Source organism: Neoaquamicrobium sediminum, from assembly GCF_040970315.1.
Taxonomy (GTDB): domain Bacteria; phylum Pseudomonadota; class Alphaproteobacteria; order Rhizobiales; family Rhizobiaceae; genus Aerobium; species Aerobium sediminum.
Window position 1 is genome coordinate 114,790 of record NZ_JAZHFV010000007.1, and the last position, 114,110, is coordinate 228,899.

At 63.3% G+C, this 114,110-nt stretch carries 108 protein-coding genes and 1 pseudogene (1 of these 109 running past the window's edge); 54 read left to right on the plus strand and 55 right to left on the minus strand.

The annotated features are described in order from the left end of the window. The first annotated feature begins 161 nt into the window (after window positions 1–161). The 4 genes from V1479_RS20990 (at window position 162) to V1479_RS21005 (ending at window position 2,945) form a co-directional block, all read left to right on the plus strand. The gene (locus tag V1479_RS20990) at window positions 162–1,094 is read left to right on the plus strand and encodes an ArdC family protein (RefSeq protein ID WP_173194916.1); all 933 of its coding nucleotides are present in this window, start codon (window positions 162–164) and stop codon (window positions 1,092–1,094) included. Then, on the plus strand, window positions 1,094–2,035 hold the full coding sequence (locus tag V1479_RS20995; protein WP_173194915.1) for an adenine nucleotide alpha hydrolase family protein: 942 nt from the start codon (window positions 1,094–1,096) through the stop codon (window positions 2,033–2,035). The genes V1479_RS20990 and V1479_RS20995 overlap by 1 nt, the downstream gene beginning before the upstream one ends. A gap of 222 nt (window positions 2,036–2,257) precedes the next feature. Then, window positions 2,258–2,404: a hypothetical protein gene (locus tag V1479_RS21000; protein WP_368804614.1), complete on the plus strand. Its 147-nt coding sequence runs from the start codon at window positions 2,258–2,260 to the stop codon at window positions 2,402–2,404. 223 nt (window positions 2,405–2,627) lie between these two features. Further along, on the plus strand, window positions 2,628–2,945 hold the full coding sequence (locus V1479_RS21005; protein ID WP_173194914.1) for a DUF736 domain-containing protein: 318 nt from the start codon (window positions 2,628–2,630) through the stop codon (window positions 2,943–2,945). Between the two features lie 88 nt (window positions 2,946–3,033). Here V1479_RS21005 and V1479_RS21010 read toward each other — a convergent pair whose 3' ends face one another. The 4 genes from V1479_RS21010 to traC all read right to left on the minus strand — a co-directional run bounded on the left by V1479_RS21010 (window position 3,034) and on the right by traC (window position 5,795). Next, the gene (locus V1479_RS21010) at window positions 3,034–3,300 is read right to left on the minus strand and encodes a WGR domain-containing protein (RefSeq protein WP_173194913.1); all 267 of its coding nucleotides are present in this window, start codon (window positions 3,298–3,300) and stop codon (window positions 3,034–3,036) included. A 111-nt stretch (window positions 3,301–3,411) separates the two neighbouring features. Continuing rightward, window positions 3,412–5,325: a Ti-type conjugative transfer system protein TraG gene (gene traG / locus V1479_RS21015; RefSeq protein WP_368804615.1), complete on the minus strand. Its 1,914-nt coding sequence runs from the start codon at window positions 5,323–5,325 to the stop codon at window positions 3,412–3,414. Next, window positions 5,312–5,527 carry a type IV conjugative transfer system coupling protein TraD gene (gene traD, locus V1479_RS21020; RefSeq protein WP_173194912.1) on the minus strand — a complete coding sequence of 72 codons (216 nt, stop codon included), beginning with the start codon at window positions 5,525–5,527 and terminating at the stop codon, window positions 5,312–5,314. Before traD ends, traG begins: the two co-directional genes overlap by 14 nt. Window positions 5,528–5,531: 4 nt before the next feature. Then, window positions 5,532–5,795, minus strand: a complete 264-nt coding sequence (gene traC / locus V1479_RS21025; RefSeq protein ID WP_173194911.1) for a conjugal transfer protein TraC — start codon at window positions 5,793–5,795, stop codon at window positions 5,532–5,534. 252 nt (window positions 5,796–6,047) lie between these two features. Here traC and traA point away from each other — a divergent pair, with 252 nt between their 5' ends. The 6 genes from traA to V1479_RS21055 all read left to right on the plus strand — a co-directional run bounded on the left by traA (window position 6,048) and on the right by V1479_RS21055 (window position 13,690). Then, window positions 6,048–9,353 (plus strand): Ti-type conjugative transfer relaxase TraA, encoded by a 3,306-nt coding sequence (gene traA, locus V1479_RS21030; RefSeq protein WP_368804616.1) that lies wholly within the window; start codon window positions 6,048–6,050, stop codon window positions 9,351–9,353. Next, window positions 9,350–9,883 (plus strand): conjugative transfer signal peptidase TraF, encoded by a 534-nt coding sequence (gene traF / locus V1479_RS21035; protein ID WP_173194909.1) that lies wholly within the window; start codon window positions 9,350–9,352, stop codon window positions 9,881–9,883. The genes traA and traF overlap by 4 nt, the downstream gene beginning before the upstream one ends. Continuing rightward, a complete protein-coding gene (locus tag V1479_RS21040) occupies window positions 9,804–11,039 on the plus strand; it encodes a conjugal transfer protein TraB (protein ID WP_368804617.1) in 1,236 nt (411 codons plus the stop codon). The genes traF and V1479_RS21040 overlap by 80 nt, the downstream gene beginning before the upstream one ends. A gap of 530 nt (window positions 11,040–11,569) precedes the next feature. Beyond that, window positions 11,570–12,319 carry a LuxR family transcriptional regulator gene (locus V1479_RS21045; protein ID WP_173194907.1) on the plus strand — a complete coding sequence of 250 codons (750 nt, stop codon included), beginning with the start codon at window positions 11,570–11,572 and terminating at the stop codon, window positions 12,317–12,319. 83 nt (window positions 12,320–12,402) lie between these two features. After that, entirely contained in the window at window positions 12,403–13,065 is a 663-nt protein-coding gene (locus tag V1479_RS21050; protein WP_173194906.1) for an acyl-homoserine-lactone synthase, read from the plus strand. Between the two features lie 286 nt (window positions 13,066–13,351). Further along, on the plus strand, window positions 13,352–13,690 hold the full coding sequence (locus V1479_RS21055; protein WP_173194905.1) for a transcriptional repressor TraM: 339 nt from the start codon (window positions 13,352–13,354) through the stop codon (window positions 13,688–13,690). A gap of 15 nt (window positions 13,691–13,705) precedes the next feature. Here the strand turns inward: V1479_RS21055 and V1479_RS21060 are convergent, their stop codons facing one another. The 12 genes from V1479_RS21060 to trbB all read right to left on the minus strand — a co-directional run bounded on the left by V1479_RS21060 (window position 13,706) and on the right by trbB (window position 23,984). Continuing rightward, window positions 13,706–14,410, minus strand: a complete 705-nt coding sequence (locus V1479_RS21060) for an autoinducer binding domain-containing protein (RefSeq protein ID WP_173194904.1) — start codon at window positions 14,408–14,410, stop codon at window positions 13,706–13,708. An 80-nt stretch (window positions 14,411–14,490) separates the two neighbouring features. After that, window positions 14,491–15,792, minus strand: a complete 1,302-nt coding sequence (gene trbI, locus V1479_RS21065; RefSeq protein ID WP_173194903.1) for an IncP-type conjugal transfer protein TrbI — start codon at window positions 15,790–15,792, stop codon at window positions 14,491–14,493. Continuing rightward, window positions 15,789–16,256 (minus strand): conjugal transfer protein TrbH, encoded by a 468-nt coding sequence (gene trbH / locus V1479_RS21070; protein ID WP_173194902.1) that lies wholly within the window; start codon window positions 16,254–16,256, stop codon window positions 15,789–15,791. The genes trbI and trbH overlap by 4 nt, the downstream gene beginning before the upstream one ends. A gap of 3 nt (window positions 16,257–16,259) precedes the next feature. Further along, on the minus strand, window positions 16,260–17,084 hold the full coding sequence (gene trbG / locus V1479_RS21075; RefSeq protein ID WP_368804618.1) for a P-type conjugative transfer protein TrbG: 825 nt from the start codon (window positions 17,082–17,084) through the stop codon (window positions 16,260–16,262). A 20-nt stretch (window positions 17,085–17,104) separates the two neighbouring features. Continuing rightward, the gene (locus V1479_RS21080) at window positions 17,105–17,767 is read right to left on the minus strand and encodes a conjugal transfer protein TrbF (protein WP_173194901.1); all 663 of its coding nucleotides are present in this window, start codon (window positions 17,765–17,767) and stop codon (window positions 17,105–17,107) included. An 8-nt stretch (window positions 17,768–17,775) separates the two neighbouring features. Further along, the gene (gene trbL / locus V1479_RS21085; RefSeq protein WP_368804619.1) at window positions 17,776–18,942 is read right to left on the minus strand and encodes a P-type conjugative transfer protein TrbL; all 1,167 of its coding nucleotides are present in this window, start codon (window positions 18,940–18,942) and stop codon (window positions 17,776–17,778) included. Then, complete coding sequence (locus V1479_RS21090; RefSeq protein WP_173194900.1) at window positions 18,923–19,132, minus strand: DUF2749 domain-containing protein; 210 nt, start codon at window positions 19,130–19,132, stop codon at window positions 18,923–18,925. The genes trbL and V1479_RS21090 overlap by 20 nt, the downstream gene beginning before the upstream one ends. Beyond that, window positions 19,129–19,929 (minus strand): P-type conjugative transfer protein TrbJ, encoded by an 801-nt coding sequence (trbJ, locus tag V1479_RS21095; protein WP_173194899.1) that lies wholly within the window; start codon window positions 19,927–19,929, stop codon window positions 19,129–19,131. The genes V1479_RS21090 and trbJ overlap by 4 nt, the downstream gene beginning before the upstream one ends. After that, window positions 19,901–22,348 carry a conjugal transfer protein TrbE gene (locus V1479_RS21100; protein WP_173194898.1) on the minus strand — a complete coding sequence of 816 codons (2,448 nt, stop codon included), beginning with the start codon at window positions 22,346–22,348 and terminating at the stop codon, window positions 19,901–19,903. Before V1479_RS21100 ends, trbJ begins: the two co-directional genes overlap by 29 nt. Before the next feature lie 5 nt (window positions 22,349–22,353). Next, complete coding sequence (locus V1479_RS21105) at window positions 22,354–22,653, minus strand: conjugal transfer protein TrbD (protein ID WP_173194897.1); 300 nt, start codon at window positions 22,651–22,653, stop codon at window positions 22,354–22,356. Next, entirely contained in the window at window positions 22,646–23,023 is a 378-nt protein-coding gene (locus V1479_RS21110) for a TrbC/VirB2 family protein (protein WP_173194896.1), read from the minus strand. The genes V1479_RS21105 and V1479_RS21110 overlap by 8 nt, the downstream gene beginning before the upstream one ends. Next, window positions 23,013–23,984: a P-type conjugative transfer ATPase TrbB gene (trbB, locus tag V1479_RS21115; RefSeq protein WP_173194895.1), complete on the minus strand. Its 972-nt coding sequence runs from the start codon at window positions 23,982–23,984 to the stop codon at window positions 23,013–23,015. Before trbB ends, V1479_RS21110 begins: the two co-directional genes overlap by 11 nt. A gap of 435 nt (window positions 23,985–24,419) precedes the next feature. On the opposite strand from trbB, the gene repA reads away from it, so the two are divergent. From repA to V1479_RS21135, 4 genes are all read left to right on the plus strand, one after another. Further along, on the plus strand, window positions 24,420–25,652 hold the full coding sequence (gene repA / locus V1479_RS21120) for a plasmid partitioning protein RepA (RefSeq protein ID WP_009452546.1): 1,233 nt from the start codon (window positions 24,420–24,422) through the stop codon (window positions 25,650–25,652). Between the two features lie 75 nt (window positions 25,653–25,727). Then, the gene (gene repB, locus V1479_RS21125) at window positions 25,728–26,738 is read left to right on the plus strand and encodes a plasmid partitioning protein RepB (RefSeq protein WP_009452547.1); all 1,011 of its coding nucleotides are present in this window, start codon (window positions 25,728–25,730) and stop codon (window positions 26,736–26,738) included. A gap of 165 nt (window positions 26,739–26,903) precedes the next feature. Beyond that, complete coding sequence (repC, locus tag V1479_RS21130; protein ID WP_173194894.1) at window positions 26,904–28,241, plus strand: plasmid replication protein RepC; 1,338 nt, start codon at window positions 26,904–26,906, stop codon at window positions 28,239–28,241. A gap of 4 nt (window positions 28,242–28,245) precedes the next feature. Next, window positions 28,246–28,908 carry a hypothetical protein gene (locus V1479_RS21135; RefSeq protein ID WP_119396910.1) on the plus strand — a complete coding sequence of 221 codons (663 nt, stop codon included), beginning with the start codon at window positions 28,246–28,248 and terminating at the stop codon, window positions 28,906–28,908. Between the two features lie 185 nt (window positions 28,909–29,093). Here the strand turns inward: V1479_RS21135 and V1479_RS21140 are convergent, their stop codons facing one another. Together V1479_RS21140 and V1479_RS21145 are read right to left on the minus strand one after the other, a co-directional pair. Further along, on the minus strand, window positions 29,094–30,017 hold the full coding sequence (locus tag V1479_RS21140) for a recombinase family protein (RefSeq protein WP_173194893.1): 924 nt from the start codon (window positions 30,015–30,017) through the stop codon (window positions 29,094–29,096). 450 nt (window positions 30,018–30,467) lie between these two features. Beyond that, window positions 30,468–31,700, minus strand: coding sequence for a site-specific integrase (locus V1479_RS21145; protein ID WP_415724735.1), 1,233 nt, complete (start codon window positions 31,698–31,700; stop codon window positions 30,468–30,470). A 125-nt stretch (window positions 31,701–31,825) separates the two neighbouring features. Between V1479_RS21145 and V1479_RS21150 the strand changes: the two genes are divergently transcribed. The 5 genes from V1479_RS21150 to V1479_RS21170 all read left to right on the plus strand — a co-directional run bounded on the left by V1479_RS21150 (window position 31,826) and on the right by V1479_RS21170 (window position 41,499). After that, the gene (locus V1479_RS21150; RefSeq protein ID WP_368804621.1) at window positions 31,826–32,776 is read left to right on the plus strand and encodes a DUF1403 family protein; all 951 of its coding nucleotides are present in this window, start codon (window positions 31,826–31,828) and stop codon (window positions 32,774–32,776) included. A 3-nt stretch (window positions 32,777–32,779) separates the two neighbouring features. Then, window positions 32,780–33,469: an SMC-Scp complex subunit ScpB gene (gene scpB / locus V1479_RS21155; RefSeq protein ID WP_368804622.1), complete on the plus strand. Its 690-nt coding sequence runs from the start codon at window positions 32,780–32,782 to the stop codon at window positions 33,467–33,469. Window positions 33,470–33,600: 131 nt separating this feature from the next. Then, window positions 33,601–36,663, plus strand: coding sequence for a TrlF family AAA-like ATPase (locus tag V1479_RS21160; RefSeq protein ID WP_368804623.1), 3,063 nt, complete (start codon window positions 33,601–33,603; stop codon window positions 36,661–36,663). Between the two features lie 65 nt (window positions 36,664–36,728). Continuing rightward, window positions 36,729–37,994 (plus strand): metallophosphoesterase family protein, encoded by a 1,266-nt coding sequence (locus tag V1479_RS21165; RefSeq protein WP_368804624.1) that lies wholly within the window; start codon window positions 36,729–36,731, stop codon window positions 37,992–37,994. Window position 37,995: 1 nt separating this feature from the next. Next, window positions 37,996–41,499, plus strand: a complete 3,504-nt coding sequence (locus tag V1479_RS21170) for an AAA family ATPase (protein WP_368804625.1) — start codon at window positions 37,996–37,998, stop codon at window positions 41,497–41,499. A gap of 264 nt (window positions 41,500–41,763) precedes the next feature. On the opposite strand, the gene V1479_RS21175 is transcribed toward V1479_RS21170, so the two are convergent. Genes V1479_RS21175 through V1479_RS21185 form a run of 3 tightly spaced genes read right to left on the minus strand, consistent with a single transcriptional unit; the run spans window position 41,764 to window position 45,384 of the window. Then, window positions 41,764–42,855, minus strand: coding sequence for a TniQ family protein (locus V1479_RS21175; protein ID WP_368804626.1), 1,092 nt, complete (start codon window positions 42,853–42,855; stop codon window positions 41,764–41,766). Continuing rightward, on the minus strand, window positions 42,852–43,730 hold the full coding sequence (locus V1479_RS21180; RefSeq protein WP_368804627.1) for a TniB family NTP-binding protein: 879 nt from the start codon (window positions 43,728–43,730) through the stop codon (window positions 42,852–42,854). The genes V1479_RS21175 and V1479_RS21180 overlap by 4 nt, the downstream gene beginning before the upstream one ends. A 1-nt stretch (window position 43,731) precedes the next feature. Beyond that, window positions 43,732–45,384, minus strand: coding sequence for a TnsB C-terminal domain-containing protein (locus V1479_RS21185; RefSeq protein ID WP_415724733.1), 1,653 nt, complete (start codon window positions 45,382–45,384; stop codon window positions 43,732–43,734). A gap of 95 nt (window positions 45,385–45,479) precedes the next feature. On the opposite strand from V1479_RS21185, the gene V1479_RS21190 reads away from it, so the two are divergent. Further along, window positions 45,480–46,553: an RHE_PE00001 family protein gene (locus V1479_RS21190; RefSeq protein WP_368804628.1), complete on the plus strand. Its 1,074-nt coding sequence runs from the start codon at window positions 45,480–45,482 to the stop codon at window positions 46,551–46,553. 120 nt (window positions 46,554–46,673) lie between these two features. Then, on the plus strand, window positions 46,674–47,411 hold the full coding sequence (locus tag V1479_RS21195) for a trypco2 family protein (protein WP_368804629.1): 738 nt from the start codon (window positions 46,674–46,676) through the stop codon (window positions 47,409–47,411). Window positions 47,412–47,446: 35 nt separating this feature from the next. Here V1479_RS21195 and V1479_RS21200 read toward each other — a convergent pair whose 3' ends face one another. Genes V1479_RS21200 through V1479_RS21210 form a run of 3 tightly spaced genes read right to left on the minus strand, consistent with a single transcriptional unit; the run spans window position 47,447 to window position 49,825 of the window. Further along, complete coding sequence (locus V1479_RS21200) at window positions 47,447–48,298, minus strand: hypothetical protein (RefSeq protein WP_368804630.1); 852 nt, start codon at window positions 48,296–48,298, stop codon at window positions 47,447–47,449. Beyond that, complete coding sequence (locus V1479_RS21205) at window positions 48,289–49,275, minus strand: SH3 domain-containing protein (protein WP_368804631.1); 987 nt, start codon at window positions 49,273–49,275, stop codon at window positions 48,289–48,291. The genes V1479_RS21200 and V1479_RS21205 overlap by 10 nt, the downstream gene beginning before the upstream one ends. Before the next feature lie 46 nt (window positions 49,276–49,321). Continuing rightward, window positions 49,322–49,825 (minus strand): GAF domain-containing protein, encoded by a 504-nt coding sequence (locus V1479_RS21210; RefSeq protein WP_368804632.1) that lies wholly within the window; start codon window positions 49,823–49,825, stop codon window positions 49,322–49,324. A 250-nt stretch (window positions 49,826–50,075) separates the two neighbouring features. Here V1479_RS21210 and V1479_RS21215 point away from each other — a divergent pair, with 250 nt between their 5' ends. The 3 genes from V1479_RS21215 (at window position 50,076) to V1479_RS21225 (ending at window position 52,183) form a co-directional block, all read left to right on the plus strand. Beyond that, entirely contained in the window at window positions 50,076–50,798 is a 723-nt protein-coding gene (locus tag V1479_RS21215) for an antitoxin Xre/MbcA/ParS-like domain-containing protein (protein WP_368804633.1), read from the plus strand. Then, window positions 50,795–51,382, plus strand: a complete 588-nt coding sequence (locus V1479_RS21220; RefSeq protein ID WP_368804634.1) for an RES family NAD+ phosphorylase — start codon at window positions 50,795–50,797, stop codon at window positions 51,380–51,382. The genes V1479_RS21215 and V1479_RS21220 overlap by 4 nt, the downstream gene beginning before the upstream one ends. A 387-nt stretch (window positions 51,383–51,769) precedes the next feature. After that, window positions 51,770–52,183 (plus strand): hypothetical protein, encoded by a 414-nt coding sequence (locus V1479_RS21225; protein WP_368804635.1) that lies wholly within the window; start codon window positions 51,770–51,772, stop codon window positions 52,181–52,183. 39 nt (window positions 52,184–52,222) lie between these two features. Here V1479_RS21225 and V1479_RS21230 read toward each other — a convergent pair. Continuing rightward, window positions 52,223–52,408, minus strand: a pseudogene (locus V1479_RS21230) (GAF domain-containing protein); the annotation flags it as partial. A 325-nt stretch (window positions 52,409–52,733) separates the two neighbouring features. Between V1479_RS21230 and V1479_RS21235 the strand changes: the two are divergent. Further along, entirely contained in the window at window positions 52,734–53,783 is a 1,050-nt protein-coding gene (locus tag V1479_RS21235; RefSeq protein WP_368804636.1) for an AAA family ATPase, read from the plus strand. Further along, the gene (locus tag V1479_RS21240; protein WP_368804637.1) at window positions 53,784–54,287 is read left to right on the plus strand and encodes a cysteine--tRNA ligase; all 504 of its coding nucleotides are present in this window, start codon (window positions 53,784–53,786) and stop codon (window positions 54,285–54,287) included. An 18-nt stretch (window positions 54,288–54,305) separates the two neighbouring features. Here the strand turns inward: V1479_RS21240 and V1479_RS21245 are convergent, their stop codons facing one another. After that, window positions 54,306–55,574, minus strand: coding sequence for a GTP pyrophosphokinase (locus V1479_RS21245; protein ID WP_368804638.1), 1,269 nt, complete (start codon window positions 55,572–55,574; stop codon window positions 54,306–54,308). A gap of 152 nt (window positions 55,575–55,726) precedes the next feature. On the opposite strand from V1479_RS21245, the gene V1479_RS21250 reads away from it, so the two are divergent. From V1479_RS21250 to V1479_RS21265, 4 genes are all read left to right on the plus strand, one after another. Further along, complete coding sequence (locus tag V1479_RS21250) at window positions 55,727–56,425, plus strand: hypothetical protein (RefSeq protein WP_368804639.1); 699 nt, start codon at window positions 55,727–55,729, stop codon at window positions 56,423–56,425. Then, entirely contained in the window at window positions 56,422–57,009 is a 588-nt protein-coding gene (locus tag V1479_RS21255; protein WP_368804640.1) for an RES family NAD+ phosphorylase, read from the plus strand. The genes V1479_RS21250 and V1479_RS21255 overlap by 4 nt, the downstream gene beginning before the upstream one ends. Before the next feature lie 60 nt (window positions 57,010–57,069). Next, a complete protein-coding gene (locus tag V1479_RS21260) occupies window positions 57,070–57,315 on the plus strand; it encodes a hypothetical protein (RefSeq protein WP_368804641.1) in 246 nt (81 codons plus the stop codon). Window positions 57,316–57,392: 77 nt separating this feature from the next. Further along, a complete protein-coding gene (locus V1479_RS21265; RefSeq protein ID WP_368804642.1) occupies window positions 57,393–57,743 on the plus strand; it encodes a DUF5131 family protein in 351 nt (116 codons plus the stop codon). Between the two features lie 171 nt (window positions 57,744–57,914). Here the strand turns inward: V1479_RS21265 and V1479_RS21270 are convergent, their stop codons facing one another. Beyond that, window positions 57,915–58,241, minus strand: coding sequence for a hypothetical protein (locus V1479_RS21270; protein WP_368804643.1), 327 nt, complete (start codon window positions 58,239–58,241; stop codon window positions 57,915–57,917). 148 nt (window positions 58,242–58,389) lie between these two features. Between V1479_RS21270 and V1479_RS21275 the strand changes: the two genes are divergently transcribed. The 4 genes from V1479_RS21275 to V1479_RS21290 all read left to right on the plus strand — a co-directional run bounded on the left by V1479_RS21275 (window position 58,390) and on the right by V1479_RS21290 (window position 64,534). Beyond that, window positions 58,390–59,151: an ImuA family protein gene (locus tag V1479_RS21275; RefSeq protein ID WP_368804644.1), complete on the plus strand. Its 762-nt coding sequence runs from the start codon at window positions 58,390–58,392 to the stop codon at window positions 59,149–59,151. Continuing rightward, window positions 59,066–60,586, plus strand: a complete 1,521-nt coding sequence (locus V1479_RS21280; protein WP_368804645.1) for a DUF6504 family protein — start codon at window positions 59,066–59,068, stop codon at window positions 60,584–60,586. Before V1479_RS21275 ends, V1479_RS21280 begins: the two co-directional genes overlap by 86 nt. Continuing rightward, window positions 60,583–63,849 (plus strand): error-prone DNA polymerase, encoded by a 3,267-nt coding sequence (locus tag V1479_RS21285; protein WP_368804646.1) that lies wholly within the window; start codon window positions 60,583–60,585, stop codon window positions 63,847–63,849. The genes V1479_RS21280 and V1479_RS21285 overlap by 4 nt, the downstream gene beginning before the upstream one ends. Window positions 63,850–64,078: 229 nt before the next feature. Beyond that, window positions 64,079–64,534 carry a pseudoazurin gene (locus V1479_RS21290; RefSeq protein WP_438620774.1) on the plus strand — a complete coding sequence of 152 codons (456 nt, stop codon included), beginning with the start codon at window positions 64,079–64,081 and terminating at the stop codon, window positions 64,532–64,534. 35 nt (window positions 64,535–64,569) lie between these two features. On the opposite strand, the gene V1479_RS21295 is transcribed toward V1479_RS21290, so the two are convergent. The 5 genes from V1479_RS21295 to V1479_RS21315 form a co-directional block, all read right to left on the minus strand. Next, the gene (locus tag V1479_RS21295) at window positions 64,570–65,598 is read right to left on the minus strand and encodes an ABC transporter ATP-binding protein (protein ID WP_368804647.1); all 1,029 of its coding nucleotides are present in this window, start codon (window positions 65,596–65,598) and stop codon (window positions 64,570–64,572) included. Beyond that, window positions 65,595–67,211 (minus strand): ABC transporter permease, encoded by a 1,617-nt coding sequence (locus V1479_RS21300; protein ID WP_368804648.1) that lies wholly within the window; start codon window positions 67,209–67,211, stop codon window positions 65,595–65,597. Before V1479_RS21300 ends, V1479_RS21295 begins: the two co-directional genes overlap by 4 nt. A gap of 7 nt (window positions 67,212–67,218) precedes the next feature. Then, on the minus strand, window positions 67,219–68,205 hold the full coding sequence (locus V1479_RS21305; RefSeq protein ID WP_368804649.1) for an iron ABC transporter substrate-binding protein: 987 nt from the start codon (window positions 68,203–68,205) through the stop codon (window positions 67,219–67,221). Between the two features lie 327 nt (window positions 68,206–68,532). After that, on the minus strand, window positions 68,533–69,204 hold the full coding sequence (locus V1479_RS21310; protein ID WP_368804650.1) for a response regulator: 672 nt from the start codon (window positions 69,202–69,204) through the stop codon (window positions 68,533–68,535). Further along, complete coding sequence (locus tag V1479_RS21315) at window positions 69,201–70,526, minus strand: sensor histidine kinase (protein ID WP_368804651.1); 1,326 nt, start codon at window positions 70,524–70,526, stop codon at window positions 69,201–69,203. The genes V1479_RS21310 and V1479_RS21315 overlap by 4 nt, the downstream gene beginning before the upstream one ends. Before the next feature lie 437 nt (window positions 70,527–70,963). Between V1479_RS21315 and tlpA the strand changes: the two genes are divergently transcribed. Next, window positions 70,964–71,629, plus strand: a complete 666-nt coding sequence (gene tlpA, locus V1479_RS21320) for a thiol:disulfide interchange protein TlpA (RefSeq protein WP_368804708.1) — start codon at window positions 70,964–70,966, stop codon at window positions 71,627–71,629. Window positions 71,630–71,702: 73 nt separating this feature from the next. Here tlpA and V1479_RS21325 read toward each other — a convergent pair whose 3' ends face one another. Continuing rightward, window positions 71,703–73,691 (minus strand): heme lyase CcmF/NrfE family subunit, encoded by a 1,989-nt coding sequence (locus tag V1479_RS21325; protein ID WP_368804709.1) that lies wholly within the window; start codon window positions 73,689–73,691, stop codon window positions 71,703–71,705. Window positions 73,692–74,058: 367 nt separating this feature from the next. Between V1479_RS21325 and V1479_RS21330 the strand changes: the two genes are divergently transcribed. Then, window positions 74,059–74,961, plus strand: a complete 903-nt coding sequence (locus V1479_RS21330; RefSeq protein ID WP_368804652.1) for a transglutaminase-like cysteine peptidase — start codon at window positions 74,059–74,061, stop codon at window positions 74,959–74,961. Between the two features lie 15 nt (window positions 74,962–74,976). Here the strand turns inward: V1479_RS21330 and V1479_RS21335 are convergent, their stop codons facing one another. Beyond that, on the minus strand, window positions 74,977–75,165 hold the full coding sequence (locus V1479_RS21335) for a hypothetical protein (protein ID WP_368804653.1): 189 nt from the start codon (window positions 75,163–75,165) through the stop codon (window positions 74,977–74,979). A gap of 54 nt (window positions 75,166–75,219) precedes the next feature. Beyond that, on the minus strand, window positions 75,220–77,172 hold the full coding sequence (locus V1479_RS21340) for a M23 family metallopeptidase (protein WP_368804654.1): 1,953 nt from the start codon (window positions 77,170–77,172) through the stop codon (window positions 75,220–75,222). A 580-nt stretch (window positions 77,173–77,752) separates the two neighbouring features. On the opposite strand from V1479_RS21340, the gene V1479_RS21345 reads away from it, so the two are divergent. Both V1479_RS21345 and V1479_RS21350 read left to right on the plus strand, forming a co-directional pair. Beyond that, complete coding sequence (locus V1479_RS21345) at window positions 77,753–78,328, plus strand: class I SAM-dependent methyltransferase (RefSeq protein ID WP_368804655.1); 576 nt, start codon at window positions 77,753–77,755, stop codon at window positions 78,326–78,328. Window positions 78,329–78,418: 90 nt separating this feature from the next. Then, entirely contained in the window at window positions 78,419–79,147 is a 729-nt protein-coding gene (locus V1479_RS21350) for a heparan-alpha-glucosaminide N-acetyltransferase (RefSeq protein ID WP_368804656.1), read from the plus strand. A gap of 163 nt (window positions 79,148–79,310) precedes the next feature. Here the strand turns inward: V1479_RS21350 and V1479_RS21355 are convergent, their stop codons facing one another. Continuing rightward, window positions 79,311–79,745, minus strand: coding sequence for a MerR family transcriptional regulator (locus tag V1479_RS21355; RefSeq protein WP_368804657.1), 435 nt, complete (start codon window positions 79,743–79,745; stop codon window positions 79,311–79,313). 208 nt (window positions 79,746–79,953) lie between these two features. On the opposite strand from V1479_RS21355, the gene V1479_RS21360 reads away from it, so the two are divergent. Continuing rightward, window positions 79,954–81,264, plus strand: a complete 1,311-nt coding sequence (locus V1479_RS21360; RefSeq protein ID WP_368804658.1) for a cytochrome b — start codon at window positions 79,954–79,956, stop codon at window positions 81,262–81,264. Between the two features lie 406 nt (window positions 81,265–81,670). On the opposite strand, the gene V1479_RS21365 is transcribed toward V1479_RS21360, so the two are convergent. Next, window positions 81,671–82,300, minus strand: a complete 630-nt coding sequence (locus tag V1479_RS21365; protein WP_368804659.1) for a TetR/AcrR family transcriptional regulator — start codon at window positions 82,298–82,300, stop codon at window positions 81,671–81,673. A gap of 79 nt (window positions 82,301–82,379) precedes the next feature. On the opposite strand from V1479_RS21365, the gene V1479_RS21370 reads away from it, so the two are divergent. Beyond that, complete coding sequence (locus V1479_RS21370; RefSeq protein ID WP_368804660.1) at window positions 82,380–83,111, plus strand: SDR family oxidoreductase; 732 nt, start codon at window positions 82,380–82,382, stop codon at window positions 83,109–83,111. Window positions 83,112–83,315: 204 nt separating this feature from the next. On the opposite strand, the gene V1479_RS21375 is transcribed toward V1479_RS21370, so the two are convergent. Next, window positions 83,316–83,894 carry a TetR/AcrR family transcriptional regulator gene (locus V1479_RS21375; protein WP_368804661.1) on the minus strand — a complete coding sequence of 193 codons (579 nt, stop codon included), beginning with the start codon at window positions 83,892–83,894 and terminating at the stop codon, window positions 83,316–83,318. Window positions 83,895–84,027: 133 nt separating this feature from the next. Here V1479_RS21375 and V1479_RS21380 point away from each other — a divergent pair, with 133 nt between their 5' ends. Beyond that, window positions 84,028–84,633: a class I SAM-dependent methyltransferase gene (locus V1479_RS21380; protein WP_368804662.1), complete on the plus strand. Its 606-nt coding sequence runs from the start codon at window positions 84,028–84,030 to the stop codon at window positions 84,631–84,633. Continuing rightward, window positions 84,623–85,372, plus strand: a complete 750-nt coding sequence (locus V1479_RS21385; protein ID WP_368804663.1) for an SDR family oxidoreductase — start codon at window positions 84,623–84,625, stop codon at window positions 85,370–85,372. The genes V1479_RS21380 and V1479_RS21385 overlap by 11 nt, the downstream gene beginning before the upstream one ends. Window positions 85,373–85,620: 248 nt before the next feature. Here the strand turns inward: V1479_RS21385 and V1479_RS21390 are convergent, their stop codons facing one another. Then, window positions 85,621–86,625: a DMT family transporter gene (locus V1479_RS21390; RefSeq protein WP_368804664.1), complete on the minus strand. Its 1,005-nt coding sequence runs from the start codon at window positions 86,623–86,625 to the stop codon at window positions 85,621–85,623. A 102-nt stretch (window positions 86,626–86,727) separates the two neighbouring features. Between V1479_RS21390 and V1479_RS21395 the strand changes: the two genes are divergently transcribed. The 3 genes from V1479_RS21395 (at window position 86,728) to V1479_RS21405 (ending at window position 89,187) form a co-directional block, all read left to right on the plus strand. Then, window positions 86,728–87,201 (plus strand): Lrp/AsnC family transcriptional regulator, encoded by a 474-nt coding sequence (locus tag V1479_RS21395; protein ID WP_368804665.1) that lies wholly within the window; start codon window positions 86,728–86,730, stop codon window positions 87,199–87,201. Between the two features lie 494 nt (window positions 87,202–87,695). After that, on the plus strand, window positions 87,696–88,238 hold the full coding sequence (locus V1479_RS21400; protein WP_368804666.1) for a hypothetical protein: 543 nt from the start codon (window positions 87,696–87,698) through the stop codon (window positions 88,236–88,238). 7 nt (window positions 88,239–88,245) lie between these two features. Next, the gene (locus V1479_RS21405) at window positions 88,246–89,187 is read left to right on the plus strand and encodes a cation diffusion facilitator family transporter (RefSeq protein WP_368804667.1); all 942 of its coding nucleotides are present in this window, start codon (window positions 88,246–88,248) and stop codon (window positions 89,185–89,187) included. A 37-nt stretch (window positions 89,188–89,224) separates the two neighbouring features. On the opposite strand, the gene V1479_RS21410 is transcribed toward V1479_RS21405, so the two are convergent. From V1479_RS21410 to V1479_RS21440, 7 genes are all read right to left on the minus strand, one after another. Next, window positions 89,225–89,872: a DsbA family protein gene (locus V1479_RS21410; RefSeq protein WP_368804668.1), complete on the minus strand. Its 648-nt coding sequence runs from the start codon at window positions 89,870–89,872 to the stop codon at window positions 89,225–89,227. Beyond that, window positions 89,869–90,318: a disulfide bond formation protein B gene (locus tag V1479_RS21415; protein WP_368804669.1), complete on the minus strand. Its 450-nt coding sequence runs from the start codon at window positions 90,316–90,318 to the stop codon at window positions 89,869–89,871. The genes V1479_RS21410 and V1479_RS21415 overlap by 4 nt, the downstream gene beginning before the upstream one ends. Before the next feature lie 13 nt (window positions 90,319–90,331). Then, a complete protein-coding gene (locus V1479_RS21420) occupies window positions 90,332–90,937 on the minus strand; it encodes an SCO family protein (RefSeq protein ID WP_368804670.1) in 606 nt (201 codons plus the stop codon). After that, the gene (locus V1479_RS21425) at window positions 90,934–91,440 is read right to left on the minus strand and encodes a copper chaperone PCu(A)C (RefSeq protein ID WP_368804671.1); all 507 of its coding nucleotides are present in this window, start codon (window positions 91,438–91,440) and stop codon (window positions 90,934–90,936) included. The genes V1479_RS21420 and V1479_RS21425 overlap by 4 nt, the downstream gene beginning before the upstream one ends. Window positions 91,441–91,537: 97 nt before the next feature. Beyond that, complete coding sequence (locus V1479_RS21430) at window positions 91,538–93,844, minus strand: heavy metal translocating P-type ATPase (RefSeq protein ID WP_368804672.1); 2,307 nt, start codon at window positions 93,842–93,844, stop codon at window positions 91,538–91,540. 184 nt (window positions 93,845–94,028) lie between these two features. Beyond that, the gene (locus V1479_RS21435) at window positions 94,029–95,486 is read right to left on the minus strand and encodes a tripartite tricarboxylate transporter permease (protein ID WP_368804673.1); all 1,458 of its coding nucleotides are present in this window, start codon (window positions 95,484–95,486) and stop codon (window positions 94,029–94,031) included. Next, a complete protein-coding gene (locus V1479_RS21440; RefSeq protein WP_368804674.1) occupies window positions 95,483–95,959 on the minus strand; it encodes a tripartite tricarboxylate transporter TctB family protein in 477 nt (158 codons plus the stop codon). Before V1479_RS21440 ends, V1479_RS21435 begins: the two co-directional genes overlap by 4 nt. A gap of 72 nt (window positions 95,960–96,031) precedes the next feature. Between V1479_RS21440 and V1479_RS21445 the strand changes: the two genes are divergently transcribed. The 3 genes from V1479_RS21445 to V1479_RS21455 are packed head-to-tail and all read left to right on the plus strand — an operon-like array spanning window position 96,032 to window position 98,803. After that, entirely contained in the window at window positions 96,032–97,588 is a 1,557-nt protein-coding gene (locus V1479_RS21445) for a Bug family tripartite tricarboxylate transporter substrate binding protein (protein WP_368804675.1), read from the plus strand. Then, a complete protein-coding gene (locus tag V1479_RS21450) occupies window positions 97,554–98,252 on the plus strand; it encodes an endonuclease/exonuclease/phosphatase family protein (RefSeq protein ID WP_368804676.1) in 699 nt (232 codons plus the stop codon). Before V1479_RS21445 ends, V1479_RS21450 begins: the two co-directional genes overlap by 35 nt. A gap of 53 nt (window positions 98,253–98,305) precedes the next feature. Continuing rightward, entirely contained in the window at window positions 98,306–98,803 is a 498-nt protein-coding gene (locus V1479_RS21455; protein WP_368804677.1) for a hypothetical protein, read from the plus strand. An 8-nt stretch (window positions 98,804–98,811) separates the two neighbouring features. Here V1479_RS21455 and V1479_RS21460 read toward each other — a convergent pair whose 3' ends face one another. Continuing rightward, the gene (locus tag V1479_RS21460; RefSeq protein ID WP_368804678.1) at window positions 98,812–99,225 is read right to left on the minus strand and encodes a MerR family transcriptional regulator; all 414 of its coding nucleotides are present in this window, start codon (window positions 99,223–99,225) and stop codon (window positions 98,812–98,814) included. A gap of 149 nt (window positions 99,226–99,374) precedes the next feature. On the opposite strand from V1479_RS21460, the gene V1479_RS21465 reads away from it, so the two are divergent. From V1479_RS21465 to V1479_RS21485, 5 genes are all read left to right on the plus strand, one after another. Continuing rightward, complete coding sequence (locus tag V1479_RS21465; RefSeq protein ID WP_368804679.1) at window positions 99,375–99,899, plus strand: copper chaperone PCu(A)C; 525 nt, start codon at window positions 99,375–99,377, stop codon at window positions 99,897–99,899. Between the two features lie 150 nt (window positions 99,900–100,049). Continuing rightward, entirely contained in the window at window positions 100,050–100,739 is a 690-nt protein-coding gene (locus V1479_RS21470) for a transglutaminase-like cysteine peptidase (RefSeq protein ID WP_368804680.1), read from the plus strand. A gap of 557 nt (window positions 100,740–101,296) precedes the next feature. Further along, on the plus strand, window positions 101,297–101,653 hold the full coding sequence (locus V1479_RS21475; RefSeq protein WP_368804681.1) for a hypothetical protein: 357 nt from the start codon (window positions 101,297–101,299) through the stop codon (window positions 101,651–101,653). Window positions 101,654–101,712: 59 nt separating this feature from the next. Further along, window positions 101,713–102,216 (plus strand): copper chaperone PCu(A)C, encoded by a 504-nt coding sequence (locus V1479_RS21480; RefSeq protein WP_368804682.1) that lies wholly within the window; start codon window positions 101,713–101,715, stop codon window positions 102,214–102,216. Next, a complete protein-coding gene (locus tag V1479_RS21485) occupies window positions 102,216–102,821 on the plus strand; it encodes an SCO family protein (RefSeq protein WP_368804683.1) in 606 nt (201 codons plus the stop codon). The genes V1479_RS21480 and V1479_RS21485 overlap by 1 nt, the downstream gene beginning before the upstream one ends. A gap of 93 nt (window positions 102,822–102,914) precedes the next feature. On the opposite strand, the gene V1479_RS21490 is transcribed toward V1479_RS21485, so the two are convergent. The 6 genes from V1479_RS21490 to V1479_RS21515 all read right to left on the minus strand — a co-directional run bounded on the left by V1479_RS21490 (window position 102,915) and on the right by V1479_RS21515 (window position 110,479). Beyond that, the gene (locus V1479_RS21490; RefSeq protein WP_368804684.1) at window positions 102,915–105,431 is read right to left on the minus strand and encodes a heavy metal translocating P-type ATPase; all 2,517 of its coding nucleotides are present in this window, start codon (window positions 105,429–105,431) and stop codon (window positions 102,915–102,917) included. A 98-nt stretch (window positions 105,432–105,529) separates the two neighbouring features. Next, entirely contained in the window at window positions 105,530–105,973 is a 444-nt protein-coding gene (locus tag V1479_RS21495) for a Fur family transcriptional regulator (RefSeq protein WP_368804710.1), read from the minus strand. 176 nt (window positions 105,974–106,149) lie between these two features. Then, window positions 106,150–106,968, minus strand: coding sequence for a phosphonate ABC transporter, permease protein PhnE (phnE, locus tag V1479_RS21500; protein ID WP_368804685.1), 819 nt, complete (start codon window positions 106,966–106,968; stop codon window positions 106,150–106,152). Then, the gene (locus V1479_RS21505; protein WP_368804686.1) at window positions 106,965–107,717 is read right to left on the minus strand and encodes a phosphonate ABC transporter ATP-binding protein; all 753 of its coding nucleotides are present in this window, start codon (window positions 107,715–107,717) and stop codon (window positions 106,965–106,967) included. Before V1479_RS21505 ends, phnE begins: the two co-directional genes overlap by 4 nt. A gap of 10 nt (window positions 107,718–107,727) precedes the next feature. Further along, window positions 107,728–108,627: a phosphate/phosphite/phosphonate ABC transporter substrate-binding protein gene (locus V1479_RS21510; RefSeq protein ID WP_368804687.1), complete on the minus strand. Its 900-nt coding sequence runs from the start codon at window positions 108,625–108,627 to the stop codon at window positions 107,728–107,730. Next, window positions 108,608–110,479, minus strand: coding sequence for a cytochrome c peroxidase (locus tag V1479_RS21515; protein ID WP_368804688.1), 1,872 nt, complete (start codon window positions 110,477–110,479; stop codon window positions 108,608–108,610). The genes V1479_RS21510 and V1479_RS21515 overlap by 20 nt, the downstream gene beginning before the upstream one ends. A gap of 408 nt (window positions 110,480–110,887) precedes the next feature. Here V1479_RS21515 and V1479_RS21520 point away from each other — a divergent pair, with 408 nt between their 5' ends. Beyond that, a complete protein-coding gene (locus V1479_RS21520; RefSeq protein WP_368804711.1) occupies window positions 110,888–111,403 on the plus strand; it encodes a transglutaminase-like cysteine peptidase in 516 nt (171 codons plus the stop codon). Between the two features lie 132 nt (window positions 111,404–111,535). On the opposite strand, the gene V1479_RS21525 is transcribed toward V1479_RS21520, so the two are convergent. Beyond that, complete coding sequence (locus V1479_RS21525) at window positions 111,536–112,015, minus strand: hypothetical protein (RefSeq protein ID WP_368804689.1); 480 nt, start codon at window positions 112,013–112,015, stop codon at window positions 111,536–111,538. A 143-nt stretch (window positions 112,016–112,158) separates the two neighbouring features. Further along, window positions 112,159–114,110: the 3' portion of a caspase family protein gene (locus V1479_RS21530; protein WP_368804690.1), read on the minus strand. The gene runs 301 nt beyond the window's last position; only the last 1,952 of its 2,253 coding nucleotides appear in the window; its start codon lies beyond the right edge, outside the window; the stop codon is at window positions 112,159–112,161.

Genomic DNA, 114,110 nt, shown 5'->3' on the forward strand with positions numbered 1-114,110 from the left:
TCCCTGCCGGTGGCCTGGGCGGAGCCGGCCGCGCCGGCAACGGCTTGCGCCGTCCTCCCCTTCGGTCCGGCCCTGCGGGTGCAGGCGCGCCCTGAAGCTCCGCCTGAACCGGCCCCGTGACGGGGCCGCGATCGGCGCGGCCTCCAGATACGGAGGCTGAAATGAGCAGGAAAGAAAAGGGCGCGAAGTCCGATATCTACACGCGCATCACGGAAAAGATCGTTGCCGATCTGGAGAAGGGCGTGCGGCCATGGGTGAAACCCTGGAGCGCCGGCCATGCCGACGGACGGATCACCCGGCCGCTGCGCCACACCGGTGAACCATACACCGGCATCAACGTGCTGTTGCTGTGGTCGGAGAGCCTGGCGCGCGGGTTCACGGCACCGCTCTGGATGACCTATCGGCAGGCGGCACAGATCGGCGCACAAGTCCGCAAGGGCGAAACCGGCGCGACGGTCGTCTATGCGAGCCGGTTCACGAAAACCGAGACGGACGCGCAGGGCGAGGAATTGGAGCGCGATATTCCGTTCCTCAAGACGTATACCGTCTTCAATTGCGATCAGATCGACGGACTTCCCGATCACTATTACCACCGACCCGAGAAGGTCATCGATCCTGTCGAGCGGATCGAACATGCCGACCGGTTCTTCGCCAATACTGGGGCCGTGATCCGGCATGGCGGCGCCCGGGCATTCTACGCGCCGGCAAGCGATCATATTCAGATGCCGCCCTTCGAGGCCTTCCGGGATGCTGAGTCCTATGTCGCCGTGCTCAGTCACGAGACGGTCCATTGGACCTCTAGGCCCGAGCGGGTTGGCCGCGATCTGAGCCGCTACGCCAGGGACAAGACCGAGCGCGCGCGCGAAGAGCTCGTCGCCGAGATTGGCTCGGCACTGGTTTGTGCCGACCTCGGCATCGTTCCCGAACTCGAACCACGGCCGGACCATGCGTCCTATGTGGCGAGCTGGTTGCGCGTCCTTTCCGACGACCGACGGGCGATCTTTCAGGCCGCCGCCCATGCGCAACGGGCCGTGACTTATCTGCACGGTCTGCAGCCCTCCGCCACCGGCACGGGACAGTTGGAGGCGGCCTGATGCTTTCCTTTTCGAATGCTGCTGCGGAGGGTATCAAGCCCTCCGCCATCCGGCTGCGCGTGCTATCGCTCGGCGCCGGCGTCCAATCGACCACCCTGGCGCTGATGGCCGCCCATGGCGAGATCGGCCCGATGCCAGATTGCGCCATATTCGCCGATACTGGCTGGGAACCGAAGGCGGTCTATGACCATCTAGACTGGCTGCGCTCGCCCAACGTGCTGCCGTTCCCCGTCCACGTGGTTTCGGCGGGCAACATACGTGATCAGCTCATAGGAGCGGCAAAGGGTAAACGCTGGGCATCGATTCCGGCGTTCGCCAAAAACGTCACCCCGGTGGGATCCGCCGTGCCGGTATTCGACATGGATGCGGCCGGTGCGCTCGTCGAGGTCTCCACACGGCGCACAACGCGCGACACTGTTTCCATCGGCATGATCCGGCGTCAATGCACCACGGATTTCAAGGTCGTGCCGATCCGCCGCAAGGTCAGGGCGCTTGCGGGGCTGACCCGCAAGCGCTCGCCTGGCCATCCCGTTGTCGAGCAATGGATCGGGATCTCGCGAGACGAGATCATGCGCGTGAAGCCGAGCCGCGAAACCTGGCAGGTCAACCGCTGGCCGTTGATCGAAATGCGGATGAGCCGGCGGGACTGCCTCGCCTGGCTGCGCCGCAACGATTACCCTGAACCGCCGAAATCGGCCTGCATCGGCTGTCCGTTTCACGACAACGCGCGCTGGCGCGCCATGCGCGATCATGATCCCGATGCCTGGTCGGATGCGATCGAGGTCGATCGGGCAATAAGGACGGGATTGCGTGGAATTCGGGGAGAGGTCTTTCTCCATCGGTCCGCCGTTCCGCTCGACGAAGCCGATCTGTCGACGCTGTCCGACCACGGGCAACTCGACCTGTGGCCGAACGAGTGCGAGGGCATGTGTGGTGTCTAGGCAGCCTTCGATCTTTTCGAATGCCGTCAGGTCGCGGGGTATCGTGGGCCTCCGGCTGCGGGCTTCCAGCGGATGCCAGAAGCGTAACTCTGCCGAGGCTGATTCACCAGCGGAGGACGGTCAGGGCGATGGTTATGTGCTTCGGCCGACTGCTCACGGCACCGCTCGTCGTGCGCGCGAGAACGAGCGAATGGAGCCCGTTTGCAGGGGTGGCGGCCTGCCGTGCACGTCGCCGACGCAGAGCGCGCGATTGATCCCACCGACGATGTCGCGGAAGCGCAATGGCTTGGGGCCGGGCGCCATGGTCGTGTTCCCTTCACGTCGATGTCCTGGAGCTCGCCCGGCGCGGTCTCGATGGGGCATGTCTGACCGGGAAATCGGCTCCGCCTCGCCCGGCATTTCGCAACGCCCGTCCGGAACTTTCTTCCCCTGCGAACCTGCGTTCGCATTCCTCGCGCAAAACAAGAAAGTTCCTACCGGCCGTCCTCCATTTCATTGCGGCCTTCCAGGTGCGCGCCGGTCGTTCCCGATCTTTTCGACAGCCATCGAGACCGCGATGGGCGCGGCTCGGAATTTCGAAAGGAACACGACAATGGCCAACATCGGCACCTTCACCACGACCCGGAACGGCTTCACGGGTGCGATCAAAACTCTAACGCTCAACGTCAAGGCCCGCTTCGAGCGCGTCGAAAACCCTTCCGAGAACGGACCGCATTTCCGCATCTTCTCGGGTGCAGTTGAGCTAGGTGCGGCGTGGCAGAAACAGGCCAAGCAGACCGAACGCGACTACCTTTCGGTCAAGCTGGACGACCCGAGCTTCCCGGCTCCGATCTACGCCACCCTGATCGAGGTGGAAGGCCAGCAAGGCGTGCAGCTCATCTGGTCCCGCCCCAACGGCAACCGGGACTGACCAGGTCCCCAACGGCCCCGCCGAGACGGCGGGGCCATTTCTGCGTCGACGAACCGACGGCCGCCAGATTCGAGGCCAGTCGTCCACTTCACTCCCGCCTTCCTCTCCGCGAGGCATACGGGTCGAGATAGCCCCGGCGCCGCTTCCGGCGTTCGAGCCTCGTCATCGCATCGCCGGCCTCGGCGGGCGTGTCGAATGTTTCGATCATCGACTGGCCGCGCGTTCCGATCCGGCCCCAATCGCGCACGAGGGACGCTCCTCCAAACAATGTGGGCTGAACGGAAAGGCTGTAGAACCGGCGCATGTTCTGCGACGGGTCGATGCGGCGAAGATGAACCGGATGGAGTTCGTTCATGTCCGGAAGTCTCGCTCGACGCGAAGGCGTCGTCCAACGCATTTTCTGAATCGATCAAGGCTGATCGATTCATGCCGTTGATGCCGACAGCTCTTCGCGAACCGTTCTTGGCTAGGTCCGCTGAAATCGGTTCTGTCCGACGACCGAGATCATATCTTCTCGCCGGAACCAGATGGCGCGGCCGCATCTGAGTGGCGGATTGCCGGCCGTGAAGACGATCTGTTCATCGGCACGCATCTGCAGGACCTCCTCGGGCAGGATCAGCGGCCGCGCGGAGAGCTGCCGCGAGCGCGTTCGAGACGATCCCGACATGCGCGACGTCCGGCTGAGCTGCTCCACCTCGACCGTCGTGTTGCCGCAGCGCCGCGAGATGTAATCGGCGGTCTCCGGGTCATTGATTGCCGCAAACGAGATCCACGAGGCGGACTCGAACCATTTGCTCGATGCGTCCCGCCCACCATAGGTCTCACGCATCTGGCCAATGGACTGGAACAGGAGCAACAGGCTAATGCCGTATTTGCGGCCGGCGTCCCGAGCGGTTTCCAGGATGCGGAGATATCCCAGCCGTGCGACCTCATCGAGCAGGAACAGCGTACGGCCCTTCATCTCGCCACTCCGGTTATAGATTGCGTTGGCCAGGGCGCCGATGATGGTGCGCGCCAGGCCGGGATGCGCTTCGAGCGTCTTGAGATCGAGATTGAGGAACACGTCGGTGTCGCCGTCCGCCAGACCGTCGGTCGAGAAGCTGTTGCCCGATACCAGCGCGGCATAGTTCGGATAGGAAAGCCAATGCGTCTCCTTGACCGCATTGGCATAGACGCCGGAGAACGTCTCGGGCGTCATGGCGATGAAGGGGGCAACGTTCTCCTTGACGAACGCGGATTCGGAATTGTCGTAGATCAGCTGTAATCGCTCACGCAGCTTGGGCTCCGGCTCTGATAGGTTCGCTCGCATCTGCCGCAGATGCTGGTATTCCTTTTCCGTATGTCCCGACAGGCACACATCGGCGATCAGAACGGTAATGAGCTGGAGCGCGGACGCCCGAAAGAAGTCGTCGCGGATCGAAGCCTGGCGGGCCGTGTCGGTCACGACCCAGGTGGCGACGGCCACCACGTCCTCCTCCTTTGTTCCGCCGAACCGCCCAATCCAGTCAAGCACGTTGAACCCGGTGCCCGGCTCCTTCGGGTCGAGGACGAAGACCGATCGGCCGGCCTTGCGCCGGTGCCCGATCACCATCGGCGCGACCTCGTTTGATGGATCGAGCGCGACGAGCCCTCCACCCCATTTGAGCGCCGTCGGAACGGTGACCGAGGTGGTCTTGAAGCCGCCCGACCCGGCGAAGACCAGCCCGTGCGAGGAGCCGAACGAACCGTCGAAGCACAGCAGCGGCGACTTTCCCCCAGCACCCCATGTCTCGCGGCCGTCAGCGCGGAAACCGCGCTCGCCGCCCGCTCGTCTGTCGACGCGGCAGGCCTCGCCGACCACGATGCCGCCGGCCTCGGGAAAGAGGCGCCGGGCAGCAGAAATGGTCATCCACTCGCTCTCCCCATGAATGGCACGTTTGCCTCGGACCCGGCGGGGCGCAGCTGCCGCGAAGGCGGCATCGCCGCGCATGGCGACGCGCAAACCAAAGACGCCGGCGACCGCCGCGACGACCGCCCCCGTCAACGTGGCGGGATCGGTGTATTCGATAATAGATGTGCCTGGCGGCACCGTTGCGGCGAATGCGGCGAGCCGGCCGATCTCGCGGACCGCGGCGATTGTGATCACCACCAGCGTGCCGGCGACGACCCCCCAGCCCGCAAGGGGGATCGAGATCGCGCCCCTGGCCGCAAAGAGAAAGACGACGCCGGCCCCGCCTGCGACCGCGTAGGGCAGCGCGATGCCGATCCGGTCAAGCATCAGGCGCGCGTCCGGCGTGCGGGCGAAGCTTGCGAGCCAGTGCTCCATCCCTGTCAGGGCGAGGCAAGCCCCCGCCATGACGATGACCGGGGCAGCGACCATGGCGAGCTTAGTCGGGCTCATCGGCGAACGCCTTCATCCCGATCGCCATCAGGCGCGATCGCTCGGTTTGGTCGCTCTTTATCCGGCTCGCGCCGTCGATGAGGAGGCCGAGCAGGAGAGCGCGCTTCTCGTAACGAAGCCCGGCCTTGGCGATCAGCCCGCCGAGTTGGATCTTCTCGCGCGCATCCTTCTTGCGCGCCTCTGACTGGCTTGCCTGTCGCATCCGCTCAAGCCTCGCCAGACGGCCCCTGAGCCGCGCCAGGCGCGGCCGGCGCCGACGCTGGCCTGGCCGCCCGTCCGCTCCCCTTGCGAAACCGGACCGCGACTTCCTCGAGAGCGGACACGAGCGCGCGCTCCTCAACCTCGATATCGCCGAGACCGGCCTTGAGCGCGAGCCGTCCGATGCGCTCGGCTTCGCGCGTTTCAGCCTGCTTGAGCTGCTCCTGCAGCTTGGCGATTTCTTCCCTGATCTTCGATGACGGCTTCTTCATTCCGGTAGCTTTCCTTCTCGACCATTCGCTTTGTGGCGATGGCGAGGATCGGCCGGGATCGCGCGCAGCGCGACCCGGCAGAAGTGACGGGTCGGCGAAGCCGACGCTTTGAGAGATCATCCCGGCGTTCCGAAGGAATGCCTCCAAGGGCGCAGTAATACGTCGCTGACGCGACGTTGAGCGCCCGGACCCGTCCGGGAAGAGGCGTGGCCTGCGGAACAATGTCGTTCAACTGCCGGGATCGCTGTCACCGTGGCCATCACACACTTCACGCCCCAGATCATCGGCCGCGCTGACGGGCGTAGCGCCGTCCTGTCGGCCGCCTACCGCCACTGCGCGAAGATGGAACATGCGGCCGAGGCCAGGACCGTCGACTATTCGGGCAAGCGCAATCTCGCACACGAGGAGTTCCTGCTTCCCGTCGATGCGCCGAAATGGGCGCGTGAGATGATCGCCGACCGCTCGGTCGCGGGCGCCGCCGAAGCATTTTGGAACAAGGTCGAGGCCTTCGAAAAGCGCGCCGACGCGCAATTCGCCAAGGAATTCATCGTCGCCCTGCCGATGGAACTGTCGAAGGCGCAGAACATCGCGTTGGTGCGCCAGTTCGTCCACGAGCAGGTGCTCGGCCGCGGGCAGGTTGCCGACTGGGTCTATCACGACGATCCGGGCAATCCGCATGTCCATCTGATGACGACGCTGCGCCCGCTCACGGAGAGCGGCTTCGGGGCCAAGAAGGTCGCCGTGATCGGTGCTGACGGCCAGACGGTCCGCACGAAGACCGGCAAGATCCAGTATCGTCTCTGGGCCGGCGAGAAGGCCGAGTTCCTCGAGCAGCGGCAACGTTGGCTCGATCTTCAGAACCAGCACCTCGCGTTCGGCGGCTTTGAGATCCGCGTCGACGGGCGATCCTATGCGGAGCGCGGCATCGACCTCGTGCCCACGACCCATATCGGCCCGGGCGCAAAGGCGATCGAGCGCAGGGCGATGCGCGAGGGCAGGGACACCAGGCTCGAACGCCTCGCATCGCATGCGGCTGCGCGTGCGGTGAACGCCGAGCGCATTCAGGCCCGGCCGGAAATCGTGCTCGATCTCGTCAGCCGCGAAAAGAGCGTGTTCGACGAGCGCGACATCGCCAAGGTTCTGCACCGCTATGTCGACGATCCCGGCGCCTTCCAGCAGCTTCTGGCGCGGATCGTTCAAAGCCCGGATTGCCTTCGTCTCGAATCCGGGACGGTCGACTTTGCGACGGGCGCGCGCTTGCCGGACAAGCTCACCACGCGCGAGCTGATCCGCCTTGAAGCGGAGATGGTATCCCGCGCGTCCGCGCTCGTGAAGGCGAAGGGGTTCGGCGTCCGGAAGAAGATTGTTGCCGACGTGTTCGCGCGTCACGACCGTCTTTCAGACGAGCAGCGCACGGCCATCGAGCACGCGACCTCCGGCGCGCGGATTGCCACCGTTGTCGGCCGCGCCGGCGCCGGCAAGACGACGATGATGCGCGCGGCGCGCGAGGCATGGGAGGCGGCAGGCTACACGGTGGTCGGCGGCGCGCTTGCCGGCAAGGCGGCCGAGGGCCTTGAGACGGAAGCCGGAATCCCGTCCCGCACCCTGGCATCCTGGGAGCTGCGCTGGAACGAGGCGCGCAACCGCCTCGACAGAAAGACGATCTTCGTCATGGACGAGGCCGGCATGGTCGCCTCGAAGCAGATGGCGACATTCGTCGAGGCGGTCTCGAAGGCTGGCGCCAAGCTGGTGCTTGTCGGCGACGCCGAGCAGCTCCAACCGATCGAGGCGGGAGCGGCCTTCCGCGCCATCGTCGAGCGCACCGGCTATGCCGAGCTCGAGACGATCTACCGCCAGAAAGATGCCTGGATGCGCACCGCCTCGGTCGATCTGGCGCGCGGCAATGTGACGGCTGCGCTCTCGGCCTATGGGGGCCGCGGCATGGTGATCGGGGAAAAGCTGAAGGCCCAGGCGGTCGACAGCCTGATTGCATCCTGGAACGGTGAATATGATCCCGAAAAGTCCACACTCATCCTGGCCCATCTGCGTCGCGATGTGCGCGAACTCAACCGGCTCGCCCGCGAAAAGCTGGTCGAGCGCGGCATTGTCGGCGAGGGCCACGCGTTTCAGACGGAAGAGGGGACACGGCATTTCGATGCTGGCGACCAGATCGTGTTTCTCAGGAATGAGGGCGCGCTCGGCGTCAAGAATGGCATGATCGGCAGGGTGGTCGAAGCCGGACCCGGCAGGATCGTCGCCGAGACCGGCGAAGGGGAGGGGAAGCACCGCATTGAGGTCGAGGAGCGCTTTTATCGCAATCTCGATCTTGGCTATGCCACCACGATCCACAAAAGCCAGGGCGCGACCGTCGATCGCGTCAAGGTGCTCGCCTCGCTCTCGCTGGACCGGCATCTGACATATGTCGCGATGACCCGGCACAGGGAGGATCTCCAGCTTTTTTATGGCGAGCGGTCGTTCCAGATCGCGGGCGGCCTCGACACGCTCCTGTCGCGGCGCAACGCCAAGGAAACCACTCTCGATTATGCCGCCGGACGCTTCTACCGGCACGCGCTCAGCTTCGCCAACAGCCGCGGACTTCATCTCATGCGCGTCGCCCGCACACTCGCCCGCGACCGGCTGGACTGGACGCTGCGCCAGAAGCGGCGCCTTGCCGATCTTGGCCGAAAGTTTCGCGCCGTCGGCACCCGCATCGGCCTCTTCGACACCACCCTGTCCGCCGTCCAATCGAAAAAGGAGGCCGAGCCGATGGTCAAGGGCGTCACCACATTCGCCAAATCCATTACCGACGTCGCGGCCGAGAGGGTCCACGCAGAAAAGGAGGTTGCCAGACAGTGGGAGGAGGTCTCCGACCGGTTCCGTCTGGTCTTTTCCGATCCGGAGGCGGCGTTTCGCGCCATTCGCTTCGATGCCGTCCTCGCCGACCCTGCAGTTGCTTCGGAGCGTCTAGGACAGCTTGCGCGTGAGCCCGCCTCTATCGGCGCGTTGCGCGGCCGTGAAGGGATTCTGGCAAGCCGCGCGGAACGGCAGGCGCGGCAGGAGGCCGAGGCGAACGTGCCGGCACTCGGGCGCGAGATCGAACGTTACCTGCGTTTGCGCGAGGCGGCCACGCGCAGGCTCGAGGTCGATGAAACGGCGCTGCGCCGTCGCGCCTCGATCGACATTCCCGCGCTTTCACCTGCTGCGCACGCCGTGCTCGAAAAGGTGCGCGACGCGATCGACCGCAATGATCTTTCGGCAACACTCGGGTTCGCGCTGGCCGACCGCATGGCCAGGGCCGAAATCGATGGCTTCAACAAGGCCGTGTCCGAGCGGTTCGGGGAACGCACCTTGCTCTCGAACGGCGCGCGCGACACCAACGGCGCCGTGTTCAGGAAGGAAGCCCTCGGCGTGCCCGCGGCCGATCGCGAAAAGCTCGCTGCGGCCTGGCCGATCATGCGCACAGGCCAGCAGCTCGCCGCCCACGAGCGCACCATGAAGGCGCTCAAGAAGACCGAGGCGCTGCGACAGAGCCAGCGTCAGTCCCAGGTTCTCAAATGACCCGCAGGCGTCGCGCGCTCACCATTCTCGGGATCGGTGCCGCTGCCGTGACCGGCCTGCTCGCCCTCGGCTACGTAGGCGGCCTGCGCATCAATCTTACCCCAAGCTACCCGCTCGGGATCTGGCGGATCGTGCCGCTCGACCGCAAGGTTGCCGTCGGCGATCTCGTCATGATCTGCCCGCCGCCAACGTCCGCGTTCACGCTCGCGCGGCAGCGAGGATATCTGCGGTTGGGGCTCTGTCCAGGATGGCTGAGTCCGCTGATCAAGACGGTTGCTGCGACGCAGGGACAGCGCGTGGAGATCGCCGGCGCGGTGAGCGTTGATGACTTACCGCTCGCCAACTCCAAGATGCGCGCGGCGGACGCTGAGGGCAGGGGGCTCATTCCCTTCGCCGGCGGCATCGTGCCGTCTGGTCACATCTTTCTTCACTCTGATTTCGCAGGTTCCTATGACTCGAGATATTTCGGGCCGATCCCGGCCGCCGGTGTCCTCGGCGTGGCCCGTCCCATCCTCACCATTCACCGCTGACGCCGTGAAGACTGTCGGTCTCACGATGCTTGCCGTTGCCGCCGGAGCAATCGGTTGGAGCGGCAATCCCCTCACCCTCCCGCTCGCCTTCGTGTTCCCCGCCCTGTGGGCAAATGCTCCCTCCCGGATCGCGGCCGGCATTGTATCCGCGGGATATTTCCTTGCGGCCTCGCGCGGTCTGCCACAGGGCGTTGTCAATTACTTTGGCAGCGGGATCGCCGAAGGCCTCGCACTCTGGCTCGGCGCATCGCTCGCCTTCGTCGTCGTGCATGCGGTGCTATGGACATCGCGGCCGGGGAGGGGACGGACCCTGCGATATGCCGCCGCGGCGCTCCTCTTGAGCGTGCCGCCTTTCGGCATCGTGGGTTGGGCGCATCCGATCACGGCCGCCGGCATCGTCTTCCCGGGCTGGGGGTGGTGGGGACTTGGAGCGGCAGCGATCGGCCTCCTCGCCATGACCACGAAGGTCTGGTCGATCGCAACGCTCGTCTTGGGAGGAGCGTTTGCATGGTCCGCCGCAGTGTGGACAGATCCCAGCGTGCCCGACGGCTGGATCGGTGTCGACACGGAATTCGGGGGCGAGCGTGGCAAATATACGGGGTTGTTTCAGCATCGTGAGACCATCGCCGCGGTGAAGGCAGCGGCGGCGCAAGGTTACAAGGTCGTGGTGTTGCCCGAAGGCGCCGCAGGCATCTGGACGCCGACCGTTGAACGCCTATGGGTCAATGAGATCAAAGTACTCGACGTCGTCGTAATTGCTGGAGCGATCCTGGTCGACCGGCAGGGCTACGATAACGTGATGGTAGAGATCTCGGGTGAGGGAGCGCCCATCCTCTACCGTCAGAGAATGCCGGTACCGGTCTCAATGTGGCAGCCCTGGCTGGCGTTGGTCGGTGAAACCGGTGGTGCGCGAGCGAATTTCTTCGCAAATCCGATCGTTGAATTCGGTGGCGCACGGGTCGCCCCATTGATCTGCTACGAGCAGCTCATTGTATGGCCCCTTCTGCAATCGGCACTCTACGTGCCCGACATCGTTGTGGCGACGGGAAACGGCTGGTGGACACACGGTACCAGCATCGTCGCTATTCAGAAGTCCGCGACCATTGCCTGGGCACGACTCTTTGATCTTCCACTTATCATGGCGTTAAACATCTGAGATGAGCAGATGACGGGCCGGGCTGTGCAGTTAGCGTCAAGGGACCGGAAGCCGTATGGCGCGAACCAAGCTCAAATGCGGAAGTACAGCCCGATCACGAGAGCATTTGCGAAGGCCTCGGATCTGATTACGCATATTCCTTGATTTTCTGCAGTCATTGTGCCTCTAAAAGATGATGGGAAAAGTCATCTTTATTCGGCCCAATTACCAACCTATTCAACCCAAAGTACGTCTCCTCGACGCGCCGATCTAGAGCCGCCACCATAACAACCCGAGCGTCATGATGTTGGCGACCTGCACGGCAAAGCTCGGCGCCATGTCGTCGGGGCGTGCGCCAGGTCTTGAATGTGACCGACGATGGAAGGCGGCCGGCGGCCACCGGAACGCGAGCGGATCGGCCGCCCGAACGGCGGCTGGCCGTGGGCCCCGCATAGAATTCATCACCGGGCAGGAATGTCGCCTGGTCCGGTCTTCCCTGATCGACGATCAGCGGTCGTACGCACTACAGCACAGCAGAAAAGGCGTTGAGCATGAACCGACGAGATCGAAATTCCGATGATCTGGAACTGTTCGAACTGCTCGAAAAGCTTGGAGAGCTAACCGACGCGACTGGGATTCCCGAACTCTTGGGTAGGCTGCTCGACATCTATGGGCTGAAGACGGTGGCCTATCTGGGCTCTGGAGTGACTGCACAGCCTGGACAATCCCCCTATCTCGCAGTGACCTATTCGAACGAATGGGTTGATCACTACAAGGCCCAGCGCTTCGTCGATATCGATCCGACCGTGCAGATCGGTATGCGCCGTATGCTGCCCATCGACTGGGACGAGCTCGATCGGGCAGACGAGGACGTTCGCCGCCTGTTTGGGGAGGCAAAGGAGTTCGGCCTCGGCCGTCGTGGCATCTCCCTGCCCGTCCACGGCCAGCACGGTGATAGAGCGCTGGTCTCGATCACGAGCGACGCCAGCGATCGCGACTGGCGGTACCTCCGACTCCACTACATGCGAGACTTCCAAATGCTGGCGCTTCATATGCACCAGGCGATTCTGCGGTTGGAGGGGAAGACCGTGGAGCAGGCCAGGCTGTCCCCGCGCGAGCGAGAGTGCCTGTTGTGGGTAGCCGAGGGAAAGACGGCGTGGGAGACCGCCGTTATCCTCGGCCTGTCGGAGCACACCGTGCGCTGCTATCTTGAGAGCGCCCGCCACAAGCTTGGTGCCGCCAACAACACCCATGCGGTGAACAAAGCCGGCAAGGTTGGTCTACTCACTCAGCTTCCGTAAATCCGGCAGATACACCGGATTCCGGGGCCTTCTAATGGGGTCTAGTTGCTTCAGCGTTTTCAACAAACGCAAGGAGCAACACCATGATCACAATCGTCGAAGGTGCGGAGCGCGACCGTCACCCCGCCTTAATCGATGAGATGTTTCGGATGCGGGCGGCAGTGTTCGCCGACCGGCTCGAATGGGACGTCTCCGTCACCAATGGGAGGGAGGTCGACCGTTTCGACGCAGAAGATCCCCTCTACCTGCTTTCGCTCGACGACCGGACCGGAGCGCTCCAAGGAGCGGTGCGGTTGCTACCGACCACCGGGCCAAACATGTTGCGTGACGTCTTCCCGGTTCTTGTGCCAGGCGGTGCCCCGGCGAGCCCCCTCATCTGGGAGAGTTCCCGGTTCGCGGTGAACCCTGCCGCGTTCAACGCGTACGAGCGCGCTGAAGCGAACCACGTGGTCAATCGCACGACAATCGAGCTTCTGTGCGGCATCGTTGAAGTCTGCCAGCGCGCCGGCATCGAGCACGTCGTGTCGGTCTTCGACGCGCGAATGGCGCGAATCTTTCGCACCATCGATTGCGCCTTCGAGGTGATCGGAGCCCCGACCCGCATCGGCAGGACGATGACCTATGCCGGCATATTCGACATGTCAGACGCCATGCGAGAGCGTCTGGGGGAAGCCGGCAGGCTTCTTGCGCCGGTTCTGGCCCCTGTGGATCCGCGGCAGACCCCGGCCCCCGCATCGTCTGATTGACCATCGCTTTTGTCACATGGTTATCTGGTCTGGACGATAACCATGTCCTATAAGGGCCCTGAGGCGGTACGCGCTGCCTTGGGGCTTAGAAACCCCACCACAGAGCAGGTGTCGGCTGATGCGACACCAAGGATCCTCTGGCCACGGCCGGGGGCCTGCGACGCATGTCCAGGCACTCGTGCTAAAGGTCGCAGGGACCGTCTGTGGCGGTTTTCTAACCCCCGGCTTGGGGTCATGGTCTTTATAGTTTGCGGGGGCGCACCGCGAACCAAGCCGCAGGGATTGAATGCGAACAAAACCAGACGTCGACATCGGACCCGGCCAGGCTGCGACATCCAGTGTCATCAACGCCCTCCTGGCCGAGCTGAGTGAGAAAGAGCTGGCACAGGTGGCCGTCGCGGTCATTCGGGAGAACAGGAGCCGGTTGCAGAAGGCCCAGGAGCTGTTCGAGGAGGTCAGCCAGCTTGACGCCGCTGGTTCGAGAGACGAGCATCTGGGGCAACTGAGGCACGACTACCGGATCGCCATGCTCAACCTTCATGCGCAGCATCAGGTCGTGAGCCTGGTCGTCGAGCGCCTCGGGTTCGTGCCCGAGGTCGATGGACAACGCCCCGTGCTCAATTAGCTGGGACTATCGGAATTAGATCAGTCCGATGCGTGTGGCGATCGTGCCTGCCTGCCGATTATTCGCTGCCCCGAGCTTGTTTGTCGCCTCGTCGATATAGGACCGCACCGAGCGATACGAGATGTCCAGCATGAGTGCGATGTCGGCCATCGACATCCCCTCTGCGAACCAGCGCAGGCACTCTGCCTCGCGCGGCGACAAGCGAATGCCGGAGGCAAGCGATGCGTCGCCGCTTGCGCCTCCCAGCCGGGAGTGCACAAAGGCGACCGAAACCGCCGCGGTGACCGGATCGATGTCCTCGCTCAGCTTCGATACAGGCCTCCCGCTCGCGAGCGTGAACACCATGCGGTCCCTGAATCCTACGGGAATCGAGATCGAGATCCCGGACCTGATGCCGAACCGGTCGGCCTCGACGAAGAACTTGATTACATCCCGCCGACCATTGCGCCTCGCCTCACCGGCCGACCACGAAAACAGCGGCGGTCCGTGCTTTGCTTTGGTCACGACCGGATCGACCCGGATGAACTCCCGTTGCACATAGAGCTCCTGCCAGGCGCGCGGATAGTTGGAGACGGCGAAGCTCTCCGGTCCGCGAAGGTAGAGGTAGGCGTAGAAGTCGAACCCGGTATCGTCCGCGAAGTCTCGCAACGAACGGCGGGCTGCACGCTCGTCAAGCGGCAGCGAAAGCCTGTCGATGAGTTTGAGCAGATTGGCGTTCAATGGTGGGCGGGTCCAATGGCAAGCCCCGCGACAGAAGGCGACCCTTCTGCACGGAGCGTTAAAAACGAAATGGGTCATCGCTACCGATAGGACCCGGGGAAGACGATGTCCTGGTCGACCAGGACGTTGAACCGGTAACCCGGGCGGATCTCCAGTGTCGGCTGGACGTTGAGGTTGCGCGAGACCGTCTGCTCGGAGATCTGCCCGAAGGTTTCGGCGAAGGAGCGCCTGGCGGCGTCCTCGGCACTGTTGGCCGTGCCGAAGCTGTTGCGATCCTGCGGCAGCATCATTTCGGTCCCGGCGCCGATAAGAGCGACGAGGATCGCCGAGCCGAACGTGCGCAAATAGTGGTTGTCCACCTGGTCCCGGAATCCGCCATAGCCAGCTGAATCGGTCCCCGCCATCCCGCCGATCTGCAGTGTCGATCCGTTCGGAAAGATGAGGTCGGTCCAGATGACGAGCACGCCGTCCTGCCCGAATGTGACCTCGGAATCGTAGCGGCCGAAGAGTTTCGATCCCTGCGGGATGAGAAGGTGCCGGCCCGTCGCGCTGTCATAGACATTCTGCGAGACCTGAGCCGTGATCCGCCCGGGAAGGTCCGAGTTGATACCCGTGATGAGCGTTGCCGGGATCACCGACCCGCGCTTGAGCTCATAGGGCGAGATCTGCCCGATGACCGGATTGGGAAGGTATCCCAGATCCCGGATGTCCTGATTGAAGAAGCGCTCCTTGGCCGCCTGCCCGTTCGCGTCCGCGGCGCCACCAACGCCCGCCTCCATGGCGGCGGCGTAGAGATCGAGCGCGGTCTGCGGCCGCGTTGTCGACGATTGCGGTTGGCCAGGCGCCGCGGTCGTGCCGTCGTTCGTCACAGCCGAAAGGTCGCCTAGCGAAACGGCTATCGGGGAATCGAACGCCGCGTCATTGGCTTGATAGCGCGCCATGCGCTGACGGTGCAGCTCGCGCATGAGCTGTTCTTCTTGCTCTCGTTCGAGGCGGGCGCGCCATGCCTCTTCCGGCTCCAGAGCCGTCCGTTGCTGTTCGGCCGTGGGGGCATCCGGTGGCTCCGGCATGAACGGGTTTTCCTCCGGCTCCGCCGGCTCGACGGGAATCGGTAGCGGCTGCGGTTGCACCGGTTCGCCGATGATGCCGTCCGGCACGCCCTCCTTGAGCTGGTCGGCATGGGTCGAGGCCGGACGGGAGCCAGGTGTGAACGCTGCATTGTCATCGCCCAGGCGAAGACCGCGCGAGGACAGCCCATAGAAGATCACGGCAAGGAAAAGCACCACCAGCACAATCGCGACGACGATCGGCAGGCGATTGAGGCGCCGGATTCTCGGCCCGCCAGCGAGATCGGAGCCGCCGAGCCTGAGACTCTCGGTCATGACGGCTCCCTTCCATCGCGCTGCATCATCGACAGCGGCGAGATCGGCGTCGCCCCCTCCCCGCCCATCTGGTACATGCGTGTGAGGTCGAGCGCGTGAGTCGACAACCGGACCAGGATGCTGCCCTCGAACGTGTCCACGACATAGGCGAGGGCAACGGTAGTCGCCTCCTCCGTCGCCTGGTCCGTGGCGACGGCATAGCCCCATTCCCTGAGCGAAGACTCCAGCGCCTCGCCGAATATGGAGCCGTCCGGCTCAAGCTGGATCGTCGTCGTGCCTGGACCGACCTGCTCGGCAAACCGCCCGATCATATCCCCAGCGATCGCGGACGCCGCCTCCGGGGTGAGCTGCGCGGTTGCCGAACTCGTGACCAGACCCGCACCGCCCAGTGTCTGGCACCCGGCCAGCAGTGCGGCGCACAGCACGAAAACCACCAGGCGAGGTTGGAAAATCGAGCGGTGCATTCCCTACCCTCCCCGCCTGATCGTGATTTTCTCCTGAGAGCGTCCGACGCCCGAGACGAGGATCGCTCTGTCGATGTAATAGTCGACCACCATCATGGTGCCGTTCATGCGGTAGTTGACGATCCGGTTCTCGCCGCCGGAAACCACGAACAGCACCGGCGCATCCTGGCCCGACAGCGACGAGGGGAACTGGATGTAGGTTTTCTGGCCGTCGCTGTAGATGCGGGTCGGCCGCCATCTCGCCGTTCCGCTCACACGAAACGAGAAATTGAGCTGCTCCGCCGGCACGCCGGCGCCGGGCACGATGCTCGCCTCCATGCGCGAGGCAATCTCGGCGAAGCGCGCATTGACGTCTTCGGGATAGTCGAACCCGACCCGCGCCATATAGTTCGAGTGATGGGACTTGAGCTGGATGTGGTAGGTGCGCCGCGAGGTTGTCACCACCATTGAGGTGACGAGGCCGGTTTCCGAAGGCTTGACGATCAGATGCACCGCCTGGCCGCCCGGCGCACCCGACGTCGCCGGCTCGACCTTCCAGCGCACGGTGTCGCCAAGCAGCACGTCGCGCACGATCTCGCCCGGCTGGAGTTCGATGTCGCACACCTGAAGCGGCGAGCAGACCACCGATGGCTGAACCTGGCCGAAGAGGAAGATGACCTTACCGTCGGGGCCGCGCGTCACGCCCCCCTGCCCTTGCTGCCACTGGCCGGAAATGCTCGTGCCGCGCTGCTCGTTGACACTCAGGGGCTGCGCCAGGGCCGGCGCTGCAATCGTCGAGAGAACAAGTCCGGTGCAAAATGCTGCGCTCCGGAATTTGGAAAAATTCATGAAAGGGATCCTCCGGGCACTCACAGCTGCGCCGTCCAGTCGAAATCTTTGAGGTAAAGGCCGATCGGGTTGAGGCGGATGACCGCCTCGTCCTGGGGCGGTGTCAATGTGACCGTGGCGACGCCCCGAAACCGCTTTACGTCCTGCTCCCTGCCCTGCCGGTCGCGCTCATATTCCGTCCAGTCGACCTGGTAGCTCTGGTTGGAGAGCGGCACGATGTTCGTGACCTCGACAGCAACCGTCATCGTGCGGGCGCGCTCGAACGGAGAGTTGCCTCGGAACCAGGCGTTGACCTTCTCGGTCGCCGGATCGGACGTGCGCAAATGGGCATAGGTGCGGTCGACATATTGCTTCTGCACCACGGCATCGGGCGTGACCGAACGGAAATTGCTGACGAAGCTGCCGAGCGTGGCACGCACCACGCGCGGGTCGGCATATTCGATCTGTTGCGGGAAGCCGGCGCTCGCGGCCGTGCCGAGCCGATCGACTTCCACGATATAGGGGACCAGCTGCACCTGCGTGCTCTGATAGAGCGCATAGGAGAAGCCGATCACCGCCATCAGCATCCCGGTCACGCCGACGATGCGCCACGAAGCGGCGGCTTTCACATATGACCCGTAACGCTCGTTCCATTCCTGGCGTGCGGCAAGGTAGGGATTTTCCGGTGGGCTCTTTGCGGCCATGGTCTACGTCACGCCTTGTCGTCTGCTGATTTTCTGGTGGTGGGGCGGCCCTGGCTCTGGTCGAGCTTGGAATTGGCAAGGCCGAGTGTGGATGCGCCCCAGGTGCCCGGAACGCCGATTGCCTTGTCCCGGCCGGCCGAAGCGAGCGCGGAGCCGGCAGCGCTCGCGCCGCTGGTCATGCCCTTGAGTGCGGCCGCCCCGAACGAACTGCCGGCCGCCCGTGCATCGGAATAGGCCGAGGCCCCTGCCCTCGCCCCGCCCCAGGCCAGCGCGGCGCTGCCGGCGGCCATGGTTGCGGCCTGGCCGCCGTGACGGATCGTCTCCATGCCGCCGGTCACCGATACCCCCTGCACGACGCCCTGGACGATGTTGGGCACATACATGGCGATGACGAACACCACGACGGAAATGCCGCCGATGGCCAGGGTGGACAGAAACTCGTCGGCGCCAGAGGGGGAGTTGGCGAGATCGATGAGGACTTCAGAACCGATGCGCGCGATCATCACCAGCGCCATCAGCTTCATGCCGACCGAGAACGCATAGACGAGATACCGGACGGCGAAGTCCTTGGTGAAGCTCGAGCCGCCGAGACCCAGCATGATCATGCCGGCAAGCAGGCCGACATACATCTCGGCCATGACGGCCACGAAAATCGCGGCCACCAGGCTGAAGGCGATGACGACGATCACCATGGCGAACACCGCCGCGATCGCGAGCGCATTGTCCTCGAACAGCCCGAACTGCGCCTTCTCCGACATCTGGCTCGCGACCTGCAGGCCGGCGTTGAAGACGTTCGCTGGCGATGCCGAGCCGCCCCCTGCGCCGATCTGGAAGAGGCTGTCGACCATTGCGCGTGCGAAGTCCGGCCCCTGCTCGAGGATGAAGACGAACAGGCCTATGAACATGATGCGCCGCACCAACTCGGCGAACCACGTGTCGAGCGACGCGGCGCCGAGCGCCAGCCAGACAGCCGCAATGCCAACTTCGATGCCGGCAAGGATCCAGAACAGCGAGCGCGCCGCCTGCATGACGGTCGTCTCCCAGCCCTGCGCGGCGTCCGCGACCTCGTTTTCCAGCGTCGTGAGAAGCGAGCCATCCTGTGCGAGGGCGGGCTGGAGAAAAAACAGGACGCCGAGGCTGGCGGCAATGGCGAGCTTAGTTGTCGGGGGCCTCATCGCCCTGCCCCTCTCCGTTGCCCCAGCGCGGCCGCATCTCCTGCCCGGCGGTGGTGTCATACTCAGTCGGTGTGTCGAGGACTCTGCGCGCGCCATCCGGTTCCCCGCCAAGGTTCGGGACGACCCAGACCGCAACAGCGATCCCGACAATGACAGTGGCTGCCGCCATGATAATAAGTGTTCTCGTCACCAGCGCGGCTCCATGACCTGGCCGCCCGATGTCGACGGTGCGTTCGAGTTGAAAAAGTCCTCGCGGCGCGTCTGCGCGAGATCCTTTGCGGCCTGTTCGGACTGGTGCCAGGTCGCCATCATCGTGATCTGCTGCGAGACGAGACCGCGCAGCTTCTGTGTCTGTGCCACCTGTTGCGCGGCGATCTGATGGCCGACCTGCAGCGCCTGCATCTGACCGACGGAGCTCTGCGACATCGAGCGAAGCTGGCTCATCGTCGCCTCTTCACTGGCGAACTGATCGGCCGTCAGTCCGGCCGCCCGCAACGTCGCCGAAATCGTCTCGCGGTTGGTGTCCGACCACGACTGATAGCTCGAGGAGAAATCCTCGCCATTGGCGAGCCCCGTCTCGAACTCGGCGAAACTCTCGAAGCGTTGCTTGAGAACGTCGTCGATATTGCCCATCGCAAAGGCGATGCCCTCGCCCTGGTTGACGAGGTTCTGGAGCGCCATGAGGTCGCTTTCGACCTGACCCCAGACGTGATCGGGCAGCTGCAACGTGTTCTGCAGCATGTTCTCGTAGATCCGGATTTGATTCTGGATTTGCTCGGAGAGTTGCGTGATCTGAGTGATCTGGTTCTGGATCTGCTCGGCCGACTGGCCCGTGAGCCCCACCAGCTCCGCGTTGTTGAGGAGCTGCGTCCACTCGGTTGCGTTCCCGGTGACCGCACCGGCATGAGCCGAGCCTGGGAGAACCAGGCACGCGCTCATCACCGAGGCGGCCGTGATCCTAATCGCGTGTAAGAATGGCTTCGGCATTGCTGATCCCCCTTTCCATAAGCCACGCAGCCGGCCAGTCCGGACCATAATCCTTGTGCAACTGATCGATGCGTTTGAGGTCTTCCTTGCCCGAGGCGCCTGCGAAGGCGAGCGCGACCGGGCCAAGCGCCATGTCGAATAGCCGTCTGCCCTCGGGGCTTGCGACGTAGTATTCGCGCTTCGGCGTCGCGGTCGCGACGATCTCGATCTGGCGCTCGTTAAAGCCGATGCGCTCATAGAAGTCGCGCGTGCCCGGTTCGCGCGCGGCGCCGTTCGGCAGACAGATCTTGGTCGGGCAGCTTTCCTTGAGCGCGTCGATGATGCCCGAGCGTTCCGCGTCCGAGATCGACTGTGTGGCAAGCAGAACGGCGCAGTTCGCTTTCCGCAGGACCTTCAGCCACTCCCTGATCTTATCCCTGAAGGTGGGATGGCCGAGCATCAGCCAGGCTTCGTCGAGAACGATGAGACTGGGCGCGCCCGTCAGGCGTTTTTCGATCCTGCGGAAAAGATAAAGCAGCACGGGCACGAGATTGCGCTCGCCCATGTTCATCAGCTCCTCGATTTCGAAGGTCTGGAACGCGCCGAGCGCGAGCCCGTCCTCCTCGGCGTCGAGGAGTTGTCCCATCGGCCCGTCGACGGTGTAGTGGTGGAGCGCGTCCTTGATTTCGCGCATCTGCACCCCGCTCACGAAATCCGAGAGCGAGCGGCCTCGCGCCGACGCCATGAGACCGACCTGGCGGGAGATCGCATTGCGATGATCGGGTGTGATCGCAACACCTTGCATGGCGATCAGCGTCTCGATCCATTCGCTTGCCCAGGCCCGATCTCCCTCGGTCGACAACTCGGCCAGCGGGCAGAACGACAGAGAAGTCCCCTCCCCTGCGCCGACCTCGTAATGATCGCCGTCGGCAGCGATCGTGAGCGGGAGCAGCGACCGGCCCTTGTCGAAGGCAAAGATCTGCGCGTTCTCATAGCGGCGAAACTGAGCCGCGATCAGGGCGAGCAGCGTCGACTTGCCCGAGCCGGTCGGACCGAACACGAGCGTATGTCCGACATCGTCGACATGGAGGTTCAGCCGGAAGGGCGTCGAACCTGACGCAACCTGCATCAGGGGCGGCGAGCCGGGCGGATAGTAGGGGCAAGGCGCGGCAGCGCTTCCCGACCACACGGAATTGAGCGGAATGAGGTCGGCGAGGTTGCGCGTATTGACGAGCGGTTCGCGGACATTAGCGTAGCTGTTGCCCGGCAGGCTGCCGAGATAGGCTTCGGTCGCGTTGAGCGTCTCGATGCGCGCGCCGAACCCTTCGGCCTGGACGAGCCGGCGCACCGCCTCGGCCTGGTCGCGCAGCCGCGTATCGTTACTATCGAAGAGCACGATCACCGGTGTGTAGTAACCAAAGGCGACGAGCTGGGATGAGGCCTCGGCAATGGCGTCCTCGGCCTCGGCGACCATCGTCATGGCGTCCTGGTCGACCGCACGGCTCTGGGTCTGAAAAAGCTGGTCGAAGAACGGCCGCACCTTCTGCTGCCATTTCTTGCGCGTGCGTTCGAGTTTTGCACGCGCTTCCTGGTCGTCGAGGAAGATGAAGCGGCTCGACCACCGGTAAGTGAGCGGCATCAGGTCGAGCGAATTGAGAATCCCCGGCCAGCTCTCGGCCGGAAACCCGTCGATCGCGACGACGGCAAGATACCGTCCGTCGACCACCGGCGACAGGCCGTGGTGAAACTCGGCCGTCGCCAGCCAGTCGAGATACATCGGGATCGCCGGCAGGCGCACCGGATGGCTTTCGCCCACGATGCAGAACCGGATGAACTGGAAGAGTTCGTCGTACCGGGCTTCGCGACCGGATTCAGGGTCGGCGACCGTGCGGGTAACCATGCGCCGGATCGAAAGCACATTGGCCAGATACTGTTCGAACTCGCGGATGGATGTGCGGAAGGTGTCCAGGACCACATCGGCATAGGTCTCCGAGCGGCTCTCACTATCGGAATAGACATAGCGTGCGAGGCCCGACCGGCGCCGCTCGGGTGGCCGGTAGGTGAGAATGATGGCGTGCTGACTCTCGTAATGCCCGCTCTCGGCCTCGAAATGCGCCCGCCGTTCGTCATCGATCGCACGTGTCACCGGGTCAGGGAAATGGCAGTCCTCGCGTTCGGGATAGGCAACGGTGGGGATGCGCACTGCCTCGACCTGGATCATCCAGCCCGAGCCGAGCCGGGACAGGATCGTGTTGATCTGCCGCGACACCTCGTTGCGCTCGAAGTTGGTCGAGCTCTCCGAATCCGGGCCGGCAAAATACCAGCCGGCCATGACCGACCCATCCTTGAGCAGGATCACGCCGTCGTCGACCAGGCCCGCATAGGGCAGAAGGTCGGAGAAGGACGGCCGGGTGTTGCGGAACTGACGAAGCGCGACCATTCCAGTCAGGGCCTCCGCCACGGTGAGGCGGTCGGACGGTAGCCTGCTCGATAGCCGATATGGCGCAGATAGACCTGCCGCATCATCGGATCGGCTTTGGCCATCATGCGAAGCGCCGCCAGCACCGCAGCCCAGATGGCGATCCCGAGCAGCACCGAAAACCACGTCAGGACCACGAAGATCAGGATCACGGCGGCAAGGCCGGTCAGCAACACCAGCTCCCGATCGGCCCCCATCAAATGGTTCGGGCGCGAAAGCGCCCGATGAATGCGGGATCGTGCGAGAGCAACGCTTGGCTCAGCCATCGCTCCCCTCCCCTGCCCTGGCCCGCGACGCCTCGTGGGCCGGATAGCCGATCGAGGCGCCGCTCGCGCCGAATAGGCCGACGATCTGCGTGGCGCCGAGGAGGATGCCGGCGACCAGCACGACATACATCAGCCTGCGCGCGAAATCGTTCAATTCGCCGCCAAAGATCAGCATGCCGCCTGCGACTGCAACGGCGGCCAGCGCGATGAAGCCCGCAACCGGGCCGGTGATGGACTGCTGTATCTGTTGAAGCGGCCCTTCCCAGGGCAGACCGCCACCACTTGAGGCGAGCGCCGGCGTCGCGAGTGCGAGAAAGAAGAGCGTTGCCGCGACCGGGATGGCGGCCAGAGCGCGGTTGTTATGCGGCATGACTTTCCTCATCAATCTGGGGATGGTGATCGGTCGCGTAGCGCGCGCCGTCGAAGCCCGTGACATGCATGACATCACGCACGCGCCGGCCGTGGCCGGCACGTTCGATCGAGACGACGAGGTCGACGGCTTGGCCGATCACCTCACGCATCGGCTGCTGGCTGACCTCCGCGGTCAATTGCTCGAGGCGGCGGAGCGCGGAGACGGCGCTGTCGGCGTGAATGGTCGTCACACCGCCCGGGTGGCCGGTATTCCATGCCTTGAGCAGGGTGAGCGCGGCACCGTCGCGGACTTCGCCGACGATGATCCGGTCCGGCCTCAGCCGCATCGTGCTCTTCAACAGCCGGGCCATGTCCACTGTGTCGCTGGTATGAAGGGCAACGGCGTTGTCGGCTGCGCACTGGATTTCCGAGGTGTCCTCGAGGATGACCAGGCGGTCGTCGGGTGACAGCGAGACAATCTCCGCAATCACGGCGTTGGCCAAAGTCGTCTTGCCCGACCCAGTGCCGCCGCTGATCACAATGTTCATGCGCGAAGCAACAGCGCTCCGCAGCACGGTTGCTTGACGGTGGGTCATGATCCCGGCTCGCACATATTCCTCGAGCGGGATGAGCCGGGATGCCCGCCGTCGGATCGTGAACGTAGGTGCGGCGACAATCGGTGGGAGTAGGCCCTCGAAGCGGTGCCCACCGATCGGGAGTTCGCCCGAGATGATCGGCTGGCTTGCATCCACTTCAGTCTGCAGAGCATGGGCAACGCTGCCGATGATAATCTCGGCGGCGCCGGGCGCGAGCTCGCCAATGGGCTCGACCCCCTGCCCGAGCCGTTCCACAAACAGCCGGCCGTCGGGATTGAGCATGATTTCGACTACCAGCGGATCCTTGAGTGCCCCGCAGATCGCCTCACCGAGCGCGTCCTGGAGTTTGCGCACGAGCCGATCGTGCGATCGCGCCCGGCTCATTCGGCAACTTCCACAAACTGGACCTCGCTAGACGCAGATCTCTCGTATCGAGCGGCTCTACACCGCTCTCGTCTCCATGGCATGTTTCCGTCCTACAAATGCGATCGACGGGCCTATCGATCATGGATAACTGCCTTCCGTCAGCCCGGCAGAATTGCCGGGTTCGGACGGGGGTGAGTCGGGTTCCGGACGGCGGATTGGAGGATATTTGCTTTTCCCGGGCCCAACGGCCGGGCTCGGCCCCGGCAATTCTGCCGGGCCAGAATTTGCTCCAGGTATCATCGGGCAATGTTGGTAAGTGACTGAGAGAAAAGGAAAAAGGCCGCCAAGGTCACGGCCGCCGCCGATCTCGATCACGCTTCTGGCAACCTTCTGTTAACCTAAAATCGCTTGCCAGAGAACGGGAATCGCTCATACTGGCGCCAGATTGGCCGAATGGCCGAATATGGCGCTATTTTCTCGTTCGGGGACAAAGCGGAGATGGCATTTCTCCCAAGTTTTGAGTTTGACGACAAGATCCTCGCCCAAGGGGCCGAGATCTCGCGCAAGCTCGACCAACTGAGGGTCGAGAAGTTTCCGACCGAAGGGCAGAAGACGCTTCGGCGGTTCTCGATGGCCGAGGTCGCCCATTATCTCGGGATCAGTCCAAACAATCTGAAACGCCTCCATCTTGAAAAGAAAGGCCCCGAGCCGTTCGTCGTTGCCGGTGGACGGCGCTTTTACTCCGCCGAGCAGATGACCGAGCTGCGGGACTATCTGGATAAGCACGGGCGATCGGATTCCAAGAAGTATGTGCCCTACCGCAAACCCGGCGAAAAGCTGCAGGTCATTGCCGTGGTCAATTTCAAGGGCGGGTCGGGAAAAACCACCACTACGGCACATCTCGCGCAGCACCTTGCGCTCACGGGTCACAGGGTCCTGACTGTGGATCTTGATCCGCAGGCTTCGCTATCGGCCCTCCATGGCTTCCAGCCCGAGCTCGACAAAAACCCCTCGCTCTACGATGCGATCCGATATGGTGACGCCGCCCCGGTCGAAGACGTTATTCGCAAGACGAACTTCCCGTTGCTCGACATCATCCCGGCGAACCTAGAACTGCAGGAATATGAGTACGAGACGCCACTTGCGATGCAGTCTCCGTCTCAAGAAGGAAAGCGGTTCTTCACGAGGGTCGCCAAGGCGTTGGATTCGGTCAGTGACCGTTATGACGTCGTGGTCGTCGATTGCCCTCCGCAGCTTGGCTATCTGACGCTCTCAGCACTCTCGGCCGCCACCTCGGTTCTGATTACAGTCCATCCGCAGATGCTGGACCTGATGTCCATGAGTCAGTTTCTGCTGATGCTGGGCAATATCATGAAGTCGATCAAGAATGCTGGCGCGCAGGTTCAGCTGGACTGGCTGCGCTATCTCATCACCCGATACGAGCCCACGGACATTCCCCAGGCGCAGATGGTCGGCTTCATGCAGTCGATGCTAGCCGAGGAGATCCTGAAGAACCCAATGCTCAAATCCACGGCGATTTCCGACGCCGGCCTCACCAAGCAGACGCTCTATGAGGTCGAGCGATCGAACTTCAATCGGGATACCTACGATCGGGCAATCGACAGCATGGATGCCGTGAACTTCGAGATTCAGGGACTGATTCACCAGGCATGGGGGCGGCTGTGATGTTGACTGCCGTCAAAACCGCCAAAAAGGTACGCGGTTTCAAGCGCATAAGTCGGATAAGGGGGTGCTAGTCAAATGGCGCGGAAAAATCCCTTTGCGAGCATTATGGACAACGGCAACGCTCCCGCCGAGCGCCCGGTCGCGCGAGACTACGCCTTCAAGGGTGCATCACGCTCGCTCATAAGCTCGATCGACGAAATGGCAGCTCAGGCAGGCAAGCTGCTCGAGGGCGAGACGATAATCGAGGTTGACCCCGACTTGGTGGACCAATCCTTCGCCAACGACCGGCTCAACGTTGATCAGGAAGACTACGAGGCCGACTACGCCCAGGTGCTGGAGTCGATCCGCAGTTCCGGTCAGAACTCCCCGGCCCTCCTTCGCCCTCATCCCGAGCGGTCCGGCCGCTACATGCTGGTCTTCGGTCGCCTCCGCTGGCGCGCCGCTAAGGAGCTTGGTCTCAAACTTCGCGCTGTCATCAAGGAGATCTCCGAGCGCGATCATGTGATCGCCCAGGGACAGGAAAACAACGCGCGAGCGAACACGTCCTTCATCGAGAAAGCGCTGTTTGCCGCCGACATCGTTCAACGGAAATTCGACGAAGACAACGCGACCGCCCTCGCCGCGATCGGTGTCGATCGGCCGACACTTTCGAAGATGCTCTCTGTCGCGTCGATACCCAAGGACCTGCTCGAAGCGATCGGCCGCGCCAAAGCCGTTGGTCGTGATCGCTGGTACGAGCTCAAACTCCTCCTCGACAAGCCGGGCAATGTCGACACTGCCCTGGCTCTAGCGTCGAATTCCGATTTTCAGGGGATGCCAAGCGAAGCGCGGTTCGATGCGATCGTCGCGAAGCTGAAAGCCTCAAAGCCACGGCGCCGTGCCGCGCCGGCACCATCCAAACGCACCTGGGCGCCGTCTGATGGGCGTGTTGCCGCGGAGATGGTGGCCAGTGGCAAGAAATTCACCATCGCCCTAAAGGCGAAGGGGACCGACGCAACAGCGTTCGGTGACTACCTCTCGGAAAATCTCAGCGAGTTGTATGAGGCTTTCCGTCGGGAAAAACGAGCAACCACAAACGGAGATTGAGCGCAAAAGAAAAAGGCCCCCGAAACGGCATTCCGGAAGACCTTCTCTTTAAGTTTGGCGACTGAGAGAATCCCACTTCCGCGAATCATAGTCAAGACCATTCAGGTCGGTTTGAGCGCCGATTCGGCGAGCAGGTTTCTTTTGCCTAGCGATAGGTGAAGAAAAATGCAGACGCATACCCCAACGACGCCCTTTGGGCGGCGAACGATGTCGCTTGGCATGATGGCAAGCCAGGCTGTAGCAAAGACCGTGCCGGAAGGCGCGCAGGTTCAAAAGTGGCAGGTGTTCCACACGATCCGGGAAGCGCGCGACCTGATCGGTGCAACGGACCGCGCACTCGCCATTCTGAACGCCCTGCTCTCGTTCCATCCAGAAACGGAGCTCTCGGGCGACGGTGAATTGATTGTCTGGCCGTCGAACGAGCAACTCATGGCCCGTGCAAACGGCATGCCGGCGACAACGCTGCGGCGGCACCTGGCCGTTTTGGTCGACTGCGGGCTGATCATTCGTCGCGATAGTCCGAACGGCAAACGCTTCGCCCGCAAGGGCAGGGGCGGGCAGGTCGAACAGGCCTACGGGTTCGATCTGGCCCCGATCGTTGCCCGTGCGGAGGAGTTCGAGGAACTGGCGGACGCGGTTCGGGCCGAAAAGAATGCCTTTCGGCTTGCCAAGGAACGCCTGACGTTACTGCGCCGCGACGTCGTCAAGCTCATTGAGACCGGCATCGAGGAGAACGTTCCGGGCAATTGGGGCAGGGTACAGCAGACCTACCAGGCTATTGTCGGCCGCCTGCCGCGCTCTGCCCCGAGGCAACTAATCGAGGACATCTGCTGCGATCTCCACGGTCTCTACACGGAGATCCTCGAGGTGTTGGAATCATTTGCAAAAACACAGAATCCGGACGCCAATGAGTCCCATTCTGGTCGCCACATACAGAATTCAAACCCAGACTCCATATCTGAATCTGAAGAAGGCTCTCGAAAAGAGAATGAAGCGGGCGGCGGCGCCGCGGAAAACGATAACCTGCGGAGCTTGCCGAAGCGGGAGTTGCCCTTGGGGATCGTGCTTGACGCCTGCCCGGACGTGAAGGATTTGGTGCCAGGGGGCGAGATACGCCACTGGCGGGACTTTCTGGCGGCCGCGGAGGTGGCTCGGCCACTGCTTGGGGTCAGCCCGAGCGCCTGGCGGGAAGCCTGCGAGGCGATGGGCGAGGTTCAGGCCGCTATTACGCTCGCGGCAATCCTGCAGCGCTCCGATCAGATCAACAGCGCCGGCGGTTATCTGCGCAGCCTGACGGACAAGGCAAGGGAGGGCAAATTCTCCACATGGCCGATGGTCATGGCGCTTTTGCGCGCCAAGCTCGATGCCGGCAAACGTGCTGAACTCAGCGGGGACCGAGGCGAACTAGCAACGTCTGACGCTTCTGACAGTGCTCCCGGCAAGCTCGAAGTTAGTGAGGCGCTTCTTCGCTCACTCAAAAAGCCGTCCGGGGGCAGGGGGTAATCCAATGGACGCGGACCTGAAACGAGATCTATTGCGGCTTTTTGAGGCCTGTATCGCTCAAATCAGAAGCGGAAAGCCCGGTCCGAGCCTCTTGGTGTCCCGGGAGTTTGAAGCCACTCTGCTGCACTACTGTGAGTGTCTTCGAGCAGAAATGGATGAAGCGACGTCGCCGTACCCCACCCCGCGCGTTCCAATCGAGCTGATTGTCAAGGCGAGCGCTCAAGATGCAAGGGATGGCCTTGACGATCTTCGGCACTGGCTGAGGGGCGCCGAGGAGGTGATCGTGTGCGACCCCTATTTTCTGCACTTCAAACCAACGGGAATGTTTCCGGACATTGAGAGCTATTCGGATGCCCTTGTGCGATTGTTTCCCAAGACGGCAATTCGGGTCGACCTTTATACCAACAGCTATCAACGGACCGTTCGTCCAGCCGTGCTTCGTGCCTTGAAGGAAGGCCGCTCGGTGCGCCACTACATGTCGAGCGACCTTCATGACCGGTTCGTGATCAAAGACAGGTCGGAGGGCAAATCGATTGGAACTTCGTTCGGAGGCTTCGGTCGCAAGTTCTTCGCGATGACGGACCTCAGTCCGGTTGATGTCGCGTCGGTGATGTCCGAACTGAAAAAGCTATGCCCCGAGCCGGTCCGTCCAGGGCGGCGGAGGTAAATCGCTGCAAGAATTTCAGACGCTCCTGGACCCGCGCGATCGCCCATTGCGCGAAATCCTTCCGGCTGTTGACGGTCATCGTTTCCATGGCAGCGCTCTCCGGATTTGTTTGGCGTGTGCTGCCGAAAGTCGGCCCTGCGATCTGTACAGCGCCGCCGCTCCCACGTTATTCCCAGCTTCCGCGCTCAGGCTGCCTCGAGCAAGCCGCTTCGCTTTGCCCGGTCGAGAAGGTTTTTGACGGAGGAGGGCGCCCATCTCGTACCGCCACGCGGTGTGCGCTCATGAAGGCGCTCGAGCTGGTTGGCGATTTCGCGCAAGGTGAGCTCTGGGTTGGAGGAATGGATACCCGCTACAAGCGTCATCAGGCGGTCCTCGGGCGGCCGAGGCGGCGACTTTCTCAGGAGAGACTTATCGGCCATTCCTTCGCTGACCATCCATCTTACCGCGCGCCGCAAGCGCTCAGGGGTCCAATCGAAGCCGCGTTGCTTGAGGACGCGCGAAATGTCGTCCCAGGTGTGGTCTGGTCGCATGCGCCGGACGACTGGAAGCCATTGATTGGCAGTGGACTGGATGCGCGCGCCGTAGGCCGCTTTCTGAGCAGCCGTCATCTTGGCCAGCATCTCCGGCCGACGTTCCCGAACCCCTGGGTTGCCTGGTAGCCGGCCATTTGCCTTCGCAGCTTTGACGCCTGCCTTCGTCCGCTCCGAGTTGAGAGCCCGTTCCAGCTGGGCGACGGCGCCAAGGACCTGCAGCGAAAACATGCCCTGCGGCGTCGTGGTATCGATGGGATCGCTCAGCGAGCGGAAATAGGCGCCTTTGGACGTCAACTCCTCGATGACATTGAGCAAGTGGCTCACCGAGCGCGCTAGGCGGTCGAGCCGAACCACAACGAGGGTGTCGCCGGCGCCGATCTCACGGACCAGCCGGGCGAGGGCAGGGCGGGTCCGCGAGGCGCCGGACCCATGCTCCTGGATGATTGTATCGCATCCGGCCGACCTCAGTTCCATCTCCTGCGCTTCCGTCGCCTGCTCGTCCGTGGAGACGCGCGCATAGCCGATAAGTCGGCCCTGTGGCCGACGGGAAGAGGGATTGCGCGGTGTTTTGGTCATTTGGAGCGCCTGAGAGCCGTGTTGAAGCCGAATTTACAAACATGAAAGATACGGATAACCGATCGTTTGTAAACGTCTCTTAAGGCACTTAGGGAGGGCGCTACGGCCGCCCAGATGCCGGAAATCAGCACTTCCCGGGCTTCAGAAGGGCCAGAGGTGTCCTGCTGTACAATCGCCGAGCGGGTTCGGCGGCTCGCTTGGCCGTGGGTCGAGAAAGAATACCCGCACTGTCAAGTGAAAGGCCCTATAGCTTGACAATTGCGAATCAGATACAATTGAAACAATGGCTTACGAACTCGGCTCAATTCCCCTCGAAACCCTCATCGGACCCGCTACGCGCGCGACCGATGTCGGTTTTACTTCGCGATTTCAATTGAAACGCTAAGGTGAAAGTTCTGCTCTCTCAATCCGCTGTCCGGCGGCCGAAAACGGGGGAGGGGAGGGGGCTTTCTACAGCCCGGACGCCTTGGTGAGATTGACGCGGAAGCGGTCGCGACGGCGCTGGTATTTGCGCGTCATCTCGGCGCTCGCGTGACCGAGCTGCTTCTGAACATAGCGTTCGTCGACTTCGGCTGAAGACGCCAGGCCGGCCCGCAGCGAATGGCCGGCAAACATCATCCCGCGCTCGCCTTCAGGCAGATCCCCGCGCACGCCGGCTGCCAGCGCTGTGCGCTTCACGAGGCGGGCGACCTCCTGGTCGTTGAGCCGATTGCCGCCCACGGCGTTGCCCTGGCCGGTAACACGCCGGAAGAGTGGCCCGTGGGCTATGCGCGCGAGCTTGAGCCAAGTTTCCAGCGCCACGACAGGACAGGTCGTATCGGATGAGCCGCGTCCGACTTCGACCTCGCGCCAGCCGGTCTTGCCGCGCAGCCGTAACAGCATGCCCTTGTCGAAAATCTCCACCCAGCCGGACGAATCCTCGGTCTGGTCGCGGCCGCAGTCGAGGCCGACGACCTCCGAACGGCGCAGGCCACCGGCGAAGCCAAGCAGCAGCATGGCGCGATCGCGCAGGCCGCGGAGCGTGCCGCGATCGAGCGTTTCCAACATCGCGATCAGGTCTTCGGGCAAGACCGCTTCCTTCTGCCGGGGTGGGGCGGCGTGTTTGTTGCGGATACCGGCCATGACCGTGGCGATATGGCGGTCCTTTCTGTCGAGCGGCTGGCCACGCTGCGCATAGTTCCAGGTCAGCGCCGAAAGCCGGCGCTCGATCGTCGACACGGAGTTCGGCTTCTTGTCCCCGATGGCCTTTCCCGAAGCGCAGGCGGTGATGTAGAGCCCGATCACCTGCGGATCGGGCGGAAACATCTCGACGCCCTGCCGACGACACCAGCTCGCAAACTGCTTCCAGTCCGAAGCGTAGGCGCGGCGCGTGTTGACCGAACTCGCCGCCTCGACATAATCGCGGGCGCGGTCCGCGAGCGCATCAAGATGCTCCGGCAGTCGCGGGGTCGAAACGACCGGAAGGGGAGGGGAAGGCGCTCCGGCTTCCACCGCCGGCTCTTCCGGTGCACGACCCATCTCCAGGACGACGTCGATAATGTCAGGCATGTCGTCGGCGCTCGATCCCTCGGGCTCGGCCGAGGCCGCCGGCGCGGTTTGGTCGACATCCTGGGACGTTTCCTGTGATCGAGCGGAGCGATGCCCAGCACGTTTGTCGGGGTTCTGATCGACGAGAGAGGCCATTCTCTATATAAAGACGAAAACGACGGATAATGCAATTTTATCGGTCGTTTTGGTCCGCCTACAGCCTGTGCGTTTTATGGCGAAAATGATGGCGCAAAGCGCACCGGCATTTTACCCTCGGAATCATGATTCGCCTCGATCCCGCGACCGCCAGCTCCCCCGCGCCGCCGATCGTGCCGGGCTGGGCTGTGCCGCGCGGGCCGGTGACGAGTGAAGCGGAGGCCGCCTTCCTCGCCGGCTCCGCCCTGAATTCCCTGGATAATCTGGTGCGGTCAGATCCGCCCTGGGCCGGCGCCTGGCGCCAGCGCCTCGCCCTGAAATGCGCGGCCGCAGCCGTGTCTGTCGTCGGCCGCACGGAGGACGAGGCCGCTCTGCGCGATGCCTGGCACCTGCGCCAGGCGGGCGACGATCCCGGTCCCGCCGGAACCATTCTCGCCGCCTGGAAGCGCCTCGCCGCTCGCTCGCCCGGGGTCGATCTGGACACGTTGCGATCGACGGCAGGGCTGCTCGGCCTACGCTGGGGCGACGAGCTGGCGCCGCTGGTGGATCGGGTCGGCGATCTCACCCGCAGCGGAGCTCCCCCGCCCTTTGCCGCGGCCACGATCGCCGGCGACGTTCAGGCGTTGCGGCCCGACGCCGAGTTGCTCGGCTGGTGGCTCGCCGACCAGGTGATGGCGCTGCGGCTGCGCTGGCCGCGGCCGGTGCCGATCCTCGTCGCGCAGGCGCGCAGCAACGCCTTCCGGGCCGAGGGCGGTCGTGGCCGCATTCGCCTGGGAGGAGAAGGGTTCCAGCGCGCGGTCTGCGTGGCGCTCGCACAGGCGGCGGGGGAGGCCTGCCGGCTCGCCGGCGATCTCGCTGGCCGCGCGGCGCGGCTCGATGCCGTGGCGCCGAAGTTGCGCGCGAAAGGAGCAGGGGAGGCGATCCGGCTGTTGCTTGACGACGATGCCGTGCCAGGCACGCTGCAAACCACGCGCCTGTCGCGTTGGGGTGCCCGGCGCCTGTTCGAACGCCTTGAGACGCTCGGCGCGGTGCGCGAGCTCTCCGGCCGGCCGGCCTTCCGGCTCTACGGGCTTTAGACCATGGCGAAGCGGGCGCGACACGAGGAGGGACTCGATATCGAACTCGCGGAATTGCCGGCCGAGCTGCGCTGGCGCGAATGGATGGGCCGGGTCGAGGCGGTGATCTTTGCCTCGCCCGAGCCGGTCGGGCGGGAGGTGCTGGCCCGCGTCGTCGGGCGCGAGTGCAACCTCGATCTGATCATCGACGACATCCGGGACGAGCTGCGCGGCCGCCCCTATGAGCTCATCGCTGTGGCCGGCGGCTGGCAGCATCGCACGAAGAAGGGTTTCGCCGACGCCATCCGTGCCGCAACCGGCCTTGGGGCCGAGACCAAGCCGCTGTCACAGTCGGATGCTCTGATCCTGATGTGCATCGCCTATTTCCAGCCGATCACCCGCGGCGAGCTCAGCCAGTTCTTCGGCAAGGAAGTCAGCCGGGACATGATTGGGCATCTGCGCTCCCTGGGATTCATCGCTGCCGGGCCGCGATCGCCGCAGCCGGGCGCGCCCTACACCTATGTCACGACGAAGGGATTTCTTTCTCACTTCGGCTTCGACACGCTGCGTGATCTACCCGACATGGAGGCGTTGGAAGATGCTGGCCTGCTCAGTAAGGACAGGCTGCTGGCGGGCGACATACCAATCTTAGCTAGTGATCTCTCGGCAGAAGAGGGTGAAGCCGAGGACGTGGGCTTAGATTTCAGCGAATAAATAGGAAACAGGGCGCGAGGGTGATGTGTCTTTCTGAAATCGAGCAGTAAATAGAGGGCCGATCATTCGCAGCCTGAAATCAATGTATGCGCTCGACCATGAATGAGCACGCGCCGGGAGGGAGTGGACGAATGTTTTCGAGGGGGTCTTTGTGGCGGGAGTGGGATCTGCACATACACTCGCCATCCTCATTTCATTGGGACGGAGAGCGCTTCGGCCTTGATCAAGCCCAAAATAATCATCTCGTCGACGAGATGATACGCGCCCTCAATGACGCTGCTCCGATCGCGTTCGGCCTCATGGATTACTGGTCGTTTGACGGTTGGTTCGCCTTGAAGAGGCGGCAAACGGAAGGTGGCGCGCCGGCTCTCGAGAAGACCGTGTTTCCCGGCATAGAATTGCGCCTCATGGCGCCCATGGATGGCCGGCTCAACGCTCACGTCCTTTTCTCCAACGAGATCAACGACCAGCATCTCAGGGACTTTCTGTCCCGTTTGAAGCTCGAGCTTATCAATCAGCCGCTCTCTCGCGACGCATTAATTGCGTACGCCCGCTACGTGGGCGCCGACAAGTTGGCAAATCATGGATTTGAAAAGAGCAAGATCGATTCAGACGAAGTAGAGGCTTTCCGAGCGGGTTGTATGGTCGCTGAGGTGAACGTCGATTCCTATAAGGAGGCGATCCGCCAGGTGCCCGGCGGTCGGGCCGTCGGCTTCATGCCCTTCTCCACGAATGATGGGCTCGCCTCGGTCAAGTGGTCCGACCACTACGCATACGCGCTCGGGTTATTTGAATCATCACCCATATTCGAGACGCGAAAGCCGGATCTGTGGGCCGCTTTCTGCGGTGTACAGACGGAGGGCAACAAGAATTGGATCGCCAATTTCCAGGCAGCTCTGAAAGGCGTTCCCAGGCTCGCCATCTCGGGGAGCGATGCGCACTGTTTCCGGGGGAACGGTACGAACGAAAAGCGTGGTTACGGCGACTTCCCATCCGGGAAACGCACATGGATCAAGGCTGATCCGACTTGGAAGGGGTTGCTGCAGGTGCTCAAGGAGCCTGCGAAGCGGTCGTTCCTGGGGGAACGACCGCCAAAGCTGGATCGCATCAATCAGCACAAAACCTTCTACATCGACCGCATTCGCATCACGAAAGCCGCCGGTAGCACGCTGTCTGACGCGTGGTTGCACGGGATTGAAATCCCTCTGAATCCCGATCTGGTGGCGATCATCGGGAACAAAGGAAGCGGCAAGAGTGCGCTCGCCGACATCGTGGCGCTCTTGGGAAATTCCCAGCAAAGCGCCCATTTCTCCTTCCTGAAACGTGATCGCTTCCGCGGAAAGGCGGGAGAGCCGGCCCGTCAGTTCGTCGGCGAGCTCACTTGGCTCGCCGGCGATCCTTGCGTGATGAGCCTGTCCGACGATCCCTCTGGCGAACGCGTCGAACTGGTGCGGTACATACCGCAGGGGCGGTTCGAAGCTCTGTGCAACGATCACGTGTCGGGGAAGACCGATGAGTTCGAAAAGGAGCTCCGGGAGGTCATTTTTTCGCACGTACCAACCGACGTGCGTCTTGACGCCCTCAGTTTCGACCAGCTCATCGAGAAGCAGGAGATTGTGTTCCGGGCTCGCGTAAACGAGCTTCGCAAATCGCTGCGTGCACTTAATGAGCTGATCGTCGATACAGAAGACCAGCTCCATCCGAACGTCCGGAAAAACCTCGATGAGCAGATCAAGCTGAAGGCGAAGCAGATCGAGGAACACACGGCGATCAAGCCCCCTGCCGTCGCACAACCCACGGAAGAGCTCACCGACGATCAGAAGCGGGCGAGTGCCCGCCTCGCGGAAATCGCGGCGGCGCTCGAGACGGCGGCTGCGGAAGGCAAGAAGGCCGGCGAGGACCGGCAGATGATCGGGAGAAAGCAGCGGTCGATCCGCAGCATCACCGAGCGCATAGGATTGTTCGAGAAGCAGTTCACGACGTTCATATCCGAGATCGCCGATGATCTCGCTCTGGTCAATCTGAAGCCCGAGGAGATCGTCACCCTTACCGTCAACCGTGCAGTGTTGGTGGACTACCAAAAGGCTCTCGTCGCCAATGACGGAGAGATCGCGACAAAGATCGAGAGCGCGACGGCAACGCAGTCCGCACTAGTTGCCGAGCAAAAACTCCTGGCAGAGACGCTGAACGAGCCACAGCAGAAGTACCAAGCGTATGTACAGGCTTTGAAGGATTGGCAAACCGCCCTGGAAGCGATCGAGGGCTCGGTTACCGAGCCGGAAAGCCTCAAAGGTCTGCAGCGTCGCGTCGCGCAAATTGAGGAACTGCCCGCCCTGTTGGATCAGCGGCGGGCGTCCCGAAAGGAGATCACCACACAGATTTTCGACGTTCTCGAAGAACAGCGCGCGGCGCGTGAGGCGTTGTTTGCACCGTTGCAGCGATTGATTCAGGGCAACGCGCTGATCCGCGAGGAGTACAAGCTCCAGTTCCAGGCAAAGCTGCTGGGCTCTCCTGACGCGATTGCAACGAATCTGTTCAGTGCCATCAAACAGAGCAAAGGTGAGCTTCGCGGCGAAGACGAGAGTTTCTCTGCCGTGCGTAGCCGATTCGAGAAGTACCGTTTCGAGAGTGCGACTGATGCGACAGGATTTGCCGAGGACATGGCGTCGCTGCTGTCCGAAAGCGCGGAAGCGACAAGCAACACTCCGGGCATCCGGGCGCTTATGCGCAAGGATAAGGAGCCCGCGGACGTTTACAGCTATATATTCGGTCTGCAGTACCTGGAGCCGAAATATACGCTGCTCTTCCAAGATACTCAGATCGAACAGCTGTCGCCGGGACAGCGTGGCGCACTCCTCCTGATCTTTTACCTACTCGTCGACAAGGGTCGTAACCCTATCGTGCTCGATCAGCCGGAGGAAAATCTGGACAACGAGACGGTGGTGAGCCTGCTTGTGCCGGTTCTCAATGAGGCGAAGAAGTCTCGGCAGATCATCATGGTCACCCACAACCCCAACTTGGCAGTCGTGTGTGATGCCGAGCAGATCATCCACGCGACGTTCGACAGGAAGAACGGCGCACGCATCTCCTACCATTCAGGGTCAATCGAAGACGGCATCATAAACCGAGCGGTGGTCGATGTGCTCGAGGGCACCAAGGCCGCCTTCGACAACAGAGGTCAGAAGTACCATTGAGGGCCGAGCAAAACATCGAAGTCGACACTATTATCGGCGGACTGTGCGCGAAGGGGAGGTAGAGCATGTACCGCTTCGTCCACACAGCGGACATTCATCTGGACTCCCCACTCCGCTCGCTCGCACTGCGCGATGCCGAGCTGGCGGAGCTGATCGGCAATGCGACGCGGCGCGCCTTCGTGCGGATCGTCGATCTGTGCCTGGACGAACAGGTCGATGCCCTGATGATCGCCGGCGATCTCTATGATGGCGACCAGACCTCGATGAAGACGGCCCGCTTCCTGGCCGAGCAGCTCCGGCGCCTGCACGAGGCCGGTATCCGCGTCTTCATCATCCGCGGAAACCATGATGCCATCGCAAGGATCACCAAGGAACTCGTGCTTCCGGAGTCGGTCAAGCTGTTCAGCGGACGTGCCGAGGCGGTGGAGGTCGATCGCGCACCCGGCGGCCTCCCCATCGTGATCCACGGCCTGAGCTTCGCCCAGCCGCATGCGCCCGAAAGCCTGCTTGCCAAGTACCGGCCCGCGGTGGATGGGGCGGTCAATATCGGCATGCTGCACACCAGCCTCGGCGGCGCGCCCGGCCACGACCTCTATGCGCCATGCAGCGTCGCCGAGCTTCAGGCCACCGGCTTCGACTACTGGGCTCTCGGCCATGTGCACAAGCGCTCGATCGTCGAGGAGCGGGGCGCCGTCGTGATGCCTGGCATGCCGCAGGGGCGTGACATCAACGAGGCCGGCGCTAAGTCCGTCACGCTCGTTGCCATCGACGACGATCGCTCCGTCCATATCGAGCAGCGCTACACCAGCATCGCGCAATTCGAACGTGTTGCCGTCGACGCCACCGGACTAGAAGACTGGCGGGATCTCGTGGCGGGGGTGACGCGCGCGCTGGAGAAGGAGCGGGACGCAGTCCGCTCCGAGCATCTCGTTGCCCGCCTGCAGGTGACCGGGGCGACGCCTTTGGCGTGGCGCCTTCGGCGTGACGCGGATCTGTTGAAGACCGAAGCCGATCAGCGAGCTTCGGTCATCGGGGCCAGCTGGGTCGAGAAGCTGGAGATCGCCTGCCATCTGCCAGGGCAGAGGGTGGAGTCGTCGGGGGATCCGCTGTCCGAACTCCATCGCCTTATCGGGGACGACATCCTCGGCTCCGACGCCTTCCAGGCCGAGCTCCTCGGCATGGCCGAGGAGCTTAGGGCGCAGCTCCCGCAGGAATGCCGTGATGCCTTCGGCTCCGACGAGGCGTCCTTCAGGGATGCACTCACGCGCCTGGCGCGCGACGGCGCGGAGGATGTGATGGCGCGTTTCGAGGCCGCCGGGGAGGGTGCCTGACATGCGCCTGCGCCGCCTCGACCTCACCCGGTACGGGAAGTTCACCGACCGCAGCATCGATTTCGGCGAGCGGGTCGAAGGACAACCGGACCTGCACGTCATCTACGGGCCGAACGAGGCGGGCAAATCGACGGCGTTCGCGGCATTTCTCGACCTGCTGTTCGGGATCGGCGCGCAGAGCCCGTTCGATTTCCTCCATCCCTATTCCGCCATGCGGATCGGCGGAGCGCTGGAGTTCGGCACCGAAACGAGGGAGTTCGCGCGCATCAAGCGGCCGCAGAACAGTCTGCTTGACGCCGAGGACCGGCCGATCGCCGAAAGCGCCATCCGCGGCGAGCTCGGCGGCATCGAGCGCGACGCCTATCGCACTATGTTCTCGCTCGACGATGAGACGCTCGAAAAGGGTGGCGAAAGCATCCTGGCGAGCAAGGGCGATCTCGGGCAATTGCTGTTCTCCGCCAGCGCCGGTCTCGCGCATCTCAGCCACAAGCTCCTCGACCTGAGGGGAGAAGCGGACGGATTCTACCGGTATCGCGCGCGCAGCGGCGCGCTTGCGGACCTCAAGGCGCGGCTCACGGAACTGAAGGCGGAGCGGGAGCGCTTCGACACCCTGGCGTCGGACCATGCGCGGCTCGTCGAGACTCGGGACCGGGCCAGGGCGCACTATGATGAGGCGGTTACCGAGCGCACCCGCACCCAGTCGCGCATGGACGAGATCCAGCGCCATCTCGCAGCGCTGCCGCGACTTGCGGCGCTGCGCGGCATACGCGAGCGCCTTGCTCCCCTTGCGGACGTCCCCGAGGCCCCGCCCGGCTGGGCGAGCGAGCTGTCGAGGCTTCAGAAACAGGAGATCGAACTCGGCGTCCAGACCCAGTCGATCGCCGAAGACGTCCGTCGACTCGCGGATGAAGTCGAAGCGATCGTCGTGGACGAGGCCGCCCTGCGGCTTTGCGAAGCGGTGGAGCGGCTTGGCGAACTCCGAGCGCGCCATGTGACGGCGGAGCGGGACATTCCCGAGAGGCGTTTGCAACTTCGGCAGGCGGACCTCGCTATCTCGGCAATCCTCCAGCGGATCGAGCGGGAAGGGGAGGTCGAGCCCCGCCGCCTCATCCTGACGGCGGCGACGGCCGGCCGTCTGCGCGAACTGATCGAAGCTCGCTCCGGCATCGACGCCGCGATACATACCGCTGCCGCGGAACTCATCGAGGCGCGCCGTCGGCTCGACGAAACCGCGGCCCGGCTGCCGGAGCCCGGCGTGGATCCGCAGGCTTCGCAAGAGCGTGAGCGGTCGATGGCGGCGCTGGTGATAACCGTCGAGCAGACGCGTTCCGCCGATCACCATGTGCGGCATCGCCTGGCCGATCGGGCCCGCGCCGCCGCTGTCGAGGCGCTCGCCGACCGCCTGAAGGCGCTGCGCCCCTGGCAAGGCACGGCGGATGATCTCGTCGTCCTGCCGTGCCCCGGCCCCGACAGCATGCGGCGCTGGAAGGCGGCGCGGGGCGAGGCTGAGGCCATGCTGGCCCGGCATCAGAGCGAGACCGAACGGCTGACGACACTGGTCCGCCACCTGGAGGCAGAGCGCGCTAGCCTTTCGTCCACGACGGGCGTCGTGACGGATCAGGAGGCCGCCGAGATCCGGGCCCACCGCGAGCAGGCCTGGGCCGCGCATCGGCGCGATCTCGATGCCGCGTCGGCCGATGCCTTCGAGGCCGTGCTGCGCCATGACGACATCATCGGCGCCGGGCGGTTCTCGCACATGTCCGAGCTAGCGAAGCTGCACCAGAACGGGCAGGCGCTCGCCGTCGCGCGAGCCGATCTAGACCGGGCCGTCGAGCTCAGGGACCGTGCGGCTGCTGCCCTGGATGGTCTCGATGCCGAGGTGGCCGAGGCAGTTCACGCAATCGCGCCTTCGCTCGCTTCTGCACCATCCCTGCCGGCGATCGAGGACTGGCTTGCCCGCCGGGAAAACGCCCTCGACGCGCGCGAGGCGGTCCGGACCGCCGACCAGGATCTTCGCGCCGCGCAGCTGGATGCCGCTGCGGCGACGGAGCGGCTGCGCGCTGCGCTCGGCCGGGCTGGCCTGCCCCGGGAGCCCGATGCGGGCTTTGATGCGCTGCTCGCCTATGCCCAGGCAGCAGTCGACCGCGAGGCCGAGCTGCGCCGCCTGCGTGCCGAGCTGGACGAGCGCCGGCGCGACGTCGCGTTGCGGGAGCGTGCGGCCGAGAAGGCAGGAGCGGGCGAGGGGGCCTGGACCGAGGCATGGTCCACGACTTGCCGCGGCTGCTGGCTCGCCGATACCGCCGAGGTGCCGACCATCGGCGTCGTTCGCGAGATCCTCGTGGCGATTGTCGACCTCGCGCCGGCGATCGAGAAGCGGGCAGGCCTCGTCGACCGCATCGAGAAGATGGAGAAAGACCAGGCCGCGTTTCGCGACGAGGTGGCGAGCCTCGCGGGCGGGTTGGGGATCCCGGTCGGAACCGGGCCGGTTATCGAATTGGCGCAGCGCATCGCCGAGAAGGTCAGGGAAGCCGGTACCGAGCGCGACAGGCGCGCGAAGCTGCTCGAACGACTGGAACAGGCGAGGGGGCGGCAGCGCGCGCTTGCCGATACGTCGGCGATCCACGACGAGCAGAAGCACCGGATGACCGCGTTCTTCGAGGTCGTGTCTCTGGCTGAGGTGTCGGATAAGCTTTCTGACATCGCGCGGCGGGCCGAGTTCAGTGTACAGGCCGAGGATGCCGGCCGTGAGATCCTCGACGCGGTGCGCGCGCCTGATCTCCAGAGCGCCGAAGCTGCCCTCGATGCGGCGGATCGGCCGGCGCTGGAAGCGGAGCTGATCGAGCTCAGAGCCCGGTTCGAGGACCAGGACAAGCGTTGTCACGAGCTCTTTGCGACGCGCTCGGCCGCTATCGACCAGGTGGAGGCGATCGGGGGTGACGCCCGGGTTGCCGGCATCGATGAGCGCCGACGTACGACATTGCTCGAAATCGAGGATGGAGCGGTGCGCTGTCTGCAGCTACGCGCAGGTATCGCTGCAACGGAGCAGGCACTCGCCACCTATCGCGAGCGCCATCGCAGCTCCATGATGGCGCGGGCCTCGGCGGCGTTCTGCACCATCAGCCGCGGCGCCTATACGGGTCTGGCCGCCCAGCCCGGAAAGGACGGCGAGACGCTCATCGCGCTTTCTGCGACTGGGGGTTCGAAGGCTGCCGCGGAGCTGTCGAAAGGCACCCGATTCCAACTCTATCTGGCGCTGCGTGTCGCGGGATACTACGAGTTCGTGCGGGCACGCAGCGCCGTGCCGTTCGTCGCCGACGACATCATGGAGACCTTCGACGATTTTCGGGCGGAGGAGGCGTTCCGCCTGTTCGCGGACATGGCGCAAGCCGGACAGGTGATCTACCTCACACACCATCTCCATTTGTGCGACATCGTTCGCAAGGTGTCCCCAACCGCACGTTTGCACATGATCGACGACGTCCCGGCACAACGTCAAATCGCCTGACGGAGCGTTTCGGACGTTTCCGTCACTTGGCAGCCAGGCATGAGAATGCGACTGTTTCAATAAGAGTGGAGCTGCCGATCAGCAGCCGGCCGGGATGTTGGTTCCCGACGCTTCCGGTTTGAGCCGCGCCAGCATGGCCCCGCGAAAGCCGTGATAATGAACAATGTCATTGCGCATCAGCTCGCCGAGCTCCAGGACCGGATCGGCGGTAGCACCCCCAACGGGAGTGCTGACTGGCGCGATGGTTGTCTGATTTCAGGGAGACTATGAACAAGAGACTATTGTATTGCTGTCGCTCCCTGCATTCTTTGTGCTGTCGATCGTCAATGTGGGAGCCGGCGGCCTCCCTCTATGGCCGTCGCCAGGTCGCATGATCTGGAAATAGGCGGCGAACAGCGCGGATCGGCCGGCGACAGGTGGGGAGCGCTTCCGTCGTGGCGAACGTTGGTGCGCGTCCAGGAAATCCGCAAAGCGCGCGATCATGGGCTCATGGCCGCCCGCGGCCACGATCATCCAGCGACGGTATGCCCCGGCGGCGTCCATGTCGTTCACAAGCCAGTCAGGAGTTTTTGCTGCGAGCGCTTCGAAGCAGCGAATGCGCGCGGCGGTCGACAGGTTCGTGAGTGTTCTCCCCGACCGGACCTCGGCGGCTATCGGCATGCGCTGCACGCGCGTGACGGCGTCACTCGTTTTCGTCGAGCTCTTGACCGCCTCCACCCTGCATATGTCTGCGATCGCGCGTTCCAGCTGACGTGCGGCCGCATTGACCTTGGCCTTCGGAGCAGCGCGCAGGTCGAACCCGCATCGTGCGCAAATATGCTGCGGAAGGAGTTCGCCGTGGTCGAAGGCCGCGACGCCGGCGCGGCAGGCCGGGCATCGATCCCGAAGCCCGCAGCCATGCACAAAGCATGACACGCGCGATGCCAGCCTCCACTGCCGCCGAAAATACGGCGCCTCGTCCGTTGCAAGGCATTGGGGGCAATACTGCATCCAGGTCGAACGGTTCCTGTGTGCGCTGTCGCGCAGCGGCAGCAGGAGCGTGGCCATCGAACAGCCGCTAATCATCATTGCCGAGATCGCCCCCTGCGGAACGCTTGTCTCATCGGCAAGCACCCCTGCGACGTGACGCGGTAGCTGAAGATCTAGGCGCGGCGACCACATCCTCTCGTCGAGCCCGAAGACACCCGCGAACGACCGCGGCGCGATGCCGTTCGCGAGCGCAAGACGGTGTAGCCAGCTCGACAGGAGTTCGTCCGCGAGCGGGTCGACGGAGACCGGCCAACAGTCCCGTGCGACATCACCATATCGCTCGCGGATTTCGATCGCGAAGTCGGCCCGTGCGGTATCAACCCTCAAAGCAGGTCATCGCGAACCGGCGCCCGGCGGCGCTTCGAGACCGGGACGTAGCTCAGCGCCTCGATGTTCGATTTCGTGATCCGATCCTCGCCTGATCTCACAGCGGTCGTGGCCGCCGCAGTAACGATCGCCACGACCTCACCGATCAGTCCTTCGGAGAGCTGGAAGATCCTTCGCGCTAGCGTTTCATCCGACAGATCGGAGGCGCGGGCGAGCGGCAAGGCGCTCTCAAGGCTGTCAAGCAGCGCAAGAAACTCCTCGCCATATTGCCAACGCGGCACGGCGTGAAGATCAAACCGGGTCGCCATTTCAGCGGTCTGATTCACGAAGTCATAGACGGCGACCTCGCCGATCAGAACCGGCGAGATGTCGAACTGGCGGCCGATCCTCCGTAGGAAGGCAAGCACGGCCTCAACGTCGCGTGCACGGCCGCGGAGAGCATTGTGAAACTCATCGAAAATCAGAATCCTGGGCTTCAGCCTCTCGAGCAGATGATCGACCTGCTCGGCTTTGCGACCCACATCCCGGCTGCTGCCCGTCGGTGCTCGCAACGCCTGCAGGATACTGCCGTAGAAATGTGCAAGGCCCGCGCCCTCGCGCGTCTGCACCACCCACACCCGCTGCTGTTCGGCTGTTCTCAAATGTCCGACGGCGAAGCGTTCGGCGATCATGGTCTTGCCGTTGGCGTATGGTCCGACGAGCATCAGTCCTCGGGTCCGCAGCGATGGCGGCCGCGACAGAAGCTCGGCAAGACGTTCGTGCGCTATGAGCGCCACCTGATGTCCGATCCACCGAGGCACCTGGATGTAGGCGATCCGCTCTTCCGTGCTGCGGTCAAGGTACGGGCGAACGTGATCAAGCAGATGGTCCGCCACGTCACCAATCCTCTACCGGCAGGCGGCGCTTTGGGCGAACGGGATGGTCGGCAGGCACCGGCGTTGCCGGCCGCATCGCGTCGTAGGGCTTGGGCGCGTCTGCCGCGTGAGATTTGCGCACGGCATTGCGCAGATCTGCCTTGGACGGCTTCGGTCCGCCTGCGATCTCAGCTATTTGGCGGCGCAGCATCACCTTCTCCACGTCCGTTCGTGCATTCGCGGTGCGTCGCGACAGCCGATCAGCCTCGTGCTCCCACAACGTCATCGGCGCAAGCATGCCGTCGCGCCGCTCCACCGATCGAAACTCCCGGGTCTCGGGGTCGCGGGCATAGACGTGGCTGATATCGCGTGGATCGTATCGAAGCTCGAGCTTTCCTAGCCGATCCCGCTGCGGAACCAACTCGCTCAACCAGGGTGAATAATAATCGAGTGCGAACATACTAACGCCCTGCGGCGAGATGCGTCGTCCCGTTCCGGGCATGAATGCCAGCAGGACCCGCATGGGATCATCGTCGAAGCGTGCAAGTTCATGTGCCTGCCGATCCCATTCTGATGCCGGTACCCTCAGGGTTCTGGCATTTTGCTGCAGGTTGTGGTCGATCACCGCGAGCGCGACGCATCGCTCGAGATCGGCGAAGCTGAGACGCGCCAGGCGCTCCGCGGGATATTGGTCGCGGTCCGCCACGGATCGGCCCGTCGAGCCAGGCTGCGTTGCAAGAACGCCGTTGAGCTTTCCGAGCAGCCTTTCCACCACGCCACCCTGATGCACGCGGCCGCGATCCCGGTAGCGGATACGAACGCCGTAGTCCTCGCACCCGCGCTGAAAGGCATTCTCTTTGAACTCCTTGGCGGAGTCGGTGACCAGCACTCGCGGTCGACCGAACATGGGCCACCCATGCTCGATGCCGCGCGCAACCAGCCATTCGTCCTTCGGGCACATTGCCTGCGCCAGGCACAAGGCGACCGACAGCGCCGACGGCTTTTCGAGCGTGAGGCAGAATCCCAGTATGCAGCGCGTCGCCACGTCGGTGACGATCGTCAGATAGGCCCGGCCGACGAACGTTCCGCCGCCTTCGACAACCTCTACGAAATTGATGTCGGTCGGCGTGTGATCGATCTGGCAGACATCCAGCGGGTACGCCGCGTGGATGTACCCGGGCCTGGCCCTGAGCCGATGGAGATGTTTCGGGTTCGCGGATCGCTTCTTTGCGATTTCCTCTGCGCTAAACAGGGCGGGTATCCGACGAGCGACAGTTAGATAGGACGGAGGAGTGAGGCCCGCCTCCTCGCAGCGGGCGCGGATCTCGGCCACGACCGGAGCAAGGGGTGGAGCCTCCAGCACCAACCACTGCTCTCGCAGTGTCGTCGCGATGATCCCCTCAATGTCCTGCGGGAGCCGCTTCTTCCGGGTCCTGTCTCCGCCGGGCAAGAGCGACGTCACCGTGCGATCGACACGGTACCGTGCCAGCAGATTGTAGACCTGTCGCGTCGAAAGGCGCAGCTCGGCGGCCGCGCGTGCGATTGCCGTCCGCCGGGAACCCGAGCCGTCCAGAATCCTGTCGAGTTCGCGCGCAACGTAGCGCGCCGTCGCCCATGCTTCTTCGGAATGTGACGCAGCAGGCGCCGGTTTCAGGCTGTGCAATCGGTTCGGCAAAGCGAGTGGTCAGTGAAATCATTAGCGAAAAATCGTGGTCTTCGTAGCGACCAATCCTAAACAACACATGACGTTCTCACGATTGAAATCGGGAAGTGAAAGCGACAACCGAGGTTCTCGTGCGGCTCGACGAGCGGCTGGCCCTATCGTCGGTGCGCGAGGGCTGGATCGAGCGCTCTCACTTCTACGATGCGGTCGGCGCGCTCTGGGTCGAGGGCGAGCTGGTGCACCTCGAGGATCTTGTTTTCCACGACGCGGAGATGGACCAGCGTACGCCAACCCATGAACTCACTCGGGCGCACACCGTGCTGCGCCGGCGCCGGCGGATCCTGTCGCAGCCGCGGGCCTGGGCTCTTAGCCGCGAGGGTATGCGCGAGTTGACAGGACGCTCCGAGGCAAGCGCGACTATGCACGACGCCGACGGGGAAGGGGAGGGGAGCGTCGTGCTGGACCTCGCGACCGCCGAGCTGGTCGACGAGGTCGACGATGCGCTCGAGAGGGAGTTCGCGGAAATCGACGCGGTGCTGGCTCGGTCTTCGACACTGCTTGCCACGACCTTGGGCGCCGTATCACGAGTGCCCCAGGACGACGAACGCTTGGCGCTGCTCTACGATGAGGACTGGGACGAGGGCGCCCGCCTTGCCGAATGGCGCAGAGTGCTGGACGATACGCAGCATCTCCCCCTTGTCCTGCGGGGAGCGATTGCGCTCGATGCGTGGCACCAGATCGAGGTGCTTCAGCGCGGCGGGTGGGTCGGGGCCCTTCTCGTGGCGGCCATGCTTCGACAGGAAGGACTCTGCGCCCATCACCTCGCCTGCCTGCATCGTGGTGCGCAGAAGATCCCGCGCGAGCGAAGGCGGGCGCGCCATCGGACGGATCGCCTGCTTGCCTGGATCGACGCCATCTACGAGACGGCGACCGTAGGCTTGAAAGAGCATGACCGTCTACTGCTTGCGAAGGGCCAGATGGAACGCGCGCTGCGCGGCCGCCGCGCGAGCTCGAAGCTGCCCGGCCTGATCGACCTCGTGCTCGCTCGCCCCCTCGTATCGACCAGCATGATCCAGACGGCGCTGAAAACCTCCCGGCAGGGTGCGCTCGACCTGGTCGGTCAGATCAGCCTCCGGGAGATGACAGGCAAGAGGAGTTTTCGCGCCTGGGGCATCGTTTAACCATCAACGGTTCCGACTGCGCCGAACGCGTCGCCGGTGCAGAGCGTTACTTGCGGCGTAAGTGGTTCAGGACTAGGCTTTTCCGGGAAGTTCTCTCGACCGGCTTAGGCGGGAATACCAATGGATGTGCAGATCATCCTGAATGCGCTCTTTGCGATCGCTGTCGTGGTCGCTGCCGTGACCTTCTGGCGCGTCGGTGGTCGCTTGCTCAAGGCTACGACGATACACGATCCGAACACGGACCAAGCGGAGATCGTCGGTTCGGTTCTGCTGCGGACAATGATTAGCGACATCAAGAGCGAGCTGCAGAAGCTCGACGGGCAGGGCGGGATCGGCTCCGGCTTGGAGCTTAAGGAGATCGAAATCGAACTCCTCGTTCAACGCAAGAACGAGGACAAGGGCGAGGGCAAGGCAGAGACCTCGATCACTGTTCCGATCTTTAGCAAAATCTCCGTCGAGAACGGCATCACCCTATCGCGGACCGAAACCCACACCACCAAGGTGACGGTGACACTCGCGCCCGACTTCCCGAAGATGGACGCGGTCGACGAAACCCGACCTCTTGCGTTCGCGGACCTCCTGATCAGCATCCGCGATGCGCTGGAGGCTGGCATCGAAGACCCGCCGACGCTGTCGGCAAACGCGCTGGAGATCGAGCTTAGTTTCGTCCTCGTCAAAGACAAGACCACGGAAGGCAAGTTCGAGGTTCTCGTCGTTTCCGCCGGCGCCACCACCTCGGCCGAAGACAAGAATAGCAACACGGTGAAGCTCACCTTTGAGCATCCTGACGCAGGAAAGGAGAGGAAACCGGCGGCAGCGCCCCCCAAACCGCGTTCTCCTCGCAGGCCCGCTCACTGAGTGGAAAAGGCAGGGCGACAGGACGGCCGCCACCGTCAGAACCGCCCCTCGTTCTCGCGCGCCAGTACGTCGAAGGCGTCGGAATCAGGAATGTAGCGGTGCGCGCCCGCATCCCAACGATAGGTCACGGTGATCGTGCGCGTCCTGGCTTCGGGAACGGGCGCTTCTCCGCAGTCGTCCCCCGAGCGCGTCGAAACCTCCGTCAGGGTCGCAACAACGTCCGAAAAAGGTTCCTGCGCACCATGCCGGAGATCGAGCCGCTGCGTCCGCTCGTAGGCGCAGAGCCTTTCGTCGAACGCAGAAATCATGTCGACCAGTTCGAGCTGGTCGTTGCGCACGAGAACCAGCGGCACCGTCGTATAGGTCTGGCTGGAATTCGCATGCGTGCTGCCGACCGCCAGCAGGTCGTCATCGACGCCGACCGCCATCCGGGCGGGCTCGAGGAAATACGTGTGCTGCCCGCTGGCTACATTCGCGGCGTCGAGAAGCCTCGGCTCGCCCGCCACGTCAAAAAGGGCGAGAACGGCGAGGCCGACCACATCCCTGCCGCTGCCGAAATCCAGCAGCACGGCCATCCGGTCCAGTCCGCCCGAGCGCACCGGCACGGCCGCAAGCCGCGGGGCCGCTCCCGAGGCCGGCTCCAGATCCTCGACGAGCTCGCTGCCGATCTCCCTGACGTCGATCGCCTCGTTGCCAGCGGTCCCCGGCACGACGAGCCGAACGAGATCGGCAAAGGTCACGTCCTCCCTGCCGGCCACCCGATCCGCGAGATCGGGCCGCAGGACCGGCTCGGCGAAGGCTGGCGCGGTGGGCATCCCGAACATCGCCAGGCCGATCAACGCGCCACGCAACCGAGCGACTTTGATGACGGCTCCACCTACGGACATGTGGTGACCTGGCTCGCGCAGACATCGGTGGTCCAGCCGCGCGGCCTCTGGTCGAGATAGCGCCCCTCGACCTCGACCCAGAATCCTGTGCAGGCATGCAAGGTCTCGAGCTTGAAGTCATCGGAGGCGAAGGTGGCTGCGATCGGTGCATCATCCGCTGGCTGGGACCAAAGCCGTCCAGACTCCACCAACACTCTCAGCATATTACCGGGGAGCCAACCTTCGCCGGAAAAGGTGACGATCGGGTCCGTCGGCCAGCCGCCAAAAAGCTCTGTGATGACCTCGGAAATCCGGAACCACCCGTCGCGTGAGCCGGTGATCGTCACCTGGGGGAAGTAGATTTCCTCCCCATCGGTATAGGGCCGCGGCACTGTCGCGACCGCAGCATAATCCGGCCCTGGCCCCGAGCGGACGGCCAGTTCGGCCGGCGCGCCCTTCATGACCCAGGCGGCAAGATCGCATCGCGCCGTCGCGGTGTCCGGCGCACCGGCGGCCTTGCCGGTGCAGGTCTCGATCAGCGCCGCCGCCGCTTCGCGCGCACCGTCGAGCGGATATTCCTCGGCCCCGTCCTCGACGAAGACGCTCAGCGTGCCGCGAGAGGTGATGAGGTCGGTGAGTCGCTCATCGAGCACGGTGAGGCCTTCAAGGATGAAGCTGCCATCCATCTCGATCCGCGCCCCGGTCGTGGCGATCGGCACCGAAATGTCGCCGGCCTCAAGGAGAACCTCGACCTTGACGCCGTCGACCGCATTGATCGGCGCGAAGGCGAAGACGAAGGTAAGCTCGTCGCTGCCCTTTTCGCAGGCGAAGGAGATCGGGGCGTGGTCGGTCTGCGGGATGCCGTAGAACAGCGACGCTCGGTGCTCCCCTTTTTCGCTATGCCATCCGAGATTCTCTTCGGCCGTGGCCATCGCCGGGAGGAAGCAAGACAGCGCCGCGAGCCGCAACAAGACGCTTCGTCGGTCCCTGGTCCCCATGTTCGCTCTCCTTCCCCATCAAGCTGCGCACGGTAGCCGCGCAGCACTATTGCCCGGTTGTCCAGTCAGAGGTCTCCACATAGATCGCCGCAAGGGCCTCGATGCCGGCCTGGTCATCGGCGTCGAACCTGCCCACCAGGGGACTGTCGAGGTCGAGGACACCGAAGACATTGCCTTCACAGACGAGGGGGACGACCAACTCCGACCGCGAGTCTGCATCACAGGCGATGTGGCCGGGGAAATCGTGGACATCCTCGACCAGCACCGGCGTTCCCCGTTCGACAGCGGCGCCGCAGACGCCTCGGCCAACGGCAATGCGTACGCAGGCGGGCTTGCCCTGAAACGGTCCCAGAACAAGCTCGGTCTCCGAATGCAGAAAATAGAATCCCGCCCAATTGATGTCGGGGATCGTACCGAACAGAAGCGCCGCGGTATTTGCCGCATTGGCGATCGGGTCGGTTTCCCCGGACAACAGCGCGCTGAGTTGGGTACGCAGCGCGGCATAGAGGTCGGCTTTTTTGGCGTGCGCCACTTCGCTCATCGCGAACATAGGTTTTCCATCTCCACCTTCGTCGTGACGTGATGTTAGCCTATATTGCCCGAAGCGTCCGCTAGCAGACTTGGAACACAGCGGAAGTTCGAAACACGGCGCTCAATCGGATGATCAACGTCCGATGCGCGCAAATGTCGACCGCAGATGAGAGTTTCCCCCTAACGGTGCAAAGTGTGCAAATGGAACAAACTGGACAAACGGGCCGATCTTCCCTATATCTGCGGACAGAAAGAGTGGAGCTATTGCCGTGGCGAGCCCAAACACGCAGATCGATCGTAACGGCCGCGCGCGCGTCGCAGAACGCGTTACGACCAAAGTCACCGATGCCCTGAAGAGTGACGGGGCGTTCGAGTCCGGTTCGCTTGCGCTTTCGGCGCGCATCGCAGGCGCTGCCGCTGCGGCGGTCGTGAACCTCCCGGTCGAGGCCCGACAGAAACTCACCAAGCGCCAGACCGAGCTGGTGCGCGGTATTCGGCGGCTGGTCGAGACCTTCAGTGAGGATCCCGGTCAGGGCAAGATCGAGCTTCCCGTGCCCGAAACAGTGGAACCATCGAACGGCGAAGGCCTGGGTCCGATCGTGTCGGCTGACGAAGGGAACCGTCTCCTGGCGGAATTCGCCGTCGCCCGGAAGATCGAGGATTGGGCCGGTCCGGTTGCAGGGGCCAGCGAACTCAGCCGGAACTATGGCATCCCACGTTCGACACTTCACCGATGGCAACACGCTGACGAGGTCATAGGGCTGCTGAAAGGCACCCGGAAGCATGTGTTTCCGGTCGAGCAGCTCATCGATGGACGCCCGGCGCGGGGAATTTCCGCCATCGTTGGCCTTGCCGGCAGTCACCGCGTGGCCTGGCTCTGGTTGCGTCAGTCCAACCCGGTGCTTGGCAGCCGTAAGCCGATTGACCTTCTCAAGCACGATCGGGTCGACGAGGTCGTTGACACAGCGCGGGCTTATTTCAGCCCGCAATGACGCTTTACCCTGCCATCCTGAAGCGACTCTCGGTCAGCGTCGACGTCACCGGCTACGTGCGGATCATCGCGCGCATCCACGCTGCGACGCCCTTGGGCATGGGCGCCGGCCGATCGCGCTTCTCCAGCCCAAGGGACAAATTTCGTCTGCTGTACCTCGCGCAGAATCCGATGACCGCGGTCGCTGAAACGATCGTCCGGGATCGCTACGAAAAGGCGGCCGAACGCCTGCTCCACGAGGATGAGCTCGACCGATATTCGATCGCGGCGGTTCGAAATCCCCGACCGCTGTTTCTTCTGGACCTGCGCAACGAGGGCGCCAGCCTGCTCGGCGTGTCCACCGACGCCGTTCGCGCCAAGGCACAAGCCGCGGGCAGGAGGCTGAGCCAGGCCCTCTACGACCAGACCACATTTGACGGGATCCTTTACATGTCCCGGATCACCAACAAACAATGCGTGGCCGTCTACGATCGCGCGGTCGCCTCGAACCTCGAGGCCGATAGCCCGGCGCTCGACTTGCCGCGCCTGGCCAATCTCCGGGCTGCTCTCGACGCCCTTCACATTTCCCTCATCGCAGTTCCCTGATCGGCTGGACGGCGAAGCCGGGCTATTCTTGAAAATCAGCGCCCGAAGATGGCTTCATAGGTTGCACGATCTGGTCCGGCCATTTCCTCCGATGGCCCCGCGCGAACCTTAAGGCGTGAACCTCGCACGACAACGAAGTCCACAAGCAAAAGATCGTCTGGCGTGGCAGCGTCGGCTCCCCGACGAACGATCTTGCGCAGCGCTCGTCCAAGCTCAGAGGACCAGACCAGGTAACCGTCATGTGCGAGCGGAAGCGAAAGCGACACCGGGAGATGATAGGCAAGCGGAGTTTTCGCGCCTGGGGCATCGTCTAGGCCAAAAACGTGTTCCGGCCACCCGAAACTTGGGCTATTGTGTCCATCCCTCAGCTTCGTGAACACCGACCACATGCCGAACCAGATTCCACTCGACCCCGACCTGCCAAAGTCCTTTGACGCGACGCCAAACGAAGAGCGCACAAAGGCGCAGCTCGATACTTGGTGGGACCGTCCGTATGGCATCACTCGGGACGATGGCCGCATCGTCGTTCGTTGTCTCAACGGTGGTGCGTGGGATCGCTCGACAAATCTCGGCATCGCAGACAATTACGAAGCGGCCTGCGCGTTAGCCGAAGCAAAGCAAGCTGAATGGCTCAGGATGCGTGAGCGCCCAATCGTCTCGATCGACGGAGATCAGATCGTTGTGGTCCGACAGGCCCAGCGGCCGGACCAAGAACTACAGCAGCTTGCCACGTTTCCGTCGATGAAGGCCGCTGAGGAATACATTCGCGCGAACATTCCCGCCGCCGAGGAAGGCAGATAGGAGCAGCCGTAGTTTGGGCCATGTTGCCCTACCGAGCAGTCAGTCGCTCCAGTCCGACATATCGACATAGATCGCCACAAGTACCTCGACGCCGGCCTGGTCATCGGTGTCGAACCTGCCGGTCAACGGACTGTCGAGGTCAAGGACGCCAAACACGCTGCCGTCGCGAACCAGGGGAACGACCAATTCTGACCTGGACTCGACATCACAGGCGATATGGCCGGGAAGGGCGTCGCATGTGAACGAACTGCTCGGACGGGTAGTCTGGGTTGGCAAGAGCTGCTTCGCTTCGACATGCCTTATCCCCATCTTAAGCCGGATGCGCTACACCATCTCTCGAACATGATCCGAAGGCTCGATCGTGAGACGGCATCGTCGGCGATGTGAGATCGTGTTGCGTTGCGATGATGCGCGTGGCGGCGTGGGTGAAACAGTCCTTGCGTGGAACCTGCCAAGATACACTGCATGTGTCGCGCACAAGTCAATCGCCCTTCTTTATGCTCCGTTCTCATGCTAATTGCCGGTATCGCGCACTTCTGAATGGCACGAAATGATAAAGAAGCTGAAGATCACGAACTTTACGGTGTTTCCAGAAGCGGCTCTTACATTTGGCCGAAATCTGAATGTCATCGTGGGCGAGAATGGTGCAGGCAAAACACATATCCTCAAGTTGATATACAGCATATTGGCAACAAGCTGGGAGGAAGGCAGAAAAGCTTCTGCCGGTCCGACAAAGGCAGGTTTGCAAAGGGCGCTCGCCGACAAGCTAGTCAACGTTTTTCGTCCAGAAGCGTTGGGACGTCTTGCGCGACGTCGCCAGGGCCGGGAGCGCTGCGACGTCGAAGCGAGCTTCGACAATCGCGATCTCAACATCGGATTTAGCTTCGCCACGCAGAGCAAGTCCGAAGTGTCGCTCGACAAAGTACCCACCTCTTGGTCGAATACCGCCGCCGTCTACCTGCCCACCCGGGAGCTGATGACGATCTACCCCAACTTCGTGTCGATCTATGAAAGCCGATATCTCGAGTTCGAAGAGACGTGGCGCGATACCTGCGTCCTCCTGGGCGAACCCTTGCAGAAGGGGCCAAGAGAGGCACGCGTCAGGGAATTGCTGTCTCCGCTTGAGGAGGCAATGGGGGGAAGCATCGAGCTCGATCGAAACGGTCGCTTCTACCTTCGAACGTCCTCCGGGCGGATGGAAATGCCGCTGGTCGCGGAGGGCCTGCGCAAACTGGGCATGTTGGCCCGGCTCGTGGCAACTGGAGCGCTTCTGGACAAGGGTTATCTGATCTGGGATGAGCCCGAGGCAAACCTGAACCCAAGACTCATCAAAAGAATTGCCCGCACCATGCTCGAATTAAGCATGCACGGTGCCCAGGTGATTATTGCGACCCACAGCCTCTTTCTGCTCCGAGAGATCGAGATCCTCTTGGCGGACAGGGCTTTCCGGCGAGCTGACGTGCGGTTCTTCGGGCTACAATCCGCGCCGGAAGGCGGCATTTCCGTTCAGCAGGGCAAGGCTGTCGATGAGATTGGAGATATCGCATCCCTGGACGAGGAGTTGGAGCAATCCGATCGGTTCATGGACGCGGAGACATAGATGCCGACGATTGATGTCGACGGGATCGCCTTCACGTTCCCGAACGATTGGCTGTTCAGCAAGTATGACGAATGGCTGTACTACAGGGCCTATGCAGGCGCGCGATCCGCGACAAAAGCGGTTGACCTGCTGGCGATCGATCCTGACCGCACGGCCTGGTTCATAGAAGTCAAGGATTACCGGGCCCATCGCCGCACCAAGCCCACCGAACTGTCTCACGAGGTGGCGCAAAAGGTGCATGACACCTTGGCCGTGGTGTTGGCGGCGCGAACCAGGGCGTTGGAAGGCGATGAGTTGGAGATGGCCAGAAAGGTGTCGCGCGCGAAAAGACTTCGCGTCGTTCTTCATCTCGAGCAACCGGCGAAGCACTCGAAGCTGTTTCCGCGCGCCATCGATCCAGCCGACGTCAAGCTCAAGTTGAGAACGCTTCTCAAGCCGGTGGATGCACATCCCTATGTCGTCGAAATCAACGACCTGCGGGGACTTGGATGGACGGCGGCGTGAAACAGACCCGGCGCTCGGCTAGTCGTCTTTCCCGGCCTGTTCATTGTGATAGGCGCATAGGCTGCCGTCACCCCAGCCGCCGGTATCCACGCCTGAATTGGTGACCGCGGTTTCGATTCGCTCGCGGATGTCGTCGTCATCTTCGACATCGTATTGCTTCATTGCCGCCTCTGCGAAGGCCCCGGCGTCCACCACTCCAGTGCCGCAGATGGGGCATCCGTGAACAACATCGAAGGCATCGGCGAAACGCCCGATGTCTCCCTCGGAATCGAAAGCCTCGAGAACATCGAGCAGATCGTCCATTGTGGGCGGAAGCGACGAGAGGGCTTCTCGCCTCCCGATCTCATCGATCTCGCTCCACTCTTCCCGGGCGTCACGCCTGACCTGTTCGATGGCTTGCTCTCGGCCCAGCTTCAGAGCGCCGAGGCCTGCAAGGAAAATGTCTTCCGTGCTCGGGCCAAGTGGCATGCTGGACCGGTAGGCGGCGTCCACAGCTTTCCGAAAGCCATCGTCCGATAGCAGCGGTGTCAGGTCCATCAAGGACGTGATGCCCAGGTCGGCGACCACGTTCTCCGCCTGACGGATCAAGAAGTCTCGTGCCGAGCGACCGAATATGTCGCCAAAAATCCAGGCCAACCCAGCAGGCGTGACGGTGTCGAAGCGCGGCCGCTCAGCGGGCGGCGTGGTTTCTTGCCGAACCCGCAACCGAATATCGCTGGCAATACGATCGGCGGCCGATAGCACCTCGGCGAGGTCCTTGAACCTGGCTCGCAAATCATCGGGCAGGTCATCATGCTTGTAGATGTCATCATGGGAGAGGACCGCCCATGCGTCCTGAAGTCGGGACCGTATCTGCACTTCGCAAGGCAGACGCTCCGCCTGAAAAGGATGCTCACCTACATCGAGCCAGAAATTGATATGAACTGCTCGATAGCCGCCTGTCTTAGGAGCCTTGATCTGGTCCTGCAGTTCGAAATGATCGAGGTTCAACCTTTCCTTCAGAAGCTCGGCAAACCGGTAAACGTCCTCGACATTGTTGCAGACGATGCGAGCTCCAATCAGGTCGGCGCAGGAAGTGAGCGCAGTTTCAACGGGCCAACCATGCGACGCTGCCTTTCGCCGAATGCTCTCCAATCCTTTGACCCGGACGCCGGACAGTTCCGCGCGCACCAGCTTCCGGTCCTCGATCGTGGTGACGACTTCGCCGAGGATTGAACGAATCCGGGCCTCGGCCCTTCTCATCGAGCCCGCCCGCTTTTCGTAGAGATCCCGCAGCACATCCGTCATTTCATCGCTGTCGGTATCCTTTCATGGCCGAGCATACACTGTTTTCGGGCGGTTCGCCTAAGCCGAAAGGCCGTCGCCACGGTCGAGGCCAAAGTTGCTCTGGTTGACAAAGTTGCATCAATCGCAAGATTGAACGGGAAGGAGATCAACCCATGTCCGCCAAGACACAAACCGACACCCAGACCCTTCGTTCAAAGACGCGAAGCAAGCCGTCCAAGGCTGTCGTGACAATGTTCACGATGAAGGGCGACCCCATCAAGACCCTCTCGGGGCTCACGCTACCGGCTGGCGCTCGGGTAGCGATCGTGTCGTCAAAGCCTGAATCCGTAAATGAAATCTGGAAGTCGGTCCGCGGTCAGGTCGCTCGCGTGACAGAGGTAGTCGAGCACGATCCTGACGAAGCCGGTAGCGAGAAAATGCCGTTCGTAGACAAGGCAGCATTCGAGCCCGACGCGCGCAGCCGCGCGATGCTCGAGGGCATCCGGATAGCACAAGAAGATCTGCGAGACGCCGGCGGTGCCTTTGATCTCGACCAGGTGCGTACGCTGATGCGTGGCGTCTCCCGCCAGGCGGTCGACAAGCGCGTGCAGGAAGGTTCGCTGCTTGCCGTTCCCGGTCCGAGTAATCGCCGCAGCTATCCGACGCTGCAATTCAATCGCGACGGTACGGTTGTCCCTGGCATGAAGGCCGTTCGCGACGCTTTGCAGACCACCAACGCCTGGATTGTGCTCAACTTCCTCTCCCGTCCGGACGACAGGCTCGACAATCGCAAGCCGATCGACCTGTTGAGATCCGGTGAACTGGAACTCGTAGTTGAAGCCGCGAGGCGACACAGCGCGCAAGGGGCGTGAGCGGCCCGCTCCCTCCCGCCGATCTGCATGGGCGTCAACCGGAACTCATCGAGCGTCCGGCAGACAAGGAGCTTCACCGCTTCTACACAGCGAAGTGCGAGCCAATCTTCTTTGACACGTCGCAGGACGGTCGTTTCAATGCCCCGGACGGCTCATATGGTGTTCTCTACGCCGCCAGGCAGGGGGCCGGCGCCTTCGCAGAGACGTTCCTGCGCAAGCCCGGCGGCACGCTGATCGACACCGATCTACTCCAGCGCAAGGCTCATGTCCTTCTTGCCGCCACCAGGAAGGTGACACTGATCCGGCTTGCCGGTTCGGGTCTCGCCCGGCTTGGGGCCACGGCCGAGGTGACCCATAGCGGGCTGCCGTATGACGTTCCGCAAGCGTGGTCGGCGGCTCTTTTCGGGCACCCGATAGGGGCCGATGGCATTGCCTACCATGCCCGGCATGACGACACGGAGCTCTGCTATGCGATCTTCGACCGGTCAGCCAGTCCAATTGACGAGGTCGACCGCGAAGTCGACCTGGATCGGGACTGGTTCTGGCGGATTGCCGAGCACTACGGTGTCGGGCTTGCCCAGTAGCCCTTGGATTTTCCGCGTGGTAGATTAGTTCGTCGACGCCGTTTGGAAAAGAATCGTGACATGCGTGACGACGAACTCGACTTTATCATCCTCAAGTGCCGGCTCGCAAAGAAGGGTCATTTCAAGAACCTTTCAACGACCGAAAAGTTGGCCGCGGCGATGGTCTGGAACCGGCCGGATTGGTTGGCCAGCACGGGCTATACATTCGCTGAAGCAATCGATCGTCTCGGTCCGGTTTGGCTGGCGCGGATTCCCGCTGCCGAACGCGTATTGCGGGACGAAGAAGCCTCAAATAGCGCCGCGTGAATCCAATTCTTCTTCCTGGCAGCGCGCGACTCAGTGTAGATCGGACGAAGTCAAACCTTTGCTTGCGACGTCGCAACATGGCTTCCGAACCCGCAATCTGGAACTGCAAAGATGTACTGGAGCCCTTCAGGTGGCTCAGCCCCAGGGTAGTCCAGGTGCAGCGAGATCTATTCGAACCGGAAATTCGAGAAGCCTGGCGCGACAAGGTCTTCGCAGCAATGGCGCTCTGCCCGCAGCATCGGTTCGTTCTTAGTACGGCGTATCCCAGTATCTACCGCCACTACGTGCAGACGATCGCAAGCGACCGTTCAGAGTACGTTACATGGCGGGTCTCAGCGTCATTTATTCTCGACGATCTGGGATTGGGATATTTGGCAACTGGTGAAGGGCCCAAGTGGCCTTTGGTCAACGTCGAGCTCATTGACTAACGAGGAGAGCGGCGATCAACCCCGGCCCGGTCGGTTGCCAGCAAGCTCAGACCCGTGAGCGTCAAACCCCATATCGGTGCGCCAGGGTTGGCCGACGTTGTTGACGACCTACACGTCACACTTATCGACCTTTAGGCAGTCCGGCCGCCACGCGCCGAGCGACTTGCTCCATCAGCCAGCAAACAGGTCCAGCTGCCGATCATCAGCGTGGAAATTGTGGACCCATTCAGCGCGACGCCGCGCATACTCTTCGTCGAACCGATCGCGCTCGAAAAACCAGACCCGCATCAAGGGATAGATACGCTCCTCGTAAAGCTGGCGGTGTTCCTTCGTCAGCTTGTCGAAATCCCAATCGTCGAGCAGGTAGGCGACCTCGTCCTCAGGCCGCCCATCATCGAAATATCCGGCCTCGCAGATTTCCTCGAGGATACCGGCCTCGGCCGTCTCGAACTGCCATTCGCTTTCAGCGTCGCCCTCGACAGGGATCATGATCGTCATCGGCCTCTACTCCACTCGCCTTGTCCTCCGTTGGAGGTCTTCTCGTGCCGCTACGGCATCGACCCTCGGTCACGAGTCGGATTGACTCTTTGTCGGGTTGAGAACAAATGTAGAACATACCGCAGGCAGGATGCGTTTCAAGGGCTAGATGAGTGCCGCCGCTACCAGAGCTGTCATCGCCGACCTTCGAGCCCGAATCGCCGGGCTCGAACGCGGCCATGCGCGCGGGCGCACGGTGCTGCCCTTCGGGGTTCCCGAGATCGACCGGGTTCTGCCGGGAGGCGGGCTGGCGTGCGGGGCGCTGCACGAGGTCGCCGGCGGCGGTGCCGGCGTGGTCGACGGCGCTGCATCCGCATCGTTTGCCGCCGGCCTTGCGGCGCGCACCGCGGGCAGCGTGCTTTGGGTGGTCACGCGACCAGACCTGTTTGCTCCGGCTCTCGCCCAGGTCGGCCTTGCGCCCGGCCGCGTCATCTATGTCGAGGCCGGTGACGAAACCACGGTGCTTGCCTGCTTCGAGGAAGGCCTTCGTCACGGCGGCCTCGGAGCGGTCGTGGCCGAGCTTGCCCGCCTGTCCGCGGACAAATCGCGCCGCTTGCAGCTTGCTGCCGAGAAATCCGGCACGCTCGGCATCGCCATTCGCCGGTGGCGGCGTCAATCCGACGCCACCGATTTCGGACAGCCGACCGCCGCGGTCAGCCGCTGGCGTGTTTCCGCTCTCCCCTCCCGGCCGCTCCCGGTCCCGGGCGTAGGCCGCGCCCGCTGGCGGCTCGAGCTGCTGCGCGTGCGGGCAGGGGAAAGCGCCGACTTCGAAGTGGAAGCCTGCGATGACAAGGGTTGTATCGCTCTATTTTCCGACCTGGCCGACCGACCGGCTGCGGCGCAAGCTCGGCGCATCGGCGCCGGCGGCTGAGACTCCCATCGTCATGTTCGGCCGGCAGGGTCAACGTCGCGTCGTGCTCGCCCTCGATGTTGCGGCCCGAAGGGCAGGGCTTCGACTCGGAATACCCGCAAGCAAGGCCCAGGTCCTCGTTCCCCACCTGGTGAGCGTCGAGATGGAAGCTTCCGAGGACGCCGCGGCGCTCGAGCGCGTCGCGCTCTGGGTGCTGCGCTATGCGCCGATCGTTGCACCCGACCCGCCCGATGGAATTGTAATCGACACCACCGGCGCCGACCATCTGCATGGCGGCGAACGCGCCATGCTCGAGGATCTGGTCGCGCGCATGGAGGCGTCCGGCATTGCCGCGCGCGCCGCGATCGCCGACGCCTGGGGCGCCGCTCATGCCGCGGCCCGCTATCTTGCGCGCCCCATCTGCATCATCCCTCCGGCACACACCGAGGCCGCTACCCGTGACCTGCCGGTCGCCGCGCTGCGATTGCAGCCGCATATCGTCGAGGGCCTCCATACGCTCGGCTTCGAGCGGATAGGCGAGATCGAGGATGCGCCGCACGCTCCGCTCGCGCTGCGCTTCGGCCCCGAGATCATCCGCAGGCTCGACCAAGCGATGGCCCGGGCATCGGAGGTCTTCGAGCCGGTACGCTCCCCGGACCGCCCTGAGGCAAGGCGCGTCTTCGGCGAACCGATCGGGACCGCCGACCAGATCGGCCACCATACCGCCGAACTCGTTGACCAGCTCTGCGCCGTGCTCGAGACGAAGGGCCTGGGCGTGCGGCGCCTCGACCTCCTGCTTCGCCGCGTCGACAATCGCATCGAGGCAATCCGCGTCGGCGCGGCCGCCGCGGTGCGCGATGCAAGACGCCTGACCCGTCTTCTCACCGACCGTATCGATACCGTCGATCCCGGCTTTGGCATCGAGATGATGCTGTTGATCGCAAGCCTCACAGAACCGCTATGCAGCCGGCAGGTCATCTCCTCGCTTGTCGAAGCTCCCGAACCGGATATCTCCGAGCTGATCGACGTCATCGCCAATCGCGTGGGCGAAAGGCGCCTTTATCGCTTCGCCCCCGTCGAAAGCGATGTGCCCGAGCGTTCGGTACAGCGCGTGGCGCCGACGGCGCCCGATGACGGCGTGACCTGGCCGGGCGATTGGCCGCGTCCATCCCGTCTCCTTGCCCGTCCCGAGCCGATCGAGACGATCGCCTTGCTCCCCGACCATCCGCCGGTGTCGTTCACCTGGCGCGGCGTGCGCCGGCGCATCGCGCGGGCGGACGGTCCCGAGCGCATATTCGGCGAGTGGTGGCGCTGCGAGGCGGAGACCCATGCCGTGCGCGACTATTTCAGGGTCGAGGATGAGCAGGGCGAACGGTTCTGGATTTATCGCGCCGGCGACGGCGAGGATCCCGGGACCGGAAATCATCGATGGTTCCTGCACGGGATCTTCGCATGAGCGAGCCGCGCTATGCCGAGTTGCAGGTGACCTCGCATTTTTCGTTCCTGCGCGGGGCAAGTTCCTGCGACGAACTGTTCGCCCAGGCGGCCGCGCTCGGCATCGAGGCGCTCGCCATTGCGGACCGCAACAGCGTCGCCGGCGTAGTGCGGGCGCATGAGGCGGCCAAAGCGACCGGGATTCGCCTCATCGTCGGCTGCAGGCTCGACCTCACCGACGGTATGTCGCTCCTCGTTTTCCCCAGGGACCGGCCTGCCTATAGCCGGCTCTGCCGGCTCCTGTCCCTGGGCAAACGACGCGCGGGCAAAGGCCTCTGCCATCTCGAATGGGCCGACGTGGCTGCCTACGCAGAGGGAATGATCGCCGTGCTGGTGCCCGATCGCGCCGACGACACCTGTGCGCTTCATCTCAGACGGCTCCGGGACGTTTTCGGCGACCGGGCCCATGTCGCGCTTACCTTGCGCCGGCGCCCGAACGATCAGCTCCGTCTCCACGACATCACCAACCTGGCGACCCGCATCGGCGTGCCGGCAGTCGTGACGAACGACGTTCTCTTCCATTGCCCCGATCGCCGCATCCTTCAGGACGTCGTCACCTGCATCCGCCACAACGTCACCATCGACCATGCCGGTTTTCGGCGCGAGCGGCACGCGGACCGGTATCTGAAGTCTCCGCTCGAAATGCAGCGCCTCTTCAGCCGCTATCCAGAAGCGCTCGAGCGCACGGTCGCGATCGCCGGGCAATGCCGCTTCTCGCTCCACGAGCTCGCCTACCAATATCCCGAGGAAAGGACCATGCCGGGCCTCACCGCCCAGCAGGCGCTCGAAAAGCTCACCTGGGAAGGTGCGGCGCAGCGCTATCCCGAAGGCGTCCCGAATAAGGTGGTCAAGCTCCTCACGCACGAGCTCGGCCTGATCGATACGCTGCAATACGCTCCCTACTTTCTCACCGTGAACGCTGTCGTGCAGTTCGCGCGCTCGCGCGACATTCTCTGCCAGGGCAGGGGGTCGGCGGCCAACAGCGCGGTGTGCTACGTCCTGGGCATCACCAGCATCGATCCGGACCGAAACAATTTGCTTTTCGAGCGCTTCGTCTCGCAAGAGCGCAAGGAACCGCCCGACATCGACGTGGACTTCGAGCACGAGCGGCGTGAGATCGTCATGCAGTGGGTCTACGAAACCTATGGGCGCGATCACGCCGCGCTCTGCTCGACCGTCGTGCGCTATCACACGAAGGGCGCCGTGCACGACATCGGCAAGGCCCTCGGCCTGCCCGAAGACATCACCAAGATGCTTTCCTCCCAGGTCTGGGGGCACGGCGAGGGGATCGACGAGACGCGTGCCCGGGAGCTCAATTTCAATCTAAGCGACCGAAGGCTCCAACTGACCCTCGAACTGGCCCGCCAGCTCGAGGGCACGCCGCGACACCTCTCGCAGCATCCCGGCGGATTCGTGCTCACGCGCGACCGCCTGGACGAACTTGTGCCGATCGAGCCAGCCCGCATGGCCGATCGCCAAGTTATTGAGTGGGACAAAGACGACATCGACAGTCTCAAATTCATGAAGGTCGACGTCCTGGCCTTGGGAATGTTGACCTGCATGAAGCGCAGCTTCGATCTGTTGGCCGAACACAAGGGCACCACCCTCGACCTCGCCACCATTCCTGCCGAGGATCCGGCGACCTACGCCATGATCCGCAAGGCGGACACCGTCGGGGTCTTCCAGATCGAGAGCCGGGCGCAGATGTCCATGCTGCCCAGGATCAAGCCGCGCACCTTCTATGATCTCGTGATCGAGGTGGCCATCGTTCGCCCCGGTCCGATTCAGGGCGACATGGTCCATCCCTACCTCCGGCGCCGGGAAGGCAAGGATCCCGTCGATTTCCCCACGCCCGAGCTCGAGCGCGTGCTGGGCAAAACGCTCGGTGTGCCGCTATTCCAGGAGCAGGCGATGCAGGTCGCAATGGTATGCGCGGGATTTTCGGCCAGCGAGGCGGATCAGCTCCGGCGCGCCATGGCGACTTTCAAGCATACCGGCGGCGTCAGCAAGTTCAGCGACAAGCTGATGAGCGGCATGATCGCCAACGGCTACACCCCCGAATTTGCCGCCGACACGGTCAAGCAATTGGAGGGGTTCGGCAGCTATGGCTTTCCCGAAAGCCACGCCGCCAGTTTCGCCTTGATTGCCTACGCCTCGAGCTGGATGAAATGTCACCATCCCGATGTTTTCTGCGCCGCGATCCTCAACTCCCAACCCATGGGATTCTACCTGCCCGCGCAGCTCGTGCGCGATGCGCGTGCCCACGGCGTCGAGGTCCGCCCGGTCTGCGTCAACGCCAGCCGGTGGGACTGCTCTCTGGAGACTACGGGCAAGGAGGGCCGCTTCGCGGTCCGGCTCGGCCTTCGACTGGTCAAGGGGCTGGCCAACAACGATGCCGCGGCGATCGTCACAGCCCGGGCCGACCAGCCCTTCGCCTCGATCGACGACCTGTGGCATCGCGCCAAGGTGCCGGCCGCCTCGCTGGTGCAGCTCGCCAAGGCCGACGCGTTCCGTCCCGCGCTCGGGCTGGCACGCCGTCAAGCACTTTGGGCGCTCAAGGCCCTGCGCGATGAACCCCTGGCGCTCTTTGCCGCCGCTATGGAGCGCGAGCGGCGCACCATCATCGAGATCAACGAACCCGCGGTCGCCCTACGCCCGATGGTCGCAGGCCGGGAAGTCGTCGAGGATTACGGCCATATAGGGCTTTCCCTTCGCGACCATCCGTTGAGCTTCCTGCGCGCGGGGCTGAGCAAACGCCGCATCGTCACCTGCGACGAGGCCATGCAGGCGCGCGACGGCCGTTGGCTCGAGGCCGCCGGCCTTGTCCTTGTCCGTCAGCGGCCGGGCTCGGCCAAGGGCGTGATGTTCGTGACCATGGAAGATGAGACGGGCGCGGCCAACATCGTCGTCTGGGTCAAGGTGTTCGAGAAATTCCGGCGAACGCTGCTCTCGGCTTCTATGCTCGGCGTCTATGGTCGCATCCAGCGCGAAGGCGAGGTCGTTCACCTCGTTGCTCACCGCATCACCGATCTTTCGGCCGAGCTCGCCAGCGTCGGCAACCGCGACGCGCCCTTTCCCCTTCCGCACGGACGCGGCGATGAAGCCCATCATGGCGCGCCCGGCATCGACCCGCGCAGCCTGCCCAAGGGCTTCCGACCGCGCGACATGGTCGATCCCACGCTCAGGGTCGATCCGATCCGGGTGAAGACACGGGATTTCCGGTGACGCCATGGAATCGGAAGCTACCATCAAGCCTGCCTCGCGAAATCCCAATCTTTGAGACCGTAAGCATCCACTTCTTCCGGCCGTCCATCATCCCACAACGCAGTATGGGACCGGCTGCAGGAGGCGTGGGGAATCCGACGCTGCAAAGAATATCGTTTGCGCTCGATCAAACAGAAGGGGCCGTGTTCCGAGTAAACTTCTTCAAACGATTTGAAGAAGGAGAATTGCGATGGTGACAAGACGAGAAGTGCTGGCCGGCGCTGCCGGGACGAGCATGTTGGCTCTTTTGCCGACACAGGCGGCGGCCGGGATCGATCATCAGGTGATGATGCTCAACAAGGGAGCGAAGGGGGCCATGGTGTACGAGCCCGATTTGATCGTCGCGGCGCTTGGCGATACCGTCACTTTCGTTCCGACTGACAAATCGCACAACGCCGAGAGCATCAGCGGCATGTTTCCGGACGAGGCGACCGCCTTCAAGGGCAAGCTGAACGAGCAAATCACGGTGACGGTTGAGAAGGAAGGCGTCTACGGCGTGAAGTGCCTGCCGCACTATGCGATGGGAATGGTCGCGCTGATCATCGTCGGTCAGCCGGTCAATCTGCAGCAGGCCAAGGCGGTCAGGCATCCCGGCAAGGCGAAGACGGTGTTCGAAGGGTTGCTGGCGCAGGTGCCGTCCGTCTGACTTGACGGGCCGCCGCCGCGGAAGACTGGACAGCCCTACAGGCTTACTACGTCCAAGGGAACGGCTTCCCCGTCCACGGCGACGCGCACCGGCGTTCCCTCCGCCAGCCTGACGGATTGCATGGCGTCGACCTGCACTTCGACGCCGTCGCAGTCGACCCAGTAGGTCATGTCATGTCCCTTGAACTCCACCGCCACGATGCGGCCGTTCGGCTGCTCATCCGCCTCCACGGCGCGGATCCCCAGCCGCTCGGGCCTCAGGGAAATGCTCACCCGGCCCGATGTGGGGCGCGTCAGGGGTAGCAACCCAAGCGAGGTCCGCGCGAAGCCACCTTCAGCCGTCCCTTCCAGAAGATTCGTGCGTCCCAAAAAGGTCGCAACAAATGCATCGGCCGGCCGGTCATAGACCTCCTGCGCCATGCCGCTTTGCAAAATGCGCCCATCGCGCATGATCGCGATGCGATCGGCGAAGCTCAGCGCTTCCTCCTGGTCATGTGTGACGAAGACGATAGCGATTCCGGCCGACTTGAGCAGACGCCGGATTTCGCGTCGTGCCGCGCTGCGCAAAGCGGCGTCAAGATTGGAGAAGGGCTCGTCCAGCAGGATCAGGCGGGGTTCAGCCGCGAAGCTGCGAGCAAGAGCCACACGCTGCTGTTGCCCGCCTGAGAGTTGATCGGGATAGCGCTGCTCGAATCCATCGAGGCCCACCATACCGAGATAGCGCGCGACGACGTCACGTCCGTTCCGCCGCGCACCAAACCGGATGTTTTCACCGACTGTCATGTGAGGAAACAGCGCGTAGTCCTGGAACACCATGCCGATGCCCCGTTGTTCCGCAGGCGTTGACGTTAGATCTCGCCCCGAAAGCAGCACCCGGCCGGTATCCGGCGTCTCAAAGCCCGCAATCATGCGCAGCGTCGTCGTCTTGCCGCAACCGGACGGGCCGATCAGGGCAAGGATTTCGCCCGTATCGATATCGAACGAAAGATCGTCGACGGCGACCGGTCCCTTTCGACCGAAGCGACGCGACAGGCTGCGGACGGAAAGGAGAAGATTGTCAGTCATGAATTTCTCGCTTCCCCGGCAGTGCGCACGGCACCGCCTTCGTATTTCAGGATCAATCCAACAAAGAGGCTGGAGAACAAGATGATGCCAAGCGCGAACGGCGCCGCGTCCCCCATCATGCCTTCATTCGTCCTGCTGAAGACGTTCATGGCCAGCGTGCTGTAGCCCATGGGGGCGAGCAAATAGGTGATTGGGAGTTCCTTCACGACCATGATGAAGACAAGGAGGCATCCGGCGACCATCGGCCGGCGCAAGCGGGGCAGGACGACATGCATGAAGGCCGCGGCAGGCGAAACACCAAGGGCGCGGGCGGCCTCTTCCTGCCTCGTTCCGATCTGGAGAAGCGCAAGCCGGATCGGTCCGAACGCGAGCGCCACGAAGCTCATGACGTAGGCGAACATCAGCAGCGCGTAGCTCTGGTAGAGGAAAGGCGCGGTCCGCAGCGCGAAGAACACCATTGCAAGCGCGAATGCCAGCGCCGGGGTCGCATAACCCAGGAAGGCCAGCCTTTCGATCAGCGTGGCGAACAGTCCCGGATGGCGCAGCGTCAAAAGAACGACCGGTACCGCGAGCACCATAGTCAGGATTGCGGCCGGCCCCGCGGCCATGAACGTACCAATGGCGGCACGACCAAGTTGCGCCCAGTCCATTTTCGGCAGGCCGAACTGCATCCAGTGGCCGAGAACCATCAACGGCAGTCCGAACGAGCATAGCACGACCAGCGCGATGAACGCCCAGGCAGCGAAGTGCCAGCGGCCAAGGCGAACCGGCCGGGCGATCCGCGCGGAACCGCTCCCGGTACGCGCAAAGCGACGATTACGCGTGACGGCGCGCTGCGCGCTCAGTGCCGCGACTGTCAGCGCCAGGAGCATCAGCGACAGCCACGCGGCATAGGTGCGGTCGAAAGCGCCGCTGTACTGGGTGAATATGGCGTAGCTGAAGACCTCGTAGCGCATCAGCGCGATCGCACCGAAATCGCCGATCACATAAAGACCGACGATCAGCCAGCTTGCGACCATAGCGGGCCAGAGCTGCGGAAGAACGATATAGCAGAAGATGACCAGGCGCGATTTGCCGAGGCTTTGCGCGGATTCCTCGAACGCCGGATCCATGCCGAGAAACGCGGCCCGCAGGTTCAGGAACAGGTACGGAAAGGTGTAGAGCGACAGGGCAAGGCCCGCGCCCCAGAGTCCGTGCAGGGGAGGCAGCGAGATCCCGGCCCATTGCCGGGCGAATCCGTAGTAGCCGGAAAGTCCCAGCAACGCATAGGCCATCACATAGCCGGGAACGGCGAGCGGCAACGCCATGAGGAAGGACAGGAGGCCCTTGAAGCGGATGTCGGTTCGCGTCACCAGCCATGCGGCTGGCAGGGCGATCAGCGTGCCCAGCGTGAGCACGACCGCGACGAGCTTCAGCGTGTTCAGAAGAAGAAACAGGTTGCGCTGGCGGAAGACGATCTCACCGAGCTGTGACGCGTCGGCATCGAGCGCGCGCACAAGCAGGTAGAAGGCGGGCAGGAATGTGCCGATGCCCACGACGAGCGCGGGCACGACAAGCAGGAGTGGGGGGCGGGGGGTGCGCCCCGCCCTCGTGAATGTGGCCAGAACCGTCACGAGCCGATCAGAGCAGACCGACTTCGCGAAGCAGGTTCAGCGTGGCTTCGAGGTCGCCGAGCGCGTTGGTGTCGACCTTCGGGCTGATCTCGTTGACGGCCTCGAGAGGCTCAAGCGTGGCGTGCGGGATGATGCCGGTGCGAACCGGATACTCGTAGCCCTGCAAGGTGATGAACTGCTGGGCAGCCGGGGAGAGCAGGAAGTCGATGAACTTGCGGGCGTTCTCCTTGTTGTCGCTCGCTTCGACGATGCCGGCGCCGGCGACGAGCACGAGATTGCCGATATCCCCTGCCGCGAACGTAGTCTGGCGAACGGGGAACTCTGCGTCGCGAGCGGTGTAGCGGCCGAGATAGTAGTTGTTGATCAGGCCGAAATCGACTTCGCCATTGGCAATGGCATCGATCTGAGTACCATTGTTGCGATAGACCTTCGCTTCGTTGGCGATCATCGCCTCCAGCCATGCCTTGACGGCCTCGTCGCCTTCGGTCAGGCGGAACGCGGTGACGAACGCTTGGAAGCCGCCATTGGTCGGCGCCCACGCGACGCGACCCTTGTACTTCTCATCGGTCAGGTCGGCGATGCTCTGCGGCAGGTCACCCTCCTCGACGCGTTCGGTCGAATAAACCAGCACACGCGTGCGGCCCGAGGTCGCGACCCACTTGTTGGCGTCGCTACGGAAAGCGTCCAGCACCGTTTCATTCACTTCGGCCGGAAGATCGGCGAAAGCGGGCGAAAGCGCGCCGAGAGCGCCGGCATCCTGCGCCCAGAAGACGTCCGCAGGGCTGTTGGCGCCTTCTTCCAGCAGCAGCGTGGCAAGCTCCGAGGTGCCGCCGTAGCGGACTTCCGCGGTGATGCCGGTTTCGGCTTCGAACTGCTTGATCAGCGGTGCTATCAACGCCTCGCCCCGACCCGAATAGATCGTCACTGTTTCGGCAGCGGCGAACGAGGTCAGGCCGAGCACAAGACCGAGACCTGCCAGAATGGTTTTCTTCATAGTCGTTCCTTCCTTGGTGTACCGCACCCCCGAACAGGATCGCAAGGAAGTCCCGACATGACGGTCAGCAACGGCGCGTCGTGGCGGAACCGCCGTGGCGGCCGCGCATGTATGCACAGCCGACCAGCGAGCACTCCAGGTGCGGCCGGTTCAGAATACCTGCGGGGGTGGATGTTCCGAGAAGCTCTCGCACGATCCGCGCAAGCGACAACCCCTGGGCAAAGACAGTCCCGCGTCAGTCACCTGCAGATAACTATTCTGAAATTGTCCAGTTTAACACTGGCTTAGGACCATTGGCCGCAATCATCAGACTAAAGTCCCATGCATTCAGGAAGCCTCCTCGGCGCTCCTCAGGACGAGCGCCGCCTCAGTACGGTTACGCACATTAAGTTTTTGCAGAATGCGGGTCATGTGGTGCTTGACCGTCTTTTCCTGCATGTCGGCCTGACGGGCGACCTCCTTGTTTGAGAAGCCGGTCGCGACCAGCCTGAGAACCTGCGTCTCGCGCGGCGTAAGCTTCGACAAAAGGTGCTCGACGACGGAACCGGGCTCTTGCCGGACCGGTTGCTCGACACCACCGTCGTCCATCCGTCCTGCAGAGAGGATTTCCGCGGCCAGCGTCGGCGAAACATGGCCCGCGCCGCGGGCGACATCGCGCACCGCGTCGATCAATGCCCTGCCGCCGACGCCCTTCAGGACATAGCCGTGCGCACCCAGCTTCAACGCCCTCAGCACGTCCTCGCTGTCTTCCGAGGCGGTGAGCACGGCGATACGCAGTTCGGGCTGGGACGCGCGGATGGTCTCCAGCGCGGCAAATCCTCCGCCTGGCATTGACAGATCGAGCAGAACAATATCCGGCCGTAGCTCGCGGGCCAGATCCACTGCCTCCTGCGCCGAAGAGCCCTCGCCGCAAACGCACAGGTCGCCGGCTTCCGAGAGCGCCATGAATAGCCCCTGACGGAAGATCGGATGATCGTCCACGATCAGAATCCGGGTCATGAAAGCTCGACCTCCGCCACTGCCGGCAAACGCATCACGACGCTCGTGCCCGATCCCTTCCGCGTATCGATATGGAAGCTTCCCTTCAGTCCCGCGACACGCTCGCGCAGACCAAGAAGCCCAAGCCCTTCGCCACGCTCGTCCGACTCGAAGCCAGGGCCGTCATCGCGGACCTCGACCTCTATGCCTTCCACGATCCTGCGGATCGCAACGGTCTGTCGAGCGCCGCCGGCGTGCTTCGATCCGTTGTTCAGAGTCTCCTGCAGGAAACGATAGATACATGTCTTGGCCGCAAGCGGGAGCCCCGGCAGATCCTCTGCCAAATTCATCGACACCTTGTGGCCGCAACGGGCCTCGTGCGCCGCCGCGATACGCCTTGCTACCGTCGCCACCGGCCACCCTTCAAGCTCGGGCAGCGCCAGCCCGCGACAGATATAGCGAATCTCCTGCATGGCCTCGTTGACTGCTTGCCGAACCTGTTCCTGCTGGAGGCTTTCGGGATCGTCGAGCCGCAATGCGGCGAAAGCCAGCAATTGCGTCGGGCCGTCGTGAAGCTCGGCGGAAATCCGGCGAAGCGTGCGCTCGTGCAATTCGGCGATCCGGTGATTTGCCTGCTCCACCCGCCGGGCGAGACCGCTGTTCTTCTCCAGCAGCGACGAGAGCTGCTCGACCTTCTCGCCGAGCGCCTCGCTTTGACGCGCGATGGTGCGGCTGCCGCGCGCGAAGACGAAATAGAGCGCCGAGAATATACCGAGCGAAACCAGGCCCACGACGAGCCAGCTTCTCAGGCGTGCATCGAAGAGATGCTCCCGTAGTTTGTCAGCCGTTGTGTAGAACTCGGCGACGGCAATGATCGCGCCTGTCTTTGCCGAACGAACCGGGCTGTAGACCTCGAGAAGCGGTTCGTCGCCGAGGCTTTCGACGTCGTTGTCGGGATGTGACCGTCGCGCATACGCGGCGTCGACCCTGCCGGCCAAGGCGCTCCTCAGACCGGGACTCAGATCGAGTATGCGCCCAACGATGTCGGGATTGTCGCTGAATATGACACGGCCGTCCGGACCCCAGAGCTTGAACGCGGAAACCTCGTCCCGCAGAGCACCGCGTCGCAGGATGTGTTCGAGCTCAAGCCTTGCATCCGCGCTGAGGAGGCCGGCTTCACCGATTTCCTGCGTCACCGGTGCTATGATGGCTTCAACATAGAGCGCAGTCACCGCGCCTGCATTGTCGGTGACGCCATCCTCGATCTCCGAGGTCACCCAGAAGCCGATGACAAGCATGCCGGCGACAAGCACAATGCCGGCAACCACCATGAACTGCGCCATCAAGCCGGCTGACGCGTTCCGCCACCACGACGCGATAGTTCGACGCCTCCAGCCGTTGACATGCACCTGTGCCCGATCTCCCTGTTCGTCGCATGCGCCGAAGTTCATCGACGGACCGGAACCCCACAACGGCAACCCCTTTCCCGTGACGCAGCATGAGAGCGGGCCGGTTGCGAACCGCCGTCGTGACACGCACCTTCCGGACGTCGAAGCTCCGCTCCTTACTACTCCTCAAAATCTGAATACCATGCTCTACTTTTGTTTCCAATCACACCGTCGTTGAGTTCGACCCGCTCTCCGGCTGAGCCGACATGGCGCCTGGCCTGCCGATGACGGCGATCATAGCTGTTGTTGTGACGGTCGGCGCGACCGGCATCGGCTTCGCCGTCATGATCGTTTACATTCCTGGTCATGACGTCGCCCACTCGGACCGAAAGATGGCTAGCAGAAAACTCCACCTGCCAACCGGAGCGTTGATAGCATCCGCAATTGTTGCCGGGATGACTGCCGGTGCGGCTGGCGTCTACGTGTTCGGTGACCCTTTCGGTAGCGATAGGCCGACTGTCGCGACCGTCGATTCAGGTCAAAGCTGCCCTGCGCGCGACGACAAGATCGCGGCCATCGATAAGGCCGCTCAAGGGGAGGTGGCGGCGATGCTGCCCGCCACGACGCCGCTTTCGATGCGCAACCTCGCGTTCAACGGGCCAGATGGGGCGGCCATGACTGTCGCCGAGTTGGCTGGCAAGACGTTGCTCATGAATCTCTGGGCGACATGGTGCGCGCCCTGCCGCGAAGAAATGCCTGCGTTGAACGAACTGCAGACGACGATGGGCGGCGCGGATTTCGAGGTCGTGGCCGTCAATGTCGATACCGGCGGCGACGAGAAGCCAAAGGCGTTTCTGGAAGAGATCGGCGTCGACGAGCTTGCCTACTATCGAGATCCCTCGCTCGAGCTTTTCAACAGCCTCAAGCGACAGGGACTCGCGGTCGGACTGCCGGTAACGTTGCTGATAGACAAAGAAGGCTGCCTTCTCGCCCATATGAATGGACCTGCCGAGTGGGCCAGCGATGATGCCAGGCTGCTCATCGAAGCAGCGATGTGAGATGATTCCAGGCTGATCAATTTGGCCACCCCGCGCCCAATCTTGTGAACCAATTCGGTAGCAACGGTGCCTTTCACTCCGCCGGGACATCCGACCTGGTAAGTGCGATCGGTTTTCGACTTGGTGCGCCGACCCGAAACCGGCGATCGAACAGCGATATCGAACCGCCGGTCATCATTACCACGCCGCCTAGCCAGATCAGCAGCACGAGTGGCTTCCACCACACGCGCACCACCACGCCGCCGTCGGGGGTGGGATCGCCGAGCGAGACGTAGAGCTGGCTGAAGCCGCGCGTGGCGATGCCGGCTTCCGTGGTCGGCATCTGTCGTGCCGTATAGAGCCGCTTGGACGACATGATTTCCCCGCGCGGGCGCCCGACGCTGTCGAGATAGACGAACCGGCCCTGCTCCTCGGTGAAGTTGGGGCCACGGTGCGGCGCGATGCCGTCGAAACGCAACGTGTATCCGGCGACGGGCAGCGTGTCGCCGGGACGCATCACGACGATCCGTTCGATCTCGAGCGAGGTGACGGCGGCGATGCCCAACACCGTCACGCCCAGTCCGAAATGCGCGGCTGCCGTGCCGTAGACCGAGCGCGGCAGCCCCTTGAAGCGCTTCCACGCGACGGTCGCGCCCACGCTGCCGATGCCGGCCTTCAGCGCCAGGTCGGTCAGCGCGCCCAGCATAAGCCAGACGGCGATACCGACTCCGAAGGCCGCCAGGGCGCCCTTGCCCTCCACGAAGAAGAAGACCACGAGCGCCGTCAGCAGCGCAGCTCCGAAGGCGAAGTAGAGGCGCTGGGCGACTGCGTAGAGATCCCCGCGCTTCCAAGCGAGCAGCGGCCCGAACGGCACAGCCAAAAGGAGCGGGATCATCAACGGGATGAAGGTTAGATTGAAGAAGGGCGCGCCCACGGAAATCTTGTCGCCAGTAACCGCCTCGACAAGAAGCGGATAGAGGGTTCCGATCAGCACCGTGGCCGCCGCCGTGGTCAGGAACAGGTTGTTGAGGACTAGCGCGCCCTCGCGCGAGACGGGATGGAACAGACCGCCCTGTGTCAACGCCGAGGCTCTTGCCGCGAACAGCACCAGCGACCCACCGATAAGCAGGATCAGGATCATCAGGATGAAGACGCCGCGCGCCGGGTCGGTGGCGAAGGCGTGGACGGACGTCAACACGCCCGAGCGCACGAGGAACGTGCCGAGCAGCGACAGCGAGAAGGTCAGTATGGCGAGCAGCAGCGTCCAGATCTTCAGCGCAGACCGCTTTTCCATCACGATTGCCGAATGCAGCAGCGCCGTGCCCGACAGCCACGGCAGGAACGAGGCGTTCTCCACCGGGTCCCAGAACCACCAGCCGCCCCAGCCGAGCTCGTAATAGGCCCAGTAGGAGCCCATGGCGATGCCGCCCGTCAAGAATAGCCAGGCCGCCAGCGTCCACGGCCTGACCCAGCGCGCCCAGGCCGCGTCGATCCGGCCCTCGATCAGCGCCGCGACCGCGAAGGAGAAGCAGACCGAGAAACCGACATAGCCGAGATAGAGCAGCGGCGGGTGGATGGCGAGGCCGATGTCCTGGAGAATCGGGTTGAGGTCGCGCCCCTCGATCGGCGCAGGATTGATCCGGGCGAAGGGGTTCGATGTGGCGAGGATGAACAGCAGGAAGGCCGCGCCCACCAGCCCCTGCACAGACAGCACGTTAGTGCGCAGGCTCGCAGGGAGATTGTCGCTGAACCAGGCTACAAGCGCTCCGAAAAAGGCCAGGATCAGAACCCAGAGCAGCATGGAGCCCTCGTGGTTCCCCCACACGCCGGTGACCTTGAAAAGCATCGGCTTCAGCGAATGCGAGTTCTCCCAGACGTTCTGAACGGAAAAGTCGGAGGTGACATAGGCTGTCGTCAGCGCGGCGAACGACATTGCGACGAAGGCGAAGACCGCAACGGCAGCCGGCCTGGCAACCGCCATCAGACGCTCGTCGCCCAGTCGCGTGCCGAACCACGATACGAAGAACTGCGCCATGGCCAAAACAAATGCCAGGACGAGCGCGAAATGTCCCAATTCAACGATCATGGCGAAGTCCCGAGCCGCCTCCAGGGCGCGATAAGGCATTTATGCAACCTCTAGCAGGGTGAGGTGCAAGAGGCTGATCGAGGCTGATCATGGATATCCCGGGTCTGGTAGCTGAGATCGGCACTAGGGCGTTTGCAACCAGACGGAATGGTCTAGCGTCAGACAAATGAAGCCCATCCGCCTGCCCGGCCAGCGGAGTGCCTCAGGAAGACGGATTTCGACTTTGGTCGGACAATCTAAATTTTTTCATACCGGTTAAACATCTTGTAAGCCACTCAACTTAAACCACCCTTCATTGCTCATCAGTATGCTTGTCCAAAATAGCGGGGCAGGCAAGATGAAACACAAGTATAGAACTACGGCGATGATATCGCGCATTGTATCCTGCGCGATCGCTGTTTTCCTTTCGATGCCGACGCAGGCCGAGCCCGTCAGGTCCACAGAGCTGGCCGAGGCCGCTCCGCTCGCCGCCAAACTGGGCGGCACGCTTGGCGCGCCGCTTCCCGAGCTGCAAGGCACGCGCGCCGCGCCGGCCTTTGAGGCTTTGGCCGTCCCGCTCCCACGCGCTGCTCCCGACAGGGCGCGCGCGCTCGACTCGGTCATCACTGGCAGCGTACCTTCGGCGGTGTTCGGCTCCGTCGCGCTGCCCTTCCGAAACCTGCCGGCCGCCAAGCGCTGGAGCTACATCTACTCCCAGATAGGGCTGCCGCCCATCGCCGGCTGCGAGGGCGACAGCGCCTGCCTGGAGCGCGGCGGTCGGCTGCAGGGCGTCATCGACGAGGCCAGGCAGGCGCGCTTCCTCGACAAGCTGCGCATGGTCACCGCAGCCGTCAACGACATGATCGCCTACGCCGCCGACAGCGAGCTCTACGGCACGCTGGACTATTGGGCCACGCCGTCGGAGACATTGCTCGCCGGACGCGGCGACTGCGAGGACTACGCGATCCTGAAGATGGCCGCGCTCAAGGCAGCCGGCATTCCTTCCGGCAGCATGTCGCTGGTGGTGCTGCGCGATCGCGAGCGCGACTTTTATCATGCCGTGCTCGCCGTCACCACCGACCAAGGCCACCTCATCCTGGACAATCTGCGGGACGCGGTGGTGGTGGACCGCCGCCTTCCGAGCTACCAGCCGCTGTTCTCGGTGAGCCAGGACCGCTCCTGGATCCACGGCGTGCGCCGCGCTCCGGGCGACGCGATCGCCGCGCGCCGCCCCCCGCTCGGCGCCGTCGCGCCCGGCGAGGGCTTCGACCCGGCCGCCGACCGCTGAGGCGGGGCGGGCGCGTCACCCCTGCGCGACATAGCCCAGTATGGTCACCGTGTCGGGGGACGGCGCGAGCGTGGTGGAGAGCGGACCGCGCAGCCGCTGGTCCTCGACGCCGCGCACGAAGCCGGTGCGCACCGGCCTGTTAGTCGCGCTTGCCCTGATAGTCGGAACGTCTATCGCGGCCTTGGCGATCGGCTCCCTGTTCATATGATGTTCGGATGAAGCCGGGAACACACACCGGCTTCTTCCAACACTCGCCTGTTACACAGGTGCATGCAGGGCTGGCGCCGAGCGTGCTTGCTCCATAAGCAGCACGCCGTCGATACGGTCTCGCTCGGCCAGGAAGGCCTGCAATTCGTCACCTGCAAGTGTCCGCTCGGCCGGCAGGCGTACGCGCATCGGGTCCACCTTGGTGCCGTTGACGATGAGCTCGTAGTGAAGATGATTGCCCGTGGAAAGGCCGGTCGAGCCCACGTAGCCGATGATCTGGCCCTGCCGGATGCGCGCGCCCGGGACCACACCATCAGCGATTTTGCTCTGGTGATTGAAAGTCGTCTGGTAGCCGTTTGCGTGATTGATGACCGTCTGACGGCCATAGCCGCCATTCCAACCGGCCTGTTCGACGACACCATCGCCAGAAGCAATTATCGGCGTCCCTCGCGGTGCCGCCCAATCGATGCCCGTGTGCGCGCGGGTGTATCCAAGTATCGGGTGGCGTCGATTGCCGAAACCGGACCTGAATTCACCGTTTGGAATCGGATTGCGCAGCAGGAACGGCCGCGCGCTGCGACCGTTTTCGTCGAAATAGCCGACAGTGCCGTCTTGCATCTGAAAGCGATAAAACGCGCGCGCGGTGCCGCCCACATTGGCCCGCACGAACAGGAGCTCGGATTCTGGTGTGGCGTTGTCATCGCCATCAGGCTGCGAAAAGAAGACCTCGATGCTGTCTGCCTGGTTGAGGCGTGACTGAAGATCGACGTCCGCCGCGAGCAGCCGGACAAGCTGACGGGTCATGGAACGTGAAAGCCCATGAGAAAAAGCGGCACGGTAAATTCCATCGTAGAGGGTGGGCAGATCGTCGCGGCTGTACATGGCGGGAGGGTGGGTGGAGTCGAACGCCGCCTGCACCGCTGGGCTGTGCTCCGGCTCGCTTGCTGGCACATACTGCCGCCTGTCGTTGAGTGCGACTGTGGATACATGCCGATCCACATCGTACAGGCTCGCGCGCACGATGCGACTGACCCCGCGCCGCGTTTCGACACCGAGACGCAAAATACTGCCGGCCGCCAGCGTCGAAGATCCCAGCACGGTGGTCAGCGCGGTCGCCATTCCCTCTGCATCAGGGCTCGCGTAGCCCGCCCGTTCCAGCGCCTCTGCAATCTCCCCTTCGGCATGAAAGGGGATCACATCCTCGGCATAGTCGGTGACTGGGTCGTCCGCTCTGGCCCGGTTTGCCACCGATGCGTTCTCCGCCACGATACGAATGCCGCTCGACGGTTGGAGCGCACTACTTGCCGGGGGATCGCCGAAACGCTGAGGGTCGACATAGTGGAGAGCGGCCACTCGCACTTCCCCAACGGTAAGGATGGCGCCGAGACTGCGGACCACGACTTCAACCTCTTCGGCCGACAAAGCGCTGCCTTCATCGAAGGCGCCCATCTCGAGAGGAAATTCGCTCATACGCAGGCGGACCACGTTCTCGACCCCGGCACCGTAGATAATGCCGGTGGTCGAGGCGTACTGGGGAGCCCCTTCCTCGGCAAAGATTTCCAGGCCGTCGAAGGAGGGATATGAACGGTTCGTCGCGTGGCCCGCAGCCAGCGACATCCGGGCCTGGACGAACGGCAACGTACGCAACACATCTCGGTCGCCGGACCGCCTCATTGTCGCCAGCTCCATGCGCCTGCGGTCGGCCAGGCTTGCCAGATTTCGCGTCGGCACCAGTCGGCCCCCCTTGGCGCCAGCCTGACTGTCGGCGGTTCGACCTAGTGCGCTGGTGCTCAGGATTTCAGGCGGCGTGGCAAGGACCTCACGACCGTCGAGAGCCGCGAACAACGCAACGCCCATCAGGACGCTTGATGTGACCGCGGTCAGAAATGTTCCGGACAGCCACCGAATCGACACTTCTCGCCGGTCCGGCGGCTTCTCGCGACCGCCGACAACCAATGGTGGTTCATTTCCTAGCGCAGCAAGAGTGTCGTCGATCGACGGCATTTGATGTGGTTGATACCCCCCCAGAACCCTCATATGCATTTCTCAAAGCGCGAAGACGATTGTCGCCAACACGCATCGCTTCACCACTGAGGGTTTCCCCACCCAGCGAAAGCTCACCCCGTCGTCGGGCGATCTCGGGTTCGCGCAGATTGCCTCGTTTGCAGCTTGCACCAGTCCGACTATGGAGAAAATTGGGCTCGAATATGGCCCGGCCGCTTCAGCAGTCGATTGGTGCGATCTGGGCAATCGACGTCCCAATGGTGTCAGCTGCGGAGATGGGCGCTGCATGTGATCACCGCATCAAAAGCCATCCGCCGGATCGCGGGCAGTGCCGCCAGTCGGCGCTCAACGGGCGTCCAGCGGCGCATCGTCAGCGCCCAAGCCGGCATGCTTGAGCCCAGGGGCCAGATCTTACGGCGCCCAAGAAGCAAAAATCCCACCCGCCGTCCCGTCCGGTGCTTGAAGCTCATCCTGCTAGAGGTGGGAGAGTTGGAGAACCCTCGGGCTTGACGATGATTCGCAGTGCTGCGCGAACACCGTTTGTCTCCGGGCGAGCTGCTAGATAGCAAGAGTTTGAACAATGCCTCAATCAGCCGACAAGCTGACATTCCTGCGTGCATGGCTTGCCAACCCGCTGCGGGTTGGCTCGGCCATCCCGTCAAGCGAGAAGCTCGCTTCGATGATCACCAGCGAGATCAATCCACGGATTGGACCAGTGATCGAGCTCGGACCTGGCACTGGCGTTTTTACGGAGGCGCTGATGGCACGCGGAGTTCGGCAGGAAGACCTGCTTCTGGTCGAGCTCGGCGACGAATTCGCAGACGTTCTCGCCCTGCGCTACCCGGACGCGACCATCCTACGGACCGACGCAGCAAGGCTTTCGATGAGCAGCCTGTCGCGTCGACGATATCATGGCGCTGCAATCAGCGGCCTACCGCTGCTGGCCATGCCGCCTTCGAAAGTCCTTCGAATTCTGAGCGGCGCATTTCGATTGCTCGAGCCGAAGGCAAGCTTCTACCAGTTCACATATGGTTGGCGATGCCCCGTACCCGAGGCAGTTCTGCGTCGCCTCGACCTGAAGGCCGAAAAGATCGGGACGGAGTTGCGCAATTTTCCGCCTGCGTCCGTATTCCGGATCGGACGTCGAACGATTTGAACTTCTTCAACGACGACGGAATCGGGGTTGAACCTCTAGTTGGTCAAACTCCTATGGTGCGTCCCCTGCAACACTGGAAGACGGCACTGCATGACGAACTCCACGCGCCTCTTGGCAATCGATGCGATTCGAGGTGTCGCGATCGCCGGTGTCGTTCTATTTCACTTCGTCTGGGACCTCGAATTCACCGGCTTTGTCTCCGGCGTTGCCAACCATCCGCTGTGGCTGGCGTTTGGACGCAGCCTTGCAGGCACCTTCATGATCCTAGTCGGGATCGGCCTCGTGCTGGCGGCCAGGGCCGGCCTTCGAGCTTCTAGCTATCTAAAACGTCTGGCTAAGATCGTCACGGCCGCCGCAGCGATCTCGGCGGTAACGTGGTATGTCCTACCGACCACCTTCATCTATTTCGGCATCCTGCACGCGATCGCTGCTGCCACATTGATCGGGACATTGTTTCTGCGGGCGCCGGCTTGGACATGCCTCCTGGCGGGTATCGCCGTCTTCTTCATGCCCATGCTTTGGCGGTCGGCGAGCTTCGACACGCGCTGGTTGGCCTGGATCGGATTTGCAGAGCAGGTACCGCCGAGCAACGATTTCGTGCCGATCTTTCCGTGGGTCGGCCTCACGCTGATGGGCGCCGCCGGGGCGAAGTGGTTGCTGTCAACCGGCCTGGATGCAGCGTTCGCAAACGCGCTCCCAACCGGAAAACCGGCCTGGCTGCTCGCCTGGATGGGTCGGCGCAGCCTCGCAATCTACCTCCTGCATCAGCCAATCCTCCTTGGCATCATCCTCCCCGTTTCGTGGCTCGTACAACGATGAGGGAACGGCATCCGTTTTCATGCTCTGCATGGCTTCCCGACAGCCATAGGAAATCCGGCGGCGGCTTATGAATTCTGCGAGAACCTGGGATCAGTCGGTCTATGGACGGTGTCCGCGACTTCTTGCGGTCCGAAGCGAGGACGCCTACCCGCGCCAGTTCGCTTCAAGGCTCGATGAGCCTGCCTTGTTGGTGGCTGCTGTCCGCAAGAGTTTCGATGACGCGACATTCGCCAATCCGACCAGAAGCGCATTGGCGTATCATCTTCTCAAGCTCGGCGCGCAGCAGCTGTAGGCTCGCGATCCGCAACTCGACATCAGCCAGCCGCGCCGTGGCGATAGAGTCGGCCGCGTCGCAAGACTCGTCGGGATGGTCCTGCAATCTCAGCAGCGTGCGGATCGCCTCCACCTCGAACCCGAGTTCGCGCGCGTGGCGGATGAAGGAGAGCCGCCGAAGGTCGGACCGGTCGTAGAAACGCCGATTTCCGTCACTGCGCGCGATCCTCGGCAACAGGCCGATTTCCTCATAATACCGGATGGTCGGTACCTTTACGCCACTCTCCCGTGCAGCCTCGCCGATCGAGTACGTCCTTGCGCCCATAGTCTCCCGAACCTCTCGTCTATGGCGGATGTAGCACGATTGAGAAGATGCTCAAGGCGTCCGCCTGATTGTCTTTTACCCTCGAATTTGCGCGAGCCCATTTGTCGCACGCGAAGGTCCGGAAGGCTCTTGAAGCTCAAGCAACCTGAGGTGTTACGGCTTTCGGATCGTGTGTTCGGATATCAACCGGATCAAAGGAGGGAACAGAATGTCGGGGTCGCCATCCAGCTACGTCCCAAAATCAGGAATCGGCCGCTGGGTGGACGCGCGCATGCCGCTTCCCCGATTGGTGCATGACTCCTTCGTATCCTATCCGGTTCCGCGCAATCTGAACTACGCCTATACCTTCGGCGGCATTCTGACGCTGATGCTGGTCCTCCAGATCGCGACCGGGATCGTGCTCGCGATGCACTATACAGCGAACACGGCAACAGCGTTCGACTCCGTCGAAAAGATCATGCGCGACGTCAATTCCGGTTGGCTCCTGCGATATCTTCACTCCAACGGGGCATCGTTCTTCTTCATAGCTGTCTATCTGCACATCTTCCGCGGACTCTACTATGGGTCGTACAAGGCGCCGCGCGAGCTGCTCTGGATACTCGGCTGCATCATCTACCTTCTCATGATGGCCACCGGCTTCATGGGCTATGTGCTCCCCTGGGGACAGATGAGCTTCTGGGGCGCCACCGTCATCACCGGATTTTTCACGGCAATCCCGCTGGTCGGGGAATGGCTTCAGCAGCTTCTCCTTGGCGGCTTCGCTGTCGACAGTCCGACGCTGAACAGGTTCTTCGCACTGCACTACCTGTTGCCATTCATGATTGCTGGCGTCGTCGTCCTGCATGTCTGGGCGCTGCACGTCACCGGCCAGACCAACCCGACAGGCATAGAGGTCAAGCACAAGACCGACACGTTGCCCTTCACGCCCTATGCGACCACAAAAGACGCGGTGGGCATGGTTCTCTTCCTGATCGTGTTCGCATACTTCGTCTTCTACATTCCCAACTATCTGGGCCACGCTGACAACTATGTGCAAGCCGATCCGCTTCGGACCCCTGCCAAGATCGTTCCCGAGTGGTACTTCCTGCCGTTCTACGCAATCCTGAGAGCAGTCACTTTCAACATCGGCCCCATAGACGCAAAGCTTGGCGGCGTGCTCGCGATGTTCGGCGCGATCGCAGTGCTGTTCTTCGTACCGTGGCTCGACACGTCCAAGGTAAGATCCGCGGTCTACCGACCCTGGTACAAGCTGTTCTTCTGGCTGTTCGCGGCGAATGCCCTCTTCCTCGGCTGGCTGGGGGCAAAGCCTGCGGAAGGCGTCTATGTTCCGCTAATGCAGGTCTCGACACTACTCTATTTCGGCTTTTTCCTTGTTGTCATGCCGCTGCTGGGACTGCTTGAAACGCCGCGTCGGCTCCCGAATTCGATCACCGAGGCGGTCCTTGGTAAGGAACCCCCTGACGCAAACAGCGAGACTGGGAAAGTGAGCGAAGCACAAAGGCGGGTTGAACGTTCCTGAGCGGACTCAGCTGGCGCGCCCTCAGTAGATGGCTGGGGCGGGAGCGCCGGGGTGAGCGTCGGCTCCATCCGCTCCACGACCTCCGATAGGTCGTCCGTCGATCATGCGACGTGGTCCAACCTGGTGATTGTCGCCACGTTGCCGGCGCACAGATCGTCGAGCATCCGCCCCAACCCGCGCCGGTCGCGCTTCGCCCCGGATACCTTTTCCCTACGACTCCCCCCAGTCGCAAACCATGTAGCGGGATTTCTACGACTTGCGACAGTGACGCGCGACGCGAAAGGGGCCGGACTTTCCCGCCCTCGGGGAAGTGTTGCGGGTCTTAGAAATTATGCGACAGCGACCGCTGGTGGGTGAGAAGCGGAACGGCGGCTTCGGCCCCGAAACGACGGCAAGCCGACGGAGATCACCCTCCGGATGCTTCCAGATAGGACAGGCACATAGTGGTCAACTGACGGCGAATGTCTGCTTGCACCTGCAGGGGCAGGTTCCTCTCGAACACATTTCGCACCGTCCCGAAGATCACGGACAGCAATGTGACGTTGACGAGGGCGATGTCTGCATAGTGCGCGTCCGGGGCGCTGCGGAGCATCGCGATGGTTGCGGCGTCCATTCGCTCGGCAAAGGCCTCGATCAGCGCTTCATTGTCGAGTTCGACCGCGGACCTATAGAGCGCGCGGGTCACCTCGCTTCGCTCCGTCTTGGCCTTCCAATAGGCCGTAACGAGCGCCTCGACCATGGCAGCGGTCGTGGCGCCGCGATGTTGCTGGCAGGCCCTCTCCACGCGCTCGGCCACGATATCCAGATAGCGCTCGTTCAGCGCATAAAGCAGTGCCTGCTTGTGCGGAAAATACTGGTACATGGTGCCGACCGATACGCCGGCGCGCTCGGCGACGCGGGTCGTGGTCAGCCGGTGGATCCCCTCGCTCAGCAAAACCTGAATAGTCGCTTCGAAAATGGCGTCGACGGTTACCGCAGCGCGCTGTTGGCGCGGCCTTTTCCGGGGGCTTAGATGTCGTGGAGCCGTCGCAGTCATAAGCGAATCCTCAAAGCGAATGATCCTTCATATATTGGGAGCCAGCGATCCACGCCAATCCTTTGGAAGGAAATTCTCCGTGTCGGACAACAAACGCATCGCCCTCGTCACCGGCGCCAACAAGGGCATCGGACTGGAGATCGCCCGTCAGCTGGCAGACGCTAGTGTGACAGTTTTGATGGGCGCTCGAACCCTGCGGCGCGGCCAGGAAGCGGCTGCCCAACTGTCGGACGACGGACTGGCCGTCGAGGCCATCGAGATCGATCTCGACCATGAGAACACCATCGCCGCCGCCGCCCAACAGATCGCAGCTAGGTATGGCCGGCTGGACATTCTGGTGAACAATGCCGGCATCGTCGATTCCGCCGATGGTCCGCCATCGGTTGCCACGACGGCTGCGGTGCGCAAGCTCATCGAGACCAATTTCATTGGCGCCCTGGCGGTCACGCAGGCCATGCTGCCCCTGCTGCGCAAGTCGCAGGCCGGGCGTATCGTCAACCTGTCTACGACGCTCGGCTCGCTGGCCATCAACGGCGATCCGACGTCGCCATATTATGACGCTCGGCTGATCGGCTACAACGCGTCCAAGGCGGCGCTCAACATGTTGACGGTGCAACTGGCGGCGGAACTGAAAGATACATTCATCGTCGTGAACTCCGTCGCTCCGGGCTATGTCAAGACCGACCTGACCGGCCACAATGGCTTCATGACGCCCGAAGAGGGCGCACGGCTGCCGGTGAAGTACGCTCTGCTCGGAGCCGATGCGGTGTCCGGTCGTTTTGTGGAGCCGGATGGCAACGCCCCCTGGTAAGGCTCCTGGTCACCACGGCCTCGCCGGAACCGACTTGTCCGGTGAACCTTTCCTCAGCGACGAGGTCGGCTTTCAGGCTAACGGGCAACACGTCTCAAGGGCCGATAAGAGGTCGATTCCTGTTGTCGCTCGCTGTCGTGGGATTTAGCATTTCGGCGACAAAATAGTGGGTATCCATATGGTGGGCCATATGCCCTCGGCCTGCTATCGCCGGACCGACGTAAGCGGATTGCTGTCCGATATGCCAAGGTAGCCGTACACCGCGCGGCGCACACGCTGTTCAAGCTGCGAGACATCGGCCTTTCCGAACGGACCCGAGGAATCGGCCATTCCGCGCGTGAGCGCCGCCAAATCTCTGGCGGCGGTTTCCGGGTTCTCGACGCCGTGGGGTGCCAGCGCCTTTGCTACAACGACCACGATCTGCCGTTTCAAGGCTTCCGTCTCGGGTCCGAGATCCAGCGTCGTCTCTGCATATTCAAGGCTGCGAGCCAGTTCGGGACGCTCGACCCAATGGGCGATCCCGGCGCGCACAAGACCATCGGCAATTGTGCGGAGATCACTAGCCTCCAGCCGCGAGCTCGCATCCTGCATCTTCTCGATCAGCGCGGTCCGCTTGCGGCGGATCAGTTCCACAAGCAGCGCCTCCTTGGATGGAAAGTACTGATAGAGGCTTCCGATGCTGACCCCCGCCTGACGGGCCACCGCGTTGGTGTTGAAGCCGTGCAGTCCCTTGGTCTCCAGAATGTGAGCAGCGCCTTCGAGCACGACATCGAACGTCGCCATCGAACGGGCCTGGCGGGGTCGTTTTCTTGGGTCGGTGGAGGAGGCCGGGTCGGGCATGAACACGAGTATCGAAGATGAGCAATCGCTCGTATATTAAGGGCGCAATCTTGAAACGCAACAACAACGGCGTGTGATGTCCGATACCCTGAGGTTCTTCCGCTCCTGGCTCGCCGATCCCCTCCGGGTGGCATCCATTATTCCCTCCGGCAACCGCCTTGCCGACTTGATGACATCCGGGATCGACCCGGCGCAGGGACCGGTCGTGGAACTCGGACCCGGAACCGGCGTGTTCACGCGCGCCCTGATCCGGCAAGGCTTCAAGCCAGGCGATCTGACGCTGGTGGAGCTCGGTCGAGACTTTGCCGCCCTGTTGGCGGAACGGCATCCCGAGGCGGTGATTGTCGTCGCGGATGCGGCGCACCTGAACCGCCTGCCGCCCGCAGCCGCACGGCGACATGCGGCTGCCGTCAGCGGCCTTCCCCTGTTGTCGATGCCGCCTGCAAAGGTGATGCGGATTCTTGCCGGCACCTTTCGGCTGCTGGACACGAATGCGAGTTTCTACCAGTTCACCTACGGATGGCGATGCCCGGTGCCGGCAGAGGTCCTGCGCCGCCTGGAGCTTCACGCGGTCAAGATAGGCACCGCCGTCGCGAACATACCGCCGGCAAGCGTCTACCGCATATCGATGGCCGGTTCGCGCGCCGCGCCCCGGCACTCGGACGTTCGCCATGCGGCTTGAGGGAAAGACGGCGCTCGTGACCGGCGGCAACGCCGGCATCGGACTAGAAATCGCCCGCCAGTTGTCGAGGCAGGGTGCCCGCATCGTCGTCGTGGCGCGGAATCTCCAGCGCACGGATGAGGCGCTGGCAATGATGCAAGGGCCGGCCGAGGCGATTCAGGCAGACCTTTCGCGAGCCGATGAGCAGGACAGGATTGTCGTGGAGGTGGAGCGGCGATGGCCGAGCCTCGCCATCCTGGTCAACAATGCCGGGGTGCAGATCAATCTCCCTGAAGTCGGCATCGGAGCCGCCGGGATGATGGATGCGCTTCGCAGCGAGGTCGACCTGAATCTTACCGCGCCGATCACGCTTAGCCTGGGGTTGATGCCGATCCTTGCACGACAGCCCGAGGCGGCGATCGTCAACATCTCGTCCGGCCTCGCGCTCGCGCCAAAACGGACGGCTCCGGTCTATTGCGCGACCAAGGCGGGGCTTCGCACATTCAGACAGGCGCTTCGGTATCGCTGTGAGGATGCCGCCACGTCCGTCATGGTGGTCGATGCTGTAATGGCCTATGTGGATACCGACATGACCCGAGGCCGTGACGGAGCCAAGATGAGTGCGGCCGCGGCCGCGCAAGCCGTCATCAACGGCCTGCTAAACGAACGCAAGGAAATCTGGGTCGGCAAGACCAGATTGCTTCGCATTTTACATCGCCTGTCTCCCGCAATTGCCTGCCGCATCCTCCGCAACGGGTGAGCCTGTGAAATGTCCGCAGAGGACTCAAACAGCCGTCGCGAAATCCCCGAAGGCCGTCCACGAAAGCCTGGTTGACGGGGACCAGATTGTCCGGCCCAACGGAGTCGTCAACCGCCTCGGGCAGAAGCAGCAGTTGCGAACGACCGGTTCCCGAAAGATGTGCCATGTGGTGATAGCCGACCATGCACCGCCACCATCAGGAATCGCCCAAGGAGTTTTGCGACGGCTGTCTACCGGCACAATGCGCCTCAGCGAAGATGAGTCGTGTGCAGCTTCGCGATCTCGCGGTCGAGCCTGGTTGCAATGTCTTTCCGCTTGTGGACGATCGACTTTCCATCCGGGTGTCTGGCCCCACCATAGGCCGCCAGCACGGCCCCTGCGAAGTAAATCGTCAGACCGGTCATCGTGGCCGGTGCGTAGGCCACGCGACCTTCAACGATCTGAAACAGGAAAACGAACATCGGACCGAGCGCCGTGATCGCGGCCAGCGTCACGGTGGACATCAGCGATATCGCCTTCTGCATCGCAAAGACCGGAAACGCCATGATCGCGAAGCCGATGACGACGACGGCGAGCAGCCCGCCGGGATCGACCGGACCTTTCCCGTCGAGGCCGAGCCATGCGGCCGAAAGCGCCACCACTACATAAAGCGGAAACCGCAGCCCATATTGCGCAGCCGGCGCGACGCCTAGGCGGTCGAGCCTCCGGCCGTAGATCATCATCGCCGCAAGACTGACGGCGGACGCAGAGGTCAACAGCAGTCCGGCCATCGCGGCAGTCCGGCCGCCGCGCACGAAGCCCGATTGCCCAAGCAGCGTGATCGCCGCCAGATAGCCGACGCCGATCACCACAATGATCAGACCGACGCCTTCGACCCGGTTGCGTAACGGTGACGCTTCCGGAACACCGCAAGCCGAGGCGACCAGGATGGCAATGGGTATCAGCCCCGAAAACATGGTGAAGACCACAGCCGGTTCGATCATCTGAAGCGCGAAGAAGTATGCGATCCAGACAAGGGCCGTAGAGAGATTCAACCCAAACAGGCTGGCTCTGTTCGCCCATGCAGTTTTCAGTTGCTCCGGGGTCCGCACCTTCACCCAGATCAGCGTTCCGGCAGCCGTGAACCCAAAGACTGCCCCGCCGATCAGGAACGAGTCGTAGTCCTGAAACACGCCGCCGAAAAACACGGCCTGTGCCGCTTCCAGGATCACGAAGGAAAAGGCCCAGACCAGCCCGAGCGTTGGGTTGTTCATCGTCTCACGCCGCCGATTTTTCATTTTGATACGGCGAAAGCGGCGGATAAGGTGGTCAAAATATCCAAAAAAATGGCGTTTCGGACCGCCGAGGCACTGCATATGGATGGACTGGACCTGCGCATCGTCGCCGCGCTTCAGGAAGACGGCACGCTCACCAAGGCGGAACTGGCGGAGGCGGTCGGCTCGACGCCTTCGACCTGCCTGCGCCGGGCCGCGGAGCTGCGGCGAACGGGCGTACTGAAAGCCTGCGTCTATCTCGCGGACCCGGCCAAACTCGGGCGCGGCATTCGGGCCGTCATCACCGTCACGACGCGTAACCACACCAAGGACGTGCGGTCGGCCTTCGCATCGCGCGTTTCAGAGGAACCGGCGATCACCCAAGCGTTCGGTGTGACCGGCGATCTGGATGCGGTGCTGATCGGGCATTTCGGCGACATGGAAGAGTATCAGGCGCTTTGCGACCGCATCTTCGACAGTGATCCGGACGTGGTTCGCTACACGACGCTGTTCGCCGTCGAGACCTATAAGGAGACGACGAAGATTACTCCTCAAGGCGCTGCCGCCAAATTGTAGCCGGCGAGACGTTGTCGCAATATTCCCCAGCTTCGCAGCAGATCGGCCGCCTCTGATAAACAAGAGAAAATTCCGTCGCGAATATGGGCCGCAAACTCGAAGGTGTGCGGCCGGCCTTTGCACCAGAAGGCTCCCCACACTTCAGATTGACTGGGAGCATCGGGTTGAGATTTCGCTTGCTCCTCTAGTGGCTAGAGGTTGCAGAAAGTCCGTTGAGACCAACGGGGCGAGAAACCCATGCATCGGAAATTCATCATCGGGGCACCTGTAGGCTGCTTCGCATTTGGACATTCAAATGATCAGGCGAGCCGTGCTGGACGCAAGCATTTCACGGGAAGCCATGCGACGTTCAGGATCGGGGATCGTCGGTGCGAACTCGGCTCCACACGGATCGGGTCGATGCCACACGGGCTCAACGCGCTATTCGGCAGTGCGTCCGGCATTGACCTGACCGGAATCCTCCCCATCGGGACTGACACCCACAAGGCCGCGACATGAACCGAGATCCTGCAATCATTGCCGCGGCCTTTCTGTTTTCCATGCTGGTTCTGGGCCTCGGCTATACCGCGTTCGGCATCTGGACGATGCTGATCTTCACCTCCGGCTTCCTCGGCGGATTCCTGCTGTGGCTGATCTTCCCGGCCAATCCCTCCTTCGCAGCGATCAAGGTTCCATACTTCCTGGCATTGGCGCTCTTCGTTCTCCATCGTATCGAGGAGTATTCGATGGACTTTTTCGACACGCTGGCAGTGATCACCGGCATAGCCAAGCCCGATGTCGGTTCCTGGCAGGTCGTCCTGCTGGTCTTGCTCTCGGTGGGTTCCTGGCTGCTGGTGGCACCGTTGGTCAGCCGCGGATACCGCTTCGGAACCTATCTCGCGTGGACCTTCTTCGCGGCCATGGGCATCACCGAACTGGCGCACTTCGTCGTCTTCCCATGGTTCACCGAGCAGCCGTTTGCCTACTTCCCTGGTATGGCAAGCGTCGTGCTGCTCGCGCCTGTCGCATGGTGGGGCATGTGGCGCCTTTCCCGATGAGCTTGATATGACCGGAAACCCTGAAGCCCCGAAAGCCGCGCATGGCGGGCACGCTCATGGCGCGAACCACGATCACGGGCAGGTCGTGACGACCTCGAACGAGCGACGCATCCGTTTCGTACTAATCTTCACCGCCGGCTACGCAATCGTGCAGGCGGTCGGCGGTTACCTTTCGGGCTCACTCGCCCTGATCGCCGACGCGGGCCACATGGTCTCCGATGCGGCGGCGCTTCTGCTTGCTCTGATCGCCTACCGCATCGCGCGGCGTGCTGCCGACTCCCAACGCACCTATGGCTTCCACCGGGTAAGGGTGCTGGCGGCCCTCGCCAACGGCGCGACATTGCTCCTGCTGGTGGCCTGGATCGCGTGGGAGGCCGTGCAGCGCATCAACGCGCCGGTCGAGATCCTGGCAGGCCCGATGCTGATCGTCGCATTGATCGGCCTCGCGGTGAATGTCGCGGGCGCCTGGATTCTGTGGTCGGGTAATAGGGGCGACAGCAATCTCAGGGGTGCGTTCCTGCACGTCATCGGCGATCTGCTTGGCTCCGTGGGCGCGATTGCCGCCGCCATCGGAATCATGCTGACGGGCTGGACGGTTCTGGATCCCATCCTCTCGGTGCTGGTCGCCGGCCTCGTCGTGAGGTCCGCATGGGGTCTCGTCTCTGACTCCATCCGCGTTCTGTTACAGGCCGTTCCACGTGGCGTGGATAAGATCGAAGCTGAACGCGGTCTTGCAAGCCTCCCTGGCGTGGCCGAGGCCGGGCACTTTCACGCCTGGACGGTGACGGATGAAACCAGCGTCGCCACGGTCCACGTCAGCCCCGCGGAGGGAACCGATCCGCTCAGCCTGCCTCCACTCGTCTCGGCGTGGCTGAAGGAACGCTATGCGATCGACCACGTCACCGTGCAGGTGGATCCGCCTGGCAAACTCAACACCAAACACGACTGAGCCGACCTTGTCGTATCCGTGAGCGCCAGCGAGGCGCTCACCCGCCCTCGCGAGCGGACCGTACTTCGGCCTCGACGAGGTCAATAAGCTGCTGTGGCCCAAAGGTTGGCAGGCTCTTGCCGTTGACGAAGAACGTCGGCGTCTGCCTGACGCCCAGCGCATCTACATCGCTCGTATCCTGCTGCAGCACTGCCGTAACCTCGGCCGACGACGCATCGGCGCGCGCACGCTCAAGGTCGAGGCCCGCCGCCGCTGCCGCCTGCCATGCGCGCTCGAGGTCGGGCCTGCCGTGCATGGCCCACTCGGGTTGTGCTGCCAGGAGAGCCTCGAGTACGGGCACGAAGAGATCCTGTCGCCGCGCAGCCTCGATGATCCCGACCGCCTGGTCCGAACCGTCATGGAAAGCGGCATACCGGAACACGACCCTGACCTCTTCAGGATACTGTGCGAGAATGTTCTTCACGAGCGGATGGAAGGCCCGGCAGGCTTCGCAGGAAGGATCGAAAAACTCCACGATCGTCACCGGCGCATCCGGCATCCCCATCACCGGAGAATGCTCTCTCACGAGGACTTCGGCACCGGACGGGTCAAGACTGCGTGCGCGATTGTAGTAGAGCGCGGCCCCCCCGAAGATAGCCGCTGCGACTGCACCGGCGGCTACTATGGTCACCTGTCGACGGTTCATTTGAAAACTCCAGGTCGGCAAACAGCTAGAATACCGCCGATCGCGGTGAACGCGAGCAGCGACACGAGCGGCAGCGGCACACCGCCGAAAATGGTCATGTCCGCTCCCGCGCAGGACGGACCGTCGCGCGCGCACGGCGTTATTCCCTCATCAATGAGGCCGAAGTAGATCAGCGTATGAAACGCCGCAATCGCCGCTCCAATCAGGACCAGCGGCAACGCATAGATCCTGATGCCGACATCGAGCCTGAACGCTGCGATGCCCAGGATAATGGCAAGCGGGAACATGAACACCCGCTGGAACCAGCACAGGTTGCACGGGACCTGCCCAACTATCTCGCCAATGAACAGAGCTGCCAGCGTCGACCCTACCGCGATCAGCCACGCCACAAACAGCCACCATGAGTTCCAATCCTCAACCGATTTGCTGGTCACCTTGTCGAGCATCGTCTGGTCCCGGTCAGGCGCTCACGAGGCGGCGCAGTTTCTCCAGCCTCGTCTCGCGCGGTTCGTGCATGTCGAGGATGCCGCCGAAGCCGCCGTCGCCCCGGATGAGGAAGACGCCGGCTGTGTGGTCCATCGTGTACTGACCGCCTTCCAGCGGCACCTTCGCCGCATAGGCCGAGAAGGCTTTCAGCGCGGTCTCGGTCTCTTCGGCCGATCCCCTGAGCGCGGTGATGCGGCTGTCGAATGACGTCATGTAGCTGGCCAGCATCTTCTGCGTATCGCGCTCGGGATCGACGGTGATGAACAGGACCTCGAACCTGTCCGCGTCCGGACCAAGCTCCGTCATCAGGTCCGTCAGCTCGAACAGCGTGGTGGGGCAGATTTCCGGGCAATGGGTAAAGCCGAAGAAGACGATGTAGGGCCGCCCCGCCAGCGACCGATTGTCGATCCGTTCTCCCTTGTGCGACACCAGCGAAAAAGCGCCGCCCACGCGCGGTGCTCCGGTGGCTGCTTCCGCAGGCTGGCGTTGGTCGGACAACTGCGTCGACACCACGAGAAAGCCGGCGAGCACGGCGATCGCGGCCCAGACGCCGATGCGGAACAGCCTGACGAAATTCACGGCGCATGGCCCCCGTGCTCATCGCCTTGTCTAGCTTCGTCCGCCGGACCTCTCTGCACAATGAACTCGACCGTCACGTCGCCGGCCTGCGCGAAAGCCAGCCTGACCTCGAAGCGCTCGCCCTCCGAGAAGGCGCGCTCGGGATTGACGAACATGAGATCGATCCCGCCGGGCTCAAGCTCGACCGTCGCTCCCGGCCCGATCTCCTGGCCATCGGGGAGAGGCCGCATCCGGGCCACGCCGTCCTCGATGCGCATCTCGTGGATTTCCACCCGTTCCGCGGCGGCCGTCGTTCCGCCGATCAGGGTGTCAGGCTGGGAGCCGGCATTGGTGAGGGTCAGATAGCCGCCCACCACCGGCGCACTTGCCGGCGCGAGCCGCGCCCAGGGATGGCCGATCTCGATGTCGCCAACGGAGAAGTCGTGGGAGGCCGCGGGCAAGGAAAGCAGCGACGCCGATGCGGTCAGGCCGGCGATTGCCACGTATCTGAGCGTGTGGAGCACCTTGTCTTCTCCCTGAACTTGTTCTTTCTCGTGAGGCGAGGCGTTGTGACCGCCGTTCGCCTGCCGAGAAAGGCCGCACATCGCCGCACGGCCTCGATCAGCCGTCGCGGATGCCTCGCCAGCCGAGCAGACGCATGGCGTTCGCCGTCACAAGGACCGTCGCCCCCGTATCGGCCAGGATCGCCGGCCAAAGGCCGGTCACACCCAGAACCGTCGTGACGAGGAACACGGCCTTCAGGCCGAGCGACATGACGATGTTCTGGACGATGTTGCGCATCGTGGCGCGCGACAGCGCCACCATGTTCGCCACGTCCTTGACGCGGCCGTGCAGGACCGCGGCATCGGCAGTCTCCAGCGCCACATCGGTTCCGCTGCCCATCGCGATGCCGATGTCGGCGGCTGCGAGCGCCGGCGCGTCGTTGATGCCGTCGCCGACCTTGGCGACGAACTTCCCGGCTTCGCGCATCTCGCCGACGATCTTCTGCTTGTCCTCGGGCATCAGTTCGGCACGCGCCTCCATGCCGAGCGATGCGGCGATTGCCCTGGCCGTGCGGATGTTGTCGCCGGTGAGCATCACCGCGTCGGCGCCCAGATCGCGCAACGCGGCGATACCGGCTTTCGCATCCTCGCGCGGCTCGTCACGCATGGCGATCAGCCCGGCGATCTCGTCGCCGGCGAGCAGCACGGATACGGTCTTGCCTTCGTCGTTGAGCGAGGCGATGCGGCCGGAAAGCGCTTCGTCCAGCGGGACGCGCTCGGCGGCCGCCCGCGGTGAGGCAAGGAACAGCTTCACGCCGTCGAGTGTGCCCACAACGCCCTTGCCGCCGACCGCGCCCGCTTCGGACGCGGCGGCCACGGCCACGTCGTCGGCTTTCGCCCTTGCCAGGATCGCGACCGCGAGCGGATGGCTGGATCCTGCTTCAAGCGCTGCGGCGAGACGGAGCGTCTCGCGCTCGTCGCGCTTGACGCCCACGATATCGGTCACCTTCGGCCTGCCCTCGGTGAGCGTCCCGGTCTTGTCGAACGCGACGAGATCGACCTTGCCCAGATTCTCCAGCACCGCGCCGCCCTTCATCAGCAGGCCGCGGCGCGCGCCGGCGGAAAGCCCGGCCGCGATTGCCGCCGGCGTCGAGATGACGAGCGCGCATGGGCATCCGATCAGGAGCACCGCGAGGCCGCGGTAGATCCAGGTATTCCACTCGGCGCCGGCGAGCAGCGGAGGGAGGATCGCGACCAGAGCCGCCACGACCATCACGCCGGGCGTGTAGTATTTCGAGAAGCGGTCGATGAAACGCTCGGTCGGAGCCTTCGATTCCTGCGCCTCCTCGACCAGCGCGATGATGCGTGCGATCGTGTTGTCGGCCGCGGCCGCGGTCACACGCACCCGCAGCACGCCCTCATGATTGACGGTGCCGGCGAACACGCTGTCGCCGGCCTCCTTGCGCCTGGGCACCGACTCCCCCGTCACCGGAGCCTCATCGACCGCGCTTTCGCCTGAAAGCACCACACCGTCAGCCGGCACGCGATCACCGGGACGGATCAGTACGACCGAGTCGACGGCGAGGCTTTCCGCCGCGACAGTCTGCGTAGAGCCGTCTACTTCAAGGAGAGCCGTCTTGGGCATAAGCGTCGCCAAAGCGCGGATCGAGGCGCGCGCGCGGCCCGTCGCAATGCCTTCCAGCAATTCGCCGACCAGAAACAGGAAGACGACGACCGCCGCTTCCTCTGCGGCGTCGATGATGACGGCGCCGACTGCCGCGACGGTCATGAGGGTCTCGATCGTGAACGGGCTGCCGTTCAGCGCGCCGAACAGCGCCCGCCGCGCGATCGGGATCAGGCCGACCGCCATGGCGATGATGAAACCCCAGGGCTGCGTCTGTGGCAGAAGCTGCGACAGCCCGAAGGCCACGGCCAGCGCGACGCCGCAGACGATGGTCAACCTTGCCTTCGACGTGCTCCACCAAGGGCCGTCGGTCGGGCCATGGTCGTGACCGTGCATGCCGTGGAACGCGCCACTGGCAGGTGCCACAGAACCTCTCGAATGATGGGGATCGCCATGTCCAATACCTCCGTCATGCACATGTCCGTGGTCGTGAGAATGATCATGCCCTTCATGCCGACAGTCCGGACCATGCACATGTCCGGAGCTTGCATTTCCGGCGGAGACCTTTTCGACGGTCCGCGTCAAAGGCGCTGCCTTGTAGCCGAGGCTGCCAAGCTTGCGCGCGACGCCGTCGAGGTCTACTTCCGGCCCGTGGGTCATCGTCATCGTTCCGGCGACGACGGAGACGCTGACATCGGTGACTGCGGGAATCCGGCGTACTGCGGTATCGATCTTGGCCGCGCAGCTTGCGCAATCCATACCCTCTACTCGAAAGCGCGTCTGGCGTTGCGGGGCCGTCATCATCTTCGCTCCTGTTCTCAGCAGAAGATGCGTACGACCTACAGCAGCTAGAGGATCAAGAGCCAATTTTAAGTTTGTCGCCCGATGCGGAGCACGGCGGCTGTGGCCGCTAGCGCGCAGCGATTCACCTTGAGCTCGTGCAGGAAACTGCTGTCGGGCCTTGCCGGCTGGGATTTTTGGCCGCTCAGATCCGCGGAGCGCGTCCGGAGCCGGCGCGATATTTCGCGACCGCTGCAAGCAGGGCCAGCGCCAGCGCGGCCATGACGAACGGGTTCGCCAGCAGGATCGTCCAGTCGCCGCGTGCATGCGTGATCGCTCGCCGCAGATGATCCTCGAACAGGGGCGCGATCACATAGCCCATCAGCATCGGCATCAGCGGGAAGCCGTTGCGGCGGCAGGCATGGCCGAAGAGACCGAAGACCATCAGCGCCAGAACGTCGAACGGCGCTCCACCCGAAGCAAGAATGCCCAGCGCCGCCGCCACGATGATCGCAGGGGCGAGGATTGCGGGCGGAACCAGCACCAGCCGCGCCCAGATGCCCACCAGCGGCAGGTTGAGGACGACCAGCATGAAGTTGGCGACCACCAGGCTGCCGACGAAGGTCCAGAACAGCGTCGGGCTGTGGCTGAAGAGCGCCGGACCGGGCGGCAGGCCGTTCAGCATCATCGCGCCAACCAGCACTGCCGTTGCCGCATTCGCCGGCAGGCCGAGCCCGAACAGCATGACGAAGCTTGTCTGCGCGGCGGCGTTGTTGGCCGCCTCGGGCGCGGCGACGCCGGCAAACTCGCCGCCGCGCTTCAGCCGCGTCTCGGCGGAATAGGCGAGGAACGACGCCATCAGCGTGGTGGCGCCCGGCAGGAGCCCGACGAGCGAACCGATCACCGAGCCGCGCAGCGCCGGCGCCTCCCAGCCCCTGATCGCGGCATAGCCGGGCCACCAGTGGCGGGGCACCGAAGGCTGTTCCTCCGGGCGGCGCGTCATCAGGGCGATCAGCTCGGAAAAGCCGAACAGGCCGACCACCAACGGGGTGAAGCCGATCCCGTCGCGCAACTCCCGAAAGCCGAACGAAAACCGCGGCTGCCCGTCGCCGCCGGCCGTGCCGATCAGGCCGATCAGCCCGCCCAGGCCCAGCATCAGGATTGCGCGCGCCGTGCCTTCGGTGGAGATCAGAACCGCGAGGATCGCGCCGCCCAGGAGGATCGCCGCCGTCTCGGCCGGCCCGATGGCCAGCGCGAAGGCCGCCAGCGGCGGCGTGGCGACCGCGAGGATCAGCGCCGCGATCAGTCCTGCCATCAGCGAGGAGAGTGCCGCCACCGCCAGCGCCTCGGTTGCTCGGCCGGTGCGGGCCAGCCGGTGCCCCTCGATCGCCGTGACCGTGCCCGAGGCCTCGCCCGGCACATTTATCAGGATCGCCGTGGTCGACGAGCCGTATTGCGCGCCGTAATAGATTCCAGCGAGCAGGATCAGCGCACCCGAAGGGCTCATCTGGAAGCTGACCGGCAGCAGCAGGGCGATGGTCGCCACCGGGCCGAGCCCCGGCAGGACGCCGACGAAGGTGCCCAGAAGCGCGCCCAGCCCCGCATAGAACAGCGCCTCGGCCGACAGCGCCAGCAGAAGGCCTTCCCAGATATGCTCGCTCACCACCCCCACCCCGGCGGCAGGATCGGCAGCGGCTGCCTCAGCGCCAGCGCGAAAAGCAGGCTCACCCCCGCGGCAAGGCCGAAACCGATCCGCAGCGCGCGACCGGGCGAAACGCCGGTCACCCCGGCGGCTGTCACCGTCGAAGCCAGGAATGAAGCGATAGCGATCCCCAGCGTCCGCGTCCCGAACGCCAGGATCAGCACCGCCACGGCTGCGGCCGCGAGCGGAACCAGGCCGGGCGTCGCGGCATCATCGGCCGGCTTCACCGGCCGCCGCAGCGAGGCGACGGCCGCCACCAGCACGATCGCTGCCAGCACGCCCGGTACGAGGCCCGGCTGCAGACGGCCGCTGATCGGCGGAGGCAGGCTCAGCGCGGTCGCGCCAATCGCCAATGCCACCGCAATGGCGACCAGCGCGATCATCCTGACGCCGAAGGCCTGCCCGGCTCGCCTGTCGGGGCTTTTCTCCGGCATGTGATTTTCACCATTGCCCAAAAACTTGATACTTTTTATCATGTATTGCCACATAAGGATCAAGAGGTTCCCATGGACAGACGTCAATTTACCCTCGGCGCTGGTGCCGCGCTTGCCGGTATCACGCTTGCAAACCCCACCATCCTGCGTGCTCAAGCTGCGTGGCCCACCCAGCCCATCCGGCTGATGACCGCATCGGCCGCGTCGGGCAATGCCTATATCGTCACCCAGATCATCGCCGCCGAGCTGGAGCAGCGTCTGGGGCAGCGGATCATTCTGGAGGCGATGCCGCAGAATTCCGGCATGCAGGCGACCGAGACGGTCTCCAACGCCACGCCGGACGGCTACACGCTGCTGGTCGGAACCTCGTCGCAGCTCGTGTTCAACCTGGCGACGTTCGACCCGATGCCGGTCGACCTGACCCAGACGCTGCGTGGCGTGGCGCTGATGAACGCCGTGCCGCTGATCCTGTGCGTGAAGGCCGACCATCCGGCGCAGACCATGGTCGAGTATATCGAATGGCTGAAGGCCAATCCGGACGCGCAATACGGCTCGGGGCCGCTGGGAACGACGACGCATGTCACCGGCATGCTGTGGGCGCGCGCGGCCGGCGTCGAGGTCGAGCACGTGCCCTACAATGCCGGCTCCGAAGCCATGCAGGACGTCATCGCCGGGCGTCTCAGCCATGTGTTCGACGTCGCGGTGACGGCGATCCCGCAGCTTCAGGCGGGCACCGTGCGCGGTCTCGCGATCACCTCGGCGGAAAGAAGCGCGGCGGCTCCCGACATTCCGACGGTGGCCGAGCAGGGGCTGGACGGCTTCCTCGCCCAGACATGGAACTCGATCGCCGCGCCGGCCGGGCTGCCGCAGGAAATCGTCGACAAGCTCAACGCCGAGGTGACGGCGGTCCTCGGCACCCCGGAGGTGAGGGAGAGGCTCGAGGCTCTGGCGTCATCCTTCTTCCCGGCGATGAGCCCCACCGAAGTGGACGCATTCTACGCGAGCGAGCGGGAAACGTGGATCCGGTCGTCCGCGAGGCTATCGGCAGGGGATGAGGCGAGAGGGACGCCGACCCATTGTCGTCGTCGCGTTCGCGCAACACGATTGATAAAGGCCTCGGCAAGCCGGGGCCTTTTTCTTTCTTCCGCATCGCCGTGCCTTGTGCGACGGCAGCGGATCGAATGCCGAATTCAGGTTGGGCTCCCGACAGATCTGCTTCCGGGCCTGTGCGCCAGATTGCCTACTGGCCTCGCCCGATGCGCTGGACTATTCGCTAGCCTCCCAGGCGCTTTCAGCAGGATCGACATCTGTGCCATTATCATCAGCAAGCAGCCGAATGTCGAAGCTCGTCGTCGCCGTTGTGCTCCTGACGCAGCTCGGCTTCGCCGCTGCGCAAGTCATCTCGATGGCGCTGTCCCGCCATCTTTGGCTCGCCGATCTCGCGAATTTCATTCGTCCCCATCTGCTTCTGGCGGGAGTCGCGCTATTCGTCGTCGGCTTCGTGCTGCCTCGGCGTGCTACGAAGATCGGCGGCGCGATCGCCCTTCTGGCGGCCGCCTTTCCCTACATGGTGCTGACGCCGCCGGCGCCGGCCATGGAGGGAACGCGCTTCACCGTGGTCTCGGCTAACGTCCTGGTCGACAATCTTGATCCGCAACCCTTTCTCGCGATCCCCGAAATCGCCGGCGCGGACATTCTGGTTTTGCAGGAGGTGAGGCCCCTCTGGCAGAATGCCTTGATCGCGAGCGGACGGTGGCCTTTCGAGAGCAGCCGCGACCTTGCCGCCAACACCGACATGAAGCTCTTGAGCCGCTTCCCGGTTCTCGACGCCCGAACCGTCTCTCCCGAAAGTGCCGACACGGGAGGCAGGTTCGCCGTGCGGTTCGAGCTTTCGATCGAGGGGCGCATTGTGGTCCTTTATGCCGTCCATCCCCAGACGCCAAGGGGCCAGCACGCCTGGCGCGAACGGGCCGCATATTTTCGGGATCTGCAAGCTGCGGTACGGTCCGAGCCCGCGGACGCGCCGGTGGTCGTGGCCGGCGACTGGAACACGCCGCCGTGGTCTCCGTTCTTTCAAGACTTCCTGTCCTCCACTGGCTATCGGACGACGGAGTCGCGCTGGTGGCCGCTGCCGACCCGGTTCAGTATCCGCCTCTGGGCGCTGACCTGGATCGGCACGCCGATCGACCGCGTTGTCCTGTCTCCAGCATTGGGACTCGAGGAACTGGCCATGGGGCCGAAATTCGGCTCCAATCATCTGCCAGTCGTGGTGCGAGTGGTCATCCCGGATTGAGGACCAGCCCCGGACGGAACGAAGGACAGCCGCACTGGCGGCACAGGTACGTGATGCGACCAGGCCTCATACCACTTGCGTTTGCCATCGCCCTATGGCTCGCCAGCGTGGTTCATGCGCTGGCGAGCCCGCCGACCGGCGTGTTCCTGTGGTATCCGGAGCCGGGCACGCCAACCTCGCAGGATTGCGACGATGCGGTGGCGCGCATAGGCCCGTCCCTCGAGAAGGCCGAAGCGTGGCTCTGGGGCCGCGCGCCTTTCGGTTCGGAGCTGGAGTTCTATCTCTTTCTGACAGGGGACCGGATGGAGACGACGTTCTCCGCGGAAGGGGACTACGACACCGGTAGGTTGCGCCTGAGCGGCACCGTCGGCGACGAAACGACCTTCGAACTCGCGCCGGAAGATCATCCGACGATCACGATAACAGGCTCGTTCGTCGCATCGCGGGACAGCTCCGTCGTAACCGTCATCCTGCGCGACGTGCCCTCGACCAACGGACCGGCCGACAGGGTAACCCACTATTGCCGGTTCGATGACGAGACCGAGGTTTGAACACGCCTTCAGTGCTCGTTCGAACACATCTCGTGGTTGGCAAGCGACTGGATGACGTAGCAGTCCTTGACATGGTCGCCGTGACATCGCGTCGCGATGCGCTCCAGCTCCCGTTCAAGGGGTCTGAGCTTCGCGATCTTCTCCCGCACGATTTGCAACTGGCGAACCGCGATGCTGTCGGCGTCCGCACATGGATGCTCCGGATGCCCGCTCAGCTCGATCAACTCCCGAATGGCTTCTATCGTAAAGCCCAGATCGCGGGCATGCTTGATGAAGGACAGGCGCTCTCGTTCGCCTGGCTCGTACCGGCGTTGATTGCCATCGGAGCGGCTGGGCGCCACTATCAGGCCCATCTGCTCGTAGTAGCGAATGGTTGGCACCTTTACTCCGGTTGCGCGCGAAAGCTCTCCGATCGTCAGCATGTCTACCTCCAGTTCCTATAGATATTGGGGGGCGGAATGGTCTCATGCAATCGCGCCGAATTGCCGCATCCTGCGCGCCGCGCGTTCACGGACTTGCCCAATTCGTGATCGACGTTCAAGGTCAACATCACTGGAAGGGGATGTATGCGATGCGCGTATCGATAGTTCGCTCGTTGTCGATCCTGGTCCCCGCCTTCACAGCCCTGGGCGCTGCAGCAGGAGCCTCGGGACTGCCTCTCGACCATGCCAATCCCCCTCGCATGGTGTCCGTGGAGCATGCGGAGATCCTTATGCCGGCTGCGGATGACGGTGTCGCCAAAGCGTTCCTGATCATCTGGAACGGCACGGAAACTCAAACGTCGCTGGCTTCGGTCAAAAGCGATGCCTTCGCAAGCGCGACGATCATGCGCACACTCTTCACGTCCGACGGGAACGCCGCGGAGCCGGTTGATGGGCCGTTGGCGATCCCTGCTCATGCTGAACTTCAAATGCGCGCGGGCGGCATCCACATGATCCTCGCCGACCCCAGGGCTGCGATCACGGAATCGGACAGTTTGCGCCTTACGCTTGTTTTCGACGATGGTCGCGAACTGGAAGTATCGGCCAGGGTCGTTCCCGCGCCTGATCTGCTTACCAGGCATCGACATGGCGGCGACGATCGTGGCCTGGATTAGGGCTACCGACGATGTCGATCCCGTAAACGAAGAGATAAGAGCGCCCCTGCATTTCGCGGCGAATTTGAATCAAATCTAAGTTATTGATTTTATTAGATTCTGACGCTTCTTGTCTATGCTCATCCCCATCAGTTCGGGGAGAGCCAAACAATGAAACAAGCTTGGATCGGCGCGCTTGCGCTCCTGCTTTTCTGCACGTCGGCGCGGGCAAGTGCCCCACAGTTCAATCCGACCCAGCCGGATAATGCACGCAACATGGCGACGTTCGGCGTCACCTCCATGCCGGTGGGCTACTACGAGTATTGTGGCCGCTATCGGGATCGCTGCGCCCGGGGTCCGGGCGGCACCATGATCGAGCTCACGCGCTCCGCCTGGAGCGACATCGTCAGCGTCAACGCGAAGGTGAACACGATCAAGCCGCTTACGGATATGGAAATCTACGGCGTTGAGGAGTTCTGGGAGTATCCGATGGCAGCGGCTGACTGCGAGGACTACGCTCTCCTGAAGCGCAAGCGCCTCAACAAAATGGGCTATCCGCTAGGAGCGCTCCTGCTGACCACGGCTCGCGACGCCCAAGGCGGCGGGCACGCGGTACTTACTGTCGTTACGACCCTTGGCGACTTCATTCTAGACAATCTCGAGCAGAAGGTGCTGCTGTGGAGCGAAGCGAAGATCTATTTCCTGAAGCGGCAGTCTCAACGGGACCTGAACCAGTGGGTTAGTCTCGTCAACGAAGACGACCTGCTCGCTTCATCCAGCGCCAACCGCTCGCCTTCGACGGGCGCGGCGAGGGTAGGCGGCACCTTCCTACAGCGCTTCCTTTCTCCAGGAAGAAACTAGAACGCGACAACCTTGGTGGACCGGCAATTTAACGATTGCCGGTCCACTCTTTCGTTCTCGAACGGGCGGCGCGGACAGGGCACTTCCATTTCAGCTGCGGCAGGCAACGCGCTGTCAGATGACGCTCGGGTCCGCGCCCACCCTCAGCAGTTCCTTGGCAGGGCGAAACGTGCGGAAGGCGACGGCGCCGTGCAGCAGCGTGACGCCCCGGCCCGCACCTTTCTCGATATCGGCGCCGTATCCGGATCGCCTCGAGCTTCAGCAGATGCTCGGTTCCGTCCGTGCGAAATCGCATGCCGTAGCGGCGTCGCGCGCCAGGCTTCTTCGGTGAAAGCAGCGTTCGTCGAGCCCGAGGCCAGCCGCGAGCAGAACGTCCACGGTGCGAATGCTCGCTTCGTCCTCGCCGCGGCTCAGGGAGGCGATGCAAGCATCGGTTCTCGTGGACCTACGACGTGGTGGCACGGCGCACATGTCGCAGTGACAAGCCGGGCGCCCAGCGCCAAGACTCGCGCATGTACCGGACGAGAAAATCGACAAGCAGGCGGCGGGCAACTGGTTTGCTGGTCGGCCTGGTCGCCTATCTCATCCTGCTGCAGGGGCTTGCAACGGCCTATGCCAAAACATGGACAGCGGTCGACCAGTTCGAGCCTGCTTTCATCATCTGCTCTCCGTCGCAGGCGGCGGATCGCACAAACGCCGATCCGCTGGACCAGATCGTCAAGGAGTGCTGTACCGCACTATGCGTGGCGGCCAGCACAGTCGGTCCGACCCTTCAGCCGTCGGAAACCGGGACGTTCAGGATCCCGCCGATTCGGACGGACGATGAACCGCTCTATCCGACCTCCCACCGCGCGCCGCCAGGAGAACCCGGCGCCATAAAGGATGCCCGGGCGCCGCCTGACTTCTCCATCTGATGCTTCGACCCTGCGGGCGTGTCAGGCGACGCGCCGGAACATCATCAATGGAGACTTCTATGAGACATTTCTTTCCGACTTTCGCGGCATCCGTCCTCATTCTTGCGGCCAACTCCGCACTGGCTCACGACTACCGTGCGGGAGACATCGAGATCGGCCATCCCTGGACGCGTGCGACGCCGCCCATGGCCAAAGTCGGCGGCGGGTATCTCGAGCTGACCAACACCGGCAGCGTTTCCGACCGAATTCTGGGCGGCAAATCGCCTGTGGCGGGCCGCGTCGAGATCCACAACATGGAAATGACGGACGGTATCATGAAGATGCGCCCCGTTCCGGAGGGCGTGGAAATTCCCGTTGGCGAAACCGTACAACTGGCCCCGGGCGGCTATCACCTGATGCTGCTTGATTTGAAACAGCCGATCGCCGCAGGCGACATGGTGCAGGTGACACTCGAGTTCGAGCATGCGGGCACGATAGACGTCGAACTGGCGGCTGGCCCTATTGGATCAACCGCGACCGGGCACGGCGACGCAGCTTCTTCCAGCCACGAAGGGCATGAGTGATGAGTGGCCGTATTGTCGGGTTGATAGCGGCCGCGGTCCTGGCGATCGTCATGACGCTGGCTGCGTTCTCGATCCTGATCGATTCCAGAAGGACGCCAGCGCCCCAGTCCACCGGCGTCGCGACCGTTGGAGGACCCTTCACGCTGTCGGGAACCGAGGGACAGGAAGTCACGGAAAAAGATCTGCTCGGCAAGCCGAGCGCGGTTTTCTTCGGCTTCACCTTCTGTCCGGATGTGTGCCCCACCACGCTGTTCGAGCTGGCAAGCCTGATGGAGCAGTTGGGAAGCGACGCAGACAGGATCAATTTCGTGTTCGTCTCGGTAGATTCCGGACGCGACGGCCCGAAAGAGATGAAGGAGTATCTCGGCGCCTTCGACGACCGCATCATTGGACTGACCGGCACGGAGGAGCAGATCGACGTCGTGACCAAAGCGTACAAGGTCTATTATGCGCGTGTTCCGGTTGAGGGAGGTGACTACACGATGGACCACACGGCCTCGGTGCTGCTGATGGACTCGAACGGGCAGTTCTTCGGGACGATGGCCTACGAGGAGGCCTCCGACGTGATGCTGGCGAAGCTCAAGCGCCTGATCGGCGAAGGCTGACCAGGCAACTCGAAACCTGCACTCCACGAGCGCAGCGATCGTGGAGTGCATCATGGTGACCGGAAAAGTCGACCGCGACCGGGTGCTGCGCGGCTATGCCGCCGCAACGTTTGTCCTGCCATAGGGATCGCGATAGGCGAGCAGGCGCAGGGCGTTGAAGACCACGACCAGGGTTGAGCCCTCATGCACGGCAACCGCCGCCCCGATGCTCAATCCGAAAATCGTCGCGGGTACGAGCACGGCGACGATGCCGAGGCTGACCACCACGTTCTGGAGGATGATCGAACGGGTCCGGCGGCTGAGCCCCACCGCGAAGGGCAGGTGCGACAGGTCGTCGGCCATCAGCGCCACATCGGCCGTCTCCAGAGCCACGTCTGAGCCGGCCGCGCCCATGGCGATGCCGACCGTCGCGCTCGCCATCGCCGGCGCATCGTTGACGCCGTCGCCGACCATGGCGACCTTGCCTTCGGATCGCAGCTTCTTGATCGCCTCCACCTTGTCCTCGGGCATCAGGTCGCCCCAGGCTTCATCGAGCCCGACATCCCTGGCGATCGCGTCGGCGACCTTCTGGTTGTCGCCCGAGATCATGATCATGCGCGTGATGCCGATCTCGTGCAGCTTTGCCAGCGCGTCCCGCGCGGCGGCGCGTGGCGTGTCCATCAGCCCGATCGCGCCGAGATCGCGGTCGCCCTGGCGAACCACCATGGTCGTACGGCCGCCATCCCTGAGCTGCGCGATCGCCTCGGTCATAGCGGCGCCCAGAGCCGGGATGCCGTCGGAGCCGAACATTTCGGCCTTGCCGATCCACACTGTCTGCCCGTCGAGCGTCGCCGTCACACCCTTGCCTGTAAGGCTCTTGAGATCGGACGCCTCGGCAACTGCCTGTCCGTCAAGCTTCTCCCTGCCGTCACGCACGATCGCCTCAGCCAGCGGATGGTCGCTCAGGCTCTCCACGGCGACCGCAACCTTAAGCAATTCCTGTTCGGAGACGCCCTCGGCGGTGACGATATCGGTGATGCGGGGCTTGCCTTCCGTCAGCGTCCCGGTCTTGTCGAAGGCGATCGCCGTCAGCGAGCCAAGATTTTCCAGCGGCCCGCCGCCCTTGACCAGCACGCCGCCACGCGCCGCGCGGGCGACGCCCGAAAGGACCGCGCTCGGCGTGGCGATGGCGAGCGCGCAGGGGCTGGCGGCGACCAGCACCGCCATCGCCCGATAGAAACTATCTCGGAACGGTTCGTCCACGACGACCCAGCCGAACAGCATCACGACCGCGAGCGCCAGCACAACCGGCACGAAGATGCGTTCGAACTTCTCGGTGAAACGCTGGGTGGGCGACTTCTGCGCCTCAGCCTCGCTCACCATCCTGACCACCTTGGCGAGCGCGCTGTCGGTGGAGCGGCGCGTCACCTCGATCTCGACCGCACCCGCGCCGTTGATCGTGCCGGCGAAGACGCGTGAGGCGCCGTCGACGGAATCGGGCCGCTCCCTGGCGGTCGCGACGTCCGCAACCGGACGCTTGTCGACGGGGATGCTCTCGCCGGTCACGGGCGCCTGGTTGATGCTGGTCGTGCCCTTGACGAGGAAGCCGTCGGCGGAAAGCCGCTCGTTGGGACGCACGACGACGATGTCGCCGACCACGAGTTCCTCCACCGGAATCTCTCGGGTTTCGCCGTCGCGCCTGACGGTCGCGACCGGCGGCGCGAGTTCCGCCAGCGCCTCGATCGCGCGCTTGGCGCGGCCCATGGCGTAGTGTTCCAGCGCGTGGCCGAGACTAAACAGGAACAGGAGCAGCGCGCCTTCCTCGAACGCGCCGAGGGCTGCCGCGCCGGCTGCCGCGACCAGCATCAGCGTGTCGATCTCGAACCGCCTGAGACGCAGATTGTCGATGGCCTCGCGCAGCGTGAAGAAGCCGCCGAAGAAATAGGCCGCGATGAAGCAGGCCGTGGGCAGCCAGTCCGGCGCACCAGCAACCAGATACTCGATGGCGACGCCGATGCCCAGCAGCGCGCCGCTCGACAGGGCGAAGATCAGTTCGGTGTTCGGGCCGAGGAACTCGCCATGCGCATGGTCCTGGCCATCGCCTTCCTCGTGTTTTTCGCCTTTCGTCCCGTGGTCGTGACCGGCATGCGCGTCCTTGCCGCCTCCCGGAACGGATGCAGGCTCCCCCATTCGCCGGACGCCGAGGCTGCGCAGCGCCTCGTCTATGGCATCTTCGGATGTGGCCTCGCGATCGAACTCGACATGCACGGTGCCCGCGGCGTTCGCTTCGGCCTCGAGCACGCCCGCCAGCGACCTGAGCTTCTCGGCGACCGTGCGTGCGCGGCGCTCGTGCCCGATGCCCCGGACATTCCAGGTGACGTGGCCGAACCTGGCGGTGATGCGCGCGCCGGAAGCCTGGGCGATTTCGCGAATCCGGCCGAGCGGCAGGATTTGCTGATCGAAATGGACACAGAGTTTTGCGGGCTCGTTTGCTTCCACGGCGACGACGTGGACCTTCTCGACACCTTCCCGGGCTTCCAGATCGGAAGTCAGCCGAGCCACGCAGGCGTCTGCGGCGTCCGCCACGTCCGGAAGCAGCACGGGAATGTCCAAACGCAATCTTTCGCTCATGATGCTCCTGCCTTTCGCGCCAGCCGGTTCTTTTTCGTCGGGAGCGGTTCTAGAACCTGTAGCTACTAGAGGGTCAAGGGGCTGCCGATCGCTGGCGTTCAGGTTCGTCGCGCCCGCTTTGCTTTCAGGGGCCGGACGTAAATCTCCAGCCTGTGGCTGATAATCTCGAAGCCGTGCTTGCGAGCGATCTCTTCTTGAAGCCGCTCGATCTCGTCGGACCGGAACTCGACCACCTGTCCCGTCTCCAGGTTGATCAGGTGATCGTGGTGATCCTGATCCGCCGGCTCGAACCTTGCAGGCCCGTTGCCGAAATTGTGCTTTTCCAGCACGCCCTTGTCCTGAAGCAGCTTCAGGGTCCGATAGACGGTTGCCAGCGAAATACCCGGATCGAGCCTGGTTACGCGTCTATGCAGTTCCACCGCGTCGGGATGGTCGGTGGCTTCGCTCAAGACCTGGACGATGATACGCCGCGGAGCCGTCAGGCGCAGACCATTCTCCTTGCAGATCGTGGCGATGTCGATTGTGTCGGCTTGTGTCACTATGAACCGGCTCCGCTGAACTTTCCTTCTGGGAATGCGGTAAACCGGCATGGGCGCTTCCACGTTCCCGAGCCGCTGACTATGCCAATTGCATCGCAATAGCAAAAGGCACCTATGGCAATAGCATTCCATCGAGCGACTGAAGGTTGGTGGCGGACACGAGGGTGTTCAGCAGACTATCACCGCAGCAGGCGGCGAATCGCGTTGTTGGCCAACTCGATGAGGACGACGAAGGCAATGACGACAATGGTCAGCGTCGCGACCTTCTCGTACTGGAAGGCGCGCACGTACATCTGGATGTAGAAGCCGATGCCGCCCGCGCCGACGACGCCGAGAATGAGGGATTCGCGCAGGTTCATCTCGAAGCGGAACAGCGTGTCGCGAAGAATGTCGGGGGCGATCTGCGGCCAGGCGCCGAAACGCAGCTTCTGGAGGAACGTAGCGCCCACGCTTTCCAGCGCCTCCATCGGAGCAGGATCGACGCTCTCGATCGCCTCGGCATAGAACTTCGCCAGCATGCCGGTGGCGTGGAAGGCGATCGCGAGGATGCCCGGCAGCGCGCCCAGCCCGACCGCGCCGACCATGAGCATGGCGACCAAGATCAGCGGAATGCCGCGAATGACGGCGAGGACGGCCTTGACCGGCACATGAATCCACGAAGGCGAGAGATTCGTCGCCGCGAGCATGCCAAGGACGATCGACAGAACAATGCAACCGACGGTGCCCAGTATGGCGATGCGCAGGGTTTCTGCGGAGGACTCGATCACGACCGGCAGCACGGAAAGGTCGGGCGGCATCATGCGCGCCAGAAACTCAGCGATGCGGCCTCCGCTTTCGGCCAGCCGATAAAGCTCGATCTCGCTGCCGTTCCACGACCAGACGACGACCAGGACGATCACCACGGACAGGAGAAACTGCCCCCAGCCTCGCTGCCATTCCAGATCGCGCTGGTGAAGCACTTCTTCCCGTGAAGCGGATTTGCCCTTTGCGGTCGTCATGCCGTCTCGCCATAGATGCCGGAAAGCTGCGTTTCATCGATTGCGTTGGGCGGCCCGTCGAAGACGATGCGGCCCCGGTCGAGCGCGATGAAGCGGTCGACATATCCGGCGACGAGTTGGGGCTGATGGGACGAGATCACCAGCGTGGCGCGCCTGTCGACTGCGCTGTTGCGCAGGAGATCGAGCACTGTGTGCGCGGTTACGGGATCGAGGCTGCTGATCGGCTCGTCCGCCAGAACTATCCGCGGTTCCTGGGCAAGGCAACGCGCGATAGCGACCCGCTGGCGCTGGCCGCCGCTGAGCCGGTCGACCCGCCTTTTCGCGAACTCATCCAAGCCGACATCCTGGATAGCCCGATCGGCGGCGGCATGGTCCGGCGCGCCGAACCGTCCCGTCAGTGACCATAGCGCATCGGCATGGCCGAGTCGGCCGTTCAGGACGTTCTGCCGGACGGTCTCGCGCTCGACGAGCGCAAATTCCTGAAACACGAACCCGACGCTGCGGCGCCATAGGCGCGGCGGCGGACTGTCCGGATCGAGCGGCCGGCCGAGGACCGCGCAACTGCCGCTCCATCCCCGCAGCCGGCCGTCGAGCAGGCGCAGCAGCGTGCTCTTGCCCGCGCCGGAAGTGCCGATCAGCGCGACGCGCTGGCCCGCTCCAATCCGCAGTTCGGGTATCGCCAGGGTCGGGTGATGGTTTCCCGGATGCCTGAAGACCAGGTCGTGAAGAGCGATGACGTCGGCGGCCATGCGTCCCTCGCTATCTCAGCACGCCGTAGGCTTTCGCCAGTTCCCTCACATCCTCAAACGCGGCCAGGTCCGCGACCACGTAGCCGTCCGGGCCGTAGACGTATTTGAGCATGTGGCGCAGTTCCGGCTCGTTGAGCCGCAGCATGGCTTCGACGAATCTGGAGCGAATGCCTTCGTCCATGTCGCCACGGGCAATGACGCTGTGCGAGGGGATCGGAACCGATTCCCCGATCCAGGTCACCTGAAGCTGCTGATCGGGAGAAAGCAGCATGTCGGCATACTGGCTAGCGCCGGCGGCGTCGACTAGGCCGTTCGCGACCGCTTGTACCGCCTGCTGATAGCCGCCGGCGAACAGGACGCGGCTGAAGAAACGGTTCGGATCCTCGCCTCGCTGCAGGAGGCCGGCCTTGGCGAACAGGTCCAGAGGATAGAAATAGCCGGATTCCGAGATCGGGTCCGCGAAGGCGATCGTCTTGCCGCGCAGGTCGGCAAGCTGCGTGATCCCGCTGTCCCGGCGCACGAACAGGCGGGCCGTGTAGGTGGGCTTGCCGCGATAGACCTCCTGAAGCACGGCCGTGGCTCCGGCATATTCATTGGCGATCACATAGGGGAGCGCGCCCATGAACGAGATGTCGGCATCCCTGTTGCGCAACGCCTCCACGGCGGCCGCATGATCGCTGGTCACGAAGCCGCGCACCGGTATGCCGAGTTTCCCGCTCAGCCATTCGGTGATGACCCCGATATCGCCGATGAGCTTCTCGGGATCCTCCTGCGGTATGAAAGCAAGAACCAGGTCGTCGCGCTGCTGTGCTCTTGCCGCCGCAGCGCCAAACGGCAGCGCCGCCATGCCGAGCAGCAGGGAGCGCCGGTCCAGCACGAACGAGGGCGCTTCAATACATCGCTTCGTCATATTCTTCTTTCATCTCCTTGAAGCTTGCCCACAGCGTCTCGGCTTCGGCCCAGTCGTCTGCGCTGACCGCTGAGCGCATGCCGTTGAGGATCTCGACAAGCTCGAAAACCTGCGATCTCGCCGCGGAGTTGAGCATCCCGGTCGCATCGAGCGCCAGATCGAGCGCGACGGTCTCCAGCATGAGGATGGCGTTCGCCGCGTCGCGGCTTCGGGCAAGGGCGTCGAAGGTGGTGGCGAAGGTCGTCAATTCCTCCCAGGCAAGCCGGAACACAGTATTGGGCTCACCGAACTCCTCAAAGGGTTCGTCGGCGGAACCGACCACATTCAGGTAAGCGACCAGATCGGTCCGCTCCTGCTCTTGAAGGCCGAGCTGGAAGCGGGTGTCGAACCAGTCGACCACGCTGGCGAGGGTCGGCAGCGAGCCGTCGTGGAAGTAGGGCGCGGTATATTTCGCCCCCAGCAGGGTCGGCGTGTCGAAATAGCCGTCCAGCGCACCGTCATACCCCTGGCCGCGGGAGCCGATATTGTGGGCTTTGCGGTCCAGAAAGGCGGCTGACGGGACGTGGCAGGACGCGCATGACTGCCCGTCCATCTGCGGAAAGGGCTTGCGGAAAAGCGTTTCCCCGCGAAGTTCGGATTGGGAAGCCCCTGCGGCCAACCGGCCCGTCTCGTCGATCCGCGAGTTGGGGAGGAAGTCGAACTCGAGCATGTAAGCGAGGAGGGCGTCGAGCTGGAAGTCCGTGGGCTCCGGCCCGGCGAACTCCGAAACGATCACGTTGCGCGTGAAGTCGCGAAGGCTGGCGAAACGGCCGTCCCGGCCGTAGGGGCCTGTGAAGCGCAGGCCGCGCAGGGACGGGATGTCGAGGCTGTCGCGGCGATGGTCGTTGAACATCGGATTGAAGAACGACCCGCGGACGTCCACTGCTCCAGGCTGATGGCTGAGTCCCGGGATGAAGAAGCGCTGGTTGATGTCGCTGCGGTTGTGGCAGGTGGAGCAGGTGAGGCCCAGCGACCGCGCGGGCTCACCAAAGATGTTCGGGCTGTCGAAGAGCATGTCGCCGAACGCGACCAACGGCAGGTCCGTTTCGTCGATGCCCTTCTCCTCGAAGTTGAGCACCAGCCGGGGTAACGGGTCCTGGTCGCTCAGGTCGGAGCCTGGCGGCAGCCAGACGGCTACCGGCACTTCGCCGCGCGCCGCGACCACCGTTTCGGGCAGGGGTGCGAGCTTCCGGCGTTCGGCGAAGGCGTCCGGTTCAAAATTCGCGGCGAGATAGGCGTCGATTTCCGCACGGGAGCGCTCGAATGTCTCCTTGTTGGCCGCAATGACATTGGCTCCCATGATGCCGCTTGTTCCGATCGCGCTCATCAGCTCGAGCCACGCAAGGCCGAGGCGCCGCCCTGCTTCCGGATCGGCCTGTTCGATGAAGGATCCAAAGGCCCTGTAGTAGGCTTGCGCCTCCAGCGCCTTCCGGTTCGCCTGACCCGGCTCGGAAAGCATCGCGGCGGCATCTGCCAGCGCCTTTCGCGCCAACTGGGATACGGCGCGCGTCGACGCCTCGTAGAGCCTCTGACGGTCCTTGGTCTCGATCGTGCTGGCGATCGTCACTCCCATCCCATCGGGTAGCGCATCAAAGAAGGTGTTGGCCGGGCGCTGTATGGCGGCGGCGGGGTGCGGTTCCTCGTATGCTTTCCGAATTTCATCCCACGGCGGCGGTACGAGGTCAGCCATGAACAGCATCGTCCGGTAGGCGGCGACGACCGGGTGCCAGGGCTCCTCGGTCACGACTGTGGAAGAGGCTGGGGTGACGAACGTGAACGCCGCGACGAGGAAAGCGAGAAAGCGGCCGAGCATGGTTGTCTCCCTGTGGCGGCGGCTGAAGGCGAGCACGTTATTTCTGCTATTGCGTATGAATTGCAATATGCCTTCATCAAGCCGGCCTTGTCAATCTCGGGTCAGGCACCAGCGGCTACGAGCGATGAAAAGGCGATATGACCAGTTGGCCGAGAAGGAAAAGCGAGCAGCTCTCGTGACCGCAATGTCACAGTATCGGCCCTTTCGGCCTGTCGGAGGCGGGAAATCACGTCAAATTTATGGGCCCCTGATGGACCCCATGAAAACGACCCGTTAGGAAATGGGTAACGAAGTTTAACAAGGGAGCGGGGGACCGTGATGGCTGGTCTGTGCCGGTGGCTGGCGGCTGTTCTTGTCGCGATATCGTTTGTGCCCTGGAGCACGTCGGCGAACGCCCATCCGTCGCCCATGATAACCGGCGGTCTCACCTCTCAACCGATCGGCCACTACGATTTCTGCAGGCGGAAACCCGACGAGTGCTCAATACGATCACGCAGGGACGTTCCGATTGCGATGTCGGCTGAACTCATGGCGAGGCTGGAGCGCCTGACGCTCAAGATCAACACTGCGGTCAAGCCGGTCAGCGATCTCGATCTCTATGGAGTCGACGAATACTGGACCTACCCCACCGATGCCGGCGATTGCGAGGACTATGTCCTGGAGAAGCGCCGCATCCTGATGCGGGAGGGCGTTTCTCCGTCGAATCTTCTCATAACCGTTCTTCGCCGCCCGAGCGGCGAGGGACATGCAGTGCTTACTGTGCGCACGAACATCGGCGACCTTATCCTGGACAACCTCAACGATAAGGTGAAGAACTGGGACGAGACCGAGTACAACTTCCTCAAGCGTCAGTCGACGTCCCATACCGGGCGCTGGGTGACGATCCACGAGGGGGACGCTCCTCTGGTTGGTGCGCTGCACTGAAACGAGAAGAGGGCGACGTTCGCGGGTTCCGTCACGCCTGGCAATCCCGTTGCCGGCTTCCGACGAGCAGGAGTTGCGTGCGGAGACGGCATTACGGTTCCGGACCCGACCTCGCGATGTCGCACGCTCTTTTCAGCGTCTGCCGCGATAGTCGAAACCGTTGGCGACCAGCCTGCGCCAGCGCCGCTGGCGATGGCGATAGAAGGTCCAGGCGAAGCACCATATGAAAGGCGTCATCAGGCCAGCCCTGATCTCGACCTCGTCGCAATAGTCGGTGCGGCCGTCGGGACGCGCCGTGATTGTGATGAGATGGTCCCAGATTGTTATCAGATCGCCATAGCCCCGGTCGCGAAGCGTGTATTCACTCCGCGCGTGCAACTCGGCGTCCGGATAGCTGACGACGATCCACTGCTTCCCAAGTGGAAGAACGCCCAGAAGCCAGAGCCGGACGAGATACCTTCCCTCGGCCCAGAGCTCCGGCAGCGTGGCGGGAACGAGTGGCTCGAACACCTGCATCGGCGCGGCGACGTAGGTGAGGAGCCTCGGTCTGCGCGCCTCGTCCCAGATGAGTTGTGCGGGCGCTTCGAAAACAGTTCGAACTGTCAGCTTCATGCCCTCTTCTCTATTCTCTATGTTCCCTCAGATACGGTGCTGAAGAACTACGAGTTGGCGCGACAATCTCCAGCTGCGAGAGGGCCAAGGCGGAAATCGAGGCCGGGAAATCCTGCTCGACAGCCAGAACTCATGTCCGAAGCCTATCCGCGCGGGACGTTTTCCATGGGGAAGATCATCACTGACCCCTTCGCGCGCGAGCTGTCGCCGATTCGCGCTGCTCCGCGTGTCGCCGGCGCACCAGCGACGTCGCGCAGCAGATCGCTGAAACCGGCCGGGCCAGCACCTGCAGCCCGGGTCTGCTGTCGCACGCCGACCTGCTCGAGGAAGCTCAGATCTTCCACGGCCGTTTGCGGCGCGGCCTCCGACAGGACGACCACCATGCGTTCGATGCCGAAGCTGGTGTCGGTGAACGCCAGAAGGGGAACGGTAATCTCGTTTCCACTGTGAAGCCGTTCGGCATACATATGTCCGATTGAGTAGTCGCTGCCGATGTACAGCACGTTGATGTCGATCGGCCTCGACGATCCGTTGCGGGCTTCGAGATGGACCTGATCGTCCGGATGCACGACAGGCACGACGCCCGGCAGCAAGGCTTCGGCGCCATCGGTTTCCTGCCGCTTGATCTTGAAGTTCACGGTGAACTCGTCGGAACTGAAGTCCGAGGCGGCTGAAAGACGGGAAAGACTGGTCGCACGAAAAATCGTCACCAGGTTTTCAGCCAGCTTTTCGGCAATCTCATCGACGCTTGCGCCAGAAACGGAGAGCGACGGTGCACGGCGCCCGCCCTCCAGAGACAATTCGGCCGATGGCGGGAGCAGCCAGATACGGGGCTCAATGGCGAGGCTCGCCGGACTGATGCCGACGCCGCCCGTCGCGCTGGCCACCAGGGCGCCTATGTCCGACTCGCTCATGACCGCCAGTTTTACGTCAGCGTGATCCCTGGCAGGCACGAGGCGCAGGTTGATCGGAACCTGGTCATCCTGCGCGATCCTGTCGAGCGCCGCATTCAGCAGTTCGGTTTCTCCGGAGAACTGCCCATTCTCATCCTGAGCGCGCGCGACGACCAGCTCGAAGCCTATGGAGATTTCCGTTAGACGGGCATATGCGCCCTGTGGAATGTCGGCTACTGCGATTGCGGGCAAACCTTGATACGCAACCGGCGCGACACGACTCGCCAGGTTCCTGGCGGCAGTGACTTCGACATAGGCCAGCGCCTGATCGAGCGAGGCGCCCGGCGAGGCGAGGACGGCGAGCTTTGCGCCCGGCGAAAGCCGATGCAGCATCCCGGCGGCGATCTCCAAACCACCCCCGTCGACCTTGATAGCCCATTGGGCGATGCGGTCGGCCGCGCTCGTGCCGAACACCGGCCTGTCAAGGTCTCCCTCGAACAGCGGTGTCGGCCGCGTACGGTTGTTTGCCGAATAGGCCTGAAGGATCGCTTGGCCGAGCTGGCGATAAGTGACGGCCGGGTTCTCGGCAAGCTTGCTGTAAAGGGTGAAGGTGAACAGGCCCAGCCGCTTCGCGTCTTCCGCACCGCGCGGCAAGGGCATCTCCGGTGTTGTCTCGGTGGTCTGCGAGGCGAAGAAGGCGACCATGCCGCCGGGAGTGGATGGTTCGGCCGCATCGCTTTCCGTTGTGACGAGACCGAGCGCGTTCTGCCGGGCAACGGCGCCGTCCGTGCCACGCGCTCCTTCGGCCTGCGCGACTGCCTCTGCAATCGCCTGGTCGGGAATGCCGAGAACGGCGGGAGGGATCCTGCGTTCCACCTCCTCACCGTCGGTAAGTCCGATCGCCCGGGTCATCGTGCCCGAGTTGCAGCAGTCGAACACCACCCAGATAAAGGCGCCCTTGTCGCGGATCGCCTGGAGGTGGTCACGGACCTCCTTGTCGATCAGCGCGTTGGGCACGCCTTTCGTACGGTCCACCCACTGCCCGGTATCACGGGGCAGAAAAATCTCATCCAGCCCGTCAGGTTCGATCGAAGGGTCCATCGCCGGCTGCTGGGTGCCGTGGCCGGAGAAGTGCAGGTAGACGAAATCGCCGCTCTTCACCTTGGTCGCGAGGTCGTCGATGGTGCTGCGGATCGTAGCCC

Coding starts and splice junctions, on each gene's coding strand:
- V1479_RS20990 (WP_173194916.1), top strand. CDS start 162: ATGAGCAGGAAAGAAAAGGGCGCGAAGTCCGATATCTACACGCGCATC.
- V1479_RS20995 (WP_173194915.1), top strand. CDS start 1,094: ATGCTTTCCTTTTCGAATGCTGCTGCGGAGGGTATCAAGCCCTCCGCC.
- V1479_RS21005 (WP_173194914.1), top strand. CDS start 2,628: ATGGCCAACATCGGCACCTTCACCACGACCCGGAACGGCTTCACGGGT.
- V1479_RS21010 (WP_173194913.1), bottom strand. CDS start 3,300: ATGAACGAACTCCATCCGGTTCATCTTCGCCGCATCGACCCGTCGCAG.
- traG (WP_368804615.1), bottom strand. CDS start 5,325: ATGAGCCCGACTAAGCTCGCCATGGTCGCTGCCCCGGTCATCGTCATG.
- traD (WP_173194912.1), bottom strand. CDS start 5,527: ATGCGACAGGCAAGCCAGTCAGAGGCGCGCAAGAAGGATGCGCGCGAG.
- traC (WP_173194911.1), bottom strand. CDS start 5,795: ATGAAGAAGCCGTCATCGAAGATCAGGGAAGAAATCGCCAAGCTGCAG.
- traF (WP_173194909.1), top strand. CDS start 9,350: ATGACCCGCAGGCGTCGCGCGCTCACCATTCTCGGGATCGGTGCCGCT.
- V1479_RS21040 (WP_368804617.1), top strand. CDS start 9,804: ATGACTCGAGATATTTCGGGCCGATCCCGGCCGCCGGTGTCCTCGGCG.
- V1479_RS21045 (WP_173194907.1), top strand. CDS start 11,570: ATGAACCGACGAGATCGAAATTCCGATGATCTGGAACTGTTCGAACTG.
- V1479_RS21050 (WP_173194906.1), top strand. CDS start 12,403: ATGATCACAATCGTCGAAGGTGCGGAGCGCGACCGTCACCCCGCCTTA.
- V1479_RS21055 (WP_173194905.1), top strand. CDS start 13,352: ATGCGAACAAAACCAGACGTCGACATCGGACCCGGCCAGGCTGCGACA.
- trbI (WP_173194903.1), bottom strand. CDS start 15,792: ATGACCGAGAGTCTCAGGCTCGGCGGCTCCGATCTCGCTGGCGGGCCG.
- trbH (WP_173194902.1), bottom strand. CDS start 16,256: ATGCACCGCTCGATTTTCCAACCTCGCCTGGTGGTTTTCGTGCTGTGC.
- trbG (WP_368804618.1), bottom strand. CDS start 17,084: ATGAATTTTTCCAAATTCCGGAGCGCAGCATTTTGCACCGGACTTGTT.
- V1479_RS21080 (WP_173194901.1), bottom strand. CDS start 17,767: ATGGCCGCAAAGAGCCCACCGGAAAATCCCTACCTTGCCGCACGCCAG.
- trbL (WP_368804619.1), bottom strand. CDS start 18,942: ATGAGGCCCCCGACAACTAAGCTCGCCATTGCCGCCAGCCTCGGCGTC.
- trbJ (WP_173194899.1), bottom strand. CDS start 19,929: ATGCCGAAGCCATTCTTACACGCGATTAGGATCACGGCCGCCTCGGTG.
- V1479_RS21100 (WP_173194898.1), bottom strand. CDS start 22,348: ATGGTCGCGCTTCGTCAGTTCCGCAACACCCGGCCGTCCTTCTCCGAC.
- V1479_RS21105 (WP_173194897.1), bottom strand. CDS start 22,653: ATGGCTGAGCCAAGCGTTGCTCTCGCACGATCCCGCATTCATCGGGCG.
- V1479_RS21110 (WP_173194896.1), bottom strand. CDS start 23,023: ATGCCGCATAACAACCGCGCTCTGGCCGCCATCCCGGTCGCGGCAACG.
- trbB (WP_173194895.1), bottom strand. CDS start 23,984: ATGAGCCGGGCGCGATCGCACGATCGGCTCGTGCGCAAACTCCAGGAC.
- repA (WP_009452546.1), top strand. CDS start 24,420: ATGGCCGAATATGGCGCTATTTTCTCGTTCGGGGACAAAGCGGAGATG.
- repB (WP_009452547.1), top strand. CDS start 25,728: ATGGCGCGGAAAAATCCCTTTGCGAGCATTATGGACAACGGCAACGCT.
- repC (WP_173194894.1), top strand. CDS start 26,904: ATGCAGACGCATACCCCAACGACGCCCTTTGGGCGGCGAACGATGTCG.
- V1479_RS21135 (WP_119396910.1), top strand. CDS start 28,246: ATGGACGCGGACCTGAAACGAGATCTATTGCGGCTTTTTGAGGCCTGT.
- V1479_RS21140 (WP_173194893.1), bottom strand. CDS start 30,017: ATGACCAAAACACCGCGCAATCCCTCTTCCCGTCGGCCACAGGGCCGA.
- V1479_RS21145 (WP_415724735.1), bottom strand. CDS start 31,700: ATGGCCTCTCTCGTCGATCAGAACCCCGACAAACGTGCTGGGCATCGC.
- V1479_RS21150 (WP_368804621.1), top strand. CDS start 31,826: ATGATTCGCCTCGATCCCGCGACCGCCAGCTCCCCCGCGCCGCCGATC.
- scpB (WP_368804622.1), top strand. CDS start 32,780: ATGGCGAAGCGGGCGCGACACGAGGAGGGACTCGATATCGAACTCGCG.
- V1479_RS21160 (WP_368804623.1), top strand. CDS start 33,601: ATGTTTTCGAGGGGGTCTTTGTGGCGGGAGTGGGATCTGCACATACAC.
- V1479_RS21165 (WP_368804624.1), top strand. CDS start 36,729: ATGTACCGCTTCGTCCACACAGCGGACATTCATCTGGACTCCCCACTC.
- V1479_RS21170 (WP_368804625.1), top strand. CDS start 37,996: ATGCGCCTGCGCCGCCTCGACCTCACCCGGTACGGGAAGTTCACCGAC.
- V1479_RS21195 (WP_368804629.1), top strand. CDS start 46,674: ATGGATGTGCAGATCATCCTGAATGCGCTCTTTGCGATCGCTGTCGTG.
- V1479_RS21200 (WP_368804630.1), bottom strand. CDS start 48,298: ATGTCCGTAGGTGGAGCCGTCATCAAAGTCGCTCGGTTGCGTGGCGCG.
- V1479_RS21205 (WP_368804631.1), bottom strand. CDS start 49,275: ATGGGGACCAGGGACCGACGAAGCGTCTTGTTGCGGCTCGCGGCGCTG.
- V1479_RS21210 (WP_368804632.1), bottom strand. CDS start 49,825: ATGTTCGCGATGAGCGAAGTGGCGCACGCCAAAAAAGCCGACCTCTAT.
- V1479_RS21220 (WP_368804634.1), top strand. CDS start 50,795: ATGACGCTTTACCCTGCCATCCTGAAGCGACTCTCGGTCAGCGTCGAC.
- V1479_RS21225 (WP_368804635.1), top strand. CDS start 51,770: ATGCCGAACCAGATTCCACTCGACCCCGACCTGCCAAAGTCCTTTGAC.
- V1479_RS21235 (WP_368804636.1), top strand. CDS start 52,734: ATGATAAAGAAGCTGAAGATCACGAACTTTACGGTGTTTCCAGAAGCG.
- V1479_RS21240 (WP_368804637.1), top strand. CDS start 53,784: ATGCCGACGATTGATGTCGACGGGATCGCCTTCACGTTCCCGAACGAT.
- V1479_RS21245 (WP_368804638.1), bottom strand. CDS start 55,574: ATGACGGATGTGCTGCGGGATCTCTACGAAAAGCGGGCGGGCTCGATG.
- V1479_RS21250 (WP_368804639.1), top strand. CDS start 55,727: ATGTCCGCCAAGACACAAACCGACACCCAGACCCTTCGTTCAAAGACG.
- V1479_RS21260 (WP_368804641.1), top strand. CDS start 57,070: ATGCGTGACGACGAACTCGACTTTATCATCCTCAAGTGCCGGCTCGCA.
- V1479_RS21265 (WP_368804642.1), top strand. CDS start 57,393: ATGGCTTCCGAACCCGCAATCTGGAACTGCAAAGATGTACTGGAGCCC.
- V1479_RS21270 (WP_368804643.1), bottom strand. CDS start 58,241: ATGACGATCATGATCCCTGTCGAGGGCGACGCTGAAAGCGAATGGCAG.
- V1479_RS21275 (WP_368804644.1), top strand. CDS start 58,390: ATGAGTGCCGCCGCTACCAGAGCTGTCATCGCCGACCTTCGAGCCCGA.
- V1479_RS21280 (WP_368804645.1), top strand. CDS start 59,066: ATGACAAGGGTTGTATCGCTCTATTTTCCGACCTGGCCGACCGACCGG.
- V1479_RS21285 (WP_368804646.1), top strand. CDS start 60,583: ATGAGCGAGCCGCGCTATGCCGAGTTGCAGGTGACCTCGCATTTTTCG.
- V1479_RS21290 (WP_438620774.1), top strand. CDS start 64,079: ATGGTGACAAGACGAGAAGTGCTGGCCGGCGCTGCCGGGACGAGCATG.
- V1479_RS21295 (WP_368804647.1), bottom strand. CDS start 65,598: ATGACTGACAATCTTCTCCTTTCCGTCCGCAGCCTGTCGCGTCGCTTC.
- V1479_RS21305 (WP_368804649.1), bottom strand. CDS start 68,205: ATGAAGAAAACCATTCTGGCAGGTCTCGGTCTTGTGCTCGGCCTGACC.
- V1479_RS21310 (WP_368804650.1), bottom strand. CDS start 69,204: ATGACCCGGATTCTGATCGTGGACGATCATCCGATCTTCCGTCAGGGG.
- V1479_RS21315 (WP_368804651.1), bottom strand. CDS start 70,526: ATGGCGCAGTTCATGGTGGTTGCCGGCATTGTGCTTGTCGCCGGCATG.
- tlpA (WP_368804708.1), top strand. CDS start 70,964: ATGGCTAGCAGAAAACTCCACCTGCCAACCGGAGCGTTGATAGCATCC.
- V1479_RS21330 (WP_368804652.1), top strand. CDS start 74,059: ATGATATCGCGCATTGTATCCTGCGCGATCGCTGTTTTCCTTTCGATG.
- V1479_RS21335 (WP_368804653.1), bottom strand. CDS start 75,165: ATGAACAGGGAGCCGATCGCCAAGGCCGCGATAGACGTTCCGACTATC.
- V1479_RS21340 (WP_368804654.1), bottom strand. CDS start 77,172: ATGCCGTCGATCGACGACACTCTTGCTGCGCTAGGAAATGAACCACCA.
- V1479_RS21345 (WP_368804655.1), top strand. CDS start 77,753: ATGCCTCAATCAGCCGACAAGCTGACATTCCTGCGTGCATGGCTTGCC.
- V1479_RS21350 (WP_368804656.1), top strand. CDS start 78,419: ATGACGAACTCCACGCGCCTCTTGGCAATCGATGCGATTCGAGGTGTC.
- V1479_RS21355 (WP_368804657.1), bottom strand. CDS start 79,745: ATGGGCGCAAGGACGTACTCGATCGGCGAGGCTGCACGGGAGAGTGGC.
- V1479_RS21360 (WP_368804658.1), top strand. CDS start 79,954: ATGTCGGGGTCGCCATCCAGCTACGTCCCAAAATCAGGAATCGGCCGC.
- V1479_RS21365 (WP_368804659.1), bottom strand. CDS start 82,300: ATGACTGCGACGGCTCCACGACATCTAAGCCCCCGGAAAAGGCCGCGC.
- V1479_RS21375 (WP_368804661.1), bottom strand. CDS start 83,894: ATGGCGACGTTCGATGTCGTGCTCGAAGGCGCTGCTCACATTCTGGAG.
- V1479_RS21380 (WP_368804662.1), top strand. CDS start 84,028: ATGTCCGATACCCTGAGGTTCTTCCGCTCCTGGCTCGCCGATCCCCTC.
- V1479_RS21385 (WP_368804663.1), top strand. CDS start 84,623: ATGCGGCTTGAGGGAAAGACGGCGCTCGTGACCGGCGGCAACGCCGGC.
- V1479_RS21390 (WP_368804664.1), bottom strand. CDS start 86,625: ATGAACAACCCAACGCTCGGGCTGGTCTGGGCCTTTTCCTTCGTGATC.
- V1479_RS21395 (WP_368804665.1), top strand. CDS start 86,728: ATGGATGGACTGGACCTGCGCATCGTCGCCGCGCTTCAGGAAGACGGC.
- V1479_RS21400 (WP_368804666.1), top strand. CDS start 87,696: ATGAACCGAGATCCTGCAATCATTGCCGCGGCCTTTCTGTTTTCCATG.
- V1479_RS21405 (WP_368804667.1), top strand. CDS start 88,246: ATGACCGGAAACCCTGAAGCCCCGAAAGCCGCGCATGGCGGGCACGCT.
- V1479_RS21410 (WP_368804668.1), bottom strand. CDS start 89,872: ATGAACCGTCGACAGGTGACCATAGTAGCCGCCGGTGCAGTCGCAGCG.
- V1479_RS21415 (WP_368804669.1), bottom strand. CDS start 90,318: ATGCTCGACAAGGTGACCAGCAAATCGGTTGAGGATTGGAACTCATGG.
- V1479_RS21430 (WP_368804672.1), bottom strand. CDS start 93,844: ATGACGGCCCCGCAACGCCAGACGCGCTTTCGAGTAGAGGGTATGGAT.
- V1479_RS21440 (WP_368804674.1), bottom strand. CDS start 95,959: ATGCCGGAGAAAAGCCCCGACAGGCGAGCCGGGCAGGCCTTCGGCGTC.
- V1479_RS21445 (WP_368804675.1), top strand. CDS start 96,032: ATGGACAGACGTCAATTTACCCTCGGCGCTGGTGCCGCGCTTGCCGGT.
- V1479_RS21450 (WP_368804676.1), top strand. CDS start 97,554: ATGGAGGGAACGCGCTTCACCGTGGTCTCGGCTAACGTCCTGGTCGAC.
- V1479_RS21455 (WP_368804677.1), top strand. CDS start 98,306: ATGCGACCAGGCCTCATACCACTTGCGTTTGCCATCGCCCTATGGCTC.
- V1479_RS21460 (WP_368804678.1), bottom strand. CDS start 99,225: ATGCTGACGATCGGAGAGCTTTCGCGCGCAACCGGAGTAAAGGTGCCA.
- V1479_RS21465 (WP_368804679.1), top strand. CDS start 99,375: ATGCGCGTATCGATAGTTCGCTCGTTGTCGATCCTGGTCCCCGCCTTC.
- V1479_RS21470 (WP_368804680.1), top strand. CDS start 100,050: ATGAAACAAGCTTGGATCGGCGCGCTTGCGCTCCTGCTTTTCTGCACG.
- V1479_RS21480 (WP_368804682.1), top strand. CDS start 101,713: ATGAGACATTTCTTTCCGACTTTCGCGGCATCCGTCCTCATTCTTGCG.
- V1479_RS21485 (WP_368804683.1), top strand. CDS start 102,216: ATGAGTGGCCGTATTGTCGGGTTGATAGCGGCCGCGGTCCTGGCGATC.
- V1479_RS21490 (WP_368804684.1), bottom strand. CDS start 105,431: ATGAGCGAAAGATTGCGTTTGGACATTCCCGTGCTGCTTCCGGACGTG.
- phnE (WP_368804685.1), bottom strand. CDS start 106,968: ATGACGACCGCAAAGGGCAAATCCGCTTCACGGGAAGAAGTGCTTCAC.
- V1479_RS21505 (WP_368804686.1), bottom strand. CDS start 107,717: ATGGCCGCCGACGTCATCGCTCTTCACGACCTGGTCTTCAGGCATCCG.
- V1479_RS21510 (WP_368804687.1), bottom strand. CDS start 108,627: ATGACGAAGCGATGTATTGAAGCGCCCTCGTTCGTGCTGGACCGGCGC.
- V1479_RS21515 (WP_368804688.1), bottom strand. CDS start 110,479: ATGCTCGGCCGCTTTCTCGCTTTCCTCGTCGCGGCGTTCACGTTCGTC.
- V1479_RS21520 (WP_368804711.1), top strand. CDS start 110,888: ATGATAACCGGCGGTCTCACCTCTCAACCGATCGGCCACTACGATTTC.
- V1479_RS21525 (WP_368804689.1), bottom strand. CDS start 112,015: ATGAAGCTGACAGTTCGAACTGTTTTCGAAGCGCCCGCACAACTCATC.